At 59.0% G+C, this 115,343-nt stretch carries 103 protein-coding genes (2 of these 103 cut by a window edge); 53 read left to right on the top strand and 50 right to left on the bottom strand.

The window, feature by feature from the left end; genetic code table 11:
* The 4 genes from CJU81_RS01720 to gpmI all read right to left on the bottom strand — a co-directional run.
* Positions 1–378 carry the start of a divergent polysaccharide deacetylase family protein gene (locus CJU81_RS01720; protein WP_095035256.1) on the bottom strand. The gene continues 405 nt to the left of window position 1, outside the view, so only the first 378 of its 783 coding nucleotides appear in the window; the start codon lies at positions 376–378; its stop codon lies off the left edge, out of view.
* Position 379: 1 nt separating this feature from the next.
* Positions 380–1,696 carry a S41 family peptidase gene (locus CJU81_RS01715; RefSeq protein WP_095035255.1) on the bottom strand — a complete coding sequence of 439 codons (1,317 nt, stop codon included), beginning with the start codon at positions 1,694–1,696 and terminating at the stop codon, positions 380–382.
* Between the two features lie 35 nt (positions 1,697–1,731).
* Positions 1,732–3,018 carry a murein hydrolase activator EnvC family protein gene (locus CJU81_RS01710; protein ID WP_095035254.1) on the bottom strand — a complete coding sequence of 429 codons (1,287 nt, stop codon included), beginning with the start codon at positions 3,016–3,018 and terminating at the stop codon, positions 1,732–1,734.
* 208 nt (positions 3,019–3,226) lie between these two features.
* On the bottom strand, positions 3,227–4,762 hold the full coding sequence (gene gpmI, locus CJU81_RS01705; RefSeq protein ID WP_095035253.1) for a 2,3-bisphosphoglycerate-independent phosphoglycerate mutase: 1,536 nt from the start codon (positions 4,760–4,762) through the stop codon (positions 3,227–3,229).
* A 148-nt stretch (positions 4,763–4,910) separates the two neighbouring features.
* Between gpmI and CJU81_RS01700 the strand changes: the two genes are divergently transcribed.
* The 3 genes from CJU81_RS01700 to secB are packed head-to-tail and all read left to right on the top strand — an operon-like array spanning position 4,911 to position 6,108.
* A complete protein-coding gene (locus tag CJU81_RS01700) occupies positions 4,911–5,324 on the top strand; it encodes a rhodanese-like domain-containing protein (protein WP_095035252.1) in 414 nt (137 codons plus the stop codon).
* A gap of 2 nt (positions 5,325–5,326) precedes the next feature.
* Positions 5,327–5,581, top strand: a complete 255-nt coding sequence (gene grxC, locus CJU81_RS01695) for a glutaredoxin 3 (RefSeq protein WP_095035251.1) — start codon at positions 5,327–5,329, stop codon at positions 5,579–5,581.
* Positions 5,582–5,622: 41 nt separating this feature from the next.
* Positions 5,623–6,108 (top strand): protein-export chaperone SecB, encoded by a 486-nt coding sequence (secB, locus tag CJU81_RS01690; protein WP_095027950.1) that lies wholly within the window; start codon positions 5,623–5,625, stop codon positions 6,106–6,108.
* A gap of 58 nt (positions 6,109–6,166) precedes the next feature.
* Here secB and trmL read toward each other — a convergent pair whose 3' ends face one another.
* Positions 6,167–6,622, bottom strand: a complete 456-nt coding sequence (gene trmL, locus CJU81_RS01685; protein WP_095035250.1) for a tRNA (uridine(34)/cytosine(34)/5-carboxymethylaminomethyluridine(34)-2'-O)-methyltransferase TrmL — start codon at positions 6,620–6,622, stop codon at positions 6,167–6,169.
* On the opposite strand from trmL, the gene CJU81_RS01680 reads away from it, so the two are divergent.
* A complete protein-coding gene (locus CJU81_RS01680; protein ID WP_095035249.1) occupies positions 6,621–7,058 on the top strand; it encodes a hypothetical protein in 438 nt (145 codons plus the stop codon). The genes trmL and CJU81_RS01680 overlap by 2 nt on opposite strands.
* 460 nt (positions 7,059–7,518) lie before the next feature.
* Here the strand turns inward: CJU81_RS01680 and ntrC are convergent, their stop codons facing one another.
* The 4 genes from ntrC to glnA form a co-directional block, all read right to left on the bottom strand.
* Positions 7,519–8,952: a nitrogen regulation protein NR(I) gene (gene ntrC, locus CJU81_RS01675; protein ID WP_095035248.1), complete on the bottom strand. Its 1,434-nt coding sequence runs from the start codon at positions 8,950–8,952 to the stop codon at positions 7,519–7,521.
* Positions 8,949–10,034, bottom strand: coding sequence for a nitrogen regulation protein NR(II) (glnL, locus tag CJU81_RS01670; protein ID WP_095027954.1), 1,086 nt, complete (start codon positions 10,032–10,034; stop codon positions 8,949–8,951). The genes ntrC and glnL overlap by 4 nt, the downstream gene beginning before the upstream one ends.
* Before the next feature lie 358 nt (positions 10,035–10,392).
* Positions 10,393–10,809 carry a cupin domain-containing protein gene (locus CJU81_RS01665; protein WP_095035247.1) on the bottom strand — a complete coding sequence of 139 codons (417 nt, stop codon included), beginning with the start codon at positions 10,807–10,809 and terminating at the stop codon, positions 10,393–10,395.
* 174 nt (positions 10,810–10,983) lie between these two features.
* The gene (gene glnA, locus CJU81_RS01660; protein ID WP_095035246.1) at positions 10,984–12,390 is read right to left on the bottom strand and encodes a glutamate--ammonia ligase; all 1,407 of its coding nucleotides are present in this window, start codon (positions 12,388–12,390) and stop codon (positions 10,984–10,986) included.
* A gap of 332 nt (positions 12,391–12,722) precedes the next feature.
* Here glnA and thiI point away from each other — a divergent pair, with 332 nt between their 5' ends.
* Both thiI and typA read left to right on the top strand, forming a co-directional pair.
* The gene (gene thiI, locus CJU81_RS01650; RefSeq protein WP_095027956.1) at positions 12,723–14,177 is read left to right on the top strand and encodes a tRNA uracil 4-sulfurtransferase ThiI; all 1,455 of its coding nucleotides are present in this window, start codon (positions 12,723–12,725) and stop codon (positions 14,175–14,177) included.
* Between the two features lie 140 nt (positions 14,178–14,317).
* Positions 14,318–16,138 carry a translational GTPase TypA gene (typA, locus tag CJU81_RS01645; RefSeq protein WP_095035245.1) on the top strand — a complete coding sequence of 607 codons (1,821 nt, stop codon included), beginning with the start codon at positions 14,318–14,320 and terminating at the stop codon, positions 16,136–16,138.
* A gap of 205 nt (positions 16,139–16,343) precedes the next feature.
* Here typA and CJU81_RS01640 read toward each other — a convergent pair whose 3' ends face one another.
* Complete coding sequence (locus CJU81_RS01640) at positions 16,344–16,781, bottom strand: YkgJ family cysteine cluster protein (RefSeq protein ID WP_095001087.1); 438 nt, start codon at positions 16,779–16,781, stop codon at positions 16,344–16,346.
* A gap of 266 nt (positions 16,782–17,047) precedes the next feature.
* Here CJU81_RS01640 and CJU81_RS01635 point away from each other — a divergent pair, with 266 nt between their 5' ends.
* From CJU81_RS01635 to CJU81_RS01620, 4 genes are all read left to right on the top strand, one after another.
* Positions 17,048–19,495: a glycogen/starch/alpha-glucan phosphorylase gene (locus CJU81_RS01635; RefSeq protein ID WP_095035244.1), complete on the top strand. Its 2,448-nt coding sequence runs from the start codon at positions 17,048–17,050 to the stop codon at positions 19,493–19,495.
* 257 nt (positions 19,496–19,752) lie between these two features.
* Complete coding sequence (locus CJU81_RS01630) at positions 19,753–20,763, top strand: class 1 fructose-bisphosphatase (protein WP_095035243.1); 1,011 nt, start codon at positions 19,753–19,755, stop codon at positions 20,761–20,763.
* A gap of 204 nt (positions 20,764–20,967) precedes the next feature.
* Positions 20,968–21,222, top strand: coding sequence for an outer membrane protein assembly factor BamE domain-containing protein (gene bamE, locus CJU81_RS01625; RefSeq protein ID WP_095027960.1), 255 nt, complete (start codon positions 20,968–20,970; stop codon positions 21,220–21,222).
* Positions 21,223–21,243: 21 nt separating this feature from the next.
* Positions 21,244–21,813, top strand: a complete 570-nt coding sequence (locus CJU81_RS01620; protein ID WP_095035242.1) for a lipocalin family protein — start codon at positions 21,244–21,246, stop codon at positions 21,811–21,813.
* A 46-nt stretch (positions 21,814–21,859) separates the two neighbouring features.
* Here the strand turns inward: CJU81_RS01620 and CJU81_RS01615 are convergent, their stop codons facing one another.
* Positions 21,860–23,248, bottom strand: coding sequence for a CYTH domain-containing protein (locus CJU81_RS01615; RefSeq protein ID WP_095035241.1), 1,389 nt, complete (start codon positions 23,246–23,248; stop codon positions 21,860–21,862).
* A gap of 156 nt (positions 23,249–23,404) precedes the next feature.
* On the opposite strand from CJU81_RS01615, the gene argE reads away from it, so the two are divergent.
* The gene (gene argE / locus CJU81_RS01610; protein ID WP_095035240.1) at positions 23,405–24,547 is read left to right on the top strand and encodes an acetylornithine deacetylase; all 1,143 of its coding nucleotides are present in this window, start codon (positions 23,405–23,407) and stop codon (positions 24,545–24,547) included.
* Between the two features lie 133 nt (positions 24,548–24,680).
* Positions 24,681–25,979 carry an amino-acid N-acetyltransferase gene (gene argA / locus CJU81_RS01605; RefSeq protein ID WP_095027964.1) on the top strand — a complete coding sequence of 433 codons (1,299 nt, stop codon included), beginning with the start codon at positions 24,681–24,683 and terminating at the stop codon, positions 25,977–25,979.
* Positions 25,980–26,184: 205 nt separating this feature from the next.
* Here the strand turns inward: argA and gshA are convergent, their stop codons facing one another.
* From gshA to CJU81_RS01590, 3 genes are all read right to left on the bottom strand, one after another.
* Positions 26,185–27,768, bottom strand: coding sequence for a glutamate--cysteine ligase (gene gshA / locus CJU81_RS01600; RefSeq protein WP_095035239.1), 1,584 nt, complete (start codon positions 27,766–27,768; stop codon positions 26,185–26,187).
* A 198-nt stretch (positions 27,769–27,966) separates the two neighbouring features.
* A complete protein-coding gene (locus CJU81_RS01595; protein ID WP_095000804.1) occupies positions 27,967–28,350 on the bottom strand; it encodes a PaaI family thioesterase in 384 nt (127 codons plus the stop codon).
* Positions 28,350–30,671: a Tex family protein gene (locus CJU81_RS01590; RefSeq protein WP_095035238.1), complete on the bottom strand. Its 2,322-nt coding sequence runs from the start codon at positions 30,669–30,671 to the stop codon at positions 28,350–28,352. The genes CJU81_RS01595 and CJU81_RS01590 overlap by 1 nt, the downstream gene beginning before the upstream one ends.
* Positions 30,672–31,031: 360 nt before the next feature.
* Between CJU81_RS01590 and ompR the strand changes: the two genes are divergently transcribed.
* Both ompR and CJU81_RS01580 read left to right on the top strand, forming a co-directional pair.
* Complete coding sequence (gene ompR / locus CJU81_RS01585) at positions 31,032–31,772, top strand: osmolarity response regulator transcription factor OmpR (protein ID WP_095035237.1); 741 nt, start codon at positions 31,032–31,034, stop codon at positions 31,770–31,772.
* 95 nt (positions 31,773–31,867) lie between these two features.
* Positions 31,868–33,181, top strand: coding sequence for an ATP-binding protein (locus CJU81_RS01580; RefSeq protein WP_095035236.1), 1,314 nt, complete (start codon positions 31,868–31,870; stop codon positions 33,179–33,181).
* A 119-nt stretch (positions 33,182–33,300) separates the two neighbouring features.
* Here CJU81_RS01580 and rimK read toward each other — a convergent pair whose 3' ends face one another.
* Positions 33,301–34,206, bottom strand: a complete 906-nt coding sequence (gene rimK, locus CJU81_RS01575) for a 30S ribosomal protein S6--L-glutamate ligase (protein ID WP_016783140.1) — start codon at positions 34,204–34,206, stop codon at positions 33,301–33,303.
* On the bottom strand, positions 34,203–34,685 hold the full coding sequence (gene rimB, locus CJU81_RS01570) for a retropepsin-like aspartic endopeptidase RimB (protein WP_016783141.1): 483 nt from the start codon (positions 34,683–34,685) through the stop codon (positions 34,203–34,205). Before rimB ends, rimK begins: the two co-directional genes overlap by 4 nt.
* 235 nt (positions 34,686–34,920) lie before the next feature.
* Between rimB and CJU81_RS01565 the strand changes: the two genes are divergently transcribed.
* The 3 genes from CJU81_RS01565 (at position 34,921) to CJU81_RS01550 (ending at position 38,097) form a co-directional block, all read left to right on the top strand.
* A complete protein-coding gene (locus CJU81_RS01565; RefSeq protein ID WP_095035235.1) occupies positions 34,921–35,328 on the top strand; it encodes an RNA-binding S4 domain-containing protein in 408 nt (135 codons plus the stop codon).
* Between the two features lie 145 nt (positions 35,329–35,473).
* Positions 35,474–36,376: an Hsp33 family molecular chaperone HslO gene (gene hslO / locus CJU81_RS01560; RefSeq protein WP_095035234.1), complete on the top strand. Its 903-nt coding sequence runs from the start codon at positions 35,474–35,476 to the stop codon at positions 36,374–36,376.
* A 179-nt stretch (positions 36,377–36,555) separates the two neighbouring features.
* Complete coding sequence (locus CJU81_RS01550; protein ID WP_095035233.1) at positions 36,556–38,097, top strand: phosphoenolpyruvate carboxykinase; 1,542 nt, start codon at positions 36,556–36,558, stop codon at positions 38,095–38,097.
* A 124-nt stretch (positions 38,098–38,221) separates the two neighbouring features.
* On the opposite strand, the gene CJU81_RS01545 is transcribed toward CJU81_RS01550, so the two are convergent.
* Complete coding sequence (locus CJU81_RS01545; protein ID WP_095035232.1) at positions 38,222–38,572, bottom strand: DUF1493 family protein; 351 nt, start codon at positions 38,570–38,572, stop codon at positions 38,222–38,224.
* Between the two features lie 153 nt (positions 38,573–38,725).
* Between CJU81_RS01545 and CJU81_RS01540 the strand changes: the two genes are divergently transcribed.
* The 3 genes from CJU81_RS01540 (at position 38,726) to CJU81_RS01530 (ending at position 41,366) form a co-directional block, all read left to right on the top strand.
* Entirely contained in the window at positions 38,726–38,995 is a 270-nt protein-coding gene (locus CJU81_RS01540) for a type II toxin-antitoxin system Phd/YefM family antitoxin (protein WP_176464778.1), read from the top strand.
* Positions 38,964–39,305 carry a type II toxin-antitoxin system RelE family toxin gene (locus tag CJU81_RS01535; protein ID WP_095035231.1) on the top strand — a complete coding sequence of 114 codons (342 nt, stop codon included), beginning with the start codon at positions 38,964–38,966 and terminating at the stop codon, positions 39,303–39,305. Before CJU81_RS01540 ends, CJU81_RS01535 begins: the two co-directional genes overlap by 32 nt.
* A gap of 123 nt (positions 39,306–39,428) precedes the next feature.
* Positions 39,429–41,366, top strand: a complete 1,938-nt coding sequence (locus CJU81_RS01530; RefSeq protein ID WP_095035230.1) for a RecQ family ATP-dependent DNA helicase — start codon at positions 39,429–39,431, stop codon at positions 41,364–41,366.
* 111 nt (positions 41,367–41,477) lie between these two features.
* Here the strand turns inward: CJU81_RS01530 and CJU81_RS01525 are convergent, their stop codons facing one another.
* A complete protein-coding gene (locus CJU81_RS01525) occupies positions 41,478–42,842 on the bottom strand; it encodes a formimidoylglutamate deiminase (protein ID WP_095035229.1) in 1,365 nt (454 codons plus the stop codon).
* Positions 42,843–42,987: 145 nt separating this feature from the next.
* Between CJU81_RS01525 and hutC the strand changes: the two genes are divergently transcribed.
* The 14 genes from hutC (at position 42,988) to CJU81_RS01455 (ending at position 60,421) form a co-directional block, all read left to right on the top strand.
* Positions 42,988–43,698, top strand: a complete 711-nt coding sequence (hutC, locus tag CJU81_RS01520) for a histidine utilization repressor (protein WP_153326946.1) — start codon at positions 42,988–42,990, stop codon at positions 43,696–43,698.
* Complete coding sequence (locus CJU81_RS01515; protein WP_095035228.1) at positions 43,695–44,273, top strand: HutD/Ves family protein; 579 nt, start codon at positions 43,695–43,697, stop codon at positions 44,271–44,273. Before hutC ends, CJU81_RS01515 begins: the two co-directional genes overlap by 4 nt.
* Before the next feature lie 358 nt (positions 44,274–44,631).
* Positions 44,632–46,329, top strand: a complete 1,698-nt coding sequence (hutU, locus tag CJU81_RS01510) for a urocanate hydratase (RefSeq protein WP_016783151.1) — start codon at positions 44,632–44,634, stop codon at positions 46,327–46,329.
* A gap of 117 nt (positions 46,330–46,446) precedes the next feature.
* Positions 46,447–47,979 (top strand): histidine ammonia-lyase, encoded by a 1,533-nt coding sequence (gene hutH / locus CJU81_RS01505; RefSeq protein WP_095035227.1) that lies wholly within the window; start codon positions 46,447–46,449, stop codon positions 47,977–47,979.
* A gap of 73 nt (positions 47,980–48,052) precedes the next feature.
* Positions 48,053–49,456, top strand: coding sequence for an amino acid permease (locus tag CJU81_RS01500; protein ID WP_095004348.1), 1,404 nt, complete (start codon positions 48,053–48,055; stop codon positions 49,454–49,456).
* A gap of 27 nt (positions 49,457–49,483) precedes the next feature.
* Positions 49,484–50,689: an imidazolonepropionase gene (gene hutI / locus CJU81_RS01495; RefSeq protein ID WP_095035226.1), complete on the top strand. Its 1,206-nt coding sequence runs from the start codon at positions 49,484–49,486 to the stop codon at positions 50,687–50,689.
* A gap of 11 nt (positions 50,690–50,700) precedes the next feature.
* Entirely contained in the window at positions 50,701–51,495 is a 795-nt protein-coding gene (gene hutG / locus CJU81_RS01490) for an N-formylglutamate deformylase (RefSeq protein ID WP_095035225.1), read from the top strand.
* Between the two features lie 170 nt (positions 51,496–51,665).
* Complete coding sequence (gene pip, locus CJU81_RS01485; protein WP_095035224.1) at positions 51,666–52,637, top strand: prolyl aminopeptidase; 972 nt, start codon at positions 51,666–51,668, stop codon at positions 52,635–52,637.
* On the top strand, positions 52,634–53,071 hold the full coding sequence (gene dtd / locus CJU81_RS01480) for a D-aminoacyl-tRNA deacylase (RefSeq protein ID WP_095035223.1): 438 nt from the start codon (positions 52,634–52,636) through the stop codon (positions 53,069–53,071). The genes pip and dtd overlap by 4 nt, the downstream gene beginning before the upstream one ends.
* Positions 53,072–53,302: 231 nt before the next feature.
* Positions 53,303–55,033, top strand: coding sequence for a glucan biosynthesis protein G (locus tag CJU81_RS01475; RefSeq protein ID WP_095035371.1), 1,731 nt, complete (start codon positions 53,303–53,305; stop codon positions 55,031–55,033).
* Positions 55,026–57,578, top strand: coding sequence for a glucans biosynthesis glucosyltransferase MdoH (gene mdoH, locus CJU81_RS01470; RefSeq protein WP_095035222.1), 2,553 nt, complete (start codon positions 55,026–55,028; stop codon positions 57,576–57,578). Before CJU81_RS01475 ends, mdoH begins: the two co-directional genes overlap by 8 nt.
* Before the next feature lie 284 nt (positions 57,579–57,862).
* Positions 57,863–58,660, top strand: coding sequence for a transporter substrate-binding domain-containing protein (locus CJU81_RS01465; RefSeq protein WP_016783160.1), 798 nt, complete (start codon positions 57,863–57,865; stop codon positions 58,658–58,660).
* 74 nt (positions 58,661–58,734) lie between these two features.
* Positions 58,735–59,694, top strand: coding sequence for an amino acid ABC transporter permease (locus tag CJU81_RS01460; protein WP_441007397.1), 960 nt, complete (start codon positions 58,735–58,737; stop codon positions 59,692–59,694).
* Entirely contained in the window at positions 59,687–60,421 is a 735-nt protein-coding gene (locus CJU81_RS01455; protein WP_086799267.1) for an amino acid ABC transporter ATP-binding protein, read from the top strand. Before CJU81_RS01460 ends, CJU81_RS01455 begins: the two co-directional genes overlap by 8 nt.
* 124 nt (positions 60,422–60,545) lie before the next feature.
* Here the strand turns inward: CJU81_RS01455 and CJU81_RS01450 are convergent, their stop codons facing one another.
* The 10 genes from CJU81_RS01450 to ubiE all read right to left on the bottom strand — a co-directional run bounded on the left by CJU81_RS01450 (position 60,546) and on the right by ubiE (position 68,296).
* The gene (locus tag CJU81_RS01450) at positions 60,546–62,114 is read right to left on the bottom strand and encodes a methyl-accepting chemotaxis protein (RefSeq protein ID WP_095035220.1); all 1,569 of its coding nucleotides are present in this window, start codon (positions 62,112–62,114) and stop codon (positions 60,546–60,548) included.
* 151 nt (positions 62,115–62,265) lie between these two features.
* Positions 62,266–62,976, bottom strand: coding sequence for a 16S rRNA (uracil(1498)-N(3))-methyltransferase (locus CJU81_RS01445; RefSeq protein ID WP_095035219.1), 711 nt, complete (start codon positions 62,974–62,976; stop codon positions 62,266–62,268).
* Positions 62,973–63,770: a twin-arginine translocase subunit TatC gene (gene tatC / locus CJU81_RS01440; protein WP_095035218.1), complete on the bottom strand. Its 798-nt coding sequence runs from the start codon at positions 63,768–63,770 to the stop codon at positions 62,973–62,975. Before tatC ends, CJU81_RS01445 begins: the two co-directional genes overlap by 4 nt.
* Positions 63,771–63,774: 4 nt before the next feature.
* Entirely contained in the window at positions 63,775–64,182 is a 408-nt protein-coding gene (gene tatB, locus CJU81_RS01435) for a Sec-independent protein translocase protein TatB (protein ID WP_095035217.1), read from the bottom strand.
* A 10-nt stretch (positions 64,183–64,192) separates the two neighbouring features.
* Positions 64,193–64,471: a twin-arginine translocase TatA/TatE family subunit gene (locus CJU81_RS01430; protein WP_019825245.1), complete on the bottom strand. Its 279-nt coding sequence runs from the start codon at positions 64,469–64,471 to the stop codon at positions 64,193–64,195.
* A gap of 24 nt (positions 64,472–64,495) precedes the next feature.
* Positions 64,496–64,828 (bottom strand): phosphoribosyl-ATP diphosphatase, encoded by a 333-nt coding sequence (locus CJU81_RS01425; protein ID WP_095000832.1) that lies wholly within the window; start codon positions 64,826–64,828, stop codon positions 64,496–64,498.
* Positions 64,821–65,222: a phosphoribosyl-AMP cyclohydrolase gene (gene hisI, locus CJU81_RS01420; RefSeq protein ID WP_016783169.1), complete on the bottom strand. Its 402-nt coding sequence runs from the start codon at positions 65,220–65,222 to the stop codon at positions 64,821–64,823. Before hisI ends, CJU81_RS01425 begins: the two co-directional genes overlap by 8 nt.
* Before the next feature lie 79 nt (positions 65,223–65,301).
* On the bottom strand, positions 65,302–66,906 hold the full coding sequence (ubiB, locus tag CJU81_RS01415) for a ubiquinone biosynthesis regulatory protein kinase UbiB (protein WP_095027992.1): 1,605 nt from the start codon (positions 66,904–66,906) through the stop codon (positions 65,302–65,304).
* On the bottom strand, positions 66,903–67,526 hold the full coding sequence (locus tag CJU81_RS01410; RefSeq protein WP_095035216.1) for a ubiquinone biosynthesis accessory factor UbiJ: 624 nt from the start codon (positions 67,524–67,526) through the stop codon (positions 66,903–66,905). Before CJU81_RS01410 ends, ubiB begins: the two co-directional genes overlap by 4 nt.
* Positions 67,526–68,296, bottom strand: coding sequence for a bifunctional demethylmenaquinone methyltransferase/2-methoxy-6-polyprenyl-1,4-benzoquinol methylase UbiE (ubiE, locus tag CJU81_RS01405; RefSeq protein ID WP_016783172.1), 771 nt, complete (start codon positions 68,294–68,296; stop codon positions 67,526–67,528). Before ubiE ends, CJU81_RS01410 begins: the two co-directional genes overlap by 1 nt.
* A 106-nt stretch (positions 68,297–68,402) precedes the next feature.
* Here ubiE and CJU81_RS01400 point away from each other — a divergent pair, with 106 nt between their 5' ends.
* Positions 68,403–68,678 carry a polyhydroxyalkanoic acid system family protein gene (locus CJU81_RS01400; protein ID WP_095035215.1) on the top strand — a complete coding sequence of 92 codons (276 nt, stop codon included), beginning with the start codon at positions 68,403–68,405 and terminating at the stop codon, positions 68,676–68,678.
* Between the two features lie 144 nt (positions 68,679–68,822).
* Positions 68,823–69,533, top strand: coding sequence for a phasin family protein (locus CJU81_RS01395; RefSeq protein WP_095035214.1), 711 nt, complete (start codon positions 68,823–68,825; stop codon positions 69,531–69,533).
* A gap of 160 nt (positions 69,534–69,693) precedes the next feature.
* Here the strand turns inward: CJU81_RS01395 and CJU81_RS01390 are convergent, their stop codons facing one another.
* From CJU81_RS01390 to CJU81_RS01365, 6 genes are all read right to left on the bottom strand, one after another.
* Complete coding sequence (locus CJU81_RS01390) at positions 69,694–70,065, bottom strand: gamma-butyrobetaine hydroxylase-like domain-containing protein (RefSeq protein ID WP_169845140.1); 372 nt, start codon at positions 70,063–70,065, stop codon at positions 69,694–69,696.
* 65 nt (positions 70,066–70,130) lie between these two features.
* Entirely contained in the window at positions 70,131–71,465 is a 1,335-nt protein-coding gene (gene hslU, locus CJU81_RS01385; RefSeq protein ID WP_083369675.1) for an ATP-dependent protease ATPase subunit HslU, read from the bottom strand.
* A gap of 68 nt (positions 71,466–71,533) precedes the next feature.
* Positions 71,534–72,064: an ATP-dependent protease subunit HslV gene (gene hslV, locus CJU81_RS01380; protein ID WP_016783176.1), complete on the bottom strand. Its 531-nt coding sequence runs from the start codon at positions 72,062–72,064 to the stop codon at positions 71,534–71,536.
* A 209-nt stretch (positions 72,065–72,273) separates the two neighbouring features.
* Positions 72,274–72,966 carry an SPOR domain-containing protein gene (locus CJU81_RS01375; protein ID WP_095035213.1) on the bottom strand — a complete coding sequence of 231 codons (693 nt, stop codon included), beginning with the start codon at positions 72,964–72,966 and terminating at the stop codon, positions 72,274–72,276.
* A gap of 1 nt (position 72,967) precedes the next feature.
* On the bottom strand, positions 72,968–74,704 hold the full coding sequence (gene argS, locus CJU81_RS01370; RefSeq protein ID WP_095035370.1) for an arginine--tRNA ligase: 1,737 nt from the start codon (positions 74,702–74,704) through the stop codon (positions 72,968–72,970).
* A gap of 177 nt (positions 74,705–74,881) precedes the next feature.
* Positions 74,882–77,101, bottom strand: a complete 2,220-nt coding sequence (locus tag CJU81_RS01365) for a primosomal protein N' (protein WP_095035212.1) — start codon at positions 77,099–77,101, stop codon at positions 74,882–74,884.
* 214 nt (positions 77,102–77,315) lie between these two features.
* Here CJU81_RS01365 and rpmE point away from each other — a divergent pair, with 214 nt between their 5' ends.
* From rpmE to CJU81_RS01345, 4 genes are all read left to right on the top strand, one after another.
* Positions 77,316–77,567 (top strand): 50S ribosomal protein L31, encoded by a 252-nt coding sequence (rpmE, locus tag CJU81_RS01360; RefSeq protein WP_019825265.1) that lies wholly within the window; start codon positions 77,316–77,318, stop codon positions 77,565–77,567.
* Between the two features lie 5 nt (positions 77,568–77,572).
* Entirely contained in the window at positions 77,573–78,400 is an 828-nt protein-coding gene (locus tag CJU81_RS01355) for a thermonuclease family protein (protein WP_095035211.1), read from the top strand.
* Between the two features lie 182 nt (positions 78,401–78,582).
* Positions 78,583–79,851 carry a malic enzyme-like NAD(P)-binding protein gene (locus tag CJU81_RS01350; RefSeq protein ID WP_088378425.1) on the top strand — a complete coding sequence of 423 codons (1,269 nt, stop codon included), beginning with the start codon at positions 78,583–78,585 and terminating at the stop codon, positions 79,849–79,851.
* A gap of 212 nt (positions 79,852–80,063) precedes the next feature.
* Positions 80,064–82,091 carry a lipase family protein gene (locus tag CJU81_RS01345; RefSeq protein WP_254924744.1) on the top strand — a complete coding sequence of 676 codons (2,028 nt, stop codon included), beginning with the start codon at positions 80,064–80,066 and terminating at the stop codon, positions 82,089–82,091.
* A gap of 49 nt (positions 82,092–82,140) precedes the next feature.
* Here CJU81_RS01345 and CJU81_RS01340 read toward each other — a convergent pair whose 3' ends face one another.
* Complete coding sequence (locus tag CJU81_RS01340; RefSeq protein ID WP_441007396.1) at positions 82,141–84,564, bottom strand: penicillin-binding protein 1A; 2,424 nt, start codon at positions 84,562–84,564, stop codon at positions 82,141–82,143.
* 205 nt (positions 84,565–84,769) lie between these two features.
* Here CJU81_RS01340 and pilM point away from each other — a divergent pair, with 205 nt between their 5' ends.
* The 11 genes from pilM (at position 84,770) to hemE (ending at position 99,674) form a co-directional block, all read left to right on the top strand.
* Complete coding sequence (pilM, locus tag CJU81_RS01335; RefSeq protein ID WP_095035209.1) at positions 84,770–85,732, top strand: type IV pilus biogenesis protein PilM; 963 nt, start codon at positions 84,770–84,772, stop codon at positions 85,730–85,732.
* Positions 85,732–86,298 (top strand): PilN domain-containing protein, encoded by a 567-nt coding sequence (locus tag CJU81_RS01330; protein ID WP_095035208.1) that lies wholly within the window; start codon positions 85,732–85,734, stop codon positions 86,296–86,298. Before pilM ends, CJU81_RS01330 begins: the two co-directional genes overlap by 1 nt.
* Positions 86,295–86,918, top strand: a complete 624-nt coding sequence (locus CJU81_RS01325) for a type 4a pilus biogenesis protein PilO (RefSeq protein ID WP_254924743.1) — start codon at positions 86,295–86,297, stop codon at positions 86,916–86,918. The genes CJU81_RS01330 and CJU81_RS01325 overlap by 4 nt, the downstream gene beginning before the upstream one ends.
* Positions 86,915–87,442, top strand: coding sequence for a pilus assembly protein PilP (locus CJU81_RS01320; RefSeq protein WP_095035207.1), 528 nt, complete (start codon positions 86,915–86,917; stop codon positions 87,440–87,442). The genes CJU81_RS01325 and CJU81_RS01320 overlap by 4 nt, the downstream gene beginning before the upstream one ends.
* A gap of 12 nt (positions 87,443–87,454) precedes the next feature.
* The gene (locus tag CJU81_RS01315) at positions 87,455–88,786 is read left to right on the top strand and encodes a type IV pilus secretin PilQ (RefSeq protein WP_095035206.1); all 1,332 of its coding nucleotides are present in this window, start codon (positions 87,455–87,457) and stop codon (positions 88,784–88,786) included.
* A 4-nt stretch (positions 88,787–88,790) separates the two neighbouring features.
* Positions 88,791–89,309 carry a shikimate kinase AroK gene (gene aroK / locus CJU81_RS01310; RefSeq protein ID WP_095035205.1) on the top strand — a complete coding sequence of 173 codons (519 nt, stop codon included), beginning with the start codon at positions 88,791–88,793 and terminating at the stop codon, positions 89,307–89,309.
* Between the two features lie 129 nt (positions 89,310–89,438).
* Positions 89,439–90,539 (top strand): 3-dehydroquinate synthase, encoded by a 1,101-nt coding sequence (gene aroB / locus CJU81_RS01305; RefSeq protein ID WP_095028008.1) that lies wholly within the window; start codon positions 89,439–89,441, stop codon positions 90,537–90,539.
* A 10-nt stretch (positions 90,540–90,549) separates the two neighbouring features.
* Positions 90,550–92,121 carry an AAA family ATPase gene (locus tag CJU81_RS01300; protein WP_086799243.1) on the top strand — a complete coding sequence of 524 codons (1,572 nt, stop codon included), beginning with the start codon at positions 90,550–90,552 and terminating at the stop codon, positions 92,119–92,121.
* A 331-nt stretch (positions 92,122–92,452) separates the two neighbouring features.
* A complete protein-coding gene (gene gltB, locus CJU81_RS01290) occupies positions 92,453–96,901 on the top strand; it encodes a glutamate synthase large subunit (protein WP_095035204.1) in 4,449 nt (1,482 codons plus the stop codon).
* Positions 96,902–96,934: 33 nt separating this feature from the next.
* Complete coding sequence (locus CJU81_RS01285; RefSeq protein ID WP_095035203.1) at positions 96,935–98,353, top strand: FAD-dependent oxidoreductase; 1,419 nt, start codon at positions 96,935–96,937, stop codon at positions 98,351–98,353.
* A 253-nt stretch (positions 98,354–98,606) separates the two neighbouring features.
* A complete protein-coding gene (gene hemE, locus CJU81_RS01280; protein ID WP_095000854.1) occupies positions 98,607–99,674 on the top strand; it encodes a uroporphyrinogen decarboxylase in 1,068 nt (355 codons plus the stop codon).
* A 65-nt stretch (positions 99,675–99,739) separates the two neighbouring features.
* Here hemE and CJU81_RS01275 read toward each other — a convergent pair whose 3' ends face one another.
* Positions 99,740–100,987 carry an MFS transporter gene (locus CJU81_RS01275; protein WP_441007395.1) on the bottom strand — a complete coding sequence of 416 codons (1,248 nt, stop codon included), beginning with the start codon at positions 100,985–100,987 and terminating at the stop codon, positions 99,740–99,742.
* 152 nt (positions 100,988–101,139) lie between these two features.
* Between CJU81_RS01275 and CJU81_RS01270 the strand changes: the two genes are divergently transcribed.
* The gene (locus tag CJU81_RS01270; protein WP_095035201.1) at positions 101,140–102,039 is read left to right on the top strand and encodes a LysR family transcriptional regulator; all 900 of its coding nucleotides are present in this window, start codon (positions 101,140–101,142) and stop codon (positions 102,037–102,039) included.
* A 134-nt stretch (positions 102,040–102,173) separates the two neighbouring features.
* Positions 102,174–102,479 carry a type II toxin-antitoxin system RelE/ParE family toxin gene (locus CJU81_RS01265; RefSeq protein WP_095035200.1) on the top strand — a complete coding sequence of 102 codons (306 nt, stop codon included), beginning with the start codon at positions 102,174–102,176 and terminating at the stop codon, positions 102,477–102,479.
* A 278-nt stretch (positions 102,480–102,757) separates the two neighbouring features.
* Here the strand turns inward: CJU81_RS01265 and CJU81_RS01255 are convergent, their stop codons facing one another.
* From CJU81_RS01255 to CJU81_RS01190, 14 genes are all read right to left on the bottom strand, one after another.
* The gene (locus CJU81_RS01255; protein WP_095035198.1) at positions 102,758–103,204 is read right to left on the bottom strand and encodes an excinuclease; all 447 of its coding nucleotides are present in this window, start codon (positions 103,202–103,204) and stop codon (positions 102,758–102,760) included.
* 34 nt (positions 103,205–103,238) lie between these two features.
* Positions 103,239–103,679 (bottom strand): hypothetical protein, encoded by a 441-nt coding sequence (locus tag CJU81_RS01250; RefSeq protein WP_095035197.1) that lies wholly within the window; start codon positions 103,677–103,679, stop codon positions 103,239–103,241.
* Between the two features lie 19 nt (positions 103,680–103,698).
* Positions 103,699–104,925, bottom strand: coding sequence for a beta-ketoacyl-ACP synthase (locus tag CJU81_RS01245; protein ID WP_095035196.1), 1,227 nt, complete (start codon positions 104,923–104,925; stop codon positions 103,699–103,701).
* On the bottom strand, positions 104,925–105,653 hold the full coding sequence (gene fabG, locus CJU81_RS01240) for a 3-oxoacyl-ACP reductase FabG (RefSeq protein ID WP_095035195.1): 729 nt from the start codon (positions 105,651–105,653) through the stop codon (positions 104,925–104,927). The genes CJU81_RS01245 and fabG overlap by 1 nt, the downstream gene beginning before the upstream one ends.
* The gene (locus CJU81_RS01235; protein ID WP_095035194.1) at positions 105,646–106,113 is read right to left on the bottom strand and encodes an ApeP family dehydratase; all 468 of its coding nucleotides are present in this window, start codon (positions 106,111–106,113) and stop codon (positions 105,646–105,648) included. The genes fabG and CJU81_RS01235 overlap by 8 nt, the downstream gene beginning before the upstream one ends.
* The gene (locus tag CJU81_RS01230) at positions 106,110–107,297 is read right to left on the bottom strand and encodes a beta-ketoacyl-[acyl-carrier-protein] synthase family protein (RefSeq protein ID WP_095035193.1); all 1,188 of its coding nucleotides are present in this window, start codon (positions 107,295–107,297) and stop codon (positions 106,110–106,112) included. The genes CJU81_RS01235 and CJU81_RS01230 overlap by 4 nt, the downstream gene beginning before the upstream one ends.
* Positions 107,294–107,764, bottom strand: coding sequence for a DUF3261 domain-containing protein (locus CJU81_RS01225; protein WP_095035192.1), 471 nt, complete (start codon positions 107,762–107,764; stop codon positions 107,294–107,296). The genes CJU81_RS01230 and CJU81_RS01225 overlap by 4 nt, the downstream gene beginning before the upstream one ends.
* 53 nt (positions 107,765–107,817) lie before the next feature.
* On the bottom strand, positions 107,818–108,573 hold the full coding sequence (locus CJU81_RS01220; protein ID WP_095035191.1) for a class I SAM-dependent methyltransferase: 756 nt from the start codon (positions 108,571–108,573) through the stop codon (positions 107,818–107,820).
* The gene (locus CJU81_RS01215; RefSeq protein WP_441007394.1) at positions 108,570–109,802 is read right to left on the bottom strand and encodes an NAD(P)/FAD-dependent oxidoreductase; all 1,233 of its coding nucleotides are present in this window, start codon (positions 109,800–109,802) and stop codon (positions 108,570–108,572) included. The genes CJU81_RS01220 and CJU81_RS01215 overlap by 4 nt, the downstream gene beginning before the upstream one ends.
* A 2-nt stretch (positions 109,803–109,804) precedes the next feature.
* On the bottom strand, positions 109,805–110,968 hold the full coding sequence (locus CJU81_RS01210; protein ID WP_095035189.1) for a sodium:proton antiporter: 1,164 nt from the start codon (positions 110,966–110,968) through the stop codon (positions 109,805–109,807).
* Positions 110,962–113,277, bottom strand: a complete 2,316-nt coding sequence (locus CJU81_RS01205; protein ID WP_095035188.1) for an MMPL family transporter — start codon at positions 113,275–113,277, stop codon at positions 110,962–110,964. The genes CJU81_RS01210 and CJU81_RS01205 overlap by 7 nt, the downstream gene beginning before the upstream one ends.
* Positions 113,267–113,854, bottom strand: coding sequence for an outer membrane lipoprotein carrier protein LolA (locus tag CJU81_RS01200; RefSeq protein WP_254924755.1), 588 nt, complete (start codon positions 113,852–113,854; stop codon positions 113,267–113,269). The genes CJU81_RS01205 and CJU81_RS01200 overlap by 11 nt, the downstream gene beginning before the upstream one ends.
* Positions 113,855–113,997: 143 nt before the next feature.
* Entirely contained in the window at positions 113,998–114,423 is a 426-nt protein-coding gene (locus CJU81_RS01195) for an acyl-CoA thioesterase (RefSeq protein ID WP_095035187.1), read from the bottom strand.
* Positions 114,416–115,343: the 3' portion of an HAL/PAL/TAL family ammonia-lyase gene (locus tag CJU81_RS01190; protein ID WP_095035186.1), read on the bottom strand. The gene runs 617 nt beyond the window's last position; only the last 928 of its 1,545 coding nucleotides appear in the window; its start codon lies beyond the right edge, outside the window — the gene reads right to left on this strand; its stop codon occupies positions 114,416–114,418. The genes CJU81_RS01195 and CJU81_RS01190 overlap by 8 nt, the downstream gene beginning before the upstream one ends.

Below are 115,343 nucleotides of genomic sequence, written 5' to 3'. Positions count from 1 at the left end.
GTGGTTATTGATGCCACTGGTGTAAGGCACGGCCTTGAACGCAGCGTCGAGACGCTTTGCCAATTCGGCGATGGGCAAATCCGGGTGCCAGGCGAACGGGCCAGTGGCGGGGTCCATGGGCATGTGCAAGATCACGATCTTGCCCGCCTTGTGAGCCTCACGGGCAAATTCGGCGGCGTGCGGGGTGTCGGGCATCACCGCGGTCGTCACCGGGCCCGGAAAGGCCAGTACTCGGCGATCCCGGGGCAGGTTCTGCCCCAGATCGTCGATGATCAGGCTCAAGTAAGCCTTGTGCGGTGTGGCGGGCGCGCTGGCCGGTGCCGCGTGGGCGGCACCGGTCAGGCAGCAGAGCAGGGCCAGGGCGAGAGAGAAACGCACCTCAATTGCCGCGGGTGATGCTCAAGCCTTTAAGCAGGCTCAAGGCCTGGCTCAGCTGGAAGTCATCGTCCTGGGGCATCGGCTTGGCTTTGGGGCCGGAACCGGTAGGCTTATCGGCACCGCCGTTACCATTGCCGAGGTGACCTTGCAGGTCGGCCTCTTTGTAGTACTCGGTATCTTGCTCGCGGGTGATCTTGGCGCGGCTGACTTCGATGTCCGGCACGATGCCCTGGGCCTGGATCGAGCGACCGTTAGGGGTGAAGTACAGCGCCGTGGTGATCTTCAGTGCGCGGTCATTGTTCAGCGGCAGTACGGTTTGCACCGAGCCTTTGCCGAAGCTGGTGGTACCCATGACCACACCACGCTTCTGATCCTGCAGAGCACCGGCGACGATCTCTGACGCCGAGGCACTGCCGCCGTTGATCAGTACTACCAATGGCACGCCTTCGCTCAGGTCCTTGCCGGTGGCCGAGAAACGCAGCTCAGAGTTGGCAATGCGACCCTTGGTGTAAACGATCAGGCCCTTGGTGATGAAGTGGTCTACCACCTCAACTGCCGACTGCAGTACGCCGCCCGGGTTGTTGCGCAGGTCGAGGATGATGCCCTTGAGGCGCTTGTTGCCGTTTTCCCTGCGCAGTTTGGACAGCGCTGCGGCAACTTCTTCACCGGTCTTGACCTGGAACTGGGTAATACGGATATAGCCGTAACCATCTTCAAGCAGCTGGGCCTTGACGCTCTTGACCTGAATATTGGCGCGGGTCAGGGTCACGTCGAAAGGCGTGCCGCCGTTGCGCACCAGGGTCAGGGTGATTTTTTGACCGATCTTGCCGCGCATTTTATCAACGGCTTCGGTCATGCTCAGGCCGCGGGTGGGCTGGCCATTGATCTTGACGATAAAGTCACCGGCCTGGATGCCGGCCTTGCTGGCAGGGGTGTCGTCGATCGGCGAGACGATTTTGATGTTGCCGTCTTCACTGCCGACTTCAATACCCAGCCCACCGAACTCGCCGCTGGTGCTTTCCTGCAGTTCGGCAAAGTCTTCGGGGCCCAGATAGGCCGAGTGCGGGTCGAGGTTGCTGAGCATGCCCTTGATGGCATTCTCCAACAGGGTTTTATCGTCTACCGGCTCAACATACGCGGCCTTGATCCGATCCATGACCTCGGCAAATGTGCGCAGCTCTTCCAGAGGCAGCGGTGCCTTGGCGCTGGCAGCAGCCCCGGCTGGCGGAATGCTCGGCTCGGCAGCGAATGCCAATGGCGAGCCGATCAGCAGAGCGATCGTCAGGGCCAGCGAGTTGAGGCGGGACAAATGCGGCATGTTGAGCGAACTCCTACGTATTAAAGGTGATGGACTCATCCCTGAGTACGACACCATTGTGCAGGATCGCTTGGGCGCCCCTGCTGACGAATAGCAAAATACAGTGCTGGCGTGGCTTGCCCACCGCTGTTACCCACGGTGGAAATCACTTCGCCGGCCTTGACCACGTCACCGGCAGACTTGAGTAACGTCTGATTGTGGCCGTACAGGCTTAAATAACCATTACCGTGATCCAAAATAACCAGTTGGCCCGCACCACGCAGCCAGTCGGCGAAAACCACGCGCCCGCCATGTACGGCATGCACCTGGGTGCCGGCACCGGCGCTGATCATCACGCCGTCCCACTTGGTGCGCGAGTCGTCGCCACGGGTTTCACCGAAGCGTGCAAGCAATCGACCATCAACCGGCCATGGAAGTTTGCCCCGGGCTTGAGAAAAAGCACCACCGTAGGAAGCGCCGGCGCTGGAGACCAGCGGTCCTGGTGTCGATTGCACCGGTTTGCGCGGGGCGTCGGTGGCAACCGCTGCAGCCTCGCGCTGGCGTTTTTTCTCGGCTTCCTGCTGCGCGATCAGGGCTTTTTGCCGCGCCTGTTCGGCTTCGCGGGCCTGGCGGGCGAGGGTTTCTTCGATGGTCTTGAGGACTTTGGCCAGATCGGCCTGATCCTGCTCGCGAGCCTGCAGCTTCTGGTCGCGGTCCTTTACATCGGAACTGAGTTTGGCCAGAACTTGCTGGCGCTCTGCACGTACCTTGTCGAGCTCGGCACGCTGGGTGTCCAGGCTGCTTTTTTGCGTGAGCAACTGCGCTTGTTGCAGATTGATATCGGCTTCGACATTGGCCAGTTGGCGCAGGGTTTCGTTGAAACCCTTTAGCTGCTCCAGGCGGGCCTGGCTCAGGTAATCGTAATAGGTGAGGGTTCGGGCGAACTTCTCGGGGTTTTGTTGATTGAGCAGCATCTTCAGGTATTCCTGGCGCCCACCCTGATAGGCGGCACGGGCCTGAATGGCGATCAGGCGTTGCTGTTCAAGTTTTGCGCTGTGGAGTTTTTTTTTCTCGCTATCTAGGCGCAGCAGCTCGCCTTCACTCTTTTTTAGTTCTTGTTGCAGGGCTTCTACCTGCTTCTCCAGCTTGCCGATTTCGGTTTCGGTACCGCGCAGGTCTTTCTGCACGCCGGACTTTTCTTCCTGGAGCTTGCCGAGGAGCTTTTTCAGCTCGCTGATATCCTGGCGCGTGGCATCCAGCTGCTGTTGGGTTTGCGCGCGCTCGTCGGCAAACGCCGGTTGGAGCAGGCATGCGAGGGTCAGGGCTATAAGGGCGCGAAGCATGGGGCGGGCGACACCTGGGGAACGGGACGGCCTAGTATGCCCGCCCTCGTCACCTATAAGAAATGGATGAAGGTGAAATTGTCATGGAACGGTCAGCCCCGTGGGAGCGAGCCCGCTCGCGAATGTCGTTAACGATAGCGCATGTTGACTGGATCAGCGCGGCGCGCTTCAGACCTTCGCGAGCAGGCTCGCTCCCACGGGTTTTATTTCAAGCGTCGACCAGAATCGATTTGCCGGTCATCTCTTGCGGCTGAGGCAGGCCCAGCAGTTTGAGCATGGTTGGCGCCACGTCGGCCAGTACGCCGCCATCGCGAACCTTGAGCGCACGCTTGCCCACATAGATAAACGGTACGGGCTCGCAGGTGTGTGCGGTGTGAGCCTGGCCGGTGGTGTCATCTGACATCTGCTCGACGTTGCCGTGGTCAGCGGTGATCAGGGCTTCGCCGCCGACTTTTTCCAGTGCTTCAACGATACGGCCCACGCAGGCATCCAGGCACTCGACCGCTTTGACGGCTGCGTCGAATACGCCACTGTGGCCGACCATGTCGCCATTGGCGTAGTTGACCACGATCACGTCATAGCGCTGGTTTTCGATGGCATCGACGATGTGGTCGGTGACTTCCGGGGCGCTCATTTCAGGTTGCAGGTCGTAGGTGGCGACTTTTGGCGACGGCACCAGAATGCGTTCTTCGCCCGGGAACGGTTCTTCGCGGCCGCCCGAAAAGAAGAAGGTCACGTGGGCATATTTTTCGGTTTCGGCGATGCGCAGCTGGGTTTTGCCGTTTTTGGCCAGGTAATCGCCCAGTACGTTTTCCAGACTGCCGGGAGCAAATGCGCTGGGTGCCGGGATGCTGGCGGCGTATTGGGTCAGCATCACGAAACCTGCCAGCTTTGGCTGACGGGCGCGGGCGAAGGCGTCGAAATTATCTTCAACGAACACGCGGGTCAGTTCGCGGGCGCGGTCGGCACGGAAGTTCATGAAGACTACGGCGTCGCCGTCTTCAACACGTACAGGTTCGCCAATGGTGGTGGCCTTGACGAATTCGTCGCTTTCGCCACGCGCGTAGGCAGCTTCCAGACCTTCCTGGGCAGTAGCGGCGTTGAACTCGCCCTTGCCGTCGACGATCAGGTTGTAGGCCTGCTCGACACGGTCCCAGCGATTATCACGGTCCATGGCGAAGTAACGGCCGATCAGGCTGGCGATGCGGCCCTTGCCCAGGTCCTTGAAGGCTTCGTCCAGCAGTTCGATGGACGATGAAGCGCTTTTTGGCGGGGTATCGCGGCCATCGAGAAAGGCGTGCAGGTAGATTTTTTCTGCGCCGCGCTTGAAAGCCAGCTCGGCCATTGCGATCAGGTGATCCTGATGGCTGTGAACACCGCCATCCGAGAGCAAACCGAGGATGTGCACGGCCTTGCCTGCACCCACTGCCTTGTCGACCGCGGCGCAGATGGTCGGGTTCTCAAAGAACTCGCCATCACGGATCGACTTGGTGACGCGGGTGAAATCCTGATACACCACACGGCCGGCACCCAGGTTCATGTGGCCAACCTCGGAGTTGCCCATCTGGCCGTCCGGCAGACCGACATCCATGCCCGAACCCGAGATCAGGCCGTTCGGCATGCTCGCGCAAAGACGATCCAGCACCGGTTTCTTGGCCGAATAAACGGCATTGTATTCGTGACTTTCACTGTGACCGAAGCCATCCAGGATGATCAGGACCAAAGGTTTAGGCGTGGTAGTCATAGATCCCACTCGTGGCTGGTTTATAAGAAGGTATGAAGAGGACGCGCAGTTTAAAGCTAAGTTCATGTGGCGTCACCGCCGGGCGGGGTTTGGCCGACCAAGGTGGCTGTGTATACTGGCCCACATTTTACGACCCTGGAACCTTCTGATGGTTGATCACCTGATTACATTTGCCACTGCTCACTACCTGCTTGTAGGCGCGTTTGTCATCCTGTTGGCGCTATTGATTGCTCACGAAATCAGCCGTGGCGGGCGCAGCATCAGCACTGGCGAACTGACCGGCCTGGTCAATCGCGACGAAGGCGTGGTGATTGATATTCGCCCGGTTAAAGACTTTGCCGCCGGACACATCGTGGGTGCCCTGAACATCCCGCAAGACAAACTGATGGCGCGTATTGCCGAGCTGGACAAGCACAAGGGCAAGACCATCATTCTGGTTGATGCTGCCGGTCAGCACTCGGGCGGCCATGCCCGTGAGCTGCTCAAGGCTGGTTACAATGCTGCCAAGCTGTCTGGCGGTATCTCCAGCTGGCGCGCTGACAACCTGCCAGTGGTGAAGTAAATATGTCCAAGGTCATCGTTTACTCCAGCGACTACTGCCCTTACTGCATGCGAGCCAAGGCTCTGCTTGAGAAAAAGGGTATTGCCTTCGAAGAGGTCAAGGTCGACGGCAAGCCCCAGGTACGTGCCGAGATGGCTCAGAAGGCAGGCCGCACGTCGGTTCCGCAGATCTGGATTGGCGACAAGCATGTTGGCGGATGCGATGACCTGTTTGCTCTGGAGCGCGCAGGTAAATTGGATGCGCTGCTGAACGTCTGACTCTCATTCTCTATAAGCCCCAAGATCAACAAGGATCTGTGATGACTGACCAACAGAACACCGCTGCTGTTAGCGATGAAGACTCCGCTCCACAATTCTCCCTGCAGCGCATCTACGTGCGTGACCTGTCGTTCGAAGCGCCGAAAAGCCCGGCGATCTTCCGCCAGCAGTGGGAACCGAGCGTTGGCCTGGACCTGAACACTCGTCAAAAGCCGCTGGAAGGCGACTTCCACGAAGTGGTTCTGACCCTGTCGGTTACCGTTAAAAACGGCGACGAAGTGGCTTTTATTGCTGAAGTGCAACAGGCTGGCATCTTCCTGATCAAAAACCTTGATCCAGCGTCGATGAACCACACCCTGGGCGCGTTCTGCCCGAACATCCTGTTCCCGTATGCCCGTGAAACCCTGGACAGCCTGGTAACTCGCGGCTCGTTCCCGGCGTTGATGCTGGCTCCGGTGAACTTCGATGCCCTGTACGCGCAAGAATTGCAGCGCATGCAGGAAGAAGGCAGCCCGACTGTTCAATAAACAGTCGATGCCACAAAAAAAGCGCCTTATGGGCGCTTTTTTTATGTGTGGGTGCGGGTTACTTGAAGCCTAACTGGCGCCAGGCCTCATACACGGCGACCGCCACGGTATTGGACAGGTTCAGGCTGCGGCAACCTTCGCGCATAGGCAGGCGCAGGCGGTGGTCGCCGTCCAGGGCGTCGAGTACTTCAGGCGGCAGGCCACGGCTTTCAGGGCCAAAGAGAAAGGCATCGCCTTCGGCAAACTGTACGTCGTGAAAGGGCCTGGAGCCTTTGGTGGTGAAGGCGAACAGGCGCGGATGGCCCAGGCTCTCAAGGCAGCTGGCCAGGTCGGCATGACGCTTGAGCGGCGCATATTCGTGGTAATCGAGCCCGGCACGGCGCAAGCGCTTGTCGTCCAGCTCAAAACCGATAGGCTCGATCAAATGCAGGTGGCAGCCGCTGTTGGCGCACAGCCTGATAATGTTGCCGGTATTCGGCGGAATTTCTGGTTGAAAAAGGATGACGTGAAACATGCACGGCTCCGAACTTAAAGATGGGCAGCATTCTACGCCTGAAGAGGACCCGCGACCGAAACTATGGCCACGGGTTTTAGGTTCTTTGGCGATAGTCGGTGTGATGGTGGGGATGATGATCGGTCGTTTGACCGCGCCAACCCCGGTTGAGCTGCAACAGGTGGATGTGCTGCCGGGTGCTCTGGTGGTGTGGTTCAGTGCCGAGCCCAAGCTGCATGGTGAGTTGGTCGATGGCACATTGGGGTTGCTGTTCGATGCCAGGGGCAAGGTGCAGAGCGGCCAGTTGACGTATAACGGCAAAAGCGTGAACTGGCGGGTGCGTGATACAGATGGCGGGTTGCTGCTGACCCTGGTGGCGGCCCGTGCCTTGAAGGGCGACTGGGCCGGGGCGTTACAAGATGGACGCTGGCGGTTGCAGGTGAACCTGCGAGAGTAATAAAAGAGGGAATTCCAGCCTGCCTGTACCGGGTTCCCCAAAAGCGCTGTGCGCGTTGATGCAAAAGGCATCAAGGCTGCGAGTGTAAAAGTGGGGAGTCTTGACCTGCCTGTATCAAGGTCCCCTAAAGCGTTGTTGCCTGCTATAGGTATTGCAGGGCGCGTGCCAATTTTGGGTTTTTTGTAGAAATTGCTTCGTGAGTACGCAAAAGCCCCGGAATCCGGGGCTTTTGTTTGGGGACTGATTTTTGTGCGAGGGTTGGCGCAAACCATTGGGCTAGAGCCGTGCACGATAATGGGGCGGGTTGCTTGAGGGTGGTGCGGTCAAGATCAAGAGCCCCTCACCTTAGCCCTCTCCCGGAGGGAGAGGGGACTAAAAGCAAAAGCAGATTTATGCGACACCTCCAATCAGCTCCCTCTCCCTCGGGAGAGGGTTGGGGTGAGGGCGCTTTTGATCTGCCTCAGGCCTCGTCGCCATCATCCTCGTCGCCATCGATCTTCATGCCCAGTTCCTTGATCTTGCGGGTCAAGGTGTTGCGGCCCCAACCCAGCAGCACCGCAGCGTCTCGACGACGGCCCGCGGTATGCTTGAGCGCGGTTTCGATCATGATCCGCTCAAAGGTGGGCACGGCGCTGTCGAGCAGATTGGACTGGCCACGCCCCAGGGCCTGGTCAGCCCACTGGCGCAGCGCCTGCTCCCAGTTGGTGACAGGGGAGGCGTCCTGTTGCAGGTTCAGCAGCTCGGGCGGCAGGTCGCCGATATGTACTTCGCGACCCGAGGCCATCACTGTAATCCAGCGGCAGGTGTTCTCCAGCTGGCGCACGTTGCCTGGCCACGGCAGGTTTTTCAGGTACTGCTCGGTCTCGGCCTTGAGCAGTTTTGGCTCCACGGACAGCTCTTGCGCGGCACTGCTGAGAAAGTGCCGGGCCAGGGTCGGGATGTCTTCGCGGCGGTCAGACAGACGCGGGATATGGATGCGGATCACGTTCAGACGGTGGAACAGGTCTTCACGAAACTTGCCGGCCTGCACCAGGGTTTCAAGGTTCTGGTGCGTGGCTGCGATGATGCGAACATCCACCTTGACCGGCATGTGCCCGCCAACCCGATAGAATTCGCCATCGGCCAATACCCGCAGCAGCCGGGTTTGGGTGTCGGCAGGCATATCGCCGATTTCATCGAGGAACAGGGTGCCGCCATCGGCCTGCTCAAAGCGGCCCCGGCGCAGGTTCGCAGCGCCGGTGAAAGCGCCTTTTTCATGGCCGAACAGCTCGGATTCCATCAGGTCCTTTGGGATCGCAGCCATGTTCAATGCGATAAACGGCGATGCAGCCCGCGGGCTGTGGCGATGCAGGGCGTGGGCCACCAGCTCTTTGCCCGTACCCGATTCGCCGTTGATCAGCACCGTGATATTGGAGTGGCTCAGGCGGCCAATGGCACGAAACACCTCTTGCATCGCCGGTGCTTCGCCGATGATTTCCGGGGTGGGGGCAAGCGTTGGCGCCACGGCCAGGCCTTGTTGTTCCTGGGCGTGCTGGTTGGCGCGCTTGACCAGGGACACGGCGTCATCGACATCAAACGGCTTGGGCAGGTATTCGAATGCACCGCCCTGATAGGACGCTACAGCGCTGTCCAGATCGGAATGAGCGGTCATGATAATGACCGGCAGGCGCGGGTGCTGCTCGCGGATTTTGGCAAGCAGGTCCAGACCGCTGGAGCCGGGCATGCGGATATCGGAAATGATCACGTCAGGCTGCTGGCGAGCCAGTCGGCTCATGACCCCATCGGCACTGTCGAAACTTTGTGTGGTCATGCCTTCCTGTTGCAAGGCTTTTTCCAGGACCCAGCGGATTGAACGGTCGTCGTCGACGATCCACACGGTTTCACTTCGGCTCATGTCGATGCGGCTCCTTGTTCCAGTGGTAGAAAGATCGAGAAGAGTGTGTGGCCGGGGTGGCTTTCACACTCGATCAACCCCTGGTGCTGACTGATGATGTTTTGCGTGATGGCCAGGCCAAGCCCGGTACCGTCCGGGCGACCGCTGACCATCGGAAAAAAAAGTGTGTCTTGCAGCTCGGCAGGTATGCCCGGGCCGTTGTCGATAATTTCGATTTTAGTGACCAGCCGGTGGCGTATGTGGCCAATGGTGAACTGGCGCATGGCGCGGGTACGCAGGCTGATGCGGCCCAGGCGCAGCTCGTTCTGGCTGCCGATGGCCTGCATCGCGTTGCGCACGATATTGAGTACGGCCTGGATCATTTGTTCGCGGTCGATCAGCAGGTCGGGCAGGCTCGGGTCGTAGTCACGCACCAAAGTGATGCTGCCCTGGGTCTCGGCCTCGACCAGGTTGCACACGCGTTCAAGTACTTCGTGGACGTTGGTCATGGCCAGCGACGGCAGTTTGTTGGAGCCCAGCATGCGGTCGACCAGGTTACGCAGGCGGTCAGCCTCTTCGATGATCACGTTGGTGTAGTCGCGCAGGTTTTCATCGGGCAGTTGGCGGGCCAGCAACTGGGCCGCGCCGCGAATGCCGCCCAGCGGGTTCTTTATTTCGTGGGCCAGGCCGCGCACCAGCATCTTGCTGGTCTCCTGCTTGGACAGCTGGGCCTCTTCTTTGGTGATGCGCAGCAGACGGTCGCGGGGGTGCACCTCAAGCAGCAGCATGGTGCCGCCATTGCTCAAGATGGGCGTCACGGCATAGTCCACTGTCAGGTTCTGGCCCGTCAGCGAGGTCAGCATGGCTTCGCGCTTGGTAAACGGGTGCGCTTGCTCAACAGCCTGGCGCAGCGAGTGCAGTGCCTCGGTGGACTCCGTAAAGAGCTCACTGATGAACTGCCCGTGACTGCGTTGACCGCTGATCGCCAACAGCATCTCTGCCGCCGGGTTCATGTACTCAAGGCGCAAATCGGCATTGAGTAAAAGCGTGGCGGTGGTGAGGTTGTCGAGTAACAGTCGGTGCAGGGCGTCACTGATGGTCATGGGCCGATCCCGGATTGCGTGCGCGGGTGAAGCGCTGGTGCAAGGAAAATGCAAAAACCAAACCAAGGCTCCGAAAAGAAGCGTCGCCCCCCTGAAATAGGCGTTTACAACATGAGCGCATATCGTCGCAGTCCAGCGTGCGAGGGTTTTTGAACCAAATTGGGCTGGTTAATGCACTCTCAAACTATAGTCGCACCAATATAGTGCATTTTAGGTGAATGGATTCAGTTGGCTGAAAAATGGACCGGTGCTGATGGCGATGAGCGAGTGGTTGCTGTCATGCGTTGCTGTAGTCGCTGCCGAAGGCTGCGATAGGGAGCCCTTATCGCAGCCTGCGGCAGCGACTACAGGTTGGGTGTCAATGGGACAGTGGCATGCCGGGTGTGCCGGCATAGAACACGATCAGTTCAACCGGTCTCTTGCCGCTGGTGCCGCGATGGGAGGTGTTGACCATCTCGGGCAGTACCTGGCCAGGTTTGAGCGTGGTTTTGTGCAGGCCATCTTCGGTTTCTACCATCAGTTCGCCTGCGACCACATAGGCGATATTGGGCATGGGGTGCGTGTGCCATTTCAGTGCGGTGTTGGCCGGGAGGGTGATTTTGACCACGGTGAATTCCGGCTTGCCGTCCGGCCATGTGTAAGGAGTGCCAATCCACGATTGCCCGGTCTTGAGCAGTTGCTCGACATTCACCTCAGTGGGTGGGCTGGCGCAGCCCAGCAAAAGCAGGCAGGCGCACGACAGCAGCAGGGTTTTGAGGTTGAGTAGGGTGGGCATGTCAGTCTCCATTGGTTGAGTGGCGACAAACTACCGGTCACTCAGCAGCGTGGCTGTCAGGTGCGGGCACGAGTCCAGAGTCTTTCATCCCATGCTTGCGTAAGACGGCGCCCACAAAAAAACCTCCCGAAGGAGGCTTTTTCGAATCACGCCGCTTGCGCGGGCGTCACTGGATTAGCAGCTGTAGTACAGCTCGTATTCCAGTGGGTGTACGAAAGTACGAACCTGGATTTCTTCTTCGCTTTTAAGGGCGATGTACGCGTCGATGAAGTCGTCGCTGAAAACGCCGCCTTTGGTCAGGAACGCACGACCTTTATCCAGCTCTTCCAGGGCTTCTTTCAGGCTGCCGCAAACTTGTGGGATCTCTTTAGCCTCTTCAGGCGGCAGGTCATACAGATTTTTGTCAGCGGCGTCGCCAGGGTGAGTCTTGTTCTGGATACCGTCCAGACCAGCCATCATCAGTGCGGCGAAGCACAGGTACGGGTTGGCTGCCGGGTCCGGGAAACGTGCTTCGATACGGCGAGCTTTAGGGCTGGACACGTAAGGAATACGGATCGAAGCCGAACGGTTACGGGCCGAGTAGGCCAGCATTACTGGCGCTTCGAAGCCTGGTACCAGACGCTTGTAGGAGTTGGTAGCCGGGTTGGTGAAGCCGTTCAGGGCCTTACCGTGCTTGATGATACCGCCGATGAAGTACAGGGCAGTGTCGGACAGGCCGGCATAGCCTTCGCCTGCGAAGGTGTTCTTGCCATCTTTGGAGATGGACATGTGAACGTGCATACCCGAGCCGTTGTCGCCGTACAGAGGCTTGGGCATGAAAGTAGCAGTACGGCCGTAGGCGTCTGCCACGTTATGTACGCAGTACTTCAGGGTCTGAACTTCGTCAGCCTTTTTCACCAGGGTGTTGAACTGCACGCCGATTTCGTTCTGGCCAGCAGTTGCCACTTCGTGGTGGTGAACTTCGATAACCAGGCCCATCTCTTCCATGGCGTTGCACATGGAGGTACGGATTTCGTGGTCATGGTCGAACGGCGGAACCGGGAAATAGCCGCCTTTGACGCCAGGACGGTGGCCTTTGTTGCCGCCTTCCACGTCCTGGTCGGACATCCACGAACCTTGTTCGGAGTAGATCTTGAACATGGAGCCGGAAATGTCGGACTTGAATTTCACTTGGTCGAAGATGAAGAACTCTGGCTCCGGGCCAACGAAAACGGTGTCGCCGATACCGGTGGACTTCAGGTATTCCTCGGCACGGGTAGCGATGGCGCGTGGGTCGCGGTCATAGCCTTGCATGGTCGAAGGTTCGATGATGTCGCACACCAGGATCAGCGTAGGCTGTTCGGTGAACGGATCCAGTACGGCAGTGCTGTCGTCTGGCAGCAGGATCATGTCGGACGCTTCGATGCCTTTCCAGCCAGCAATGGAGGAGCCGTCGAACATTTTGCCGTCGGTGAAGAAGTTTTCATCCAGCGCATCACGGGCCGGCATGGTCACGTGGTGCTGAGTGCCTTTGGTATCAGTGAAGCGCAGATCAATCCACTTGACGTCATGATCTTTGATGAGTTGAACCGACTTCGACATAGTGTCCTCCGGGGTGGCTTAGGGCTGGTAGTGGAATGCCCTTAATAAGTGGTTGATGCCGGCGCGAATACTCTGCCAAGGCAACCTGCCTCACAAGGGAGCAAATTGCATGCCAGTGCCCCGAGTTGGGTGTAATGCGCCAATCTCAAGCAGGTAAGCGGGCCAGACTACCGATTAGCCGCGTTTATCGCACTCAAATGAAGCGAATTTGGCTGTTTATGTTCTATTTTGGTGCGCGCAAAACCGTTTGTACGATAACTGGTTAAACCTTGAGCAATTTCCGCTATAATCCGCGCCCCCCTTTTTTGGCAGGCTGCTCGCGCGCTGTTTTCATGAAACTAATCGTTAAAGTCTTCCCCGAAATCACTATCAAGAGCCGTCCGGTTCGGATGCGTTTCGTCCGTCAATTGGCCAAAAACATCCGCACTGTGCTCCGCGATCTGGACCCGGCTGTGGTGGTGACGGGCGTGTGGGACAACATCGAGCTGCAAACGCGCGTAACCGACCCTAAAGCCTTGAAAGAAATGACCGAACGCCTGAGCTGCATGCCGGGTATTGCGCATTTCCTGCAGGTCGACGAGTACCCTCTGGGCGACTTCGACGACATCGTTGAGAAGTGCAAGCTGCACTTCGGCGATGCACTGGCGGGCAAGATTTTTTCGGTGCGTTGCAAACGCGCCGGCAAGCACCCATTTACCTCGATGGAAGTCGAAAAATACGTCGGCAGCAAGCTGCGTCGTGAGTGCGGTGCAGCCGGAATCGAGCTGAAAAAGCCTGAAATCGAAGTTCGTATTGAAATTCGCGACCAACGGTTGTTTGTGATTCACAACCAGCACGACAGTATTGGTGGCTACCCGTTGGGTTCGCTTGAGCAGACCCTGGTGCTGATGTCCGGTGGCTTCGATTCCACCGTGGCGGCCTACCAGATCATGCGTCGCGGCCTGATGAGCCACTTCTGCTTCTTCAACCTGGGCGGACGTGCCCATGAATTGGGCGTGATGGAAGTCGCGCACTATATATGGAAGAAGTACGGCAGCTCGCAACGCGTGCTGTTTGTCAGCGTTCCGTTCGAAGAAGTTTTGGGCGAAATTCTCGGCAAAGTCGATAACAGTCATATGGGCGTCATTTTGAAGCGTATGATGTTGCGCGCTGCAACACGTATTGCCGAACGCCTGGATATCGAAGTGCTGGTGACCGGTGAAGCGATTTCCCAGGTATCGAGCCAGACACTGCCCAATTTGTCGCTGATCGATTCGGCTACTGACAAACTGGTGCTGCGCCCGCTGATCGCGAGCCACAAGCAGGACATCATTGATTTGGCAGAAGAAATCGGTACGGCCGATTTTGCCAAGCACATGCCTGAATATTGCGGGGTGATTTCGGTCAACCCCAAGACCCACGCCAAGCGCAACCGCGTGGAGTATGAAGAACAACAGTTTGATATGGCCGTGCTTGAGCGTGCGCTTGAGCGGGCCAAACTGGTGCCGATTGATCGGGTAATCGATGAATTGGGCCAGGACTTGCAAGTCGAAGAAGTCAGCGAAGTGCTGGCGGGCCAGATCGTGATCGACATCCGTCACCCGGATGCTCAGGAAGATCAGCCGCTGGAACTGGCTGGCATCGAAGTACAAGCGTTGCCGTTCTATGCTTTGAACAGCCGCTTCAAGGAACTGGATGACACCCGTCAGTACCTGTTGTATTGCGACAAAGGCGTGATGAGTCGCCTGCATGCTCACCATTTGCTCAGTGAGGGACATGCCAATGTGCGCGTTTATCGACCGAGCTAAGAGCCCGGGGCTGTATGCCTGTGGCCTGCGTCACCGGCCCCCCGACGCCGCCGTCAAGCTGTAACGGCTTGCACGGACTCTACTGTTAATCGCTGCCTGGACTCAGTCAGCACACCGAATCCTCTGATCGAGATACACAAGTGATCGAAAATCTACGTAACATCGCCATCATTGCTCACGTTGACCACGGTAAAACCACCCTGGTAGACAAACTCTTGCGTCAATCCGGCACCCTGGAGCGCAACGAGCTTAACGACGAACGCGTAATGGACTCCAACGACCAGGAGAAAGAGCGCGGTATTACCATTCTGGCGAAAAACACCGCCATCAACTGGAACGGCTACCACATCAACATCGTGGATACCCCGGGCCACGCCGACTTCGGCGGCGAAGTTGAACGCGTAATGTCGATGGTTGACTCCGTTCTGCTGCTGGTTGACGCTCAAGACGGCCCTATGCCGCAAACCCGTTTTGTGACCAAGAAGGCTTTCGAAGCCGGCCTGCGTCCAATCGTGGTGATCAACAAGGTTGACCGTCCAGGCGCGCGTCCGGACTGGGTTCTGGACCAGATCTTCGACCTGTTCGACAACCTGGGTGCTACCGAAGAACAGCTGGACTTCAAAGTGGTTTACGCCTCTGCCCTGAACGGTATTGCTGGTCTTGACCACACCGACATGGCTGAAGACATGACCCCGCTGTACCAGTCGATCGTCGACAACGTACCAGCACCACAGGTTGACCGTGATGGTCCGTTCCAGATGCAAATCTCGGCACTGGACTACAACAGCTTCCTGGGCATTATCGGCGTTGGCCGTATCGCTCGTGGTCGCGTCAAGCCGAACACCCCGGTTGTTGCCATCGACGCTGACGGCAAGCGCCGTAACGGTCGTATCCTGAAGCTGATGGGTCACCACGGTCTGCACCGTGTAGACGTTGAAGAAGCGTCGGCAGGCGATATCGTTTGCATCAGCGGTATGGATTCGCTGTTCATCTCCGACACCCTGTGTGATCCGATGAACGTTGAAGCGATGAAGCCGTTGACTGTTGACGAGCCAACCGTTTCCATGACCTTCCAGGTAAACGACTCGCCATTCTGCGGTAAAGATGGCAAGTTCGTGACTTCCCGTAACATCAAGGAACGTCTGGACAAAGAGCTGCTTTACAACGTTGCACTGCGCGTTGAAGAAGGCGACTCGGCTGACAAGTTCAAAGTATCGGGCCGTGGCGAGCTGCACTTGTCCGTACTGATCGAAACTATGCGTCGTGAAGGCTTCGAAATGGGCGTTGGTCGTCCAGAAGTAATCATCCGTATGGTTGACGGCGTTAAGCACGAACCGTTCGAAAACGTCACCATCGACACCCCGGAAGAATCCCAGGGCAAGGTGATGGAAGAGATGGGTCTGCGTAAAGGCGACCTGACTAACATGGTGCCGGATGGCAAAGGCCGTGTTCGTCTGGAATACAACATCCCTGCTCGTGGTCTGATCGGTTTCCGTAACCAGTTCCTGACCCTGACCAACGGTGCTGGCATCCTGACCTCGATCTTCGATCGTTACGACGTGATGAAGTCGGGCCACATGTCCGGCCGTCAGAACGGCGTTCTGGTATCGGTTGAAACTGGCAAGGCGCTGACCTACTCCCTGGAAACTCTGCAGGCGCGTGGCAAGCTGTTCGTTGAGCACGGTCAAGAGGTCTACAACGGTCAGATCGTTGGTCTGAACAGCCGTGACACCGATATGGGCGTTAACCCTACCAAGGGCAAGAAGCTCGACAACATGCGTGCTTCGGGTAAAGACGAAACCATCGCTCTGGTTCCACCTGTTCGCTTCACTCTGGAACAGGCTCTGGAATTCATCCAGGACGACGAGCTGTGCGAAGTGACTCCTAAGTCCATCCGTCTTCGTAAGAAGATCCTGGACGAAGGCGAGCGTACCCGCGCTGCTAAAAAGGCCAAAAACTAAGTTACTTAGTTAGCGGTTACAAAAACGCCCCCGACCTTGCGGTCGGGGGCGTTTTTTTATGTCTGGCATTTGTGTTTGAAGCTGGCCCCTCACCCAAGCCTTCTCCCGAGGGAGAGGGAGCCGATAGGGGGTGTTGCGCACATATGTTTTTGCTTTTAGTTCCCTCTCCCTCCGGGAGAGGGCTAGGGTGAGGGCGCTGTTGTGCTTAGAAATCCATCAGCTTGACGCTGCTGTTCTTGCGCTCAACGGCTTTCGGCACGTATGCGCAATAACCAGGGCGCGGGCCAATCCGCGGGTGGTTGCGGCAGGTATCCGGGCGGATCTCGTAAATGGTGCACATGCGCGACTTGCGATCCAGGTAAAGGCAGTCGTTATTGCTCATGCGCTGCAGGGTGAAAATCCCCGACTTCTGGTTGAAGCGCTCCACGATCCCTTCTTTTTGCAGGCGCTTGGCGATGTTCTTCGGCGGATCGCCCATCTCGAACTCGTCGACGATGCCGATGCGAATCAGGTCTTTGATCTTGACCTCGACCGGCAACGTGCAGCAGCTGGAAATGCAGGAGCCGCACATGGGCGCGGAGTATTTGGCCCAGGTATCGAGACGGTCGATTTCCGCGGCGGCGATCAGGTTGGACTTCATCAGACTTGTATTCCAGCGTGCATCAGGGCGCGCGATCATACCGGGGTTGGTGAATGTGTGAACAACCATTTGCCGGTTTTTCGATCAGGGCCATGTTTTAAAGCGTTCAACTGCGAATGTGCCTCGTTTTGGGGCGGCATTCACTTCTTCATCTTTTTTTAAATAATCGCCAAAAAAAGCCCGAATCAAAGCACTTTGTTTCTGTTGAAGCGTCTAGGCTGACACCACTCGTTCTTCAAATCGCCCTATCTCGATTGAGGTTTGTATCGATGTCCCAGGAACCGCTTGTTCGTGACGCACAGGTGGCGGCTTTCCGTGCCGCTGTAGTAGCCAAACTGACTTACGCGGTGGGTAAGGACCCGGAACACGCGTTTGACCACGACTGGTTTGAAGCCATTGCCCTGGCTGCCCGCGACCATATGGTCGAACACTGGATGGACAGCACCCGGCAGATTTATCGCAAGGACCAGAAGCGGGTGTATTACCTGTCGCTGGAGTTTCTGATCGGTCGCCTGCTGTACGACAGCCTGAGCAACCTGGGTTTGCTGGAGGTAGCGCGTGAGGCGCTGGGCGAGCTTGGCGTGGACCTGGAGCGCATCCGTGTCCTTGAGCCGGATGCGGCCCTTGGCAATGGTGGCCTGGGTCGTTTGGCGGCCTGCTTTATGGAGAGCATGTCGACCTTGGGCATTGCCGCCCACGGTTATGGCATCCGCTACGAACACGGGCTGTTTCGCCAGAGTATTGTCGACGGCTGGCAGCAGGAACAAACCGAGAACTGGCTGGACTTCGGCAACCCCTGGGAGTTCGAGCGCGCCGAAGTACTCTACTCGGTGGGCTTTGGCGGTTCGGTTGAAACCAAACAGGATGAGCAAGGCCAGTTGCGGCAAATCTGGTGGCCGGGCGAGACGGTGCGGGCGATTGCCTATGACACGCCCGTAGTGGGCTGGCGCGGTGCCAGTGTGAACACCCTGCGCCTGTGGCGAGCGAGGGCGCTGCACGATCTGAACCTTGGCCGTTTCAACGCCGGTGACCATCTGGGCGCGGTAGCCGAAGTGGTGCGGGCCGAGAGCATCTCGCGCGTGCTGTACCCGGCTGACAGCAACGAGGCCGGCCAGGAATTGCGTCTGCGTCAGGAGTTCTTCTTTGTTTCTGCCTCATTGCAGGATCTGCTGCGACGTCATCTGCACGTCCATGAGACGCTGCTGAACCTGGCCGAACACGTATCCATTCAGCTCAATGACACGCACCCCTCGATTGCCGTGGCGGAGTTGATGCGCATCCTCGTCGACGAGCACGGCATCGAATGGCAGTCAGCGTGGCAAGTCACCGTTGATACCCTGTCGTATACCAACCACACGCTGCTGCCTGAAGCGCTGGAAACCTGGCCCGTAGGCTTGATGGAGCGCCTGTTGCCGCGGCATATGCAGATTATTTACCTGATCAATGCGCACCACATCGATGCCCTGCGGGCCAAGGGCATTCACGACTTTGACGTGTTACGTGCGGTGTCGCTGATCGAAGAAGACCACGGCCGCCGGGTGCGCATGGGCAACCTGGCATTTTTGGGTTCCCACAGCGTCAACGGGGTTTCCGGGCTGCACACGCAACTGATGCGCAGTACCGTATTCGCCGAGTTGCACAAGCTCTACCCGAACCGGATCAACAACAAAACCAACGGCGTTACCTTCCGCCGCTGGCTGTTCCAGGCCAACCCGCCGTTGACCGCCATGCTGGTGGATGTGCTGGGCCCCGATGTACTCGACGAAACCGAATACAAACTGATCAAGCTGGAGCCTTTTGCCGAGCGTGCCGATTTTCGCAAGCGTTTCGCCGAACAGCGCCTGCAAAGCAAATGCACCCTGGCGGCGCTGATTTACGAGCGCTTGGGCATTGTGGTCAACCCTGAGGCCCTGTTCGATGTGCAGGTCAAACGGATTCACGAGTACAAACGCCAACTGCTCAACTTGATGCATACGGTGGCGTTGTATCAGGCCATTCGTGCCGAGCCCGGTAACCACTGGGTGCCACGGGTGAAGATTTTTGCCGGCAAGTCGGCGGCCAGTTATGAACAGGCCAAGCTCATTATCAAACTGGCCAATGATATCGCCCGCACCGTCAACAACGACCCCACCGTGCGCGGGCTGCTCAAGGTGGTGTTTATCCCCAACTACAACGTCAGCCTGGCCGAAAGCATCATTCCGGCGGCCGACTTGTCCGAGCAGATCTCCACGGCAGGCTACGAAGCGTCGGGCACCAGCAACATGAAATTCGGTCTTAACGGCGCACTGACCATTGGCACGATGGACGGGGCCAATGTCGAGATGTGCGAGCGGGTGGGTGCTGACAACATGTTTATCTTCGGTCTGAGTTCGCAGCAGGTCGAAGCGCGCAAGCGTAATGGCGAGTTCCATGCGGCGCCGGATGTGGCGGCCTCGCACCGGCTCAATGACGTGTTGCAGGCGATCCGTGGCGGGGTGTTTTCCCACGACGATCCGGCGCGTTACACCGGCCTGGTGGATTCTCTGATCGAATATGACCGGTTTCTGGTGTGTGCTGATTTTGATGCTTACTGGGATGCGCAGATGCGTGTGGAGCAACTGTGGCAGGACAAGGATGAGTGGTGGCGCAAAGCGGTGTTGAACACGGCGCGCATGGGCTGGTTCTCATCGGACCGGACCATTCGTGAGTACGCGACCGAGATATGGAAAGCCCTGTAACACACCTGTAGATACTCTGTTGCCCTGTGGGAGCCAGCCTGCTCGCGAACGACCTTCGCGAGCAGGCTCGCTCCCACAGTTTAAGTTTCCTTCGGACCTTGTAGCGCAGCCTGCGGCAGCGGCTACAGGTTTTTGGTTGATTTAAGGGTTCAGCTGAACCCGTTCGGCCAGTTCTGAGTCTGATTAGAAGATTTGCACGGCAACTCGCGTTAAACTGCGCGGGTTTTTCGCCCCCTCCCCATTGTTCGGAGCCTTACATGTCCCGCGTTACCCTGAGTCGCTATCTGATCGAGCAGACCCGCAGCAACAACACGCCTGCTGATTTGCGTTTCCTCATCGAAGTGGTGGCGCGTGCTTGCAAAGAGATCAGCCACGCCGTGTCCAAAGGCGCCCTTGGGGGTGTTCTGGGCAGCATGGGCACCGAAAACGTGCAAGGTGAAGTGCAGAAGAAGCTCGATGTGATCTCCAACGAGATCCTGCTCGAAGCCAACGAATGGGGCGGTCACCTGGCTGGCATGGCGTCCGAAGAAATGGACAATGCCTACCAGATTCCGGGTAAATATCCGAAAGGCGCCTACCTGTTGGTGTTCGACCCACTGGACGGATCGTCCAACATCGATATCAACGCGCCAGTTGGCACCATTTTCTCGGTACTGCGTTGCCCGAACGAATACCTGACCCAGAATGAGCCTTTGAATGAAAAGGCTTTCCTGCAGCCAGGCACTCAACAAGTTGCTGCCGGTTACGCCATCTACGGCCCGCAGACGATGCTGGTACTGACCTTGGGCGACGGCGTCAAGGGCTTTACCCTGGACCGCGAAATGGGCAGCTTCGTGCTGACCCACGAAGACATCACCATTCCTGAAGCTACCCAGGAATTTGCCATCAACATGTCCAACCAGCGTCACTGGGAAGCCCCGGTACAGCGCTACGTTGACGAACTGCTGGCCGGTGAAGAAGGCCCGTTGAAGAAGAACTTCAACATGCGCTGGGTTGCTGCGATGGTTGCTGACGTGCATCGCATCCTGACCCGTGGCGGTCTGTTCATGTACCCGCGCGACAGCCGTGAGCCGTCCAAGCCGGGCAAGCTGCGCTTGATGTACGAAGCCAACCCGATGTCCTTCCTTGTGGAACAGGCTGGCGGCGCATCGACTGATGGCCACCAGCGCATCCTCGACATCCAGCCAGAAGGCTTGCACCAGCGTGTAGCCGTGTACTTGGGCTCGAAAGAAGAAGTCGCGCGCGTTACCGCTTACCACAAAGAGTAAGCCCCAGTGGGAGCTGGCTTGCTCGCGATAGCATCGACACGGTATGTCAGGCATACCGGGTTGCCTGTATCGCGAGCAAGCTCGCTCCCACAGTTGTTTCCCCTCCTGAAATAAATCCCTGCGCCCTGCGGGAACCAGCCTGTGGTTTTCTCTTCTAAGCTTGCATCAGGCGGCTATGCCGACTTTCTCATTCAGGAGCTTTCCATGAAGTTGCGTACTTTGGCGTTGTTGTCGTTCTGTGTGTTGCTGGCGGCGTGCAGCAAAATCAATCAGCAAAACTACTCGAAACTGTCGGCCGGCATGACCAAGGCCGAAGTGGAGCAACTGCTGGGTACTCCGACCGAATGCTCGGGCGCATTGGGGATGTCGAGCTGTACATGGGGCGACCAGAAGAGCTTTATCAGCGTGCAATACGCCGGCGATAAAGTGCTGATTTTTTCGGGTCAGGGTTTGAAGTAAGACCGATCAGGAGCGTTTGCGATGAAACGTCTTTTAGTCTGTCTCGGGGCCGCGCTGTTATTGGGTGGGTGTGCAAGTTCCAGCAGCGATTCGCTGGCGCCCAACACCGTCTCCAGTGTCGACCTCAAGCGCTATCAGGGCACCTGGTATGAGCTTGCGCGATTACCGATGTTCTTCCAGCGAAATTGTGCCCAGTCCGAAGCCCATTACAGCTTGAAGCCCGACGGCAATGTAGCAGTGCTTAACCGCTGCCGCACCGCAGAGGGCAAGTGGGAAGAGGCCAAGGGCACGGCCACCCCGCAAGTGGAAGGCAAGACCGACAAGTTGTGGGTCGAGTTCGACAACTGGGTATCAACCCTTTTGCCGGGTGTGACCAAGGGCGATTACTGGGTGTTGTACCTGGGCGACAACTACAGCACGGCGTTGGTAGGCAACCCCGACCGCAAATACCTGTGGTTGTTGTCGCGTAAACCGCACGTAGACCAGCAAACCCGTGATGAATTGCTCAGCAAGGCTCAGCAGCAAGGCTATGACACCACACGTTTGATCTGGCGCACGCCGGATGCGGACATGCCCAAGGGCATGAAGTAAGGCAGGAATGTCCCTCAGCAGGCGCTGAGGGACACAGACCGGGCGCTTAAGCGCGCAGCAGGGTCTTCCAGGCGCGGTTCTGGTAAACCGCGATGGCTTGCTGCTTGCGGGCGTTGAGCAATTCGTCGTTGCTTTCGGCATCTTCAGAAATCGGCAGGTTGGCCAGTTCCTGCAGCTTGTTCATCTCGCCGTACAGACGGTCCAGTTCCGGGATTTCCAGCACGTTGCGCGCCAGACGCAGCCAGGCCTGAATGCGCTCGATACGCGGCAGTTGCTCGGCGAGGTCTTCGGGTTGCTGCTGGTAACGGTTCAGACGCAGTGCAATTGCTTCATCCGACAGCAAACGCGGCAGCCAGCTTTGCAGCTGAGCAGCACCCTGGCGGTTGCCACGGGTGGTGCCACGGTCAACAGTCCAGCTGCGGTCCATCAACCAGCGTGAAGTGTTCAGCGAGAACTGGCCCCAGCGCGGGTCTTCCAGTTCTTCAAGGAACTGCTCGGGCGCGGCTTTGCGCACGTCTTCGTCGTCCTGGCCGATCTGCACCAGCGGGCGCCAGTCTTCCAGCAATGCATCCAGCGCAGTACGCAGGGCATTGGTGGATTGGCGTGGTGCGGCCTGACCCAGGCTGCTGACCAGCGCGCGCAGGTCGATCAACTGCTGAACCCAGTCCTGCAGCAAACGCCAGTGGCCATTGAAGCGATACTGCTCGGCCAGGCGCTGGCTATTGCCCAGCAAGTGCCAGGCCAGTGCGGCGAAGGCGTCGTCCAGGGGTGTTTCCGGGGTCAGCACAGGTGCTGGCAGGTTGACGGAGTAGCTGTTGGCGTCGAACAGGCGATAACCGCGCTCGGCCTTGCTGATATCGCACGGCATCAGGGCCAGCTTCTCGGCCAGTTCGGCGGCCAGTTCCAGCAGGGCAGACGGCTCGCCTTCGCGCAGCTCGAGTTCCAGCTCGCAGATTTCTTCCTTCTGCTTGCCGGCAATCACATGGCCCAGGTCCAGAGCGGCTTCGATGACCACTTTGGCTTTGCCGCGACCCCAGGAAATTTCGGCGCGTTCGCGTACGAAATCCGTGGTGAAGATAGGCTTGAGGGTTTTTTTGTCCAGCTCGGCCAGCTCTTGTGGCCAGCATTCGCCGTCGAGCTTCTTGATGTCGAGCTTGGCTTTGGGCAGGTTCCAGTCGTACTCGTTGCGTACGGACAGGCCGGCAATGCTTTCGCCACGGGTCTTGAGGGTCTGGATCACGTCCTCGCCATCACGACGCAGGCGCAGGGCAACCTTGGCCTTGGCCAGGTCGCGCTCAGGCGTGTCGAAGTACTGGTTCAACAACTCACGGCTTTCCCAGCCACTTTTGTTGCGCTTTTTCAGCAAGGGGTGCTCGCGCAGGGCGGCGAGGGTTTCGCGGCTGACGCGGAGTTTAATTTCGGTTTCTTTCTGCATGGCCGGAAAATCCAGGATCGGTGCGCAGCCGGGAAAAGTGTGGCTGCCAAGGCCGTGCAGTGTACAGGACAAGCCGCCCCGGCGCGCCGAACGGGTTTATTCTGCAGCGCAGATGGCTCTATGATGGGCCTCGCCCAGCCAACAGGAAGTCAGCGCATGGCCTTACCTTCCATGAAAGAGCAGTTCGCTGCCTTGATTGCCGCACCGTCGGTCAGTTGCACCCAGCCTTCACTGGATCAGTCCAACCGTGGGGTGATCGACTTACTGGCCACCTGGCTTGGGGATTTGGGTTTCAACTGCGATATCCAGCAGGTCAGCTCCGGAAAATTCAATCTGCTCGCCAGCATCGGCAGCGGACCCGGCGGGCTGGTGCTGGCCGGGCACAGCGATACTGTGCCCTATGATGAAGCGCTGTGGCAGACCGATCCGCTCAAGCTGACAGAAGTGGATAACCGCTGGGTAGGCTTGGGCAGTTGCGACATGAAGGGTTTTTTCGCGCTGGTGATTGAAGCGGTGCGCCCGTTGCTCGATCAGCCTTTCAAGCAACCGCTGCTGATTCTGGCTACCTGCGACGAAGAGACCTCGATGGCCGGTGCCCGGGCACTCGTCGAAGCAGGCCGGCCGCTGGGCCGTGCTGCGGTGATTGGTGAGCCGACCGGGCTCAAGCCGATCCGCATGCACAAGGGCGTGATGATGGAGCGCATCGAGATTCTCGGGCAAAGCGGTCATTCATCCGACCCAAGCCTTGGCCACAGCGCGCTGGAGGCCATGCATGACGCCATCAGCGAACTTAAAGGCCTGCGCCAGCAGTGGCTCAATGAATACCGCAACCCGCAGTTCAGCGTGCCGCAGCCGACCCTGAACTTTGGATGTATCCATGGCGGTGACAACCCCAACCGGATTTGCGGCCAGTGCTCCCTGGAGTTTGACCTGCGCCCCCTGCCGGGCATGGACCCCAACGCGTTGCGTGCCATCATTCGCGGCAAACTGCAGCCATTGGCTGAGCGGCATCAGGTAAAAATTGATTTCGCTCCCATTGCTGCCGGTGTACCGCCTTTTGAGCAGGCGGCCGATGCCGAGCTGGTGCGGGTGGCCGAGCGGCTGACCGGGCATCGTGCGCAAGCAGTAGCGTTTGGTACCGAAGCGCCTTATCTTCAACAACTTGGCTGCGAGACGCTGGTATTGGGCCCGGGTGACATCGCCTGCGCGCATCAACCAGGGGAATACCTGGAAATGTCACGTTTGCAGCCGACAGTGCGTCTACTGACTCAATTGATCGAACACTATTGTCTGAAATAGTGAAGACACCCTTTTGCATGACTCACAAGGAGAGCCGCGTGTTGCCAACAATGTTTCGACGATAACCACCAGCCCGTTGTGCGTTTGCTGTTTTAGCCCTTTTTAGGCGATTTATTTTTTACAGGCTCTGGTTATGCACGATTACGTTAACTGGTTGCGTCACGCGTCTCCCTACATCAATGCCCACCGCGATTGCACCTTTGTCGTCATGCTCCCTGGCGACGGTGTGGCACACCCCAATTTTGGCAATATTGTCCACGACCTGGTGCTGCTGCATAGCCTGGGCGTGCGGCTGGTGCTGGTTCACGGTTCGCGCCCGCAGATCGACAGCCGCCTTGAGGCGCGTGGCCTGGTGCCGCATTACCACAAAGGCATGCGCGTCACCGATGCATCGACACTCGAATGTGTGATCGATGCTGTGGGGCAACTGCGCATTGCGATTGAAGCGCGTTTGTCGATGGACATGGCATCTTCGCCGATGCAGGGCTCGCGCCTGCGCGTGGCCAGCGGCAACCTGGTGACGGCGCGGCCGATCGGTGTGCTTGATGGCGTGGACTTCCACCATACCGGCGAAGTACGTCGGGTCGACCGCAAGGGCATCAACCGCCTGCTCGATGAGCGCTCGATCGTGCTGTTGTCGCCTCTGGGCTACTCGCCCACCGGCGAGATTTTCAACCTGGCCTGTGAAGACGTGGCCACCCGCGCTGCCATCGATCTGGCAGCAGACAAATTGCTGTTGTTCGGTGCTGAACCTGGTTTGCTCGATGCTGAAGGGCGTCTGGTGCGTGAACTGCGTCCACAACAAGTGCCTGCGCACATGAAGCGCCTGGGCAGTGACTATCAGGCCGAATTGCTGGAAGCCGCCGCTGAAGCGTGCAGCGGTGGCGTGGCCCGTAGTCATATCGTCAGCTATGCCGAAGACGGTGCGCTGCTGACCGAGCTGTTCACCCGTAACGGTGGCGGTACGCTGGTGGCGCAAGAACAATTTGAAGTCACGCGGGAGGCCGCAATTGAAGATGTCGGCGGCTTGCTTGAATTGATCAGCCCGCTGGAAGAGCAGGGCATTCTGGTGCGTCGTTCGCGCGAAGTGCTGGAGCGTGAGATCGAGCAGTTCAGCGTGGTCGAGCGCGAAGGCATGATCATCGCTTGTGCGGCGTTGTATCAGATTGCTGATTCGGATGCGGGGGAGCTGGCGTGCCTGGCGGTGAACCCGGAGTACCGTCATGGGCGCCGTGGCGATGAGTTGCTGGAGCGCATCGAAAATCGCGCTCGGGCTCAGGGGCTGAAAACCTTGTTCGTGTTAACCACGCGCACTGCGCACTGGTTCCGTGAGCGCGGGTTTGAGCCGAGCGGTGTGGAGCGCCTGCCGGCGGCGCGGGCGTCGCTGTACAACTATCAGCGTAATTCGAAGATCTTTGAGAAGACGCTGTAAGGCGCCTGCTGTTCAGGCTCCGGGCTGGAGGAGATCCGTAGCAGCTGACGAGTGGAACGAGGCTGCGTTCGACGGCGAAGCCGTCGTAAAGTCAAACACCGTTCCACTCGTCAGCTGCTACGAATAACTGCACTGCGGGGCGAGTAGGCCCGCGCTCGCAAGAACACCACCGATCAGTCCCCTCTCCCTCCGGGAGAGGGGCTTTTTAGTTACTGATCGCCAAAATGCTCGCCTGATATGAAGCCACAAACAGGTCGAAGTCGCCTTCTTCCGTTTGTTCGGTCTCGGCCTGTTCTAGCAGTGACTTGCGCGCTTTTTCTTCAAACGCAGCCTGGTCTTCAGCACTCAAGGGTTCACTGCGGAAGAACTCGGCATGGGCCAGGCTCTGGCGCATCGAGAACTGGGCGAAGCTCTCTTTGTGTTCGGCCATGCTGGCCAGCACTTTGGCAGACGGCGTCAGCGACACGTCGTTGATCTTCGCCAGTTGTTCGTCGACTGCCTTGCTGTGGTTATCGCCACCGTGGCTCTGGTCGAGCAAGGCTGCCAGCGGGGCGATTTTTTCCAGCAGCTCGGTTGCCCATTCCTTCATGTCTACCGCTGCACCATCTCGCTGCAATTGCAGGCCCGGACGGCGACCTTCCTTGACCACGCTCAGGAAGTTGGATGAACAGCTGCTGCACCCCGTGCTGTCGAATTGCGGGCTGTCCTGCAGCGCGCAATACAGCAGGAAGGCGTCCAGAAAACGCGCTTCAGGCAAATCAATGCCCACCGGCAGAAACGGGTTGATATCCAGCAAGCGCACTTCAACGTACTGCACACCACGGGACACCAGGGCCTGAATCGGCCGTTCTCCGGTATAGGTCACGCGCTTGGGGCGAATGTTGGAGTAGTACTCGTTTTCGATCTGCAGGATGTTGGTGTTCAACTGCACCCACTCGCCATCCTTGTGCGTGCCGATTTCAACATACGGCGGATAAGGTGTGGCCACCGCCTTGCGCAGGCTGTCGGTGTAGCTGTCGAGGTTGTTGTAGCACGGCGTCAGGCCCGCCTGGGCGTTGCTCTGATAACCCAGGTCGCTCATGCGCAGGCTGGTGGCATACGGCAGGTAGAGCGTATCCGCATCCAGTTGCTCCAACTGGTGCGAACGACCGCGCAAAAAGCCTGCATCCAGTGCAGGCGAAGCACCGAACAGGTACATCAGCAGCCAGCTGTAGCGACGGAAGTTACGAATCAGGGCGATGTAGGCGTTTGACTGATAGTCGCGCTCGGTGCCGACAAAGCCTTCAGCCTGCATCAGCACAGGCCACAGGGCCTCTGGCAGGGAGAAGTTGTAGTGGATACCGGCAATGCACTGCATGGTCTTGCCGTATCGCAGGGCAAGGCCTTTACGGTAAACGTACTTGAGCTGTCCGATATTGGACGTGCCGTAGTAGGCAATCGGAATATCTTCTTCGGCCGGCAACGGGCACGGCATCGAAGGGCTCCACAGGAACTCGTTGCCGAGCTTGCTGTAGGCAAAACGGTGAATCTTGTCGAGGCTGGCCAGCGTCTGCGCAGGATCAGGCAGGGCCGGGGTGATGAACTCCAGCAGCGACTCGGAATAGTCGGTGGTGATTTGATCGTTGGTCAGGGCCGAGCCCAGTTCTTCCGGGTGCGGGGTCTGCGCCAGGCGAGCATCGGCCGTGACGCGCAGGCATTCGCGCTCGATGCCGTGCAGGCACTGCTCCAGCAGAGAGAGGTTGGCGCGCTCGCTGAGCAGAGCCAGGCGGCGGTTGAGAAGTTGGCTCAAGTTGGATTCCTTCACGCGTCAGTCGCCCCAATATGGGGGTGGTCAGGACGGTCTACAAGGGTGAAGTTGAAACTGGCGTGGTCGCCTGGTTTTGTTGGCATCGCTCAGTTCCGTCCCCGATTTGGCGCCGCGGTGCTCCAAGCGCATTTCGGCACTGCATTGGCAATGCCGAAATTAACTCAAATCAACGGTTGGCCGCTACAGGACCGCGAACGTGCCTTGTGCTTTTGCGACAAGCTTGTCGCCCTGCAGCACATCCGCCTCGACGACCAGTGTGCGTCGACCGGGGTGGATGACTTTGGCGATACATAGCACTTCGCCTTCAGCCACCGCGCGGATGTAGTTGATTTTGCACTCGATGGTTGCGCTCTGCTGATCGAAGCCATGGGTGCTGGAACAGGCCAGGCCCATGCTGATATCCACCAGGCTGAACAGCACACCACCGTGCAGCTTGCCGGCGCGGTTGCGTAGTTGCGGCTCCAGGCTCAGTGCAACGTGTGCCACGCCGTCTTCCAGCGATTGCACGCGACAGCCCAGCAACTGGCTGAAGGCGCTCTGGGTCAGACCGTCCGGGAGGGCCATCAGCGTTTCTTCAACTGTTTGGCGTTGGCGAACAACGAGGCCATGGCGTTATTGCTCGGCGCAGCGGCGACGCTCTCCTTGCGCGGTGCGGTGCTTTGCTGGCGCGGAGCAGAACCCGGGCGAGCGCCGCGGGCACCGTCGATCTTCTCGCCCGGTGTGTCGCTCATACGCATCGACAGGCCTACGCGTTTGCGCGGGATGTCGACTTCCATGACCTTGACCTTGACCACGTCGCCGGCTTTCACGGCTTCACGCGGGTCTTTGATGAATTTTTCGGACAGCGCCGAAATATGCACCAGACCATCCTGATGCACGCCGATATCGACGAAAGCACCGAAGTTGGTCACGTTGGTCACCACACCTTCCAGGATCATCCCCAGTTGCAGGTCCTTGAGGTCTTCAACGCCTTCCTGGAATTCGGCAGTCTTGAACTCCGGGCGCGGGTCGCGGCCCGGTTTCTCCAGCTCTTGGAGAATGTCGGTCACTGTCGGCAGACCAAAGGTCTCGTCGGTGAATTTCTTCGGATCAAGACGTTTCAGGAAGCTGGCGTCGCCGATCAGCGAGCGGATGTCACGCTCGGTGTCCGAAGCGATGCGTTTGACCAGCGGGTAGGCTTCGGGGTGAACCGCCGAGCTGTCCAGCGGGTTGTCACCATTCATCACGCGCAAGAAACCAGCTGCCTGCTCGAAGGTTTTTTCGCCCAAACGGCTGACTTTTTTCAGCGCTGCACGGGTTTTGAATGCACCGTTCTCGTCGCGGTGAGCCACGATATTTTGCGCAAGCGTGGCATTGAGGCCCGAGATACGTGCCAGCAGCGCTACGGAGGCAGTGTTCACGTCCACGCCCACGGCGTTCACGCAATCTTCAACCACAGCATCCAGGCCGCGTGCCAGCTTGAGCTGAGATACGTCGTGCTGGTACTGGCCAACACCGATGGATTTAGGGTCGATTTTCACCAGTTCGGCCAGCGGGTCTTGCAGGCGGCGGGCAATCGATACGGCACCACGAATCGATACGTCAAGATCCGGGAATTCTTTGGCTGCCAGTTCCGAAGCCGAGTACACCGAAGCACCAGCCTCGGACACCATCACTTTGGTGACTTTCAGGGCCGGGTATTTTTTCATCAAGTCGATTACCAGCTTGTCGCTTTCGCGGCTGGCGGTACCGTTGCCGATGGCAATCAGATCGACCGAATGCTTGGCACACAGGGCAGCCATGACCGATATGGTCTGGTCCCACTTGTTGTGCGGTACGTGCGGGTACACGGTGGCGTACTCCAGCAGCTTGCCGGTGGCATCGACCACGGCAATCTTGCAGCCGGTGCGCAGGCCCGGGTCCAGGCCCAGGGTGGCGCGCGGGCCAGCCGGCGCGGCCAGCAGCAGGTCGTGCAGGTTGTGGGCAAAAACGTTGATCGCTTCGGTTTCGGCAGCGTCGCGCAGTTCGCCCAGCAAGTCGGTTTCAAGGTGGGTGTAGAGCTTGACCTTCCAGGTCCAGCGCACCACTTCGCCCAGCCACTTGTCAGCCGAGCGGTTTTGATTTTCCAGACCGAAGCGCTGGGCAATCATCATTTCGCCGGGGTGCATCGTGCCGGGCAATTCTTCACCGACCTTGAGCGAAGAACTGAGAATGCCTTCGTTGCGCCCGCGGAAAATCGCCAGGGCACGGTGCGACGGCATGCTTTTGAGCGGCTCATCGTGTTCGAAGTAATCGCGGAACTTGGCGCCTTCCTCTTCTTTGCCTGCAATCACGCGGGAGCTGAGGATGGCTTCCTGCTTGAGGAAGCTGCGCAGCTTGTCCAGCAGGCTGGCGTCTTCGGCGAAGCGCTCCATGAGAATGTACTTGGCGCCATCAAGGGCAGCCTTGACGTCTGCAACGCCTTTTTCGGCGTCGACGAAACGGGCGGCTTCGGTATCGGGCGTAAGTGTCGGGTCGTTGAACAGGCCGTCAGCCAGCTCTCCGAGGCCGGCTTCCAGGGCGATCTGACCCTTGGTGCGGCGCTTTTGCTTGTACGGCAGGTACAAGTCTTCGAGGCGGGTTTTGGTGTCGGCGAGCTTGATGTCGCGGGCCAGTTCTGGGGTCAACTTGCCTTGTTCTTCGATGCTGGCAAGGATGCTTGCGCGCCGTTCGTCGAGTTCGCGCAGGTAGCGCAGGCGCTCTTCGAGGTGACGCAACTGGGTGTCATCCAGGCTGCCGGTCACTTCCTTACGGTAGCGGGAGATGAAGGGTACGGTGGAACCCTCATCGAGAAGAGCGACGGCCGCTTCGACCTGCTGCGGGCGCACGCCAAGTTCTTCGGCGATGCGGCTGTTGATGCTGTCCATAAAACCACCTGACAAATTGTGATGCAGGCTCGCAGGCCCGGGCTTGAAGGCTTGCGAGGCTGGTTGAGCAGCCCGGAAGGGGGGCCGCTGCCTGGGCCAAAAGGGCAGCCTGTTGACCCGTGAAGTCAGCGGATTACACCAGATGTTGAAAAAATAAATTCTGGCACAACCATTAAAAATTCGAGATTGCCTGACACAAAAGGCGCCGCATTATAACCAGCGTTCCCGGATTCAGGGCACTGTACGCTGTGGTCTGAGCATGGGCTTGCTGTTAGTGCAGGAAAAATCTGCTAACAATGCACACAATGCGTATACCGGCGGCTGAGCCATAATGCGCGCCGAGATCACAGGAGCATCCTAATGAGCAGCACTGCACAAACGTCTGAAGGCGAAAAAATCCTTATCGTTGATGATGATCCAGGGCTGAGCAACCTGCTGGTACGTTTCTTTTCCAGCAAGGGCTATCGCGCCAGCTCCGTGACCAATGTCGCGGACATGGATCGTCGGCTGGCTCGCGAAATGTACCACCTTGTGGTGCTGGATTTGATGCTGCCCGGCGAAGACGGCCTGTCAGCCTGTCGCCGTTTGCGTGCAGCGGGCAATCGGGTGCCGATCATCATGCTGACTGCCAAAGGCGACGAACTGAGCCGTATCAAGGGCCTGGAGCTGGGTGCCGACGATTATCTGGCCAAGCCCTTCAACCCTGATGAGCTGATGGCACGGGTGCGTGCGGTATTGCGTCGTCAGGCGCCGGCAGTGCCGGGTGCGCCGGGCAGCGAAGACGAAAGCGTGACATTCGGTGATTACGAGTTGTCCCTGGCAACCCGCGAACTCAAGCGCGGCGACGAAGTTCACATGCTCACCACGGGTGAGTTTGCGGTGCTTAAAGCCCTGGTCATGCATGCCCGCGAGCCGTTGACCCGCGACAAGCTGATGAACCTGGCCCGTGGTCGTGAGTGGGACGCGCTGGAGCGTTCGATCGATGTCCAGATTTCCCGTTTGCGTCGCATGATCGAGCCGGATCCATCCAAACCTCGCTATATCCAGACCGTCTGGGGCGTGGGTTATGTGTTCGTGCCGGATGGCAACGCAACCAAGTGACAGATCATTTGTAGGAGCGAGTCGCCCGGCGGCTCGCGATTCAATTTTTTGCGGGCCCTGGGGCTCGCTCCTGCAAAGTCTAAAAGCGGCTGTCTATGAAAACCCCTGTCTGGTTCCCCCAAAGTTTCTTCTCGCGCACACTCTGGCTTGTCCTGATTGTTGTGCTGTTTTCCAAGGCCCTGACGCTGGTTTATCTGCTTATGAACGAGGACGTGCTGGTTGACCGCCAGTACAGCCACGGCGTGGCGCTGACCCTGCGTGCCTATTGGGCTGCCGATGAAGAAAACCGCAACAAGATCATCGATGCAGTTGATTTGGTTCGCGTCGTGGGCGGCGGTGTACCCGAGGGTGAGCAGCACTGGCCTTACAGCGAGATTTACCAGCGTCAGATGCAGGCCGAGCTTGGCCCCGATACAGAGGTGCGCTTGCGTATGCACACCTCTCCAGCGCTGTGGGTGCGTGCCCCGAGCCTGGGGGATGGTTGGTTGAAAGTGCCGTTGTATCCGCACCCGCTGCGTGGGCAAAAAATCTGGAATGTGCTGGGCTGGTTTTTAGCCATCGGCTTGTTATCCACCGCTTCGGCGTGGATTTTCGTCAGCCAGCTCAACCAACCGCTCAAGCGTCTGGTGTATGCGGCTCGACAACTGGGGCAGGGGCGCAGTGTGCGCTTGCCTGTCGGCGACACGCCCAGTGAAATGACCGAGGTATACAGCGCCTTCAATCAGATGGCTGAAGACGTCGAACAGGCGGGCCGCGAGCGTGAACTGATGCTTGCGGGTGTGTCCCATGACCTGCGTACCCCGTTGACCCGTTTGCGTCTGTCTCTGGAGCTGATGGACAGCCACAACGATCTGACCGACGACATGGTGCGTGATATTGAGGACATGGACGCGATTCTCGACCAGTTCCTGGCCTTTATTCGTGATGGCCGTGACGAGCCGGTTGAAGAAGTTGATCTGTGCGATTTGATCCGCGAAGTCGTAGCGCCCTATAACCAGAACGGTGAGCAGGTGCGCCTGCGTCTGCAGCCGATTCAGCCGTTTGCGTTGCGGCGGGTGTCGATGAAGCGCCTGCTCAACAACTTGATCGGCAATGCCTTGCACCATGCTGGCGAAGACGTCGAGGTTGCGGCTTATGTGTCTGGAGACGTCAGCGCCCCGTATGTGGTGCTGAGCGTGATGGACCGGGGGGCCGGCATTGATCCGGCGGAGCTGGAAGATATCTTCAATCCGTTTATCCGCGGCGACCGTGCCCGTGGAGGTAAAGGTACCGGCTTGGGCCTGGCGATCGTCAAGCGGATTGCCTCCATGCATGGCGGCAATGTTGAATTGCGTAACCGCAGCGGCGGTGGGCTGGAAGCCCGTGTACGCCTGCCGCTGGGGCTTATGTTGCCAAGAGGGGCGGTTTGATTGCTGCCAACTGCCCGTAGTCGCTGAGGAGCGTAGCGAGGCTGCGAGGGATGTGGCAGGTGCTCAAGAAAACGGGGGGCGTGCCCCCCTTCGCAGCCTTCGGCAGCGACTACGTGCTGTTAACCTTTGCCCTTGGTCCGCGTCATATGCGGGCTGCTGTTTTTTTCCAGATGCTGGATGATGATCCCGGCCACATCCTTGCCGGTGGTGGTTTCAATGCCTTCCAGGCCTGGCGATGAGTTGACCTCCAGCACCAGCGGGCCATGGTTTGAACGCAAGATGTCGACCCCTGCCACACTCAAGCCCATCACCTTGGCTGCACGAATGGCGGTCATGCGCTCTTCGGGGGTGATTTTGATCAGGCTGGCGCTGCCGCCACGGTGCAGGTTGGAACGGAACTCGCCCGGCTTGGCCTGACGCTTCATGGCCGCGATCACCTTGTCACCGACCACGAAACAGCGAATATCGGCGCCGCCGGCTTCCTTGATGTACTCCTGCACCATGATGTTTTGCTTGAGCCCCATAAAGGCTTCAATCACCGACTCTGCGGCGGTGGCTGTTTCACACAGCACCACGCCGATACCCTGGGTGCCTTCCAGCACCTTGATCACCAGTGGCGCGCCGTTGACCATCTCTATCAGGTCGGGAATATCATCCGGCGAGTGGGCAAAACCGGTCACCGGCAAACCCAGGCCACGGCGCGACAGCAGTTGCAGCGAGCGCAGCTTGTCCCGCGAACGGGCAATGGCCACCGATTCGTTGAGCGGGAAAACCCCCATCATTTCAAACTGACGCAGCACTGCACAGCCGTAGAACGTGACCGAGGCGCCAATGCGCGGGATCACGGCATCGAAGCCTTCCAGCGGCTTGCCGCGATAGTGGATCTGCGGCTTATGACTGGCGATGTTCATATAGGCGCGCAGGGTATCGATCACTACCATTTCATGGCCTCGTTCGGTACCGGCTTCAACCAGACGACGAGTGGAATACAGACGCGGGTTACGCGACAGCACAGCGATCTTCATGCAACACCTGTGGCAGAGGTAGTAGTGACCGGAAACACCGGCTTGTCTTGAACGTATTTGTGTTCTGGATTGACGACCAACTGGCCCTCAATCAGGGCTTTTGAGCCCAGCAGCAAGCGATAACGCATCGATTTGCGGCAGGCGAGTGTGAACTCCACCTCCCAGACCCGATCACCCAGCGCCAGGCCGGTGCGGATCACATAACGAACCTGGGTGTGGCCATTGGAGCTTTTAATGGTTTTAATCGCCACCAAAGGGGCTTCACAGTGACGGTGACGCAGTTGTACCAGAGTGCCCAGATGGGCATTGAAACGTACCCACTCGACACCGTCGCGCACAAAAGGCTCGATTTCGGTGGCGTGCAGGCTGGAGGTACTGGCTCCGGTGTCGATTTTCGCGCGCAGGCCGGCGACTCCCAAATCGGGGAGCGCCACCCACTCGCGCAGACCGACAACGGTCAAGTGATCAAAAGTCTTCAATATAAGTAACCAGCGATTAACGTATTCAGGCCGCAGGAAGAACCCTGCAGGTAAAGCAACCGGCGATGCCGATTTGATAGCGTACAAAGAGCATTCACGCAGAATATCCGGCAAATGGCGACAGTTATCTGCGTGTACGCTGCTCGGCAGGCCAGCATTCTATCGGGACGAATGCTTCAGTTGTTCATTGTAAGTAGTAGTACAGTTCTGACTATTTTAATGAAGAGGAATTCCAGTGGCGCAAAAGCAGGAAGAGGACGACAAGGTTCGCCTGGACAAGTGGCTCTGGGCTGCGCGTTTTTACAAGACCCGCGCACTGGCCAAGGCCGCGATTGAAAGCGGCAAGGTGCATTGTCGCGGTGAGCGCTGCAAGCCGAGCAAAGAGCCGCGCCTGGGTGATGAGCTGCAAATTCGTGTGGGCCTTGAAGAGCGTACTGTCGAAGTCAAAGCGCTATCCGTGGTCCGCCGCGGCGCCCCTGAAGCCCAATTGTTGTACGCCGAAACCGAACAAAGCATCGCCAAGCGTGAAAACGCGGCTGCCATGCGCAAATCCGGGGCCATGGGTATCAGCACCGATGGTAAACCAACCAAGAAACAACGGCGCCAACTGCATCAATTCCATGACGCCAGTGGGGCCGAGTGAGCTGGCCGATGCCCGCAAACCGTACGTCGAGTCCGTGGCTGCATAACTTGTAATCATCTATGTATGACGCCATATAGGGTCATTAGACCTGCACGATATTCAACGACTCGTACACATTTTGTCACTAATTCAGAACTCTATTCTTATGTCCGACTTACACAAAACCGACGCCACACAACGCTTTATGTTCGACACCAGTGACGCCCGTGGCGAACTGGCTTCGCTGGAGCACAGCTACGCTGACGTGTTGGCCAAGCATGCTTACCCACAACCGGTTCAGCAGTTGCTGGGCGAACTGATGGCTGCCGCTGCGTTGCTGGTGGGCAACCAGAAGATCGATGGTTTGCTGAGCCTGCAGGCCCGTTCCGAAGGCCCTGTGCCACTGTTGATGATCGAATGCACCAGTGACCGCGAGATACGCGGCCTTGCACGTTTCGATGCTGACAAGATTGCGGCAGATGCCACTCTGGCTGACCTGCTGCCTAATGGCGTGCTGGCCATTACCATTGACCCTACGGTTGGCAAGCGCTACCAGGGCATTGTGGACCTGAACGGCGAAACCCTGGCGGACTGCTTCACCAACTACTTCGTCATGTCCGAGCAAGTGCCGACCCGTTTCTGGCTGGTTGCCGATGGCCAGCGAGCCCGTGGCATGTTCCTGCAGCAGTTGCCTGCAGACGTGGTCAAGGACGAAGACGAGCGTGTCGACAGCTGGGACCGCCTGCTGATGCTGGGCGATACGCTCAAGTCTGAAGAGCTGCTGGGGCTGGACAACGAAACCATCCTGCATCGCTTGTATCACGAAGAAACCGTGCGTCTGTTTGACAACGAAGTCATCGAATTCAAGTGCAGCTGTTCCCGTGAACGTTCGGGTAATGCCTTGACCAGCCTCGGCCATCAAGATGCATTGAGCCTGGTGACCGAACATGGCGGTCATATCGAAATCGACTGCCAGTTCTGCAACGAGCGCTACCTGTTTGACGCGGCTGACGTCGATCAATTGTTCGCTGGCGCAGGTGTTGAATCCCCTTCAGACACTCATCACTAAAACGTTTCAGCCCAGGTGAAACACCTGTCAAAGCCCGTTCTTGCGCGGTTCTGACAGGTGGGGCCTACTCTTTTTGGGGTTTTCTGGCATAATCCGGCCCACTTTTTTCGCGGTAGTAGTGCAAACTTTTCTACTACAAAACGTTTGGCGCACTCGGCCAATGGCCGACGGGGAACCTCATGACGCAAGCTAATAACGCCGTGTACACCGATCTGAGCATCGACGATCTGGTCAAAGAAGCCCTGAACCGTGGTGAAGGCGTGCTTGCCGACAATGGCGCACTGGTTGTCGAAACTGGCCACCGTACAGGCCGTTCGCCGGCTGACCGCTTCATTGTTGAAGAACCGTCCACTCAGGCTGCCATTGCCTGGGGCCCGATCAACCGCAAGTTCCCGGCCGACAAGTTTGATGCGCTGTGGGACCGCGTCGAGGCGTTCAACAACGCGCAAGAGCATTTCGTTTCCCATGTGCATGTAGGTGCTTCGGAAGATCACTACCTGGCCGTGAAAATGACCACTCAGACTGCCTGGCAGAACCTGTTCGGTCGTTGCCTGTTCATCAACCCGGCCCAGTACAACCCGGCTGGTCGTGAAGAGTGGCAAGTGCTCAACGTGGCCAACTTCGAGTGCGTGCCTGAGCGTGATGGCACCAACTCTGACGGTTGCGTGATCATCAACTTCGCCCAGAAAAAAGTGCTGATCGCCGGTATGCGTTACGCCGGTGAAATGAAAAAAGCCATGTTCTCGGTACAGAACTTCCTGCTGCCTGCTGCTGACGTGCTGCCTATGCACTGTGCTGCCAACATTGGCGAAGAAGGCGACGTGACCTTGTTCTTCGGTCTGTCCGGCACCGGTAAAACTACTCTGTCGGCTGACGAAAGCCGTTACCTGATCGGTGACGACGAACACGGCTGGGGCGAGGGTGTGGTGTTCAACATCGAAGGCGGTTGCTATGCCAAGTGCATCGACCTGTCCGAGAAGAACGAGCCGGTTATCTGGAAAGCCATCAAACACGGCGCCGTGCTGGAAAACGTTGTGCTCGACGAGGCCGGTCACCCTGACTATGCCGATGTCAGCCTGACCCAGAACAGCCGTGCAGCCTACCCGCTGGAGCACGTTGCCAAGCGTTCCGAGAAGAACCTGGGCGGCGAGCCGAACGCTGTTATCTTCCTGACCTGCGACCTGACTGGCGTATTGCCGCCTGTGTCCATCCTCAGCGAAGAACAAGCGGCCTACCACTTCCTGTCGGGTTACACCGCACTGGTGGGCTCGACTGAAATGGGTTCGGGCAGCGGCATCAAGTCGACGTTCTCCACCTGCTTCGGCGCACCGTTCTTCCCGCGCCCGGCGGGTGAATACGCAGAGCTGCTGATCAAGCGCATCCGCGGTTTCGGCTCCAAGGTGTACCTGGTCAACACCGGCTGGACTGGCGGTGGCTACGGCGTTGGCAAGCGTTTCAACATCCCGACTACCCGTGCGGTGATTGCAGCGATCCAGAGCGGTGCTCTGATCGGCGCTGAAACCGAGCACCTGGACATCATCAACCTGGACGTGCCTAAAGCCGTACCTGGCGTTGAAACTGTTCTGCTCAACCCGCGCAACACCTGGGCTGACAAAGCCGCCTACGACGAAGCTGCCAAGGCATTGGCCGGCCTGTTCGTAGAGAACTTCAAGAAGTTCGACGTCAGCGACGCGATCAAGGCAGCCGGCCCGAAGGCGTAAGCATTCGGTCAGTGTTTTGATGTGCAAGAAAGCCGCCTGAGAGGGCGGCTTTTTTGTGCCTGAAATTTTCAGCGGGTATACATCCTGTGGGAGCGAGCAAGCCCGCTCCCACATACAGCCTCGCTTACGCTTCCAGTTCTTGCGTGTCCCAATGACCGCTGCTGATCGCTGCATACAGCATGCCGATGGTCAGCGGTACTTTGCTTTCCCGACCCTTGGCCTTGCGCTTGAGGTGCGGGTCATTGCCGGCGGGCTGGAAATAGCGATAGGCATCGTAGTCCGTCAACTCCAGTCCAAAGCGCTCTTCCAGGGCTTCCATCAAATGCCGGGCATCCGCGCCATTGCAGCCCAAATCAGCATTGATCGCAGTCTTGAGGCTGATGGTCTTGTGTTCCGGCAAGCCGATTTCTTCGTGCAGCAACTGCAGCAGTTCACGCAGGGTAGGGGTGTCGGGAAGGTCGGCGGCGAGTTTCATGGTCCAGTGTCCATAGTTTTGGTGCGAGTGCTCGTTTAAGTGTCTTTAAGAGTGCTTTTTATAGTGCTATTATTGGTGCTCGATTGTTCTGGCTCAACGGCTTACAGATTTAGCAGATGAGTCTTTCCTTACACATAGGCATGAGGCCATATCATGACATTTGCCATGCTCGCTAAAGTCGCTGCGTCAGTAACAGATTTGAAAAAAGACCCCATGGGTACTTATCGTGAAAGCGGTGGTGATCCAATGGTCATTCTCAACCGCAACGAACCTGCGTTTTATATTCTTTCCCCTGAACGTTACGAGCTGTTGCTGGAGATGATCGACGACGCTGAATTGGCCAGGTTGGTCAAAGAGCGGCGTGGAAATCCTACAGTCAAGGTAGATATTGATGAGCTCATCGCAACTGCCGAGAAAATCTGAGTCGCAGGCAGATGCGATCAAGGCTTATACCCTTGAGTTCGAAATTGAAGCAAAAAGGGAGCTGGCAAAGCTGGATAAGGTGCTTCAGATCCAACTGCTAAAGAAGCTCAAGTGCCGTTTGTTGTCCCCAAAGGTTCCGGCCGCCAGGCTCAGGAATATGCCGAACTGTTACAAAATCAAGCTGCGGGCCAGCGGGGTGAGGCTGGTGTATGAAGTGATTGATAACCGTCTGATAGTTCTAGTGCTTGGTGTGGGTCGTCGTGATGACAATGCTGCCTACATCGCCGCGAAGAAGCGTCTGCACTCTTGATCTCCGATGATTTCGAAATGCCCCTGTATCATCCCCTCTCAATTTGCCCCCGGCCTTTTCTCGATCGTCTGCAAACCTCGCGTTAAAGTTTTGCGCTTTGCAGCGGTCAATGGAGTGACAGTGATGTACAACACCCTGGAGCAGGTTTTCGGTTATCCACAATTTCGCGCCGGCCAAGAAGCGGTGGTCAGTGCCGTTTTGGCCGGGCGTTCGGCAGCAGCGATTTTTCCCACGGGCTCGGGCAAGTCGTTGTGTTACCAACTGCCGGCTTTGTTGCTTCCTCACCTGACGCTGGTGGTTTCGCCGCTATTGGCCCTTATGCAGGACCAGCTGGCGTTTTTGCAGCGTCACGGGATTGCTGCGGCCAGCATCGATTCGGCGCAAAGCCGTGAGGATGCAAGCTCCGTCATGGCCCGGGCCAAAGCAGGCGAGTTGAAGATTTTGATGATCTCGGTAGAGCGCCTGAAAAACGAGCGCTTCCGTAACTTTTTGCAGCAAGTGCCGATTTCACTGTTGGTGGTGGACGAAGCCCACTGTATTTCCGAGTGGGGGCATAATTTTCGCCCGGATTATCTGAAGCTGCCGGACTACCAACGCCAGTTCAACATCCCGCAAGCCTTGCTGCTTACGGCTACCGCCACGCCCAATGTCATCGCGGACATGCAGACCAAGTTCGCCATTGCCGAGGCTGATGTCATCACTACCGGTTTCTACCGCGCCAACCTCAACCTGTGGGTTGAGCCGGTCAGTGGCGCGGCCAAGCGCCAGCGTCTGGTGCAGTGGATGGGCGCGCGCATCGGCCAGCCGAGCATCGTGTATGTCACGCTGCAAAGAACCGCCGAGCAGATTGCCGAACACCTCAACCAGCACGGCATCAGCGCCAACGCTTACCACGCCGGTTTGCCCCACGAGCAGCGCGAAAGCATTCAGCGGCAGTTTATGGGCGGGCAGTTGAACTGCATTGTCGCCACCATCGCATTCGGGATGGGTATCGATAAAAGCGATATTCGTAATGTGGTGCATTTTGACTTGCCCAAGTCGATTGAAAACTACAGCCAGGAAATCGGTCGCGCCGGGCGTGATGGCCAGCCTTCAGATTGTCTGGTGCTGGCCAATCGCGACAGCCTCAACGTGCTGGAAAATTTTGTGTATGGCGATACGCCGGAGCTGCAAGGCATCCGCTGCGTGCTTGATGAGCTGCGTGAGGCAATGGCTGAGGGGCAGTGGGAGTTCATGCTGCTACCTCTGTCCGATCAGAGCAATATCCGTCAGCTACCGCTCAAAACATTGTTGGTGCAACTGGAGTTGCGCGGCCTGATTGCTCCGCGATATGCCTATTTTGCCGAGTACCGGTTCAAGTTCCTGATTGAGCCCGAGGTGCTGCTGGCCAAGTTCGAGGGTGAGCGCCAGCAATTTGTTGCGGCCATCATCCAGACCTCCAGCCGCGCCAGAACCTGGGCCACGGTAAATTTCGATACCCTGTACAGCCAGCATCAGGCCGACCGCAATCGGGTGGTCAAGGCACTGGATTACTTTCAGGAAAAGGGCTGGATCGAGCTTGAAAGCAAGCAGATGACCGAGGTCTACAGCCTGTTGGTGGAGGATTTTGATGCGGCGGCGTTAAGTCAGGAACTGCACGCTTACTTCACAGCCCACGAGCGTGGCGAAATCGAGCGAATTCACGCAATGCTGGCGCTGTTCGCCAGCGAAACCTGTTTGAGCTACCGGCTGGCGCAGTATTTCGGAGATGAACAGGCACCTCGGCAGTGCGGGCATTGTTCGGTGTGTGCAGGGCAGGTCGCTTACTTGCCGGAACCGCCCGCGTTGCCACCGCTTGTGGATAAAAACTTCGAAGCGCTTTGTGGCGCTTTTATCCACAAGCATCAGGACTACACGGGAAGTTATCCACCGGCAGAGCGCCTGACCCGGTTTTTGTGCGGAATCAGCGTGCCGATGTTTACCAAAATGAAAGCGCGGGCTATTCCGGGGTTTGCGGCATTGGAGAATTATCCCTATGCCGAAGTCCGCGATTGGGCTGCGAAGCATCTGCTTTCCCTGTAGCCGCACTGTTCCCTTGTGGGAGCGAGCCTGCTCGCGAACGATCTTCGCGAGCAGGCTCGCTCCCACAGTTGAAGTTTTCCTGTAGGTGCTGCCGCAGGCTGCGGCTACACATTACCCCAACAACTCCCGCAGTACGCGGGTGAAGTCGCGGCAGCTGGCTTCTTCATCGGCATGGTGGCCATCGCGCACAACCCACTGGCCGTTGACCATCACGTTGCGCACTTGGCGATCACCTCCGGCAAACAACCAGCGGTTGAGAATCGCATCGTCCTGGGCGGTAGCCAAGTACGGGTCGTTGCCGTCGAGCACCAGCCAGTCGGCCCGCTGGCCCACGGCCAACCCTGCGACCTGTTGACCCATGGCCTGGGCGCCACCCAGCAGTGCTGCGTCGTACAGCGTGCGCCCGACCATGGGCTGGTCACTGCGATACATCCGGTTGCGGCGTTGGTCGCGCAAACGCTGCCCGTATTCCAGCCAGCGCAGTTCTTCCACAACGCTTAGTGACACATGGCTGTCCGAACCGATGCCCATGCGCCCGCCTTGAGCGAGGTAGTCCACCGCAGGGAAAATACCGTCACCCAGGTTGGCTTCGGTGGTCAGGCACAACCCGGCGACGGCCTTGCTCTGCGCCATCAGTTGAACTTCGTCCGCGTTGGCGTGTGTTGCATGCACCAGGCACCAGCGCTGATCGACTTCAACGTTGTCATACAGCCACTGGATCGGACGTTTGCCGCTCCAGCCCAGGCAATCGTCGACTTCCTTTTGTTGCTCGGCGATATGGATATGCACAGGGCAAGTCGTGCTACTGGCCTGCAGTACTTCGCTGATTTGCCCGGGGGTGACGGCGCGCAGCGAGTGAAAGCACAGCCCCAGGGCTTGCGCGGGCTGTTGCGCCAGTAACGGCTGCAATTGTTGCTGCAGTTTCAGGTACTGCTCGGTGCTGTTGATAAAGCGCCGCTGGCCATCGTTGGGAGCCTGACCGCCAAATCCCGAGTGGCTGTACAGCACTGGCAGCAGCGTCAGGCCAATGCCGGTCGAACGCGCCGCTTCACTAATGCGCAGCGCCAGCTCTGCCGGGTTGGCATAGGGCTGGCCCGAGAGGTCGTGATGCACATAATGGAATTCGGCCACCGAGGTGTAACCGGCCTTGAGCATTTCGATGTACAACTGACGGGCAATGACGCCGAGTTGCTCGGGGCTGATTTTTCCGACGAGCCGATACATCAAGTCGCGCCATGTCCAGAAACTGTCGTTGGGGTTGCCCGCCACTTCGGCCAAACCGGCCATAGCCCGCTGAAATGCGTGGGAGTGCAGATTCGGCATGCCCGGCAATAGCGGGCCGCTCAAGCGTTCTGCGCCGTGCGCGTCGGCATTGGCTTGAATATGGGTCAGGTGGCCATCGGCACCGACCTCGATTCGGACATTGGCAGCCCAGCCGGTAGGGAGCAGCGCACGCTCGGCAAAGAAGACGGACATCGGTTCGGTACCCCATTGCTTGTAATTTGTATATACATATACAGATGTTTGCCTGCCCGGTAAACTCCGGCAAGCTACGCCCTTTACTCATGAACAAGGATTGCCTGTGTCGACTCCGCCTGTCGCGTCCCCGCTGGCCGCCCACATGGGCGACAGCCCGGCCCCGCTTTACGCCCGCGTGAAGCAAATGATCACTCAACAAATCCAGAGTGGAAACTGGCCGCCGCATTACCGTGTGCCCTCTGAAAGTGAACTGGTGACCCAGTTGGGTTTCAGTCGCATGACCATCAACCGTGCGCTGCGTGAAATGACCGCCGACGGCTTGCTGGTGCGCATGCAGGGTGTCGGTACCTTTGTGGCCGAGCCCAAGACGCAATCCGCGCTGTTTGAAGTCAACAATATCGCCGATGAGATCGCCGCCCGTGGGCATACGCACACGTGCAAGGTGATCAGCCTGGGCGAAGAAATGGCCGGTTCGGAGCGCGCTGCGGTGCTCGATATGCGTGAAGGGCAAAAGGTCTTTCATTCCCTGATCGTGCATTACGAAAACGGGATTGCCGTGCAAATCGAGGACCGTTTCGTCAATGCTCAAGTGGCGCCGGACTACCTCAAGCAGGATTTCACCCTGCAAACCCCTTACGCCTATCTGTCCCAGGTCGCACCGTTGACCGAGGGCGAGCATGTGGTCGAAGCGATTCTGGCTGATCCCAAAGAGTGCAAACTGCTGCAAATCGAGCCCGGAGAGCCATGCCTGCTGATTCGCCGCCGCACCTGGTCGGGCCGTCAGCCTGTTACCGCCGCTCGACTGATCCACCCCGGTTCCCGTCATCGTCTTGAAGGACGTTTCAATAAATGAGCCAGCCCGTAGTTTTACGTGCCGTCGATTACCCGCGCATGCCGTGGAAAAACGGCGGCGGCAGCACTGAAGAAATTACCCGTGACGCAGGCGAGGGCCTTGAGGGCTTTGGCTGGCGCCTGTCGATCGCCGATATTGGCGAGTCAGGCGGCTTTTCCCGCTTTGATGGTTACCAGCGGGTTATCAGCGTGCTGCAAGGCGCGGGCATGAACCTGCAAGTCGACGGTGTGAGCTCGCGGGCACTGTTACCGTTTGATGCTTTTGCGTTCAGGGGTGAAAGCGCCGTGGCCTGCACACTGATCGATGGGCCGATCCGTGACTTCAACCTGATCTATGCCCCGCAGCGTTATACGGCCCGCTTGCAATGGCTGGATGCAACTACCCCGCAGCGTTTGTTCAGCTCGGCCCATACGCTGTTGGTGTTCAGTGCGGGTGAGCAAACGCATATAAGCCTGGGTAACACCAGCCACGAACACCTGGGTCGTTACGACTGCCTGCAACTGAGCGGCAATCGCCAGCTGCTGGAAATCACCCTGAGCGGTCTGTGCTGCGTGATTGAGTTGAGCACTGTCTAGCTAGCGATGTAGTCGCTGCCGCAGGCTGCGAAGGGTTGCGGAGCAACCCGTTTTCTTGGAGCCCCCACGTCCCGCTTCGCAGCCTGCGGCAGCGACTACACACGCTACACGCTCTGTTACCGAACGCCCCAATTCAGCGCACAGACCTCCTCCAGTAACACTCCTGCGAATCATTCGTCCTCTTCTCAAAAACCTGTCGCACGGTTTTTAGCCTGTGTTTTCGGGCTCTCTAACTTTTTCATTTGCGAATTTCACAAATTGGCCGTTAACTTGCATATGCTTGTATGTACAAGTACATAAGTGTGCGTCGATCCTCTTCTCACACCCGACGCATCTGCCCAACGCTGAGGAGTTACCCGTGACTTCAACTACCCCAAAATCGCCTGCTGAGTTCACCCGTCACCGTGATGGTGAGATCCGCGCCGCCCGTGGCACCCAGTTGACAGCTAAAAGCTGGATGACCGAAGCGCCACTGCGGATGCTGATGAACAACCTCGACCCGCAAGTGGCCGAGAACCCGACCGAGCTGGTGGTGTATGGCGGTATTGGCCGGGCAGCGCGCAACTGGGAATGCTACGACAAGATCGTCGAAAGCCTGACCAACCTCAACGATGACGAAACCCTGCTGGTGCAATCGGGCAAGCCGGTTGGCGTGTTCAAAACCCACAGCAACGCGCCGCGGGTGCTGATCGCCAACTCCAACCTGGTACCGCACTGGGCCACCTGGGAGCACTTCAACGAACTCGACGCCAAGGGCCTGGCCATGTATGGCCAGATGACCGCCGGCAGCTGGATTTACATCGGTAGCCAGGGCATCGTCCAGGGCACCTACGAAACTTTCGTTGAAGCTGGTCGCCAGCACTACAACGGCAGCCTGGTCGGCAAGTGGGTGCTGACCGCAGGCCTGGGCGGCATGGGCGGCGCACAACCGCTGGCTGCAACCCTGGCCGGTGCCTGCTCGCTGAACATTGAATGCCAGCAAAGCCGCATTGATTTCCGTCTGGCCACTCGTTATGTAGACGAGCAAGCCGCGGATCTGGACGACGCCCTGGCCCGCATCGCCAAATACACCGCAGAAGGCAAGGCAATTTCGATTGCCCTGTGCGGTAACGCTGCCGAACTGCTGCCAGAAATGGTTCGCCGTGGTGTGCGTCCGGACATGGTCACTGACCAGACCAGCGCCCACGACCCATTGAACGGCTACCTGCCAAAAGGCTGGACTTGGGAGCAGTACCGCGACCGCGCCGTGACCGATCCGGCTGCTGTGGTCAAAGCCGCCAAAGCGTCGATGGGCGAGCACGTTGAAGCCATGCTGGCCTTCCAGAAGGCTGGTATTCCAACCTTCGACTACGGCAACAACATCCGTCAGATGGCCAAAGAAGTGGGCGTAGAAAACGCCTTCGACTTCCCAGGCTTTGTTCCTGCTTATATCCGCCCACTGTTCTGCCGTGGGGTAGGGCCGTTCCGTTGGGTTGCACTGTCGGGCGATGCCGAAGACATCTACAAAACCGACGCCAAGGTCAAAGAGCTGATCGCTGACGACGCCCACCTGCACAACTGGCTGGACATGGCGCGCGAACGCATCAGCTTCCAGGGCCTGCCGGCACGTATCTGCTGGGTCGGTCTGGGTCAGCGCGCCAAGCTGGGCCTGGCATTCAACGAAATGGTGCGCAGCGGCGAGCTGAAAGCCCCGATCGTGATCGGCCGTGACCACCTGGACTCCGGCTCGGTGTCCAGCCCGAACCGTGAAACCGAAGCCATGCAGGATGGTTCGGATGCTGTGTCCGACTGGCCACTGCTCAACGCCTTGCTCAACACTGCGAGCGGCGCGACCTGGGTTTCACTGCACCACGGCGGCGGCGTTGGCATGGGCTTCTCCCAGCATTCGGGCATGGTGATTGTGTGTGACGGTACTGACGAAGCGGCTGAGCGCATCGCCCGTGTCCTGCACAACGACCCGGCCACCGGCGTGATGCGTCATGCCGATGCCGGTTACGACATCGCCATCGACTGCGCCAACGAGCAGGGTTTGAACCTGCCGATGATCAACGGCTGACCTCTGCTCTTGCGTGGGAGCGAGCCTGCTCGCGAACTACCTTCGCGAGCAGGCTCGCTCCCACATGGTTGCTAAAGATTTCTATAATTTCGGTTACACGCGTGAAGGAGTATTAACGTGCTTGAGTTAAACCTGATCCCCGGCCAACTGAGCCTTGCCCAGCTGCGTGACATTTATCAGCAGCCGGTTACCCTCAGCCTGGACGAGAGCGCTTCTGCGCAGATCGATGCCAGTGTGGCGTGCGTTGAGCAGATCCTCGCCGAAAACCGCACCACCTATGGCATCAACACAGGTTTTGGCTTGTTGGCTTCGACCAAAATCGCCAGCGAAGACCTGGAAAACCTCCAGCGCTCCTTGGTGCTTTCCCACGCAGCCGGTATCGGCGAGCCAATCAGCGATGATCTGGTGCGCCTGATCATGGTGCTCAAGGTCAACAGCCTGAGCCGTGGCTTCTCCGGGATTCGTCGCGTGGTCATCGATGCGTTGATCGCGCTGATCAATGCCGAGGTTTACCCGCATATCCCGCTGAAAGGTTCGGTGGGTGCATCGGGCGACCTGGCGCCGTTGGCGCATATGTCGCTGGTGCTGTTGGGCGAAGGCAAGGCCCGTTACAAAGGTGAGTGGCTGGATGCCGTCACTGCCTTGAAGCAAGCCGGTCTTGAGCCGCTGACTCTGGCTGCCAAGGAAGGCCTGGCCCTGCTTAACGGTACTCAAGTATCGACGGCCTACGCCCTGCGCGGTCTGTTTGAAGGCGAAGACCTGTTTGCCGCTGCGATGGCCTGTGGCGGCTTGACCGTTGAAGCCGTTCTGGGTTCGCGCTCGCCGTTCGACCCGCGCATTCATGCTGCCCGCGGCCAACGCGGTCAAATCGACGCTGCCGCGATTTATCGCGACCTGCTGGGTACCAGCAGTGAAGTGTCCGAGTCGCACAAGAACTGCGACAAGGTACAAGACCCTTACTCCCTGCGCTGCCAGCCACAAGTCATGGGCGCCTGCCTGACCCAGTTCCGCCAGGCCGCCGAAGTGCTGGGCATTGAAGCCAACGCGGTGTCGGATAACCCGCTGGTATTTGCCGAACAGGGCGACGTGATCTCTGGCGGTAACTTCCACGCCGAGCCGGTTGCCATGGCTGCCGACAACATGGCGCTGGCGATTGCCGAAATCGGTTCGCTGAGTGAGCGTCGCATCTCGTTGATGATGGACAAGCACATGTCGCAACTGCCGCCGTTCCTGGTGGCCAATGGCGGCGTCAACTCCGGCTTTATGATCGCTCAGGTGACGGCTGCTGCCCTGGCCAGCGAGAACAAGGCGTTGTCCCACCCGCATAGCGTGGACACCATTCCGACCTCGGCCAACCAGGAAGACCACGTTTCGATGGCACCTTCTGCTGGCAAGCGTCTGTGGGAAATGGCTGAAAACGTTCGCGGTGTTCTGGCCATCGAATGGCTGGCCGCGTGCCAGGGCCTGGATCTGCGTGATGGTCTGAAAACGTCCGCCAAGCTGGAAATCGCCCGCACCACCCTGCGCAGCAAGGTCGCGCACTATGAGAAAGACCGCTTCTTCGCCCCGGACATCGAAATTGCCATGCAACTGCTGGCGTCCCGTTGTCTGAACGCTCTGCTGCCTGCACACGCTCTGCCAAGCCTGTAATCCAAAAAACGCAGAGGGCCTACGGGCTCTCTGCGTCTCTGTTTTCGCTGACAAAAATAATCAAGGACGCGAAATGCAAAACCACACTCAAGGTTTGAAGCGCGGGCTATCCGCTCGCCACATCCGTTTCATGGCGCTGGGTTCAGCGATCGGTACGGGTCTTTTCTATGGTTCAGCCGCTGCCATCCAGATGGCTGGACCTGCTGTACTGCTGGCTTACCTGATTGGTGGCGCGGCGGTTTTCATGGTTATGCGTGCATTGGGCGAAATGGCTGTGCACAACCCGGTGTCCGGCTCTTTTGGGCACTACGCCAGTACCTATCTGGGGCCTATGTCGGGCTTTATCCTCGGCTGGACCTATGCCTTCGAGATGATCATCGTGTGTCTGGCCGATGTCACCGCGTTCGGTATTTACATGGGCTTCTGGTTCCCGGAAGTGGCGCGCTGGATTTGGGTGTTGGGCATCGTGCTGCTGATTGGCGGCCTGAACCTGTGCAGCGTCAAGGTCTTCGGTGAAATGGAGTTCTGGCTGTCACTGCTCAAGGTTGCCGCCATCGTGGCGATGATCCTGGCCGGTTTCGGCATCATGCTGTTTGGTATCGGCACCTCGGGCAGCTCCGACGCGGTGGCGACCGGCATCAGTAATCTTTGGTCCTTCGGCGGTTTCATGCCCAATGGCGTGGGCGGTTTGATCGCCTCGTTTGCCGTGGTGATGTTTGCCTTCGGCGGCATTGAAATCATCGGTATCACCGCCGGCGAGGCCAAAGACCCGCAGCGTGTGATCCCCAAAGCGATCAACGCGGTGCCGCTGCGCATTCTGCTGTTCTATGTACTGACTCTGTTTGTACTGATGGCCATTTACCCGTGGACTCAGATCGGCAGCCAGGGCAGTCCCTTTGTGCAGATTTTCGACAGCCTGGGCATCAGCTCGGCAGCCACCATTCTGAATATCGTGGTGATTTCGGCGGCGGTCTCGGCCATCAACAGTGACATCTTCGGCGCCGGCCGCATGATGTACGGCCTGGCCCAGCAAGGGCAGGCGCCCAAAGGCTTTGCCAAAATCTCCCGGCATGGCGTGCCGTGGATGACCGTTCTGGTGATGGGCGCCACCTTGCTGGTCGGTGTGGTGCTTAACTATCTGATCCCGGAAAACATCTTTTTGGTGATCGCTTCGATTGCGACCTTTGCCACGGTATGGGTGTGGTTGATGATCCTGGTGACTCAAGTTGCCATGCGTCGCTCCATGACCCGTGAACAGGTGGCCGAGCTCAAGTTCCCGGTACCGTTCTGGCCGTATGCGCCGATTGCCGCCATTGTATTTATGGTGTTTATCTTCGGTGTGCTGGGTTACTTCCCTGAGACACAGGCAGCGCTGATGGTAGGTGTGGTCTGGATCGTGATGCTGGTTGTGGCTTATCTGTTGTGGGTAAAGCCGGCAGCGGGGCGGGCGATTGAAGTAGCTCCCGAGCTTTCTTGAGTTATTGATTTTTGACGGAGTGACGCGATGAAAACCCTTTGGCAGCACTGCAATGTCGCAACAATGGCCAACGGCACATACTCGATCATCGAGGATGCCGCCATCGTCACCCGTGACGGCTACATTGAGTGGCTTGGTCCGCGTCAGCAGTTGCCGACGGGCGAATACGGGCAAACCCACGGTCTTGAAGGCGCGTGGGTAACCCCGGGGCTGATCGACTGCCATACGCATACGGTGTTTGGCGGTAACCGCAGCGGTGAGTTCGAGCAGCGCCTGCAGGGTGTGAGCTATGCCGAAATTGCCGCCGCCGGTGGCGGTATTGCCAGCACCGTGCGTGCGACCCGCGCGGCCAGCGAAGACGAATTGTTCGACAGCGCCCGTCAGCGCTTGCTGTGTTTGCTGCGCGATGGCGTGACCAGTGTCGAGATCAAGTCCGGTTACGGCCTTAGCCTGGAGAGTGAGCGCAAGATTCTGCGGGTGATTCGTCGCCTGGGTGAAGAGTTGCCGGTGACGGTGCGCAGCACCTGCCTGGCCGCTCATGCCTTGCCGCCGGAGTTCAAGGACCGTGCCGATGACTATATCGAGCATATCTGCAACGAGATGCTGCCCGCGCTGGCGGCCGAAGGGCTGGTGGACGCTGTGGATGCGTTCTGTGAATACCTGGCGTTCTCGCCGGCCCAGGTCGAGCGGGTGTTCAAGGTGGCGCAGCAATTGGGCCTGCCGGTCAAATTGCACGCCGAGCAGCTGTCCTCCCTGCACGGTTCAAGTCTGGCGGCGCGCTATCAGGCGTTGTCGGCTGACCACCTGGAGTTCATGACCGAAGAAGACGCCATTGCCATGGCTGCCTCCGGCACCGTGGCCGTGCTTTTGCCGGGCGCGTTCTACTTTTTGCGTGAAACCCAGTTGCCGCCGATGGAGGCCCTGCGCAAGCACGGGGTAAAAATCGCCATTGCCAGTGACCTCAACCCGGGGACCTCACCGGGCTTGTCGTTGCGCCTGATGCTGAACATGGCCTGCACCCTGTTCCGCATGACCCCCGAAGAAGCCCTGGCCGGTGTGACCCTGCACGCGGCAACGGCATTGGGCATGGGCGAGACCCACGGTTCGCTTGAACCTGGCAAAGTGGCCGATTTTGTGGCCTGGAACATTGATCGCCCTGCAGACCTGGCCTACTGGCTAGGCGGTGATCTGGACAAACGCGTCGTGCGCAGTGGCGTTGACGTAGCGCTTTAGGAGAATAGGTTGTGGACAAGGTTCTGACATTCAAACAAGGCCGTGTGCCTTTGCTGATCAGCATGCCCCACGCAGGTTTGAAGCTGACACCTGCGGTCAAGGCCGGGTTGATCCCCGAAGCGCAAAGCCTGCCGGACACCGACTGGCATATTCCGCAGCTTTACGACTTCGCCACCGAGCTGGGTGCCAGCACCCTGGCGGCCGAGTATTCGCGGTTTGTGATTGACCTCAATCGCCCGCAGGACGACGCGCCGATGTATGTGGGCGCGACCACAGGCTTGTTCCCGGCCACGCTGTTTGAAGGTGTGCCATTGTTTCGTGAAGGGCTGGTGCCTACGAAAGAGGAGCGTGCGACGTACCTGGAGCAGATCTGGAAACCGTATCACCAGACCCTGCAACAGGAGCTCAAGCGCATGAAAGACGAGTTTGGCTATGCGTTGCTGTTCGATGCGCATTCCATTCGCTCGCAAATCCCTCATCTGTTTGATGGCCGTCTGCCGGACTTCAACCTCGGCACCTTCAATGGCGCCAGTTGCGACCCGACACTGGCCCGTGATCTGGAAGCCATTTGTGCCGAGCATCCGGCCTATAGCCATGTACTGAACGGACGCTTCAAGGGCGGCCATATCACCCGTCATTACGGCAGCCCGGCGGACAACATCCACGCAGTGCAACTGGAGCTGGCGCAGAGCACCTATATGGAAGAGTTCGAACCGTTCAACTACCGCGAAGACCTGGCGGCACCGACCCAAGTGGTGCTCAAGCAATTGTTGGCGCGGATTATTGAGTGGGGGCGGGAGCGTTAAGTCAAAAGCCCTTCACCCTAACCCTCTCCCGTAGGGAGAGGGTTAGGGTGAGGGTTAGAGGCGCGCCACCGATCCAAACCCCATCCTTTTAGTAAGGGCATGCTCAATGCCTCCAATCGGGTTTATGATGCCTTACGGCAATCTCTTTCGACCCCTTCCTGGAGTGCGTAATGCAGACCTTGTTCCCGCAGATCAAACCCTACGCCCGGCATGAGCTGGCGGTCGATGGCCCGCATGTGCTTTACGTCGACGAGAGCGGTTCGCCAGACGGCCTGCCGGTGGTGTTTGTCCACGGCGGGCCGGGGTCGGGCTGTGATGCCAACAGCCGCTGCTACTTCGACCCGGGCCTGTATCGCATCATTACCTTTGATCAGCGCGGCTGCGGTCGCTCGACACCGCACGCCAGCCTGGACAGCAATACCACGTGGGATCTAGTCGCCGATATGGAGCGGATCCGTCTGTTTCTGGGTATCGAAAAATGGGTGCTGTTTGGCGGCTCATGGGGATCGACCCTGTCTCTGGCGTACGCGCAAAGCCATCCGGACAAGGTGCATGGCCTGATTTTGCGTGGGATCTTTCTGGCGCGCCCTCAAGAAATCGAGTGGTTTTATCAGGCAGGCGCTAGCCGGATCTTCCCGGATTACTGGCAGGAATACATCGCGCCAATCCCGCCGGAAGAGCGCCACGACCTGATGGGTGCCTTTCACAAGCGCCTCACAGGCAATGATCAGATTGCCCAGATGCATGTCGCCAAGGCATGGTCGACCTGGGAAGGGCGTGCCGCCACCTTGCGGCCCAACCCGCAAGTGGTCGAGCGCTTCTGCGACCCGCATCGGGCGCTGTCGATTGCCCGTATCGAATGCCACTACTTTATGAACAACGCTTTCCTTGAGCCCAACCAGTTGCTGCGCGACATGCACAAGATCGCCCACTTGCCGGCGGTTATCGTGCATGGTCGCTACGACATGATTTGCCCCCTGGATAACGCCTGGGAGCTGCATCAGGCCTGGCCTGGCAGCGAGCTGCAAATCATCCGCGAAGCCGGGCATGTGGCCACCGAGCCCGGAATTACCGATGCATTGGTCCGTGCCACCGAGCAAATGGTCCGTCGCCTGCTCAACTTGCAGCCCGACGAAGCATGAGGGGCCTGTTGCAGCGCGTCAGTGGCGCACGGGTAGAGGTAGCGGGGGAGATTGTCGGTTCGATCGATCAGGGCTTGCTGGTGCTGGTCGCCGTCGAGCCTGGCGATACCGAAGCCAGCGCGGCCAAGTTGCTGCACAAGCTGCTCAACTATCGGGTATTCAGCGATGCCGAAGGCAAAATGAACCTGTCACTGGCCGATATCGGCGGTGGATTGCTCCTGGTTTCGCAATTTACTCTGGCGGCAGACACCAAAAACGGCCTGCGCCCCAGCTTTTCCACTGCAGCCCCCCCAGCGTTGGCCCAAGGGTTGTTCGATCACCTGTTGAGGGAGGCAAAACGTCTTCACCCCACAGTCGAATCGGGGCGTTTTGGCGCCGATATGCAGGTGCATTTGGTCAATGATGGCCCTGTGACATTTCTGTTACAAATCTAAAACCCTGAAAAACTGTGTTTTCGTCTGAAAACAGGGGGTTTTAGCGAGAAATACTTGCTGACAGTAGATGCGTTGTAACGCGGGCTACTAGATAATCCTGCGCTACACAGAGACTAATCCGACGCGTCTGGGGAATCATTCACTCCTTTGACGGTCGGAACAGTGCTCGCCAACCTGGCATTTAGATCGCTGGCCGTTGGTTTCATCATCTGTTTTCGGCGAGGTTTGCTCGTGATTGTTAGTCCATTAAATGCACCAAAAATGTCTGCCAAGCGGTTACGCAACGCACTGGTGACGGGCTCTGCGCTCTTTTGCTTGTTCGGTGCGGGTCAACTGTGGGCATTCAGTCTGGATGACGTGGCGGCTGAGGCTAAAACCCTCGCCGAGCAGAAGTACCAAGCGCCGCGCAGCAATTTGCCAAAAGAGTTCCGCGACATGAAGTTCGCGGACTACCAGAAAATCCAGTTCAACCGCGACAAGGCTCAGTGGGCGGGCGATAAGACCCCGTTCAAACTGTCGTTCTATCACCAGGGCATGCATTTCGACACGCCGGTGAAAATCAACGAAGTGACCGCCACCACGGTTGAAGAGATCAAGTACGACCCGAGTCGTTTCGATTTCGGCGACGTCCAGTTTGACCCTAAAGCCACCGAAAACCTCGGTTGGGCGGGTTTCCGCGTGCTGTATCCGATCAACAAGGCGGATAAGCAGGACGAAATCATGACCATGCTCGGCGCGAGTTACTTCCGCGTTGTGGGCAAGGGCCAGATCTACGGTCTGTCGGCCCGTGGTATGGCGATCGACACCGCATTGCCGTCGGGTGAAGAGTTCCCGCGCTTCACCGAATTCTGGATCGAAAAACCCAAGCCAAACGATAAGCATCTGGTGATCTTCGCCCTGCTGGATTCACCACGGGCGACCGGTGCTTACCGCTTTACCCTGCGCCCGGGCGTGGACACGGTCGTGGACGTCAAGGCGCAAATGTTTCTGCGTGACAAGGTCGGCAAGCTGGGCATCGCTCCGCTGACCAGCATGTACCTGTTCGGCGCCAACCAGCCATCCAAGGTCCTCAACTACCGTCGCGAGCTGCACGATTCGTCGGGCCTGGCCATTCACGCCGGTAACGGCGAGTGGATCTGGCGTCCTCTGAATAACCCGAAACACTTGTCGGTGAGCAACTTTGCCGTTGAAAACCCGCGTGGTTTCGGCTTGCTGCAACGTGGTCGCGACTTTAGCCATTACGAAGACCTGGACGACAACTACCATAAGCGCCCAAGCGCCTGGATCGAACCACAGGGCGACTGGGGCAAAGGCTCGGTTGATCTGGTAGAAATTCCGACCGCTGACGAAACCAACGACAACATCGTTGCCTTCTGGAGCCCGGAAACCCTGCCAGAGCCACTCAAGCCATTTGATTTCGCCTATCGCCTGCACTGGACCATGGACGAAGCGTCCCTGCACCCGGCCGACAGCGCCTGGGCCCAGCAGACCCTGCGCTCGACCGGTGACGTCAAGCAATCCAACCTGATCCGCCAGCCAGATGGCAGTGTGGCGTACCTGGTGGACTTTGAAGGCCCGTCCCTCAAGGCCTTGCCGGAAAATGCCGCTGTGCGCAGCCAGGTCAGTGTGGGTGACAACGCCGAATTGGTTGAAAACAACGTGCGTTACAACCCTGAAACCAAGGGCTGGCGCTTGACCCTGCGGTTGAAAATCAAAGACCCGAGCAAGGCCACGGAAATGCGTGCAGCGCTGGTCCAGGACGTAGAGCAGGCTGCGCCGGCCAAAGCTGAAAAGGCCCCTGAGACCAAAGCCGAGAAAGCTGCGGCCAAGGCACAGGAGAAGAAAGACCACGCAGCCAAGGACGCCAAGGCGCCTGAAGCGACCCCAGCCACTCCGGAGCCGGTCAAGACTGAAAAAGTGCTGACCGAGACCTGGAGCTACCAGTTGCCAGCCGATGAGTAATGCTCAGCCCCACCCGGCCTCGCTCAGCGAGTACCTGGCGCACTTGCCACTGAGCGATGAGCAGCGCGCTGAACTGGCGAGCTGCACCTCGTTCGCCGAGCTGCATGCGCGCTTGTCGGCGCAGAGCGACGTGGATGCTGCCGAGGCCGCTCAGGCTTCGGTGGGCACGCGTCTGAACCTGACCTCGGCGGCTGAACTTGAGGAAGCAGAAATGCTCGCCCTTGATGCCAGCGGCCGGGTGATGCTCAAGGCTACGCCGCCGATTCGCCGCACCAAGGTAGTGCCAGAGCCATGGCGCACCAATATCCTGGTGCGTGGCTGGCGGCGCCTGACCGGGCGCAGCAACCCGCCCAAGCCTGAAATTGATGAACGTGTACTGCCCAAGGCCCGCTGGCGTACGGTGGGTTCGATCCGCCGTTACATTTTGCTGGTCTTGATGCTCGGCCAGACCATCGTTGCCGGTTGGTACATGAAAGGCATCATGCCGTACCAGGGCTGGGCCTTCGTTGATCTTGAAGAGGTGCTGCACCAGCCGTTGATGCAAACGGCCCAGCAAGTGCTGCCCTATGCCCTGCAAACCAGCATCCTGATCTTGTTCGGGATTTTGTTCTGCTGGGTATCGGCAGGTTTCTGGACAGCTCTGATGGGCTTTCTGGAGTTGTTGACCGGGCATGACAAATACCGCATTTCCGGCGCCAGCGCCGGTGATGAGCCGATCCCGGAGCAAGCGCGTACTGCGCTGGTGATGCCGATCTGCAACGAAGACGTCACCCGTGTATTCGCGGGTTTGCGCGCGACCTACGAGTCGGTGGCCGCCACCGGCGACCTGGACCGCTTCGACTTCTTCGTTCTCAGTGACAGCAACGACCCCGATATCTGCGTGGCCGAGCAACAGGCCTGGCTGGATGTGTGCCGCGAAACCGAAGGCTTCGGGCGCATTTTCTACCGCCGTCGCCGTCGCCGTGTGAAGCGTAAAAGCGGCAACCTCGACGACTTCTGCCGTCGTTGGGGCGGTGACTACAAGTACATGGTGGTGCTCGACGCAGACAGCGTGATGAGCGGTGAATGCCTGACCAGCCTGGTGCGCTTGATGGAAGCCACGCCAGACGCCGGCATCATCCAGACTGCGCCGCGTGCCTCGGGTATGGACACGCTGTATGCACGCATGCAGCAGTTCGCCACCCGAGTGTACGGCCCGCTGTTTACCGCCGGTCTGCACTTCTGGCAGTTGGGTGAGTCCCACTACTGGGGGCACAACGCAATTATCCGCATGAAGCCTTTTATCGAGCACTGCGCCCTGGCGCCGCTGCCGGGTAAAGGTGCGTTTGCGGGTGCGATCCTGTCTCACGACTTCGTTGAAGCCGCGTTGATGCGTCGTGCCGGTTGGGGCGTGTGGATTGCCTACGACTTGCCGGGCAGTTATGAAGAACTGCCGCCTAACCTGCTGGATGAACTCAAGCGTGACCGTCGCTGGTGCCACGGTAACCTGATGAACTTCCGCCTGTTCCTGGTCAAGGGCATGCACCCGGTACACCGTGCGGTGTTCCTGACCGGCGTGATGTCGTATTTGTCGGCGCCGCTGTGGTTCTTCTTCCTGTTGCTGTCGACGGCCTTGCTGGCGGTCAACACGCTGATGGAGCCGCAGTACTTCATGGAACCGCGTCAGCTGTATCCGCTGTGGCCACAATGGCACCCGGACAAAGCCGTCGCGCTGTTCTCGACCACGATCGTGCTGTTGTTCCTGCCTAAACTGCTGAGCATCATCCTGATCTGGGCCAAGGGTGCCAAAGAGTTCGGTGGCAAGTTCAAGGTGACGTTGTCGATGCTGCTGGAGATGTTGTTCTCCGTGCTGCTGGCACCGGTGCGCATGATCTTTCACACCCGCTTTGTACTGGCTGCGTTTCTGGGCTGGGCTGCGACCTGGAACTCGCCACAGCGTGACGATGACTCCACGCCGTGGAGCGAAGCGGTGCGTCGACATGGCCCGCAAACCCTGCTGGGTGCGGCCTGGGCGGCATTGGTGTTGTGGCTGAACCCGAGCTTTTTGTGGTGGTTGGTGCCGATTGTCGGCTCGCTGATGCTGTCGATCCCGGTATCGGTGATTTCCAGCCGGGTGAAACTGGGCCTCAAGACCCGCGACGAAAGCCTGTTCCTGATTCCTGAGGAATACGCACCGCCGCGTGAATTGTCGGCTACCGCCGAATACACCCATGAAAACCGCTACCACGCGCTGCATGACGGTTTTGTCCGGGCCGTGGTTGATCCACAGCAGAACGCACTGGCCTGTGCCCTTGCGACTTCGCGTCACCGTGAGGCCGAGCCCATTGAATGGCTGCGTACTGAACGTGTGCGTCACGCACTCAAGGTGGGTCCTCAGGGTGTTAGCGACAAAGAGCGCATGGAGCTTTTGAGCGACCCTGTTGCCTTGGCTCGCTTGCACGCGCTGGTGTGGAACGAAGGTCACGAAGGCTGGCTGAACGCCTGGCGTGAGTCGGTTGCCGCTGACCCTCATGCACCGTTGCTGCCGTTGCAACCTGCTGCTTGATGCCAACACAAACCCCACTTCGGTGGGGTTTGTGCTTTATGGGGGCTGTGGGAGCGAGCCTGCTCGCGAACTCACTTCGCGAGCAGGCTCGCTCCCACGCTAAATTTCTCGGTAGCGGTTTCATAGCCCACACCCGTCGCGCTTTTCTCTCGCAAAACTCGTCTCATAACCCTCAGTGAGTTAGCATCCGTTTTCGAATGGGTGAGTGCCCGGCTTTATTGGCTTTGTGCTTCAAGCCAGCCGCAGGCCAACACCTTAATTGAGTAGGTGAGGGGGAGTTGATGATGAAGAAGTTTGTCTCGAAACTGCTGTGCGGTGTCACTGCACTGCTGGCGATCAGCGCTGCCCATGCAGGCGCTATTGATGATGCGGTCAAGCGCGGCACTTTGAAGGTGGGCATGGACCCGACCTACATGCCTTTTGAAATGACCAACAAGCGCGGCCAGATCATTGGTTTCGAAGTTGATCTGCTCAAAGCAATGGCCAAATCCATGGGCGTCAAACTGGAACTGGTGTCTACCGGTTATGACGGCATCATCCCGGCCCTGATGACCAACAAGTTCGACATGATCGGCAGCGGCATGACCCTGACTCAAGAGCGCAACCTGCGCCTGAACTTCAGCGAACCCTTCATTGTTGTGGGCCAAACCCTGCTGGTACGCAAGGAACTGGCTGACAAGATCAAGTCCTACAAAGACCTCAATGACCCGCAATACCGCCTGACTTCTAAAATCGGCACCACCGGCGAAATGATCGCTCGCAAGCTGATGTCCAAAGCCCAGTACCACGGCTACGACAATGAGCCAGAAGGCGTACTGGACGTGGTCAACGGCAAGGCTGATGCCTTTGTATACGACGCGCCTTACAACGTGGTTGCAGTCAACAAGTTCGGCAACGGCAAACTGGTGTTCCTTGACCAGCCGTTCACCTACGAGCCACTGGCCTTCGGTCTGAAGAAAGGTGACTACGACAGCATCAACTTCATCAACAATTTCCTGCACCAGATCCACGAAGACGGCACTTACGATCGCATCCATGACAAGTGGTTCAAAGACACCGCCTGGCTCAAAGACATGGAATAAGGCTGATTGAATCATCGCGGGCTTGCCCGCGATGACGGCCTCCCTAGCGATACAAGACGTGGAACCTGAAAGTGATCAAACAAAAAAAAGTCCAGTGGCCCTGGCACGTATTGACCGTGCTGGTGCTCATCGGCCTGGCGGGTGCGTTGTATTACGCCACCTCGCTGATGTCGTACGAATGGCGCTGGAACCGCGTGCCGCAGTACTTCGCCTATCAGGCCGAAGAAGCCCAGCGGGCGGCTGAACACTCGACCATCATCGAACTGGTACGCAAGGGCGACACCGCCGAAGTCGTGCTGCGTGGCGAAGATGGCAATGAACAACGCGTGACTGTTGCCGGTAACAGCCTGCAACTGGCTGAAGGCGACGAAGTCGACGAAGGCGATGTGATTGGCGTCAACCGCCACTGGGCTGCCGGGCCGCTGCTGTGGGGCCTGTGGACCACGGTCTGGCTGTCGCTGGTGTCTGGCGTGCTGGGTTTGATCATCGGTCTGGCCACCGGCCTGTGCCGACTGTCGAGCAACCCGACCCTGCGTGACCTCTCGACGCTGTATGTAGAACTGGTGCGCGGCACGCCGCTGCTGGTGCAGATCTTTATCTTCTACTTCTTTATCGGCACCGTACTCAACCTGTCCCGCGAATTTGCCGGTATTGCCGCGCTGTCGCTGTTCACCGGTGCGTATGTGGCTGAGATTATCCGCTCGGGCGTGCAGTCCATCGCTCGCGGGCAAAACGAAGCGGCCCGCTCGCTGGGTCTCAACGGCAGCCAGTCGATGCGCTATGTGGTGTTGCCACAGGCGTTCAAGCGCGTGCTGCCGCCATTGGCCGGGCAATTTATCAGCCTGGTCAAGGACACCTCACTGGTGTCGGTGATCGCCATTACCGAGCTGCTCAAGAGCGGCCGTGAAGTCATCACCACCTCGTTTTCGCCGTTCGAAATCCTGTTCTGCGTAGCGGGCCTGTACCTGTTGATCAACCTGCCGCTGTCGCACTTCGCCAGCCGGCTTGAGCGGAGGCTCGCGCAAAGTGATTGAAGTTCGCGAACTGGTAAAAGTCTTCGACACCCGCGGCCACATCGTGCGCGCCGTGGACAATGTCAGCACCACCGTCGCCCAGGGCGAAGTATTGGTGGTGATCGGCCCGTCGGGCTCTGGCAAGTCGACCTTCCTGCGCTGCCTTAATGGCCTGGAAGACTTCGATTCGGGCTCCGTCAGCATCGACGGCCTGGACCTGGCCAACCCCAAGACTGACGTCAACGCTTACCGGCGTGAAGTCGGTATGGTGTTCCAGCACTTCAACCTGTTTCCGCATATGACCGTGCTGGAAAACCTGTGCCTGGCGCAGAAGGTTGTGCGCAAGCGCGGCAAGGCCGAGCGCGAGGCCAAGGCCCGGGCGTTGCTGGACAAGGTCGGGATCGGGCAAAAGGCCAATGAATATCCGTCGCGCCTTTCGGGTGGTCAGCAACAGCGTGTGGCGATTGCCCGGGCGTTGGCGATGGAGCCCAAGGTGATGCTGTTTGACGAGCCTACCTCTGCGCTTGACCCGGAAATGGTCGGTGAAGTGCTGGATGTGATGAAGACCCTGGCCCGCGAAGGCATGACCATGGTCTGCGTGACTCACGAAATGGGCTTTGCCCGTGAAGTGGCGAACCGCGTGCTGTTTTTCGACCACGGCAAGCTGCTGGAAGATTCCGCCCCGGAAGACTTCTTCACCTCGCCCAAAGACCTGCGCGCCCAGGCGTTTTTGCGTCAGGTGCTTTAAGAGCCCCTCACCCTAACCCTCTCCCGGAGGGAGAGGGGACTAAAGGCAAAAGCAGATCTGCGCTACACCACCAATCAGCTCCCTCTCCCTCCGGGAGAGGGTTGGGGTGAGGGGCTTTTGACTCTTAAACCTTGAACCTCGCCACCAGTGTCTGCAAATGCGTGCCCAGCCGCGCCAGCTCCGTGCTCGACGCGGCGGTCTCTTCGCTGGCGGCGGCGGTCTGATCCGAGATGTCCCTGACGTTCAAGACACTGCGGTTGATCTCTTCAGCCACCGCACTCTGTTGCTCGGCGGCGGCAGCAATCTGCTGGTTCATGCCCTGAATCGTTGAAACCGTGCGGGCGATGGTGCCCAGTGACTCGCCTGCGCGACGGGTCAGCTCAACGCTGTTGCCGGTCAGGGCACGGCTGCTGTCCATGCTGCTGGACACCTGCTGGGTACCGCTTTGCAGGCCGGCAATCAACTCTTCGATTTCCTCTGTGGATTTTTGCGTGCGCTGCGCCAGGCTGCGTACCTCATCGGCCACCACGGCAAAGCCACGCCCGGCTTCACCGGCCCGTGCTGCTTCAATTGCCGCGTTCAGAGCCAGCAGGTTGGTTTGCTGGGCCACGGACTTGATCACGTCCAGCACGCTGCCGATCTTGTCACTTTCGCGCTTGAGATGGCTCATGGCTTCGGTGGAGTGACCCACCTCAACCGCCAGTTTCTCGATCTGGGCAATGGCCTGCGCCACTACGGCATCCCCTTCGCGGGTCTGCTGGTCTGCGGCCACTGCGGCTTCCGAGGCCTCTTCGGCGTTACGCGCGACTTCCTGCACGGTGGCGGCCATTTCATTCATGGCTGTGGCCACTTGATCAGTTTCGACTTTCTGATTGTTGACCCCGGCACTGGTTTGCTCGGTCACGGCAGATAGCTCTTCGGCAGCACTGGCGATTTGCGTCACCCCGTCGCTGATTCCGCCAATCAGCTCGCGCAGGCCCTGGGTCATCCGTTGAATGGCTTGCTGTAACTGCCCCAGTTCGTCTCGGCGGTCGGTGTGGTGGTCGTGGGTCAGGTCACCTGCTGCAATGCGCTCAACGGTCTTGAGCGTGCGTTGCAGCGGTATCACGATCTGGCGGGTAATGACCCAGGCAGCAATGATGCCCAGTACCAGTGCCAGCAGTGTGCAGCCGATCAGCAGGTTGGTGGCCTGGCGGCTTTCGTAGTTGCGTTTGGTTGCCTGCAGGGCCGAGAGTTTCTGGCTTTGCTCGATCAACACATTGCCTTGCTGGTGCATGCGCTCAACGGCCTGATCACTGGCCTGGGAACCCTGGATCAGATCGGCGAAGGCGCGTTTGTACTCAGTCACGGCGTTGAGTTGCTGCTCAACCAGGGCCAGGTCGTCGGGAGCGGTCAGTTGCGAGCGCGTCTGCTCCAGTGCGTTGTCCAGTTCGGTCAGTTGAGTGGTCACGCCGGCAAGTGCGCTTTCACCGGGCTGGCGTTCATATTCTAGGCGGGCAATGCGCAGATCTTTGGTCAGGCTGATGATTTTCGAGATATTGGCCAGCTTGTCGCCACGGTCGATCACTGAGACCAGACCCTTCCAGCCCGTGCCGGCAATCAGCAGGGTCAGCACCAGTACCAAGCCGAAGCCCAGGCTAAGTTTGCGATTGACGCTTATATTGCCGAGCAGTGTGGCCAGCCAACGGTACATGGTGATACTCCTTTACTAACCGAGACTCGTGACGGTCTTTGATGGGTTATCAGGGCATCGGCGCGCAGGAGTAGAACTGAAGGGTAGTGGTCGAATGTGTGATGCAGATCAACAACCCGTAGTCGCTGCGCCTGCGACCACGGGTTATGGGTCAGAACAACCGGGCCAGCAGGGCGGTGACGGCGGTTTCTACCCGCAGGATACGTGCACCCAGTTGCACCGGTTGCAGCCCTGCCTTGGCCAGCAGGTCGATCTCGTAAGGGATCCAGCCACCTTCCGGGCCGATGGCCAGGGTCACGGCCTCGTCCAGCCCGCGCGGGCAGGCCGGGTAATCACCCGGATGGCCAACCAGGCCGAGGGTGCCTTCGACCAGCGCCGGTAAACGGTCTTCGACAAACGGCTTGAAGCGTTTTTCGATGATGACCTCAGGCAGGACGCTGTCGCGAGATTGCTCCAACCCCAGGATCAGTTGCTCACGAATGGCTTCAGGCTCCAGGAACGGTGTCTGCCAGAAGCTTTTTTCCACTCGATAGCTGTTGACCAGAATGACCTTGGGCACGCCCATCGAGGCCACGGTTTGTAGCACGCGGCGCAGCATTTTCGGGCGCGGCAGGGCCAGCAGCAGGGTCAACGGCAGTTTCGCCGGTGGCGGCTGGTCAAGGCTGTGGATCACCAGCTCGGCCTCTTTGGCCTCCAGGCGCACCAGTTCGGCGCTGCCCATCAACCCGCCGATGCGGCCCACGCGCAGGCTGTCGCCGACAGCAGCACGGTGAACTTCCTGCATATGAGTCAGGCGCCGGTCACGCAGGATCACGCGATCGGCGGCAATGAAATCAGCCTCTTCGAGGAGCAGCAGGTTCACGCTTGCGGTGCTGGCGGTTGGGCGTCGTTATCTGCCGATGGCTCGTCTGCGTCATCGCCGCGCTTGTTTTTGCTGACCAGGCTGCCAAACAGAATGCCGATTTCGAACAGCATCCACATCGGAATCGCCAACAAGGTTTGCGAGAAGATATCCGGCGGGGTCAGGATCATGCCGACCACGAAGCAGCCGATGATCACGTACGGGCGGATCTTGCGCAGGTATTGCACATCGACAATGCCGATCCACACCAGCAACACTACGGCCACGGGGATTTCAAAGGCCACGCCAAAGGCAAAAAACAGGGTCATGACGAAATCAAGGTAGCTGCTGATATCGGTCATCATCGCCACGCCTTCCGGGGTGGCGGCGGCGAAGAACTTGAACACCAGCGGGAACACCAGGAAGTAGGCGAAGGCCATGCCGGCGTAAAACAGGAAGATGCTGGACACCAGCAGCGGCACGGCGATGCGTTTTTCATGCTTGTACAGGCCGGGTGCGATAAAGCCCCAGATCTGATGCAGGATCACTGGAATGGCGATAAACAGCGAGACCATCATGGTCAGCTTGAGCGGCGTCAGGAACGGCGAGGCCACGTCGGTGGCGATCATCGTCGCACCCACCGGCAGGTACTCACGCAGCGGCGTGGAGACCAGGGTGTAGATCTGCTGGGTAAAGGCAAACAGCCCGGCAAAAATGATGAAAATCGCCGCGATGCAGCGCAACAGACGGGTACGCAACTCGGTCAGGTGCGAAACCAGCGGCATTGGCTGGTCGTGTTCAGGCTTATCGCTCATGCGCTTATGGGGCTCGCGGTGGCAGGGTGGGGTCGTGTGGCGCTGCCGGTTGAGGCGCAGGGTCGGCCGCGGTTTTGCTCAGGCTCACGGGCGAGGGGCTTGCAGGTTCGACGGGCGCTGCAACGACAGGCGGCTCGGTCGGCGTTAACGGCTTCACGGCGTCCTGCAGCGGAGCCAGAATTTTCTTGGCTTCCTCTTCCATCGACAGGATATGTTCGTTGTGCAGTTGGCGACGAATCTCGTCAGCACCGATTTCCCGTTCAACTTCCTGTTTGATCGCATTGAAGCTGCGTTTCAGGCGCCCGATCCACAGGCCCGCCGTGCGCGCGGCACCCGGCAGGCGCTCGGGGCCGAGCACCAGCAGGGCCACCAGGCCGACGAGCAGCAGTTCACTGAAGCTGATACCGAACATTGGTTTTGGCTCACACGTCTTTACGGGTTGGCTCTTCGACTTTTTGCGCCTGCACATCGATGGTGTGCGGCTCGTTCAGGGTCGAAGTGGTGTGCGGCTGCGGCGCGGCAGTTGGCTGCGCAGGCGGAACCACAGGCTCGGCTGGTTTCTCGTCGTCGTTCATGGCCTTGCGAAAGCCCTTGATCGATTCGCCGACATCCGTGCCCAGGTTTTTCAGTTTTTTGGTGCCGAAGACGAGGACGACGACTACCAGAATGACGATCCAGTGTTTCCAGTCAAAAATGCCCATGATCTGTTCCTTTGCAAATAAGGGTTAGGTGGACGGCCGCGAGGCTTTTTCCACATGGCCGGAGGTGCCGATACGACGCTCCAGTTCATCCAGTACGGCCTGAGGGTGCTGCCCCAGCTGGGCCAGCATGATCATGCTATGGAACCACAGATCGGCTGTTTCGTAGATGACATCGCTGCAATCACCGCTGATGGCAGCGTCCTTGGCGGCGATGATGGTTTCGATCGACTCTTCGCCAACCTTTTCCAGAATCTTGTTCAGGCCCTTGTGGTACAGGCTGGCGACATAGGAGCTGTCCGGGGTTGCGCCTTTGCGCGCTTCGAGCACTTGGGCTACGCGGCTCAGGGTGTCAGTCATGGGAGTGTCCTGCTTGATAAATGGCGTGCGGATCTTTAAGCACCGGGTCGACGGTCTTCCACTCGGCGTTTTCGTACACGCGGTAGAAGCAGCTCTGACGACCGGTATGGCAGGCGATATCACCGATTTGCTCGACCATCAGGATGATCACATCGGCGTCGCAGTCCAGGCGCATTTCATGCAGCTTTTGCACGTGGCCGGACTCTTCGCCCTTGCGCCACAGCTTGCCACGGGAACGTGACCAGTAAATGGCACGGTTCTCGGCCGCTGTCAGGCTCAGTGCCTCGCGGTTCATCCAGGCCATCATCAGCACGCGCCCGGTTTTGTGGTCCTGGGCAATCGCTGGCACCAGGCCGTCGTTGTCCCATTTGATCTCGTCCAGCCAGTCTTTCATGTTCGACTCCGACAACCTGCCTCAGCCCTGTGGCTGAGGCCTGGTGAATTGACAGTTTGCCAGCCTCGCCCGGGGCTGGCTATCGGCGCACGATCAGATACAAGCCCACGGCCAGCATTATGCCGGCAGGCCAGTAACCGGCAGTGTGCAACGGCCCGAGGCTGGCCAGCAAGGCACCGGCAGCCAGATGCCCGGCACCGATCAGGCGCAGGAACCAGCTGTCACGGGGCTCACGCACGACCAACTGCTTGTTGTGGGCGTGGGGCTGCGACATGCGTTCGAGCAAGTCGCGGGTCATGCCGGCCAGGTGCGGGATCTGCTCGACCTGGCTGTGCAGGTTGCGCAGCAGGGTTTTGGGGCTGACGCGCTCACGCATCCAGCGCTCCAGGAACGGCTGGGCGGTGCTCCACAGGTCCAGGTCGGGGTACAGCTGACGGCCCAGGCCTTCGATATTGAGCAGGGTTTTTTGCAGCAGCACCAACTGCGGCTGAACTTCCATATTGAAGCGCCGAGCCGTCTGGAACAGACGCATCAGCACCTGGCCAAAGGATATTTCCTTGAGCGGTTTTTCGAAAATCGGCTCGCACACGGTACGGATCGCCGCTTCAAACTCGTTGAGCTTGGTGTGCGCCGGTACCCAGCCAGAGTCAATGTGCAACTGCGCCACACGACGGTAGTCGCGCTTGAAAAAGGCAAACAGGTTGCGCGCCAGGTAGTCCTGGTCCTCGGGGGTCAGGCTGCCGACGATACCGCAGTCGATGGCGATATATTGCGGGGCCCACGGGTTTACGGTGCTGACAAAAATGTTGCCGGGGTGCATGTCGGCGTGGAAGAAGCTGTCGCGGAACACCTGGGTGAAGAAAATCTCCACGCCGCGCTCGGCCAGCATCTTCATGTCGGTGCGCTGATCGGCCAGGGCCTCAAGGTCAGTGACCTGAATCCCGTAGATCCGCTCCATCACCAGCACTTTGGGCCGGCACCAGTCCCAGTAGACCTGAGGCACATACATCAGCGGCGAGCCTTCGAAGTTGCGGCGCAGCTGGCTGGCGTTGGCCGCCTCGCGCAACAGGTCGAGTTCGTCGTAAATGGTTTTTTCGTAGTCACTCACCACATCCACCGGATGCAGCAAGCGGGCGTCTGCGCTCAAACGCTCGGCGGTACGGGCGAGGATAAACAGCCAGGCCAGGTCAGAGCCGATGATCGGCTTGAGACCCGGGCGTACAACCTTGACCACCACTTCTTCGCCGGTTTTGAGTTTGGCCGAGTGAACCTGGGCCACCGAGGCCGAGGCCAGCGGTTCAATGTCGAAACGGCTGAACACCTCGCTGATTTTAGCGCCGAGCTGTTCTTCGATCAGCTTGACCGCCAACTGCGGGTCAAACGGTGGCACGCGGTCTTGCAACAGCATCAGCTCGTCAGCGATGTCGGCAGGCAGCAGATCGCGGCGCGTTGACAGGATCTGCCCGAACTTGATGAAGATCGGCCCCAGATCCTGCAAGGCCAGGCGCAGGGCCGCACCACGGCTCAGCTCCAGCTTTTTGCGCGGAAACCAGCGCCACGGCAGGGCATAGCGCAGTGACAGCATCCACCACGGCAAGGGCAGGGCGAACAGCAGGTCATCCAGCCGGTAGCGAATGACGACGCGCTGGATGCGGAACAAACGGCGTATGGCAAGCAGCTTCATGCGTTATCGCTGGAATTGAGGGATCGGCCAAGGCGCTCAAAGCGCGCCTCAAGGCGATCCAGGTCGAGTTTGAGTTGGTCCAGCTCGTCAAAGCGCGCTTGCGCTTCACGTTCTCCGACCAAAGTGCGAGCTTCTTCGCTCAGGTATTCGGCCAGGTTCTGATTGAGGCTGGCGAACCCTTGCTGATACCAGTTGGCGCGGCTGCGAACATGACCACCGATCAATGCGCTGGCCACAGGCCCGATCCAGTTCGAGAGTTCATACTCCCAATCCAGCTCCAGGTCTTGCAGCACCGCCGCCAGCTCCATGAGCACTGCGCTGTCGCCTTCAAGCTCGACTTCAGGGCTGTGCAGGATGGCGCTCTTGTCCTTGCTCAGGGCGAGACGCAACAGGCTGCTGGCGGGGGCACGCAGAGTGCAGTCGGGTTCGGCGGCCCACTGGCTGGCCAGCATCAGGCCTTCATCGCTGGGCAGAATGAACAGTTGCAGCGAGGGGCTCGCGCAATCTACGGCAATCAGCTTGCCGGTCAAGGGGCGCAAGCGCGCCAGAGCCGTGCTGTCGAGCCGCAATACGCGGTTGACGCCGTGTTCGACGCTGGCGAGAAGGCCGCGCAGCAACATCAGGGCTTGATGCCGCGGTGCAGGGCGACGATGCCGGAAGTCATGTTGTGGTAAGTCACGCGGTCAAAACCGGCCTCGACCATCATCGACTTCAGGGTTTCCTGGTCAGGGTGCATGCGGATCGATTCGGCCAGGTAGCGGTAGCTGTCCGGGTCGTTGAGGATCAGCTTGCCCACCATCGGCATGAAGGCGAACGAGTAAGTGTCGTAGACCTTGGACATCAGCGCGTTGGTTGGCTTGGAGAACTCCAGCACCAACAGGCGGCCACCCGGCTTGAGCACGCGCAGCATGGAGCGCAGGGCGTCTTCTTTATGGGTCACGTTGCGCAGGCCGAAAGCGATGGTTACGCAATCGAAGTAGTTGTCCGGGAACGGCAGCTTTTCAGCGTCGGCCTGGACGAACTCGATATTGCCGGCCACGCCCTTGTCGAGCAGGCGGTCACGACCGACCTTGAGCATGGAGGCGTTGATATCGGCCAGCACGACCTGCCCGGTAGGGCCTACCAGGTGGGAAAACTTGCGGGCCAGGTCGCCCGTGCCGCCAGCGATGTCCAGCACCTTGTTGCCGGGGCGAACACCGGACAGCTCGATGGTAAAACGCTTCCACAGACGGTGCATGCCGCCCGACAGAACGTCGTTCATCAGGTCATATTTGCCGGCTACAGAGTGAAAAACCTCGGCGACTTTCTCGGCCTTTTGGCTTTCCGGTACGTTTTTGAAGCCGAAGTGAGTGGTGGGTTCGGCATCGCTGCCTTTGCGCTGATCAGTCATATCGCTGTCACCAAAAGAGAATGCTGGCCATTCTAATCCCGGTGGCCGGCTTTGTCTTGGCGAGGGTGAATGTATAGTGGCGGCTTTATTTACAAGGAGCGACGCCATGGCGCGTATCAGCGTTGAACGTACCCACAAACTGGGCCTTGAGGCCGCACGTGAAAAAGCTCAGCCTCTGGTCGAGAAACTGGCCAGCCAGTACGGTCTGACACCCACTTGGGCAGGTGACACAGTAAAACTCAAGCGTTCGGGCGTGAATGGCACCCTGCAAATCAGCGAAAACAACGTCAAAGTCGATGTTGAGCTGGGCCTGCTGATGTCGGCGATGAGCGGCATGATCCAGTCGGAAATCGAGCGCTCGCTGGATAAGGCGCTGTCGTAGTCGTCCTGCCGGTCTAATAGCGGCCACGCCCTTGATACAAGGCGGTTTAGCGTCTAAACCTGATGCAGGTGAGCACCTTTGTTCATCTTGATGATTCGACGATCCTGCTCACCGGCGTCGCGACATAACATTGAGGGGAACACGATGGCTGCTAAAAAACCGACTGCCGCTGCAAAAGAAAGCAACACCTGGGTAGGCAAGGTTGAAGAGTACTCACGCAAAATCTGGCTCGCAGGTTTGGGTGTGTACTCGAAGATTGATACAGACGGCAGCAAGCTCTTCGATACGCTGGTCAAGGATGGCGAGAAGGCAGAAAAACTGGCCAAGGACGCCGGGCACAAATTGGCCGAAGGGGTGAAAACATCAACCTCATCCGCGCGCTCGCGGGTTGAGGATGTCAAGGATCTGGCCCTGGAAAAATGGGGTGAGTTTGAAGAGGCTTTCGACAAGCGTCTCAATAGCGCCATTACCCGCCTGGGTGTGCCCAGTCGTGAAGAAGTCAAAGCGCTGCATGCGAAGGTCGAGACCCTGACCAAGCATATCGAGAAGCTCACGGCGGCGGCTGCCAAAGTTGCGGCCAGCAAGGCGCCGGTCGCGAGCAAGGCGGTGCCTGCCAAGGCTGCGGCAAAACCTGTGGTTGCCAAAGCGGCTGTGAAACCTGCGGTGAAAGCCCCCGTTAAAGCGGCTGCCAAGCCTGCAGCAAAACCTGCAGCCAAGCCCGCGGCGGTTAAAGCACCTGCGGCGGCGAGCAAGCGAGCACCTGCTAAAGCCGCGACTGCCAAACCGGCCGCCAAAAAACCGGCCGCTGTTAAAACGCCCGCGGTTGAGCCAACGCCAGCCGGGCCCATTGTGTAGTCGCTGACGAGCAGCGCGAGGCTGCGTCCGGCGGCGAAGCCGTCGCAAATCCGGTAAACGCAGAGCATCTGAATAACCGGAGTTGAGGTTCTACGACGGCTGCGCCGCCGGACGCAGCCTCGCTGCGCTCCTCAGCGGCTACAAAAAAGCTGAATCCGGCTCAAAGCATCAATTTGACCACTGAAACCGAAGGGTCGCGGGACTTGCCGGCTTTTTTCAGTTCCTGCAGGTAATCCGCCCAGAGTTCTTCCTGGCGTACGCCCAGCTGGTAGAGGTAGTCCCAGGTAAACAGCCCGCTGTCGTGACCGTCATCAAAGGTCAGTTTCAGCGCGTATTGGCCTGCGGGTTCTATCTTGCTCAAACCGACATTGATTTTGCCAAATTGCAGGATCGGATTGCCGTGGCCCTGGACCTCGGCAGATGGGGAGTGCACGCGCAAAAACTCGGCCGGCAGGTGGTGCTCTTCGCCGGACGGGTATTTGAGGGTGAGGGTTTTTGAGGCTTTATGCAGGTTGATGGCGCTGGGAATCATGGTCATGACCTTTGGTCATTGCACAAGCGCTGTAGCCGCCGGGGGCGGCTACAGGTGCGAAGGGCTTACAAGATGTAGCGCGAGAGGTCTTCGTTCTCGGCCAGCTCGCCCAGGTGGCTGTTGACGTATTCGGCGTCGATGCGAATCGGCTCTTCATTCTGTGCACTGGCGATATCACCGGCACTGAAAGACACCTCTTCAAGCAAGCGCTCAAGCAGCGTGTGCAGGCGACGGGCACCGATGTTCTCGGTTTTCTCGTTCACTTGCCAGGCGATTTCCGCCAGGCGCTTGATGCCTTCAGGCATGAACTCGATGTTCAGGCCTTCGGTTTTCAGCAGCTCGCGGTATTGCTCGGTCAACGAAGCGTGCGGCTCACTGAGGATGCGCTCGAAATCCTGTGGCGACAGCGCCTTGAGCTCAACGCGGATCGGCAGACGGCCTTGCAGCTCAGGCACCAGATCGCTCGGCTTGCTCAGGTGGAATGCACCGGACGCGATAAACAGGATGTGGTCGGTCTTGACCATGCCCAGTTTGGTATTGACGGTGCAGCCTTCGATCAGCGGCAGCAGGTCGCGCTGCACGCCTTCGCGGGACACATCGGCACCGCCGACATTGCCGCGCTTGGCGACTTTGTCGATCTCGTCGATAAACACGATGCCGTGCTGCTCAACGGCTTCCAGGGCCTTGGCCTTGAGTTCTTCGTCGTTGACCAGGCGGCCGGCTTCTTCGTCACGCACCATTTTCAGGGCTTCTTTGACTTTCAGCTTGCGGCTCTTGCGCTTGCCTTTGCCCATGTTGGCAAACAGGCTTTGCAACTGGTTGGTCATTTCTTCCATGCCAGGCGGCGCGGAGATATCGACGCCCACAGCATCGGCCACTTCGATTTCAATTTCCTTGTCGTCCAGCTGGCCTTCGCGCAGACGCTTGCGGAACAGCTGGCGAGTGTTGGAGTCCTGCGGTACGGCAGCTTCTTCGCCGAACGTGCGGGCAGGTGGCAGCAGGGCGTCGAGGATGCGCTCTTCAGCGGCGTCTTCGGCGCGGTGGCGAACCTTGACGATTTCCTGCTCGCGCAGCAGCTTGATGGCTGCGTCAGCCAGATCACGGATGATCGACTCGACGTCACGGCCTACATAGCCGACTTCGGTGAACTTGGTCGCTTCAACCTTGATGAACGGTGCGTTGGCCAGCTTGGCCAGGCGACGGGCGATTTCGGTTTTGCCGACACCGGTCGGGCCGATCATCAGAATGTTTTTTGGCGTCACTTCAACGCGCAGTTCTTCGGGCAGTTGCATCCGGCGCCAGCGGTTACGCAGCGCGATGGCAACGGCGCGCTTGGCGTCGTCCTGGCCGATGATGTGGCGATTGAGTTCGTGGACAATTTCGCGGGGAGTCATGGACATAATAGTTGGCGTTCCTCTAGCAGAATCAAGGTTCACAAACGGGCCGTTGAACCGGCCCGGCAGGTGACTTATTCAGCGAGGTCCTGCTCCTCAATAGTGATGTTGTGGTTGGTGAACACGCAGATGTCGCCAGCGATACCGAGGGCGGTTTCGGCGATTTCGCGGGCCGAGAGCTCGGTTTTCATCAGCAGGGCGCGGGCCGCTGCCTGGGCGAATGCACCGCCCGAACCCATTGCGATCAAGCCGTCTTCAGGCTCAACCACGTCACCGTTACCGGTGATGATCAAGGATGCGTCTTTATTGGCAACGGCCAACATGGCTTCAAGGCGGCTCAGCGAGCGGTCGGTACGCCATTCTTTGGCCAACTCGACAGCGGCGCGAACCAGATGGCCCTGGTGCTTTTCAAGCTGGCCTTCAAAACGTTCGAACAGGGTGAATGCATCAGCGGTGGCACCGGCGAAACCGGCGATGACCTGGCCGTGGTAAAGGCGACGGACTTTTTTCGCGTTGCCTTTCATCACGGTATTGCCAAGAGAAACCTGGCCGTCGCCAGCCATGACGACTTTGCCGTGGCGGCGTACTGAAACGATGGTGGTCAAGGGAGAGTCTCCACGCAGCGGGGCGAAAATGCCTGATGGAAATACATATGGGGGTTGTCGCGGATTTTTCAACAGCGGGGAGGGAATGGGGATGAACGGGGAGGCGGGATTTGGCGAAGATGTTGTGGGAGCGAGCTTGCTCGCGATGATGCCTTCGCGATCAGGCTCGCTCCCACAGGGTTTGTATTTACCTGTGGAAGCGGCTGGTATCAGCGGCGCTGTTGCAGCAGCAAGTTGTTGAACCCGCCACCCGCCAATTGCTTTTGGGCCACGGTCAACTGGTCGCGATTGCTGAACGGGCCGACCAGCACCCGGTACCAGGTTTCGTCTTTCACGGTGCCGGCTTCAACCGTAGCGGTCTGGCCCAGCAGGATGATTTGCGCGCGCACTTTCTCGGCATCGGCCTGCTTGCGGAATGAGCCCGCTTGCAGGAAGAACTTGGTCACCGGTGCTGCCTTGACCACTGGCGGCGCAGGAGGCGGAGTGATTCCGCTCAAGGCCGCCTGGGCGCGGGCGGTGTCGATCTTCGCTGCTTCAGCCGGTGTTACCGGTGTCAGCGGCGCGGTTTGCGGCGTCGGCAGGGTCTTCTCGGGCACGGCTTCCGGTGGCACGAGCACTTCAGACTCGGGCAGCAAGGTATAGAAGTCGTACTTGGGCTTGACCGGCTGAGTCGGGCTCGGCGCAGTTTTGTTGGCTTCGGCCACTTTTGTGGCTTTCTGCTGCTCTTGCTTGACCCGTTTGACATCATCACCCTGGCCGGGTTCGAGCTTCATCAGAAACACGATAAAGGCGCCCACGGTCAGGCCGATGGCCATCCATAGCCAGCCCGGAATCGGCTTTTTGGCGGGCGCCTGATACCGGCTGGCGCCACGCTTGGGTGCTGGTTTTTTCTTGGCGGCCAACTTACATGCGCTCCAGGGTTTCCAGACCCAGCAGTTCCAGGCCTTGCTTGAGGGTACGGCCTGCCAGTGCCGCCAGACGCAAGCGGCTTTGTTTTTGCGCTTCGTCTTCTGCGTTCAGGATCGGGCAGTTCTCGTAGAAGCTGGAGAACAGGCCGGCCACTTCGTACAGGTAGGTGCAGAGGGTGTGCGGCGTGCCTTTTTCGGCAACGTTGTTCAGCACTTCGCTGAACTGCGCCAGTTTGGCCGCCAGTTCTTGCTCTTGCGGGGCTTCAAGCACGATCTGGCCCTGAACTTCTTCAAAACCCTTGCCCAGCTTGCGGAGCACGCCCGCGACACGGGTGTAGGCATACAGCAGGTATGGCGCTGTATTGCCTTCGAAGTTGAGCATCAGGTCAAAGTTGAAGCTGTAGTCGCTGGTGCGATGCTTGGACAGGTCGGCGTATTTCACCGCGCCAATCCCGACAACTTTGGCAATGGCGCGCAGTTCGTCTTCAGGCAGCTCCGGGTTTTTCTCTTTAACCAGTGTGTAGGCGCGCTCTTTGGCTTCGTTGAGCAGGTCGATCAGTTTGACCGTACCGCCATCACGGGTCTTGAATGGACGGCCGTCGGCGCCGTTCATGGTGCCGAAGCCCATGTGTTCCATTTCCATCGGATGGGTGATGAAGCCGGCCTTGCGCGCAACTGCGAATACTTGCTGGAAGTGCAGAGCCTGACGCTGGTCGACAAAGTACAGGGCGCGATCGGCTTTCAATACGCCGCTGCGGTAGCGGATGGCCGCCAGGTCAGTGGTGGCGTAAAGATAGCCACCGTCGGCCTTGACGATGATGACGGGCAGCGGCTCGCCTTCGGCATTCTTGAACTCGTCGAGGAACACGCACTGGGCGCCGTTGCTCTCGACCAGCATGCCTTTGGCCTTGAGATCGTTGACTACGTTGATCAGGTCATCGTTGTAGGCGCTTTCGCCCATTACGTCGGCCATGGTCAGTTTTACGTTCAACTGCTCATAGATTTTCTGGCAGTGGGACAGCGAGATGTCCTTGAACTTGGTCCACAGCGCCAGGCAGTCCGGGTCGCCGGCTTGCAGCTTGACCACCAGACTACGGGCGCGATCGGCAAATTCCGGCGACTCGTCAAAGCGTTTCTTGGCTGCGCGGTAGAAGTTTTCGAGGTCACTCAGCTCGTCGCTGGTGATCGGGTTCTCTTCCAGGTAGGCCATCAGCATGCCGAACTGGGTGCCCCAGTCGCCTACGTGGTTCTGGCGAATCACTTCGTCGCCCAAAAATTCCAGGACGCGAGCCACGCCGTCGCCAATGATGGTGGAGCGCAAATGGCCCACGTGCATCTCTTTGGCCAGGTTGGGCGCGGACATGTCGATCACGGTACGCATGGCAGGGGTGGCCTTGCGCACGCCGATTTTTGCATCGGCCAGTGCGGCATCAAGGCGCGAGGCCAGGGCCTGGGTGTTCTGGAAGAAGTTCAGAAAGCCCGGGCCTGCGATTTCGGTCTTGCTGATCTGCTCATCAGCCGGCAGGGCGGCGATGATTTTTTCAGCCAGGTCACGGGGCTTCATGCCTGCAGGCTTGGCCAGCATCATGGCGATGTTGCTGGCGAAGTCGCCGTGGGTTTTGTCACGGGCGTTTTCCACCTGAATCGCTGGCGTCAGGCCTTCAGGCAACACACCTTCTGTGACGAGTTGAGCTAGGGCTTGTTGAATAAGCTGGCGAATGGTGTCTTTCATGGTCTTCTCTTTCGACCGCAAGCGCGGTAGCGCTTCAGTGCGCAGGTGGAAAAACAGGGGATTATCGGTCTTCCGGGCCGCAAGCTGCAAGCCGCAAGCGACAAGCATGGGGCTGCTCTTCAATGGTCGTTGCTTTTCACTTATAGCTTGAGGCTCGAAGCTTGCCGCTGCGTTACATCAATAAAGGTCTACCGGGTCCACGTCCAGCGACCAGCGTACCTGGCGACCACTGGGCATTTGTTCAAGGGCCAGCAGCCATTGGCTGAGCAAACGATGCAGCGGTGCGCGGGCGTTGGCTTGTAATAGTAGTTGAGCACGATAGCGCCCGGCCCTGCGTTCCATTGGCGCAGGCACCGGGCCGAGCAGCTCGATGCCGCTCAGATTCAACTCGCCCAGCAGGCGCTCGGCCTCGCTGCAGGCTTCATCCAGAAAACCCTCTGCCTGCCCGGGTTTATGGGCTTCGGCGCGTAACAGCGCCAGATGCGCGAAAGGTGGCAGCCCCGCAGCCCGGCGCTCGCTCAGGGCCTGCTCGGCGAAGGCGAAATAACCCTGTTCGGTCAGCTGGATCAGTAACGGGTGGTCGGCCAGATGGGTCTGGATAATCACCTTGCCCGGCTCTTCGGCCCGCCCGGCACGGCCGGCGACCTGCACGATCAACTGGGCCATGCGCTCGCTGGCACGGAAGTCGCCGGAGAACAGGCCGCCATCGGCGTCCAGAATCGAAACCAGGGTTACTCGGGGGAAGTGATGGCCCTTAGCAAGCATTTGCGTGCCGATGAGAATGCACGGCTGGCCCTTCTGAATAGTGGCAAACAGCTGGTTCATCGCGTCCTTTCGCGAGGTGCTGTCGCGATCAACCCGCAGTACCGGGTAATCGGGAAACAGGATGCCCAGCCGCTCTTCGGCCCGTTCGGTGCCAGCGCCGACTGGCCGCAAATCGACTTTGCCGCACTGCGGGCAGTTGCGCGGCACGCGCTCGACATAGCCGCAGTGATGGCAACGCAGTTCGCCGGAGCGCTGATGAACGGTCATGCGCGCATCGCAGCGCTGGCATTCAGACATCCAGCCACAGTCATGGCACAGCAATGTCGGCGCGAAGCCGCGACGGTTCAAGAACACCAGTACTTGCTGACCTGCGGCGAGCGTCTGGCCAATGGCTTGCTGCATCGGCCCGGAAATCCCGCTGTCCAGTGGACGGCTTTTCACATCCAGGCGCAGGAAGCGTGGTTGCTTGGCCCCGCCCGCGCGTTCATTCAAGCGCAGCAAGCCATAACGGCCGGTGTAGGCGTTATGCAGGCTTTCCAGTGATGGTGTCGCGGAGCCGAGCACGATGGGGATGTTTTCCTGTCGGGCGCGGACCAGCGCAAGGTCGCGTGCGTGGTAGCGCAAACCTTCCTGCTGTTTATAGGAGCCGTCGTGTTCTTCGTCGATGATAATCAGCCCCGGGTTTTTCATCGGGGTGAACAGCGCCGAGCGGGTACCAATAATAATGTCGGCTTCGCCATCTCGTGCCGCCAGCCAGCTTTCGAGGCGTTCGCGATCGTTGACCGCCGAATGCACCAGGGCGATACGGGCATTGAAGCGCTGTTCGAAACGGGCCAGGGTCTGCGGGCCCAGGTTGATCTCGGGGATCAGCACCAGCGCCTGCTTGCCCGCCTGGAGGGTTTCGCGGATCAGTTGCAAATACACTTCGGTCTTGCCGCTGCCAGTGACCCCGGCCAGCAGGAAGGCATGGAAATGGTCGAAGCCTGCTCGAATCGCTTCATAGGCCGCCCGCTGCTCATTGTTGAGCGGCAGTTCGGGCTGGGCCAGCCAATGTTCGTGACGCTCGGCGGGGGCGTGACGGCGTACTTCAACGGTGACCAGTTCTTTGGCCAGCAACAGGTCGAGGCTGTCTTTGCTCAGCATCAACTTGCTTAATAGCTGATGAGCCACGCCGTGGGGGTGCTGGGCAAGAGTGGCCAGTGCTTCGCGCTGGCGCGGGGCGCGGGCAATGCGGGGGTCGTCCATTTTGGCGTCGGGGGCAATCTGCCAGAACCGCTCCTGGCGGGTCTCGGCCAGTTCGCCCTGACGCAGCAAGACCGGCAGCGCCCAGCTCAGGGTGTCGCCCAGGCTGTGCTGGTAGTACTGCGAAGTCCACAGGCACAGCTTGAATAAGGAAGCCGGTAACGGCGGCACGACGTCAAGCAGGGCAATCGCCGGCTTGAGCTTGTCGGCCGGTACTTCGCTGTGGTCGACCACCTCGACCAGAATGCCGATCATCTCGCGTCGTCCGAACGGCACCCGCAGGCGCATGCCCGGTTGTAATTGACTGCGCAGCACGCCGGCAGGCGCCCGGTAATCAAACAGGCGGCGCAAAGGGGAAGGCAGGGCAAGGCGCAAAATGGCGTCGGGCACGCGGGGCTCTCAAGTGATGAACGGCAAAGATGGCCGGGAGCCTAGCAGACAACGCAGCGCGGGACTCAAAGCCAGCTCAATGAAGGGTGAAACTTGTTTGCGGATCATGCTTTGCCGCTTGCGTCAATGCAAAGGTCTGGTATTATCGGCGCCCTAATTTTACGTGCGGTATTCAACAATGGTGTTGAGTGGCGGCACGCTAGAGGAATACCCCATGAAAGCCGATATCCATCCAGCGTACGAAACAATCCTGGTAACTTGCAGCTGCGGCAACAAGTTCGAAACTCGTTCGAACCTGTGCAAGCCACTGGGCACTGACGTATGCAACGAGTGCCACCCGTTCTACACCGGTAAGCAGAAGACTCTGGACATTGGCGGTCGTGTTGATCGCTTCAAGACTCGTTTTGGTGCTTTCGGCGCTAAAGCAGCAGCTCCAGCAGCAGAAGCAGAAAAAGCAGCCGAGTAAGGCTGATGACCTTGAGCAGCCTTTTTGGTCTGGTCAGGTTATTGAAAAAGGCGTCCCTTGCGGGCGCCTTTTTTGTGCCTGCGATTTGGCTGGGCAATGCTTGGGCGGCGCCGCTTTGCCCGGCACCGGGCGGTGTGTCCTACGCGCTGGTAGAGCGGGTGAGCGATGGCGATACCCTGCGCCTCAAGGATGGCCGCAGCGTGCGCATGATCGGCATCAATACGCCGGAGACAGGCAAGCCGGGCAAGTCCGCCGAGCCCTTTGCCGACGCGGCACGCAAGCGCCTGCAAGCGCTGGTGGCACAGAGCAATGGTCGGGTCGGGCTGCTGGCAGGCAAACAGTCCAGGGACCGTTATGGTCGTACTCTGGCCCATGTGTTTGGTGCCGATGGCAGCAACCTTGAGGCCCGATTACTGGCTGCCGGCCTGGGGTATCAGGTGGCAATCGCGCCGAATGTGGCGCTGCTTGGCTGTCAGCAGGCTGCTGAGCGCAGTGCGCGCAAGGCTCGCCTGGGGCTTTGGCGGCAGTCGCCGGTGCTGGCGCCACAGCAGATACGCCGCTCGGGGTTCGCCCTGGTGGGGGGCACGGTCAGTAAGGTCCAGCGCAACCAGGGTGGGCTTTGGATCGATCTGCAGGGTGGCCTGGTGTTGCACATTGGTCTCAAGCAACTGGCCAGCTTCAGCCAAAAGCAACTCGCCAGTCTGCAAGGTGCGAAAATCGAGGCCAGAGGCTGGGTACTGGACCGTTCGCAACGAGGCGGCTTGAAGGCAGGTCAGGCGCGCTGGGTATTGCCTTTGAGTCATCCTGGGATGCTGAAAGTCATTGCGCGCTAAAAATTGTAGACAATTTTAAACGCAGATTGTGAACACTCCAGCCCTTGTGGGGCGCGGCTCTTGGGCCAAAGTCGTAAGGTAAAGGCCTTGACACTGCTGACTGGCCAGTCTTGTCGGGACTTTGCGACACGCGTATGCTCGGCGATTCGTCTGTCCAACAGCAAAAAAAGCGGAATGCCCACATGTCTGATTTGAAAACTGCCGCTCTCGAATACCATGCACAGCCACGTCCAGGCAAACTGAGTGTCGAGCTTACCAAACCTACCGCTACTGCCCGCGATCTAGCGCTGGCATACAGCCCGGGTGTAGCCGAACCAGTGCGCGAAATCGCCCGCGACCCTGAACTGGCCTACAAGTACACCGGCAAGGGCAACCTGGTAGCCGTGATCTCTGATGGTACTGCTATTCTGGGCCTGGGTAATCTTGGCCCATTGGCCTCCAAACCTGTTATGGAAGGCAAAGGCGTGTTGTTCAAGCGCTTTGCCGGTATCGATGTATTCGACATCGAAGTCGATTCCGAGAGCCCACAGGCTTTCATCGACACCGTAAAACGCATCTCCATCACCTTCGGCGGCATCAACCTCGAAGACATCAAGGCACCTGAGTGCTTTGAGATCGAACGTGCTCTGATCGAGCAGTGCGATATCCCTGTATTCCATGATGACCAGCACGGCACTGCTATCGTGACCGCGGCCGGCATGATCAACGCCCTGGAAATCGCTGGCAAAACCCTGGCTGATGCCAAGATCGTTTGCCTGGGTGCCGGTGCTGCAGCCATCTCCTGCATGAAATTGCTGGTGAGCATGGGCGCAACCATCGAAAACATCTACATGATCGACCGTACCGGTGTGATCCACTCCGGCCGTGACGACCTGAACCAGTACAAGTCGGCATTCGCCCACGCTACCGAGAAGCGCACCCTGGCTGACGCCATGGACGGCGCTGACGTGTTCGTTGGTCTGTCGGGTCCAAACCTGCTGAGCGCTGAAGACCTGCTGCGCATGGCGCCTAACCCGATCGTGTTCGCGTGCTCGAACCCTGATCCGGAGATCTCCCCGGAACTGGCTCACGCCACCCGTAACGACGTGATCATGGCCACTGGCCGTTCGGACTACCCGAACCAGGTCAACAACGTACTGGGCTTCCCGTTCATCTTCCGTGGTGCACTGGACGTTCGCGCCAAGCGCATCAACGAAGAAATGAAAATCGCTGCGGCCAACGCACTGCGTGAACTGGCCAAACTGCCAGTGCCACAAGAAGTGTGTGACGCTTACGGCGGTATCAAGCTGGAATTCGGTCGTGAATACATCATCCCGAAACCAATGGATGCGCGCCTGATCACCCTGATCTCCGATGCAGTGGCCAAGGCTGCCATCGAGACCGGTGTTGCAACCCTGCCATACCCGAAAAATTACCCGCTCAAGAGCGTGGATGACGTCTTCAACGGTTAACTCCGTATAGCGTCACAATAAAAGCCCCGGTGCTGTTGAAGCGTCGGGGCTTTTTAGTATCTGTAATACAAATCCTGACAAAAGAAACTCCAGTATTTTCCCTGCATGAAAATAAGAATATTCCTACATTATTTTGCGCATAGTTCCATTAGCGTCAGCCCCTTCTGAGGGGACTTTGTTTTGAAGTGGACCCTCGTTTTCAGGAACCATGGATGTTCACTTATCTGCGCAAAAAACGTTACAACCAGACCAGTTTTCAATTGATTGATGAGCAGGGTTCAAAAAAATCCTATGCGGGGTTGGCCTTTGAGTTGGTCGATCAAGACGGGATAAAACACAGTGGCAATCTGGATGCCGCCGGGGTTGGCAGGGCTGCCGGGCATGTGGTCGGGCCTGTTGTTGTCATGTTCAGGCAGCTGCATGACGCCAGTAATGACCTCTATTCGCGCTTGATGGTTCGCAAGCATTACCCCCTCCAGATCACTGAACTGCAGGTCAGGGCCGAGCACACCCGATACCTCAATACAGAAGGTTCCCGCCCGCAGAAAAAGCCGTCATATATCAATGCAAATTCTGACTATTACCAAGTTGAAGTACGACATCTGGTCGAGCATGTTTCGCACTTGCCACCTGAAGTGGCCAGCCATTATCCGGTGCAGTGCAGGCCGTTCGGCGTGAGCCTGGCCGAAGGTCGTCATACCGTGTTGCAAGTACGACCCTTGCGGGCTCTGTGCCCGCTACTGTCAACGGACCCGCAGTTTTGCACGCTTAACCTCTACCAATTGGCGTTGATGGCTACGCTGGGTAATTGCCCTTTTGGCCACCCTGCTGGCAAGTCGGGTGTGTCAACGCCCGGTGGGGAATTGAGCATGGTGGACTGGCAGGTCAGCCCGGAGCAATCAAAGGCCTATTACCCTTTATATGAAGATGTGCAGTACTCCAGGCGCTTGGAGATTGTGCCGTTCGACCCCGTGCTGTACCCGTCTATTGACTCTCTTTCAGGGCGTGGTCAGGAGACCCCTTCATCGGTTCATTTTCGCGGTGATGTCCGCTTTGGGGCAGAAGGTACCAGCGCGCAGGCCTTTGTGACCCATAACGATAAAGTCATCGTGATTGCTGTTCGGAGTAGTGGTTCGTGGTCGCAATTGTCGCGCAATGCGGATGTGCGCCAAGTGCCCTTTGAAGAGGGCGAAGGCCACGTGCACGGCGGGTTTTACGATGCTGCCCGGCAAGTTTATGAGCTTGCTGATAGCTATCTGGACAAATTTTACGCCGGGCAAAAAGTACTGGTTTGTGGTCACAGCCAGGGCGGTGCCATTGGTTTGATTCTTGCTCAAATGTTGCACAAGTTGCGGGCTTGTGACGTGCAGCTTTACACCTACGGTGCCCCACGTGCCGCTGACCAGGCTTTTGTGCGCGCAGCGCAGGGGCTAGTGCATCAGCGCATGGTCAACCATGACGACCCGATCCCCGGGGTTCCTGCAACCTGGATGAATAGCTCGTTGTCGGCCTATCACGCAGGCAGGGTACTCAGCTTTAAAAATGTGCCAGCAGGCTTTGGGGTATTTGTGGCGGGCCTGAACCAGCTGATCGGGGAGCCTTATCAGCATCACGGCACCTTGCGCCACTTCATGCCGGTTGAGTTTGGTCAGGGGCAGATGTCCCATATTCTGTGGGAGCCGCTCAGCGAGACTGTCACCCAGCATGCTGTAAGCCGTGCGGTACTTGAGCAAAAAAATGCAGCGCCGGAAACAGGCGCGCAACTCAAGCAACTGGTCGATATCAGCCAGCAGTTTATGGTCGACAGTTATATTCCCAGCTGTTGGGCGGCCTTGCGTCGCAGCCAGCAAGCGCTGCAGGCACGGCGCTCGCTGGTGACCGAGTGTGAGGTGTTGTTTGTGGATCAGGCGTTTGAACACATCGCACAACAACTGAGGGTTAGATACCGAGAGGAAATGACCTGTGCGGGCAGTACATTTGAAGAGCAAGTACGAACCATGAACCTGCTTATGCGTGAGATGGGCAATGTGCATAACACCCGTAAGCGCCTGTATGCGTTGCGCTTCAAGGTGCCCGGCGGGACAGATGTATATGGTCGGTATGCCTCGCAACCTTCGGTACTGGCCGAAAGCCTGGCGCGCTGGGAGGCCCATAGCGAAAGTACCCGAATCGATCAACTGGCCATGGCACCGGTGGATCAATTGATCGAAGGGAAGCGGACCGTGGGGAAGCTTGCTTGAAGCGGCCAGCAGCAAGCGCTCTTCAGCTTGCCGCCGGCGACTCTGTTCATCAGAACAGATCTATTGGTGCACCGTCATCTGCTGGCAGTGGGCTGCCCGGTGCTACGCTGTTGCCCAGCTCACTGTTGGTCGGCGGGGTGTCTTCGCTCTTGAACAGTTCAAAGTAGGCGCCAGGCGTGCCTGGAGAGGCGATACGTCCGCTGGACGGATCAATCCGCAGGCTGAGGATGCCTTCGGGCTCTGGCTGCGTATGGGCTGGCTTGCCTTTGAGCGCGCCACCCATGTACGTCATCCAGATCGGCAAAGCCACGGTGCCGCCGTATTCGCGACGACCCAGGCTTTCAGGCTGGTCGAAACCGGTCCATACGGTGGTGACATAATCGGCGTTGTAGCCGGAGAACCACGCATCCTTGGATTCGTTGGTAGTACCGGTTTTACCTGCCAGATCGGTGCGGCCTAGTGCAAGGGCGCGGCGGCCGGTGCCGAGCTTGATCACGTCCTGCAGCATGCTGGTGAGGATGTAAGTGGTGCGTCCGTCGACAATCCGCTCGGCTACCGCCTGCGTCTCCACAGTCGGCAGGCCGGGTGCGGCATTGATGGTGTCAATGGTCAGCGCTGCGGCTTCTGGCGGCACATCCTTGCTGTCGGCTTTAGGCACGCTTGGCGGGTTGGCCACGAACAGGGTCTCGCCATTGCGGCTTTCAATCTTGTCGATCAGATACGGCGTGATCTTGTAGCCGCCGTTGGCGAACGTGCTCCAGCCGGTGGCAATTTCCATTGGCGTCAGGGTGGCAGTACCCAGGGCCAGCGACAGGTTGCGTGGCAAGTCCTGTTTGTTGAAGCCGAACTTGCTGATGTAGTCGATGGTGCGGTCGACACCCAGGCTTTGCAACAAGCGGATCGAGACCAGGTTGCGCGACTTGTACAGTGCTTCGCGCACGCGGATCGGGCCGAGGAAGGTGTTGGTGTCGTTCTTCGGGCGCCAGACTTTGTCCAGGTACTCATCGACAAACACGATTGGTGCGTCGTTGACCAGGGTGGCGGCAGTGTAGCCGTTATCCAGTGCGGCGCTGTAAATGAACGGTTTGAAGCTCGAGCCCGGTTGGCGCTTGGCCTGCATCGCCCGGTTGTAGTTGCTTTGCTCAAAGGCGAAACCGCCCACCAGCGCGCGAATGGCGCCGTTATCCGGGTCCAGCGATACCAGCGCGCCCTGTACGGTGGGCACCTGGCTGAATTTGTAGCTGCCATCGGTCTGCGGCTGTACCCGAATCAGATCGCCGACCTGGACCACATCCGAAGGCTGTTTGGGCATCGGCCCCATGCTGTTGGTGTTGAGGAACTTGCGCGCCCATTTCATGGTGTTCCAGGCTACGTGAGCCTCACCGGTGCGGGTCAGTACCTGAATGCCGTCTTTGTCGACCTGGGTCACAATGGCCGGCTCAAGACCGCTTATCGGGCGTTGCTTTGACAGTTCCTGCGTCCACACGGCCAGTGTCTTGCCCGGCAGACGCGATTCCGGTCCGCGGTAGCCGTGACGCTGGTCATAGGCAATCAGGCCTTCGTGCACGGCGGTATTGGCCAGTTCCTGAAGATCGCTTGGCACCGTGGTAGTGACACGGAAACCTTCGGTGTAGGCATCGCTGCCGTAGCGTCCGACCATTTCGGCACGGGCCATTTCGGCGATGTAAGGCGCGCTCACTTCCGGGGTTGGCACGTGGTAGCTGGCGTTTACAGGCTCGGCGATCGCCGCTTCATAGCTGGCCTGATCGATTTTGCCCAGCTTGTACATACGGCCCAGGATCCAGTCGCGACGCTCTTTGCTGCGCACCGGGTTGGCCAGCGGGTTAAATCGTGAAGGGGCTTTGGGCAGGCCGGCGATCATCGCCATCTGCGCCAGGCTCAGGTCGCGGATCGATTTGCCGTAGTAAACCTGGGCAGCGGATTCGATACCGTAAGCGCGGTTGCCCAGGTAAATCTTGTTCACGTACAGCTCAAGGATTTCGTCCTTGGTCAGCTCGCGTTCAATTTCCAGAGCCAGCAGGATTTCGTTGGTCTTGCGCGAAAAGCTGCGCTCGCTGGAGAGGAAGTAGTTCTTCGCCACTTGCATGGTGATGGTGCTGCCACCTGATTGTATGTGTCCGCTTTTTACCAGTTGGGTAGCGGCACGCATCAGGCTGCTCGGGTCGACCCCGTAATGATTGGCGAAGTTGTCGTCCTCTGCAGAGAGCAGGGCGTTGATGAAATTGGGCGGAATGTCGGCGAACTTGATCGGTGAGCGGCGCATTTCGCCAAACTCTGCGATCAATTTTCCGTCGCTGGTGTAGACCCGCAAAGGAATCTGCAACTGGATGCTTCTCAACGACTCTACAGACGGCAAGCCAGGACTAAGATAGAGAAACGCGCCGCTTAACACGAGCAACAGCCCGCAGAACACGGCAACGAAAGACCACCCGAAAAACTTCAGCAGACGAATCAAGGCTTTTGGATTTCCAGATCAAGAAATGGGTTTGCACGTCAGGGTAGTGCGCAGTTGCGCCGGGTCGACGATACGGAAAAAACGCCCGGCATTATAAGCATTTTTCGCTCATGAACGTCATGAGCCGCATGTCAGAACAGGTTTTGCACGGATCTCATTTTTTACCCTCCGTAAGTTACGGATTGCATTAGGGAAAACAAAGGTGCCCGGATTATTACCTCAAACACGTCATCGTTGCGTCGGCGTAGAAATCAGTCAGCAGGCGATCAAACTCGTCGAGTTGAGCCGTTCGCGGGGCCGGTTCAAGCTTAAGGCTTATGCCGTGGCGCCGTTGCCAGCCGGGCTTATGGATAATCAGACCGGCGCAGAGGCGAAAAGTGTCGTTGCAGTGCTTCTAAGGGCACTGGAGAAGGCGCAGGTGCTGGCCAGAGATGCCATCATCGCGGTGCCCGATGGGGAGGTTATCAGCAAAACTCTGGAAGTGGAGGCAGGCTTGAGCGAAGTCGAGCTTGAGCTTCATGTACGGCTTGAGGCGGAGCAGTACATACCCTGTGCGCTGGACGACATGGCGCTGGACTTCGAGGTTCAAGGCCACTTGCCGGGCAATCCCGGGCTGGTCAGCGTGCTGTTCGTGGCGTGTCGTCAGGAGGTGCTGGAGTGGCATCGCTCAATCTTGACCAGTGCCGGACTGACCCCGCGAGTGGTTGCTGTGCAGGCCCATGCTCTGGCGCGGGGTGTTCAGGCAATGAGCGCAGGCCTGGCACTGGATGCAGCCGTGGCGGTGCTCGACCTTGCACCCCATGCAAGTGTGCTTAGCATTGTGCGGCAGGACGAGGTTATCTACTCCCGAGAACTGCTTGCGGGGCAGGCGACTGCTGCGGAGCAAGTCTTCAAAACCACGATTGTCGAATATCTGGAGCGCGAGCTTGAGCTCTTTGCCGAGTCCGGTGTTGACGGGCTGGTCGGCATGATCGTATTGGCCGGCGAGGCGGCCGCGGATCCGGGGTTGGTGCAGTGGGTTGAATCCCGTCTTGGTATGCCAACCTGCATTGCCAACCCATTTGCGCTGATGGACCTTGATCCCGCGCTTGCCCCTGAAGCCTTGCATTGCGATGCGCCGGTGTTGTTGACTGCCTGCGGCCTGGCCTTGAGGGGGTTCGATTAATGGCGAGAATCAATTTGTTACCTTGGCGCGCGTTGTTGCGTGAACAGCGGCGCAGGCGTTTTTTGGTGGTGTTGGCGGTTTTGTCTGTATTGGCCCTGGCCGGTCTGTTTGCTGCTGACCACTTTATCGACACATTGGTAGAGCGCCAGCTGGAGCGCAATGATCTGATCCGCAGCGCCACGTTCCAGCTCGATGGCCGTGCGGAGCAGATCGACCAGTTGAAGGTGCGCCGTGAGCAATTGCTGGAGCGTATGCAAACAATAGGCACGCTGCAGGCCAGCCGCTCGAGCAGCGGAATAATTCTGGAGCAGTTGGCGCGAAGTTTGCCGGAGGGTGTGTATTTCACCGACGTGAAAATGACCGAGGGCAGCATTGTCATCACGGGAGTTGCCCAGACCAATAATCTTGTCGCCCAGCTGATGCGAAATCTCGATGCTTCGCACTGGCTGGAAACGCCACAACTCAATGACGTCAAGGCAGACCCTGCCCAGGCTGGTGGGCAGGAGCGACTGTTTCAGATGACCGTGCGTGAAGCCAGGCACACCCCTGCCGGGGGGGCGCTATGATGCCTGCGCATTGGCTCGAAAGCCTGCGCAGTTTCGACCTGCGTGAATTGCACTTTGGCAACGCCGGAGCCTGGTCGCCAACACGCAAAACAGCCGTGGCTCTGGTGTGGCTGGGCCTGATGCTGATGTCGGGTTATGCACTGCTGTTTCACCTGTCGGTTACACGGCTGCAACAGCTGCACGAGGGTCAGGTCACGCTAAAGGCGGCGTTTGATTCCAGAGCCGCACAGGTTGCCGATCTGGATGCCTATGTGCTGCAAGTACACAGGCTGGAGGCCGGGTTAAGTGCGTTGCTCAAGCAATTGCCCGCTCAGCCACAAGTGCCAGAGCTGCTTGATGAGATCTCGCAGTTGGGCCAGGGCAACGGTCTGCTGGTCGAGCATATTCAGTGGCTCCCCGAAGTCCTGCAAACGTTCTATGCCGAGCTGCCGCTGCACATGACCCTTGTCGGGGGGTATCACGAACTTGGCCTCTTTGTCAGCGCCATGGCCAGCCTGCCGCGCATTGTCACTTTGCATGACGTCACACTTGCGCCAATCAATGATACGGGTGACGGCCAGTTGCGCATGACACTGCTGGCAAGGGCCTACCGCACCCACGATCAAGGACTGATCCCATGAGTGTTTTTTTGCGAGTGTTTGGCGCCGGTTTGCTGGCAAGCCTGACGGGGTGTGATAACCCGCAGACTACTGTCGAGCTGCATAGCTATTTGCAGGCCGAGCAAAGGCATGCAAACGCTGCCATTGAGCCACTCCCCGTGATCAGTGCTGCGCCTGTATTTACATACGGTGCGACGGCGTTGCGCAATCCCTTTCAGGCCATACCGGGGCGAGGGGCTGGCAGTTGGCAGGTCAGCCTTGCGGGCGATGAGTCTGACGCGGATCGGCCCCGGGAGTTTCTGGAAGGCTTTGATCTGGAACAGTTCGAGATGGTTGGCACGCTGTCCAGTGAGCTGCAGACAAACGCATTGCTGCGGGCCAATGGGGTTATTCACCGCTTGAAAGTGGGGGATTATCTGGGGCGCAACAATGGCCAGGTTTCTTCGATCCAGGCGCAGCAGATTGAAGTATTTGAACTGATTACCGATGGTCGGGGCGGTTGGCTGGAAAGGTCCCTGACGATCCCTTTAAAGCAACAGTCTTAACGGATAAACACCATGAAAAGGATTTCACCGGTCTGCGTACTGGCGCTATGGAGTGCGCTGAATTCGCAGTCAACGCTGGCGGCTGGACAGGCCTCGCCGTCATCCATCGCAAGCCCGCAGTATGTGGGCGAACCAATGTCCTTGAACGTTCAGAACCTTGAAGTGCGCACGGTGCTGCAATCGCTGGCGGATTTTACCGGGTTCAACCTGATGGTCAGCGACACCGTAAAGGGCAGCATAACCCTCAGTTTGCAGGATGTGCCTTGGGATCAGGCGCTGGATCTGGTGCTTAAAAGCAAGGGGCTGGGCAAGCACCTTGAAGGCAATGTGCTGTTGATCGCGCCCCTGGACGAGATCGCTGCCCGCGAGCGTCCCGAGCCTGCGCCGTTGCGTCGGGAGCTGGTGCAGGTCAATTACGCCCGGGCGGCAGATATTGCCATGCTGTTCCAGTCAGTGACCGGCGGCCAGCCGGGTACTGAGGGGCAGGGTACGATCACCGTGGATGAACGCACCAATAACATCATTGCCTTTGAATCAAGTGAACGGCTGGATGAGTTGCGGCGCATCGTCGCTCAACTGGATGTGCCGGTGCGTCAGGTGATGATTGAGGCCTGGATTGTCGAAGCAGGTGTGGACTTCGAAAAAAGCCTGGGTGTTCGTTGGGGGGGAGGGCTAAACAATGGCGGCATCTGGAAAGCCAGTGGTATCACCCTGCCTGAGGCGTCCGGGGCTGGGGCGGGTAACGTCAGTGCGCCCTTTGTTGACTTGGGTGTTTCGCGAAATACCTCCGGCTTGGGCATCGCCTTCGTCACCAACAATGTGTTGCTGGATCTGGAGCTGACGGCCATGGAAAAGACAGGCAATGGTGAAATCATCTCGCAGCCCAAGGTCGTTACCGCGGACAAGGAAACCGCCAAAATCCTTAAAGGCACACAAATTCCCTATCAGCAGGCCAGCAAGACCGGGGCCACATCAGTTTCGTTCAAGGAGGCCTCACTGTCGCTGGAGGTGACGCCGCAAATTACCCCTGACAACAGCGTGATCATGGCCGTCGTGGTGACCAAGGATGAGCCTGATTACATGAGCAAGCTGCAGGATGTGCCGCCCATCAAGAAGAACGAGGTCAGGGCCAAAGTACTGGTAAAGGACGGCGAAACCATCGTGATTGGAGGAGTGTTCTCAAAAACTCAAAGCAAAGTGGTAGATAAAGTGCCATTTTTGGGCGATCTGCCGTATGTTGGCCGACTTTTCCATAGAGACGTTGTCCTGGAAAAAAAATCCGAACTGCTGGTGTTCCTGACTCCGCGTATCATGAACAACCAGGCGATTGCTGTGAGTCATTGATTCTGTGCGAAATTTGATTCTTGTTGGGCCAATGGGGGCTGGAAAAAGCACCATCGGACGTTTGCTGGCCAAAGAGCTGCACCTGCCGTTCAAAGATTCCGATAAGGAAATTGAAGTGCGCACGGGTGCCAATATCCCGTGGATCTTCGATAAAGAAGGCGAGCCGGGCTTTCGCGATCGTGAAACAGCCATGATTGTTGAGCTGTGCCATGAAAATGGCATTGTGCTGGCGACCGGTGGTGGCGCGGTCATGCGTCCGCAAAATCGGCAGGCGCTGCGCAATGGCGGGCGCGTGGTGTATTTGCACGCTTCCATTGAACAGCAGGTGGCGCGTACTTCCCGTGATCGCAACCGGCCATTGCTGCGCAACGCCAATCCGGAAAAAATCCTGCGCGACCTGTTGGCCGTGCGCGACCCGCTTTATCGGGAAATCGCTGACCTGGTGGTTGAAACCGATGAACGGCCACCGCGCATGGTGGTGCTCGATATTCTTGAGCGCCTGGCCCAGCTTCCTCCCCGGTAGTCGCTGCGCAGACCATTAAAGTGCGATACGAAATGCGCTATTCTCGGCGCAGAGCATGCCTTTCATGGCATGCCATCACTTGATAATTGCGAAGCAGGGCGCAGGCGCCGTGCTTCAACGCGGGGTTTCATGCAGACAGTGAAGGTTGATCTAGGCGAGCGTAGCTACCCGATTCATATTGGCGAAGGTTTGTTGGATCAGCCGCAGTTGCTGGCTCCGCACATCGCCGGTCGCCAGGTGGCGATTGTGACCAACACCACGGTTGCGCCACTCTATCTTGAGCGTTTGACTCGTAGCCTTGCGCAGTTTTCGGTATTGCCGATCATCCTGCCCGATGGCGAGTCGTTCAAAAACTGGGAAACCCTGCAACTGATTTTCGATGGTCTGCTTACCGCTCGCCATGATCGACGTACTACGGTGATTGCATTGGGCGGCGGTGTTGTCGGCGATATGGCCGGTTTTGCAGCGGCTTGTTACCAGCGCGGCGTCGACTTTATCCAGGTACCGACCACTTTGCTGTCCCAGGTGGATTCGTCGGTGGGCGGTAAAACCGGCATCAACCATCCGCTGGGCAAGAACATGATCGGTGCGTTCTATCAGCCCAACCTGGTGCTGATTGATACCCAGACCCTCAACACCCTGCCTGCCCGCGAACTGTCTGCAGGGCTGGCTGAAGTCATCAAGTACGGCCTGATTTGCGATGAGCCGTTCCTGACCTGGCTTGAAGACAATATGGATGCATTGCGATCCCTGGACCAGACCGCCCTGACGGCTGCGATACAGCGTTCGTGTGCGGCCAAAGCTGAAGTGGTGGGTGCCGATGAGCGCGAGTCGGGCGTGCGTGCCACGCTCAACCTGGGGCATACCTTTGGCCATGCCATCGAAACCCATATGGGCTACGGCGTGTGGCTGCATGGCGAGGCCGTCGCTGCGGGCACCGTGATGGCGCTGGAAATGTCCGCCCGTCTGGGCTGGATCAGCAATGCAGAGCGTGATCGCGGCATTCGCATTTTTCAGCGCGCCGGCTTGCCGGTGGTACCGCCCAGCGAAATGACCCCCGCCGACTTTATGCAACACATGGCAGTAGATAAAAAAGTGATCGACGGTCGTATGCGGCTGGTGCTTTTGCGCCACATGGGCGAAGCCACAGTGACTGACGATTATCCACAAGAGGTTCTACAAGCCACGCTGGGTGCGGATTACCGCGCACTGGCTCAGCTTAAAGGTTAATAAGATCCCGATGACTAGTTTGCATGCCGACGAGGCGTTCCTCGGTCACTTCCAGCTCAACCACGATCCCTTTGCGCCGCGGGTTCCGGGCTTCAAGTTTTTCCCGGCCCAGCGCAAGCCGGTGCTGGGGCAGTTGCATCACCTTGCCCGCTATAGCCAGTTGCTGCTGGTTGTCACCGGCCCTGAAGGCAGTGGCAAAACCTTGCTGCGCCAGGCATTGGTGGCGAGCACCAACAAGCAGTCGGTACAGAGTGTTGTGGTCTCGGCGCGAGGGGCTGGCAATGCTGCTGGCATCTTGCAGCAAGTGGCACAAACGCTGAACGTTGCCCGTGCAGACGTAGGCTCCATCCTGGCCCAAGTGGTGCAATTGGCGCTGACCGGGCAGGAAGTCTACTTGCTGGTTGATGACGCCGAGCAGCTTGACGAATCTGCGCTGCAAGCCTTGCTGGCGCTGGCTGCAGGCACGCCGGAAGGCCGTCCGCATGTGTTCCTGTTCGGTGAGCCGTCGATGATTGCCGGTCTTGAGGAACTGAGCGCTGATGAAGAGCGCTTCCATGTGATCGACCTGCAGCCCTATGACCTCGAAGAAACCCGCGAGTACCTGGCCCAGCGTCTTGAAGGTGCCGGGCGCGGGATCGAACTCTTTAGCGCTCAGCAGATCTCAGATATACACGAGAGCTCCGAAGGCTGGCCCGGGATTATCAACCAGGTCGCCCGCGATGCAATGATCGAAGCCATGATTGCCAGCCGCTCAGCGGTCAAGCGTCCAAGTATGGGGTTCAAGATGCCGAAGAAACACGTATTGGCCATTGGTGCAGTAGTGGTAGTGGCCGTCGCTGCTGCCGTTCTGATTCCGGGTCGCAGCAAGGCGCCTACGGCGCCGGGTACTGAACAGACACAATTGGGCCAGGCCGCGCCGAACAGCGGTGCCCAGCCGTCGGTTGATTTCGCCGGCTCTTCGCAGCCGATGCCGTTGCCGCTGGTTGGGCAATCGCAGCCGGTTATGCGCGGCCCGCTGGCTGAAGCAGCCGGTGGTATCGCTGAAGGCGACGATGGCGGTGTGCCAGCGGTTGATGGCGGCGTAGCTTCGCCACCGACCGTCACCACCACCGCGCCACCGGTTGGCGTGCCAGCGGGTCCTGCGCCTGTAGCCACGCCGCGCCCGACACCGGCTCCAACCGTTGCTACTGCCAAACCAGCACCTGCACCAGTTGCCAAACCCGCTCCAGCACCGGCCGCCAAGCCTGTGGTCAAGCCAGCCGAGAAGCCAGTCACCCTGGCCAAGGCCGCACCGGGCGGTAGCTGGTACAGCAGTCAGCCTGCCAATAACTATGTGGTGCAGATCGTCGGCACCAGTTCTGAAGCGTCTGCACAAAATGTCGCCAAAGAACTGGGCGGCGATGCTCGTTACTTCAAGAAAACCTTGAATGGCAAGCCACTGTACGTCGTCACCTATGGCAACTTCCCGAGCCATGCTGCAGCAACTGCAGCAATCAAGAACTTGCCAGCGAAGACTCAGGCTGGTAAACCTTGGCCTCGCACTGTCGCCAGCGTTCAAAAAGAGCTGGCTACAGCTCGCTGATGATCCGGCGACCTTACCCAGGTCGCCGTTCTAGCACATCAAATCCCTGCTTGTGCATACGTGCTTTCCAAGACGTGTGCCTTGTGGTGTCTGCGCCGCGCAGCAGTCGACATCAAAAATGTTTTGACTAGCACGAGCAATCGCTTTAAACCTTTCATAAATGCGACACGAACTTACGGTTAATCGCCGCTAAATTTGTGGGTCTTTGTGACGGTGTGTAGAATGACCACCCTTTTGCCCCTGCCAAGCTGGCGTACGTTCAGCGCGGGAGCAAGTGGTTGAATTAAAAGAAATTTGCCCCTTTTTGGGGCAGCCTGGTGAGAAAGTGTCTATGAAAGCAGGTCTGTACCACCCCGATGAATTCAAGGATAACTGTGGTTTCGGCCTGATTGCCCACATGCAGGGCGAACCCAGTCATACCCTTCTGCAAACCGCCATTGAAGCCCTGACCTGTATGACCCACCGCGGTGGGATCAACGCAGACGGCAAGACCGGTGACGGTTGTGGCCTGCTGATTCAAAAGCCTGACCTGTTCCTGCGTGCAACCGCCAAGGAACAGTTCGGTACCGATTTGCCCAAGCAATACGCGGTCGGCATGGTGTTTTTCAACCAGGACCCGATCAAGGCCGAAGCGGCCCGCAGCAACATGAATCGCGAGATTCTTGCTGCCGGCCTGCAACTGGTTGGCTGGCGCAAAGTGCCGATCGACACCAGCGTTCTGGGCCGTCTGGCGCTGGAGCGTCTGCCGCAGATCGAGCAAGTGTTTATCGCAGGCGATGGCCTGAGCGATCAGGACATGGCAATCAAATTGTTCAGCGCCCGCCGCCGCTCGTCGGTGAGCAACGCGGCTGACAGCGATCACTACATCTGCAGCTTTTCCCACAAGACCATCATTTATAAAGGCCTGATGATGCCGGCGGACCTCACCGCCTTTTATCCGGACCTGAGTGATGAGCGCCTGCAAACCGCGATCTGCGTGTTCCACCAGCGCTTTTCCACCAATACCCTGCCGAAATGGCCGCTGGCTCAGCCATTCCGCTTTCTCGCCCACAACGGCGAGATCAATACCATTACCGGCAACCGCAACTGGGCCCAGGCCCGTCGTACCAAGTTCGCCAACGATCTGATCGGCGACCTCGACGAACTCGGCCCGCTGGTCAACCGCGTGGGTTCGGACTCCTCCAGCATGGACAACATGCTGGAGTTGATGGTCACCGGCGGCATCGACCTGTTCCGTGGCGTACGCATGCTGATTCCACCGGCGTGGCAGAACGTTGAAACCATGGACCCCGACCTGCGGGCGTTCTATGAGTACAACTCCATGCACATGGAACCGTGGGACGGCCCGGCCGGAGTGGTAATGACCGACGGTCGTTACGCGGTCTGCCTGCTCGACCGTAACGGCCTGCGCCCGGCGCGCTGGGTGACCACCACCAACGGCTATATCACCATCGCCTCGGAAATCGGCGTATGGGACTACAAGCCTGAAGACGTGATCGCCAAAGGCCGTGTCGGCCCGGGCCAGATTCTGGCCGTGGACACCGAAACCGGTCAGGTGCTGGACACTGACTCCATCGACAACCGCCTCAAGTCGCGCCACCCGTACAAGCAGTGGCTGCGCAAGAATGCCCTGCGCATTCAGGCGACGATGGAAGACAACGACCACGGTTCGGCGTTTTACGACGTCGATCAGCTCAAGCAATACATGAAGATGTATCAGGTCACGTTCGAAGAGCGCGACCAGGTGCTGCGCCCGTTGGGCGAGCAGGGCTATGAAGCCGTAGGTTCGATGGGCGATGACACGCCAATGGCCGTGCTGTCCCAACGTGTTCGCACGCCGTACGACTACTTCCGCCAGCAGTTCGCGCAGGTCACCAACCCGCCGATCGACCCGCTGCGTGAAGCCATCGTGATGTCGCTGGAAATCTGCCTCGGTGCCGAGCGCAACATCTTTCAGGAATCCCCGGAGCACGCTTCCCGTGTGATCCTCAGCTCGCCGGTTATCTCGCCCGCCAAATGGCGTTCGCTGATGAACCTCGACCTGCCGGGCTTTGAGCGTCAGATCATCGACCTCAACTACGACGAGAGCCTTGGCCTGGAAGCGGCCGTGCGCAATATCGCCGATCAGGCCGAAGAAGCCGCGCGCGCCGGTCGCACCCAGATCGTTCTGAGCGACCGTCATATCGCGCCGGGCAAGTTGCCGGTTCACGCCTCTTTGGCTGTGGGCGCCGTGCATCACCGCCTGACCGAAAAAGGTCTGCGTTGCGATAGCAACATCCTGGTCGAAACCGCTACTGCCCGTGACCCGCATCACTTCGCGGTGCTGATCGGCTTCGGTGCCTCGGCGGTTTACCCGTTCCTGGCCTACGAAGTGCTGGGCGACCTGATCCGTACCGGTGAAGTACTGGGCGACCTTTATGAGGTGTTCAAGAACTACCGCAAAGGCATCACCAAAGGCCTGCTCAAGATCCTGTCGAAAATGGGTATCTCGACCATCGCTTCGTACCGTGGTGCGCAGTTGTTCGAAGCCATCGGCCTGTCCGAAGAAATTTGCGAACTGAGCTTCCGTGGCGTGCCAAGCCGTATCAAGGGCGCACGTTTCGTCGACCTTGAAGCCGAGCAAAAGCTGCTCGCAGCCGAGGCCTGGAGCGCGCGCAAGCCGATCCAGCAAGGCGGTCTGCTCAAGTACGTACACGGTGGTGAGTACCACGCCTACAACCCGGATGTAGTGGCCACCCTGCAAGCCGCCGTGCAACAGGGCGACTACAGCAAGTTCAAGGAATACACCGCACTGGTCGACAAACGCCCGGTGTCGATGATCCGCGATCTGTTCAAGGTCAAGACCCTCGACACACCACTGTCGATCGACGATATCGAACCGCTGGACTCGATCCTCAAGCGTTTCGACTCGGCCGGTATTTCCCTGGGCGCCTTGTCACCAGAGGCTCACGAAGCCCTGGCCGAAGCCATGAACCGCTTGGGCGCACGCTCCAACTCCGGTGAAGGCGGCGAAGACCCGGCGCGTTATGGCACCATCCGCAGCTCGAAAATCAAGCAAGTGGCCACTGGCCGTTTCGGTGTGACGCCGGAATACCTGGTCAATGCCGAAGTGCTGCAAATCAAGGTTGCGCAAGGCGCCAAGCCGGGCGAAGGCGGGCAACTGCCGGGTGGCAAGGTCAACGGCCTGATCGCCAAACTGCGTTACGCCGTACCGGGTGTCACCCTGATTTCGCCACCGCCGCATCACGACATCTATTCCATCGAAGACTTGTCGCAGCTGATCTTTGACTTGAAACAAGTCAACCCGAAAGCGCTGGTATCGGTGAAGCTGGTAGCAGAAGCGGGCGTAGGCACCATCGCCGCAGGCGTGGCCAAGGCGTATGCCGACCTGATCACCATCTCCGGCTATGACGGCGGCACCGGCGCATCGCCGCTGACCTCCATCAAGTACGCGGGTGCACCGTGGGAGCTGGGCCTGGCTGAAACCCACCAGACCCTGCGCGGCAATGACCTGCGCGGCAAAGTGCGGGTGCAAACCGACGGCGGCCTGAAAACCGGTCTGGACGTGATCAAGGCCGCGATCCTGGGCGCTGAAAGCTTCGGCTTCGGCACCGCGCCAATGATCGCACTGGGCTGCAAATACCTGCGTATTTGCCACCTCAACAACTGTGCAACCGGCGTTGCGACGCAAAACGAATCGCTACGTAAAAACCACTACATCGGCACTGTCGACATGGTGGTCAACTTCTTCACCTACGTGGCCGAAGAAACCCGTGAGTGGCTGGCCAAGCTGGGCGTGCGCACCCTGGAAGAGCTGATCGGGCGCACCGACCTGCTGGAAATCCTCCAGGGCGAAACCGCCAAGCAGCATAACCTGGACCTCACGCCACTGCTGGGCAGCGACCATATCCCGGCCGACAAGCCACAGTTCTGCCAGGTAGACCGCAACCCGCCGTTCGACAAAGGTCTGCTGGCCGAGCAGATGCTCGACATGGCGCACTCGGCGATCAACGACATGAGCGGTGCCGAGTTTGACCTCGATATCTGCAACTGCGACCGTTCGATTGGTGCCCGTATCTCGGGTGAGATCGCCCGTACCCACGGTAACCAGGGCATGGCCAAGGCGCCTATCACCTTCCGCTTCAAAGGCACTGCCGGTCAGAGCTTTGGTGTGTGGAACGCCGGTGGTTTGCACATGTACCTGCAAGGCGATGCCAACGATTACGTAGGTAAAGGCATGACCGGCGGCAAGCTGGTCATTGTCCCGCCTGCAGGCAGCGTCTACAAAACTCAGGACAGTGCGATTGTCGGCAATACCTGCCTGTATGGCGCCACCGGCGGCAAGCTGTTTGCAGCGGGCACGGCGGGCGAGCGTTTCGCCGTGCGTAACTCCGGTGCCCACACCGTGGTGGAAGGCACAGGCGATCACTGCTGCGAATACATGACCGGTGGTTTTGTCTGCGTGCTGGGTAAAACCGGTTACAACTTCGGCTCGGGCATGACCGGCGGTTTCGCCTACGTGCTGGATCAGGACAACACCTTCGTCGACAAGGTTAACCACGAGCTGGTGGAAATCCAGCGGATCAGTGGCGAAGCGATGGAGGCCTACCGTAATCACCTGCAACACGTGCTGGACGAATACGTTGAGGAAACCAACAGCGAGTGGGGTCGCAACCTCTCGGAAAACCTCGATGATTACCTGCGTCGTTTCTGGATGGTCAAGCCCAAGGCTGCCAGCTTGAAATCGTTGCTTTCCAGCATCCGTGCCAACCCGCAGTGATATGCGCCTGAAAAGTTTGATGAGGTTTTAACCATGGCTGAACGTCTGAGTAACGACTTCCAGTTCATCGATGTCGGGCGCAAAGATCCGAAGAAGAAACTGTTACGTCAACGCAAAAAAGAGTTCGTGGAAATCTACGAGCCCTTCAAACCCCAGCAGTCGGCCGAGCAGGCCCACCGCTGCCTGGGCTGTGGCAACCCGTACTGTGAATGGAAATGCCCTGTGCATAACTTCATTCCCAACTGGCTCAAGCTGGTGTCCGAGGGCAACATCCTCGCGGCTGCCGAGCTGTCGCACCAGACCAACACCCTGCCCGAAGTGTGCGGCCGGGTGTGCCCGCAAGACCGTCTGTGCGAGGGTGCCTGCACCCTCAACGACGGGTTTGGCGCGGTGACCATCGGTTCGGTCGAGAAATACATCACCGACACGGCGTTCGCCATGGGCTGGCGCCCTGACATGTCCAAGGTCGTGCCGACCGGCAAGCGTGTGGCCATCATCGGTGCGGGCCCTGCAGGCCTGGGTTGTGCCGACGTGCTGGTGCGTGGCGGGGTCACTCCGGTGGTGTTCGACAAGAACCCGGAAATCGGCGGTCTGCTGACCTTCGGCATCCCCGAGTTCAAGCTGGAAAAAACCGTACTGAGCCACCGTCGCGAAGTCTTCACCGGCATGGGTATCGAGTTCCGCCTCAATACCGAAATCGGCAAGGACATCAGCATGGAACAGCTGCTGGCCGAGTACGACGCCGTCTTTATGGGCATGGGCACCTACACCTACATGAAAGGTGGTTTTGCCGGTGAAGACCTGCCGGGCGTGCACGACGCCCTGGATTTCCTGATCGCCAACGTCAACCGCAACCTGGGCTTTGAAAAGTCGCCGGAAGATTTCGTCGACATGAAAGGCAAAAAGATTGTGGTGCTCGGCGGCGGTGACACGGCCATGGACTGCAACCGTACCTCGATTCGCCAGGGCGCCAAATCGGTGACCTGTGCTTACCGTCGTGACGAAGCCAACATGCCGGGTTCGCGCAAAGAGGTGAAGAACGCCAAGGAAGAAGGTGTGAAGTTCCTCTACAACCGTCAGCCGATTGCCATCGTTGGTGAAGGCAAGGTTGAAGGCGTGAAGGTGGTCGAGACCCGTCTTGGCGAGCCGGATGCCCGTGGCCGCCGCAGCCCTGAGCCGATTCCGGGTTCAGAAGAGATCATCCCGGCAGACGCCGTGATCATCGCGTTTGGTTTCCGTCCAAGCCCGGCGTCGTGGTTTGAGCAGTTCGATATCCAGACCGACAGCCAGGGCCGTGTGATTGCACCCGAGCAGTCGCAGTTCAAGCACCAGACCAGCCACCCGAAGATTTTTGCCGGTGGTGACATGGTGCGCGGTTCTGACCTGGTGGTGACCGCGATCTTCGAAGGCCGCACTGCGGCTGAAGGGATCATGGATTACCTGGGCGTCTGATCACTTTCCCGAATGGGAATGAGATCAAAATGTGGGAGCGAGCTTGCTCGCGATATCGACAGATCATTCAGTGCAGATGCTGAATGTGAAGCCCTTATCGCGAGCAAGCTCGCTCCCACAGTTGTTTCGCGGTGTTGCCAAATAAGGCGTTAAACCGCTACAAATCGACCCGATAGATAAAAGGCACGGCACTTGCCGTGCCTTTTGCGTCCGTCTCTGAGAAAATGCCCCCACTTTTTTTCCGGATGCTGACATGACTGTTCTCAAGAATGACCGTTTCCTTCGCGCTTTGCTCAAGCAACCCGTAGACGTAACGCCTGTCTGGATGATGCGTCAGGCCGGTCGCTACCTGCCGGAGTACCGCGCCAGCCGTGCCAAGGCCGGCGACTTCATGAGCCTGTGCAAGAACGCCGAATTCGCCTGTGAAGTCACCATGCAGCCTCTGGACCGCTTCCCGCAGCTGGATGCGGCGATCCTGTTTTCGGACATCCTGACCATCCCCGATGCCATGGGCCAAGGCCTGTACTTCGAAACGGGTGAAGGCCCGCGCTTCAAAAAGGTCGTCAGCACCCTGGCCGACATCGAAGCACTGCCCATCCCTGATCCGCAAAAAGATCTCGGCTACGTGATGAACGCAGTCAGCACCATCCGCAAAGAACTTAATGGCCGTGTGCCATTGATCGGCTTCTCCGGCAGCCCGTGGACGCTGGCCACTTATATGGTTGAAGGCGGCTCGTCCAAGGACTTCCGCAAAACCAAGGCCATGCTCTACGACACCCCGCAAGCCATGCACTTGCTGCTCGACAAGCTGGCGCAGTCGGTCACGTCTTACCTCAATGGCCAGATCCTGGCGGGCGCACAGGCTGTACAGATCTTCGATACCTGGGGCGGCAACCTGTCGGCTGCGGCCTATCAAGAATTTTCCCTGGCCTATATGCGCAAAATCGTCAGCGGCCTTATCCGCGAACACGAAGGCCGCAAAGTACCGGTCATCCTGTTCACCAAAAATGGTGGCTTGTGGCTTGAAAGCATCGCCGATGCTGGCGCTGATGCACTGGGCCTGGACTGGACCTGCGACCTGGGCGAAGCCCGCCGTCGTGTCGGCAACAAGGTTGCGCTGCAAGGCAACATGGACCCGACCGTGCTGTACGCCAACCCGGAGGCGATCCGCACTGAGGTCAAGCGCATCCTGGCCAGCTACGGCAACGGTTCGGGCCATGTGTTCAACCTGGGTCACGGCATCACCCCGGAAGTGAAACCGGAACACGCGGGTGCCTTTATCAGCGCGGTGCATGAATTCTCTGGTCAATATCACCAGTAATTCGTCGGATTAAAAAAGCCCGGCTCCTTTTCAGGAACCGGGCTTTTTTGTGCGTCGCACAAGGCTCAGGCGCTTTTCACATTCCCTGGCAGCACCGGCAGCCGGGCCAGATGCAGCGACACCAACAGCGCAACCACCAGCATGCCGATGATAAACGAGCCGATCCCGTTCCAGCCCGCCAGGTGCCAGAACACACCACCCAGGGTACCGGCCACGCTCGATCCGGCGTAATAGCTGAACAGATACAAAGATGACGCCTGGCCCTTGGCCTTGGTCGCCCGGCGGCCGATCCAGCTGCTGGCCACCGAATGGGCACCGAAGAAACCGAACGTGAACATCAGCATGCCGATAATCACAAATGCGATGGGGGTGAGCATGGTCAGGGCGATACCGGCCAGCATCAGCACAATCACGGCCCAGAGCACGCGACGGCGGCCCAGCTTGTCAGCCAGTGCGCCAATCTGCGCCGAGCTGTAGATGCCCGACAGATAAACGATGGACAGCAGGCCGACCAGCGCCTGGTTCATGTTGTACGGGTCAGCCAGCAGGCGATAGCCGATGTAGTTGAACAGCGTGACAAAGCTGCCCATCAGCAGGAAGGCTTCGAGAAACAGCCACGGCAGGCCGGCATCGCGAAAATGCATGGTGAACCCGTCGAGCAGGCTGCGCGGATTCATCGAGCGAGGGCGGAAATTACGCGATTCGGGCAGGATTTTTACAAACACCACGGCTGCTGCCAGCGCCAACCCGCCGATCACCAGCATCGCTGTGTGCCAGCTGACAAAGTCGATCAATACACCGCTGATCAGCCGTCCGCTCATGCCGCCAATGGCATTGCCGCCGATATACAGGCCCATCGCCAGGCCGATGTGTTGCGGGTGAATTTCTTCGCTCAGGTAGGTCATGGCCACCGCGGCCAACCCGCTAAGTGACAGGCCCACCAATGCGCGGGTTATCAGCACACCTTCCCAGCTCGGCATCAATGCACTGAGCACGGTAAACAGCGCCGCAGAAAACAGCGCAAACACCATCACCGGCTTGCGCCCGAAGGCGTCGGAAATGGGGCCGGTAATCAACAGACCAATGGCCAGCATCGCTGTGGCCACGGATAGAATGAGACTGCTCTGCGCGGCGTTGATCCCGTATTCATGGGACAACACCGGCATCATCGGTTGCACGCAGTACAACAGGGCAAAGGTCGCGAACCCACCCGAGAACAGGGCCAGCACCGTGCGCATGAACATCGGCGTGCCTTTCTCGATAAACACATCATTAAGCTGAGTAACAACATCATCCAGCGCGGACGGCGGGATCTCGTGGGCGAGGGGTGCAGCAGCAGTTTTCACGGGGACCTCAAATTGCGGTAAAGCCGAACGGCAATGACAAAAGAATATAGGCGGCTAACGATTCTTTCCAATATATTGTTCGACCTGTTTAAGAGGTTTTACGACTTAATGGAGTTTGTATGGAACTTCGCCATTTGCGCTATTTCATTGCCGTTGCCGAAGAGCTGCACTTTGGCCGGGCGGCGCAGGTGCTGGGTATTTCCCAGCCACCGCTAAGCCAGCAAATCCAGGCGCTGGAGCAGGAACTGGGGGCGCGTTTGTTCGATCGCACCAACCGTCGGGTAGCGCTCAGCGAAGCCGGTCGGCTTTTTCTTGAAGAAGCACGGCGGGTGCTGGCCCAGGTCGACAAGGCCGCCGACGTGGCCCGGCGTGCGCAGTTGGGTGAGCTGGGCGAACTGAAGATTGGCTTTACCTCGTCGGCGCCGTTCAACTCCAGCATCCCCCAGGCCATTTTTGCCTTTCGCCAGACATTCCCGGCGGTGCATCTGGACCTCAAGGAAATGAGCAGTCGCGAGGTGGCCGAGGGGTTGGTGGACGAGTCCATCGAAGTCGGCATCATGCGCCCGCTGGCGTTGCCTGATTCCTTGAGCACCGTGGAGCTGTTTCGTGAGCCGTTGGTAGCGGTCATCCGTGCTGACCATCCTCTGGCAGAAGGCAGCGAAGATGGCTTGCAACTGGCGGCATTGGCCGACGAACCCTTTGTGTTTTTCCCGCGCAGTTATGGCAGCGGCTTATATGCGCAATTGCTCAGCCTAGCGCGACAGGCGGGGTTCAGTCCGCACTTTTCCCAGGAAGCGGGGGAGGCCATGACCATTATCGGGCTGGTGTCGGCGGGGTTGGGGGTGTCGGTGCTGCCGGCGTCATTCCAGCATATGCGCATCAAGGGCGTGGTCTATCGGCCGTTGCTGGACCCGGACGCTAACACCGCCGTGTGGCTGGTGCAGCGCAAGGGCAGCAACTCGCCGATGGCGAATGCGTTTGCGCAGTTGCTGACGCGCAAGACCGTGGCCAGGGTCTAGGAATCGTCCTGCGAATGACAGGGACCGTGCTTGTACATGGCCGCCGATGACTGAATCAACAAACTGCTATTTCAGACGAAAGGGAGTGTAATGGGCTGATTCTTCAGGTGTAGCCTTAAGTTTACCTTTTGCGAATGATTGAAATTATTCGCAGTTCTACCTTTTCACGCTGGCTTTCAAACTTGCCCGACAGTCGTGCCCGAGCGCGAATTGCGGTCAGGATTGATCGAATTGCTGAAGGCCATTTGGGTGACACCAAATCACTGGGTGCGGGGTTAAGCGAAGCGCGAATCGATTACGGCCCTGGCTACCGATTGTACTTAATGAAGCATAGTCATCAATGGATCGTTTTATTGTGCGCTGGAGATAAGAACAGTCAAATCCGCGATATCAAGCAAGCCCGGTTGATTGCCAAAGCATTTAAGGAGAGTGAGAGGTGATTGAAACATTCACGCGTTGGGACAGTTCCGAATTCCTCAAGACGGAGGAAGATATCCGGCACTACCTTGAAGCAAGCAGGGACGAAGCTGGAGGTGATCCGGCCTTCATCGCTAAAGCCCTTGGCAGGGTTACCAAGGCGCGCGAGACTCTGAGGGTCCTGGGCAACCAGCCATCGCAGAGCCGGACAGACACAGTGCGATGACAAGCCCGTCTGTTTGTGAATAAGGCGCCGAAAGGCGCCTTTGTCATGTCTGGGGTCAAGCCATTACTGCGGCTTTCAATTCACCTTCGACAAATCTCCCTTCAAGGCGACACCTGCGATCACTGCACCGGCGTGGCACTCGTAGGTTTTCGGGTCTTTGCGTTCGTTGCGTTTGTAGAAGCTGGCGATATCGGTCACCGCATTGGCGCCGACTTTTTTCGCCGCTTCATGCAGGGTGATCAGCGCCGATTGCAGCGCCCAGGAGCAGGCTTCGTAATCGGTCTTGTTAAACGCATTGGTCTTTTTGTTGGTCACGGCGCCGGGGCTGAGCACCGAGACCTTGCCGTGCGGCGTATTACCCGCCAGGTAGAACTTGACGCTGCCGTCGATCTTGCCGGAGCTGATGGCTTCGTTGACGACCTGATCAAACGGCAGGTACAGCGCGCTGTCACGGGCCTGGCTCACGCTCGGCAGGGTGCAGAGCAGCATCGTGGTGGCAGCAGCCAGGGTTTTGAAGTGCATGGGGGTAGTCTCCTTGACGATGAAAAATGCAGAGTTACAACGGTTTTACCAGCGCCGCTTCAGACAGCTGTTTGGCCGTGCTTTCGTTCTGGTTGTCCTTGAGGTCGCGCACGATATCGCGGTCTAGCAGGCGGACCCAGCGAATGTAGTTTTTGTGGATCTTGCCGTCCTTGTAGTCCAGGCCGCTGCTGTCGCGGTACTGAATACGGTAGTGGTCGGCGCTGTACGGAATGTCGATTTCGGCGTGGTATTGCCCACGCACGGTGATCTGCGCCTGCACCAGCTGCGGGGTGATTTTTTGCACCGTCCAGCCACGCCCTACCAGCGCCTTGACGATGGCTTGCTGCATCTGCGCCCGGTCACTGTGGATCGAGGCGTGCAACGTGCGATCGGGGGTCAGCATGCGTTTGCTGGTGCAGGACACGGTGGTCAGCAGGGCCAGTGCAATCAGGGTGATGCGCAGCAGGTAAGTCATTGCGTGGGCTCCAGAAATCTCAGGACCAACGACGGAAGATCAACGATGTGTTGACCCCGCCGAAGGCAAAGTTGTTGTTCATCACGTAGTCGTTATGCATGACGCGAAACTCGCCGCGCAGGTAGTCGAGTTCACCGCAGCGGGGGTCGACTTCATCGAGGTTGAGCGTGGGTACATAGCGGTCAAGGTTCATCATCTCGATGCTGAACCAGGACTCCAGCGCCCCGCAGGCACCCAGGGTGTGGCCTAAAAAGCTCTTCTGCGAGCTGATGGGCATGTGTTTGCCGAACAGCTCGCTGGTGGCCAGGGTCTCGGCGATGTCGCCCTGTTCGGTAGCAGTGCCGTGGCCATTTACATAGCCGATGGCATCCGCGCCAATGCCTGCATCTTCCAGTGCCAGTTCCATGGCCCGGCGCATGGTGCCGACTTCCGGGCGGGTGGTGTGCTGGCCGTCGGCATTGCTGCCAAAACCGACGATCTCCGCATGAATGTGCGCGCCACGGGCCAGGGCGTGCTCCAGCTCTTCAAGCACCAGCATGCCACCGCCTTCACCGATCACCAGGCCATCACGACCGTTGTCGTAGGGGCGTGGGCTGGTGTGCGGGGCGTCGTTTTTCAGGCTGGTGGCGTACAGCGCGTCAAACACCATCGCTTCGGTTGGGCACAGTTCTTCGGCGCCGCCGGCGAGCATCAGCGGCAGGCGGCCGAACTTGATGGCCTCGTAGGCATAGCCGATGCCCTGGCTGCCGCTGGTGCAGGCACTGGAGGTCGGGATCAGGCGCCCGGTCAGGCCAAAGAAAATGCTGATATTGGCCGCCGTAGTGTGCGGCATCATCCGTACGTAGCTGTTGGCATTCAGGCCGTCTGCCACCGAGTTGAGCAGCATATTGCCGAACGCCTTGATCTCGTCGGTGCTGCCGGTGGATGAACCGCAGGCCACGCCCATGCGGCCATCGCGAATGATCGGGTTGCCGAGCAGGCCGGCGTCCTGCAAGGCCTGTTCTGCAGCGCCGACGGCCAGGCGCGACACGCGGCCCATACTGCGCAGTTGCTTGCGGGTCCAGTGGGCGGGCACGGCAAAATCATCGATCGGGCCAGCCAGACGAGTGTTGAGTTCGGTGAAGCGGTCCCACTCGTCCATGCGCCGGATGCCGCTGCGCCCGGCCACAAAATTGGCCTCGATGCTGGCCCAGTCACTGCCCAGTGAGGTGATACCGGCCATGCCGGTGACAACGACGCGTTTCATCAGCACAACCCCCCGTTGACGGCCAGTACCTGGCGGGTGATGTAGCCTGCTTCGGCCGACATCAAAAAGTTGACCGCCCCCGCGACTTCTTCCGGGGTGCCCATGCGTTGGGCGGGGATCATTTTCATCAGTTCTTCTACCGGTACGTTTTCGTCAAGCATGGCGGTGTCGATCAGCCCTGGCGCGACGCAGTTGACGCTGATTTTTCGTTTGCCCAGCTCGATGGCCAGAGCCTTGGCGGCGCCGATCAAGCCGGCCTTGGAGGCGCTGTAATTGACTTGCCCGCGGTTGCCGATCAGCCCCGAAACCGAGGTGATACAGACAATGCGTCCGGCTGCGCGGCGGCGGATCATCGGCATCATCACCGGGTGCAGCACGTTGTAAAAGCCGTCGAGGTTGGTACGCATCACCACGTCCCAATCGTCTTCGCTCAGCGCCGGGAAGGCCCCGTCGCGAGTCAGACCGGCGTTGAGCACTACGCCGTAATAGGCGCCGTGAGTCTCAACGTCGGCTTCCAGGATGGCTTTGCATTGGGCGCGCTCCGATACGTCGAATTGCAACACCCGGGCACTGCGACCCAAGGCGTGTACTTCGGCCATGACGGCATCGGCTTCGCTGCGGCCGCTACGGCAATGCAGCACCAGATCAAAACCGGCATGGGCCAGGCGCAAGGCGATGGCGCGGCCAATGCCACGGCTGGAACCTGTGACCAGAATGGACTCAGTCATGGCGGGTCTCCCGGGGTGTTTGAGCAAGGTAGGTGTCAGCCTGGGGCGGGCGGAACACGTTCAGGCGGGCGCTGGCATGAATGCCGGGGCCGGTGAGGTGACACTCGAACACGCCCATGCCGTTGTCGTCTTCCAGAGAGCGCAGGGCGTGGATATGTAGCTGCGCGCCGAGCGGGAAATGTTCGACGTTGCATTCAAATTTACGTGTGCCGAGCAAAAAGCCCAGTGCCACGGCGCGTCCCTCCAGGCGGGCGCGGCAACCGGCGTAGGCCGCGACACTTTGCGCCATCAACTCAATGCCTACCCAGGCGGGCAGGCTGCCGTCTTCGCGGTTGAACAGGCCGCCGGCTTTGACGCTCAGGCGGGTTTCGATCTGCTCTTCATCAAACGCCAGGATCTGATCGATCAGGATCATGTCTCCAGCGTGGGGCAGCAATTCGGCGAGTGGCCAGTCAATCATGGGGCCTCTCCGATAATCAGGCTGACGTTATTGCCGCCGAAGGCAAACGAGTTGCTCATCAGGCAGCGTTGTGGGGCGGGGGCGAGGGTCTGGCCAGCGGTTACCCAGTTCAGGGCAGGCAGCGCCGGGTCGCCGTGGCCGTCCCAGACGTGGGGCGCCAAGGCACCGTCGTGGTTCAGGCTCAGCCAGCAGAAGGCAGCTTCCAGCGCGCCAGCTGCACCCAAGGTGTGGCCGGTCATGGGTTTGGTCGACGAACACGGTACGCCATCGGGGAATACCTGGGCCACGGCGTGGCTTTCCATCGCATCGTTGTGCTGGGTGGCGGTGCCGTGCAGGTTCAGGTAGCCGATTTGGTCCGCTTGCAGGCCTGCGCGGTGCAGGGCTCGTTGCATGGCTTGAACGGCGCCGCGCCCGCCAGGCTCTGGGGCGGAAATATGGTGTGCATCGCTGCTGGCCCCCGCGCCGAGCAATGCGATGGCGTGGTCAGCGGCAGGTTGCCGACTCATCACAAAGAGCACCGCTGCTTCGCCGATATTGATGCCGTGGCGGTTCACCGAAAAGGGATTGCAGCGCTCTTGCGACACGGCTTCCAGTGCCGAAAAGCCGTTGAGCGTCAATTTGCACAGTGTGTCGACGCCGCCGCACAGCACCACGTCGCACAGGTTCATGTCCAGCAGCCGTTGCGCGCTCATCAGGGCGCGGGCGCTGGAGGTGCAGGCGGTGGATATCACATAGGCCGGGCCACTGATGTCCAGCCAGTCGGCCAGGAAGGTGGCCGGTGCGCTCAATTCTTGTTGCTGATAGGTGTAATCAGCGGGGAACTGTTGATGCTGCAGATAGTGGGCAATGCCCTGGCTGGCCTCATCAATGCCAGAGGTGCTGGTGCCCAGCACGATGGCGATGCGGTCGCGGCCGAAGGTCTGAATCGCCTGATCTATTTCGTTCTGGATCTGCAACGCGGCTTGCAGCAATAACTGGTTATTGCGGCTGCCTTGCTGCTGGAGCCCGGCCGGGATTGCGGCCAGCTCACCGTGTACCGCACCAATGGTCAGGGCACGCTCGGGCACCCAGCCGCTTTGCCGCTGCATGCCTGAGCAGTCCCCGGCAAACAGTTTGCGGGCGACTGCTTGTTTGCCGCTGCCGAGCGAACACACCAGCCCCAAGGCATTCAGATAAGCCGTCATGGCGTGCTTGCCAGAGGGCTGACGGTGTAATGCAGATCGCCCTTCATATCGATGCGAAATACCTCGGGTTGCGGGTAGTGCACTTGCCAGCGCTGTTCCATGAACCGCATGTCAGGCGCCGTTTTGGCCTGTGGATAATTATCCGCCAGCTCAGTTGCCGGTGTGAGTGCAAACAATAGCGCGGCGAATAGCTCGCGGGCTTCGGGGTTGGGCGGTAACAGACCGTCGGCATGCCAGGTGCCGTCCTGAAGCAACTGGCGCGCCAGCGGAATGCCCAGCGGGTCCATCAGGGACCAGCGCAACGCGGTGTCTTGTTGCTGGATCACCAGCAACCAGTCCTGACGCTGATCGGCCTGTTCGCGCTGGATATGCAATTGCATCGGCAAGGCCAGGGTTGGCATTTTCCTGGGCAGCGGCAAGCTGGTGCAGCTACTGAGCAGCATGCACATCAATAGCCACACAAACATTATCCGTGTGGAAGCGGGCTTGCTCGCGATACAGGCAACTCGGTTCGAATGATTCACCGCAGCGATCCTATCGCGGGCAAACCCGCTCCCACAGGAGTCAGGGGCTTGCGTGCCACGACGTTGACCAGGGTTTCTTCGCGTTGGCCGACCGGTTTTGGCTTGAACAGGCCAACCCGCTCCAGCAGGCCGAAGTCCTTGGAGCGGCTCCACCACAGGTAGGGATACGAGACGTTTTTCGACTCGAATTCAAAGCCCTGGTCGCGGATCATTTCCAGGTATTGCGCCGCGCTTTTCTGCACGTGCATAGGGTGGCGGAACAACCAGCGGATCACCCAGGTATCGATATAGGCTTCGGTAGACTCGGCAAACAGCAAGTAACCACCGGGCTTGAGCACCCGGTAAAACTCGGCCAGCGCCCGGTCCTGTTGTACCAGGTGGTGGAAAGTCTGGTGGCAGAACAGGATGTCGACGCTGGCATCCGGCACATCAAGTTCGGCGCAATCGCTGCCGATCAGCTCCACATCAAAGCCCTGGCGCTGAGCCTCCTGGCCGCTCAATTGCAGGCTCAGGGGGTCGGCATCCAGGCCAATCAGGCGCTGCGGGGCGAAGGTTTTGTACAGGTACTGGAACGATTTGCCCTGGCCACAGCCGGCATCGAGGATCACCGGTGCGGCTGGCAGCGCTTCACTGAACAGGCTGCGCAGGTCATTGATGGCCACCCGCAGCACATGGTGCTGCCAGGTGTGGCTGCGCAAGAACCAGAACCCGATGCGGGTTTCTTCAACGTAGGTATCGCTCAGAGGTTTCATGCGGGCTCCGTGGCACAGACATCCGACAGCATGCGCAAACGGCGCCTGGATTCGCTGACAAAGGGGTTGTTTTCATCCCAGGCATAGCCCGCCAGGATAGAGCAGATCATGCTGCGAATATGTGGCTGGCTGCCGGGGTGGAAGATCACGTCCTGGAAGGTACCGGCGTACCAGCCTTCGACGTAGCAGCGGAAGGTGTCGACCCCGCGCTTGAGCGGTTCGGCAAACTCGCTTTGCCAGTTCACCGTTTCGCCTTGCAATTGGCGGTGCAACACGCCCGCCGCCATGCTCGCTGAACGCATGGCGATGGTTACGCCCGAGGAGAACACCGGATCGAGGAACTCGGCGGCGTTGCCCAACAGTGCAAAGCCGGGGCCATGCAGGGTTTTGACGTTGGCCGAGTAGCCGCCCAGGGTGCGGGCCGGGGTGTCCCATACAGCGTTGGCCAGCACGCGTTGCAGGCTGGGGGTTTCATCGATAAAGCTACGCAGGCACTGGTCGAGGTTTTCGCTGCGACCTGCGAAATGGTCTGCCGCCGCCACCACGCCCACCGATGTGCGGCCATTGCTGAACGGGATGCTCCAGAACCAGATGTCGCGCCGGGTCGGGTGGGTGGTGACAAGGATTTTGTTGCGATCAAAGCGCTCGCAATCAATGCGGTCTTCAACGTGGGTAAACACCGCCTGGCGCAGCGGAAAGTTCGACGGTGCTTCCAGGTCGAGCAAACGCGGCAGGACGCGCCCATAACCGCTGGCGTCGAGAATGAACTCGGCTTCAAGCTGATAGCGGCTGCCGTCTTCGCGCTCAACTTCCAGCAGTGGTTTGGCCCGCTCTACATCCGTGGCAATTACGGTTTCGCCGTAACGGATCTCGACGCCCTGCAACGCCGCCTGATCGGCCAGTAGCTTGTCGAAATCAGCACGTTGGACCTGAAAGGTCGTGGGTTTACCGTTGCTGAACGTTTCACCAAAATCGAAGGCGCTGTATTGCTCGCCCCAGGCGAAAGCCGCGCCGTTTTTCAACTGGAAGCCGGCGGCTTGTACCGCGTCCAGCATGCCCGCTTCTTCGATGAAGTCGATGCAATGCGAGAGCAGGCTTTCGCCAATCGAAAAACGCGGGAAGTGCTGGCGCTCGATGATCAACACATCGTGGCCCTTGCGTTTGAGCAAGGCCGAGGCGATGGCGCCGGACGGCCCTGCACCGATCACCACGACCTGGCGACGTTCCATTTCTATTCCTGACACAGGCGCTCCTTGCCGGGTACTACGGCAGACTTCAAAGGGGGTTTACTCATGCCCGCCAGCGCCGGTAACAGCGTGGCGACCAGGCTCATCAGCATCAGCGCGAAGTACAGCGCAGGGCTGATCAGCTGTTGTTGCAGCAGCAGGTTGAGAAAGACGATCTCGCTCAAGCCGCGAATATTCAGTAACAGGCTTTCTCGCCATTTGCTGGCGCCAGCGAACGACGGTGTAGCCCAACTCAGCCCGAGCCAGTTGCCCAGCAGTTTGCTGAGCATCGGCAGCAGTAAAAGTGCACTCAGTTGCAGCAGGCTGATTTCGCTCAGGGCGCTGTGCACATCGATCTGCACAATGCCGAAGGTGAGGATCAGCGGGATCGCCAGGGTGGTTTGCAAACGTTCCAGCCATGCAGCGTTTAACGGCATGACCAGCGCGACCTTGAGCCAAGCCATGCAGAGCAGATAGCCGACGCCGAAAATCAGCGCATTGAAGCGGTAATGTTCGGCCACCACCAGCAGCGCAAAAAAGCTCAGGCTGTAGCACAGCGGCTGACGAATCCGCAGGGCGCGCAATAGCAAGGGCACCAGGGCTGCGGCCAGCGGCAACAGCAGGCTGCTCAGGTCCAGGCTGCCTTGGGCCAGGCCAAACAGGCTCCAGCAGGTCAGGTCGATCACGATTGCACTTTGCACCAGACGGCGTGTGGCGGCAGGCGGGTAGTCGATATGACGCAGGTACAGGTACAGCACCGGGATGGCGGTGATGGCAAACACCAGTCCGATGGCCAGTGAACTGATCCACGGTTGTGCCGGTAGCAGCCATACCGCACAGGCCACTCCGCAGGCGAACGGCACGAGAAAGCTGGGCAGAGCGATTTTCAGGCTCTGGCGATCGAGACGCAGATCGATCACATCGCTCAAAATCGTCCCCAGTAACAGGGCGAAGCTCAGGCTGTAGAGGCTTTTGAGCCAGACCGGCGCCACCAGTTGTGCACCGCTGAGCTGCCAGTGCGGCTCGACCCAGAACAGCATCAGCAACGGTAAGCCGATGGACGCCAACAGCAACTGGCTGACAATCGGGATCATGCGAAAATGCCGACCCACGCGGGTTGCCACGGCAAACAGGGCCAGTGCCAGCAGCCAGAACAGCCCGGTCAGCATGCCTTGTGCTCCTGCTTGCCCGCCCACGGGGCCAGGATAAAGCTGAACGCCAGCCCCAGGCTTACCGACAGGCCGAAGTTGCTCACCGCAGGCGTGCCCGACACGGCCAACAGGCCAAACGACAGCCAGGTGGTCAGCGCTGCGAGCAAAGTGCCGAGCAGGCTGACGGCGGCACCGCCGATTTGCTCGCGCATGAGGATTGCGTAATCGACGCTGATGGCGGTCACCAGCAACAAACCGAACAGGCTGAACAAGGTCAGCGGCTGACCCAGCCAGCCAAGACTGGCGAGGCTGCACAGGGCGGCGAGCAACGGCAGCGCGACAATGCGCAGCGCCCCGCCAAAACCAAACGGTGCAATCAACAGCAACACGATCAGAACACAGGACAACAGCTTCAACTCGGCGGCGCTGATTTGTGTGGCGGCGAACAGGTTGTTCAAGTCACCCAGGCGATCCACCAGTTTCACCCCGGGCAAGTCCAGGGCTTGTACCCGCAGCAGGCTGGCGTTGCTCAAACCTTGCAGGCTGACCATTGCGGCTACGCCTTCAGGGTTTTTGCCCAGCCACAACGGGCGCCATGGTTCGGCCAGCGGGCCGCTCAGGGCGGCATCGATGGACTGCTCGGGCAAGGCCTGCAGTTGCGCCAGTTCGTTTTGCAAGGCGCTTTCGGGCACGCCGAGCGCCAGCAGCGGCTGCCAATGCTGTGGCAAGGCGCTGAGGGCTGCGCGCAATTGCTCTTGCTCAGCGGGCAGGCTGACCAACTGGTCGAGGGCCAGAAAGCCCTGCAGTTTGCCCAGCCCGATCAACTGCTCCAGGCGCTCGCTGAGGGCGCTTTGCCGCTCCAGCAATTGCTGTTCGTTGTCGGCGCGTACCAGGAAGAACTGGCTGGTGGGCTGATAGCCGGTGATCCGGGCAATGGCCTGGGCTTCGGTCAGCAGTTGTGGAGGCGCGCTGACCCATTGGCGAATGTCATTTTTGCTGGTCAGTTGCCACACACCGGCGGCACAAAACGCCAATAGCAGCGCCAGCAATGCGGGAGTCGGGATTTTCTTCAGCAGCGCCTCACGCACCGCCAGCAGGGTTTGCGCGACACGCAGCGGCCATTGCGCTGGGCGCAGATCCACGCCCTTGAGCAGGGCAGGCAGCAGGCAGACCGCGCTCAAGTAGGCGCCGACCAGGCCAGCGGCAGAGAATATGGCGATTTGGGTCAGCGCTGGAAAAGGTGTAAAGGCCAGTGCCAGATAACCGATGCAACTGGTGGCAAGGCTCAGGCTCAGCCCCGGCAAGGTCAGGCGCAGGGCGGGCCAGCTGCGCCAGGGTTTGAGGCTCCAGCTTTTGGACAGGTAATGCAGCGGGTAATCCACCGCCACGCCGATCAGGCTGGAGCCCAGTACCAGCGTCATCACATGCATGCTGCCAAAGAACGCGACACAGGCCACGGCGCCAAACAGCATGCCTACCAGCACGGGCACGAACGCCAGCAGTACGCGCCAGCGGCGAAAGGCCAGCAACAACAGCAACAGAATACCCACAGTGGCGCCGCCACCGACCCAGGTGATTTCCCGCGTGGCCTGTTGCTGGCCGCTGGCGGCGTAGAGCAGGCCGCTGGCGGCGAGCAATTGCACATCCTGTGTTGCCGCTTGCGCACGGCTGTTTTCGAGCAGCTTAGCGACCTTCAGCGCCAGCTTCATATCGAACGCATTGCCTTGGGTCCGGGCGCGCAGCAATACCCAGTTTTTGCCGTCAGCTTCGGCGATCAGCGCGCCGCTGCCGATGTCCAGTTGCACCGCGCCGCGTTGCGGCTGGCTGTTCTGAATACGCCCGGTCAGGCCCAGCCAGTCATCCTGGCTGGGTACCAGGCTGAACCCGGTGAAGGGGTCGAACAACGCTTGAACCCGTTGCTGGATAAAGGCATCGGGGTGCTCGATCAGCTGTGCGCGGTCAGCTGCCGACAGCATCGCCAAGCGCCCGCGCAGCAACTGCTCGCGCAGGGCTGGAAGATCGGCTTGCAGGGTCCACTGGACCTTTTCGAACAGGCCGCTGGCCTGCCATTGCTCGCCCAGTTGTTGGGCCATGGCAATCGCTTGCTGGCGATCGGCGTTGCCGACCAGTACCAGCATCTCGCGGTTCAGCGGCTCTTGCATACGCTGTTCTGCGATTAGCTCCAGTGCGTCCGGCGAGTCACCGGGCACCAGATCCATCAGGTTGGCCGACAGCGGTGCGCCGTGGCGCCACTGCCAGCCGGCGAGTGCCAGCATGACCAGCAGCAAGATCAAAAAGCCACGGGGCAACCAGCGTTCACTGCGCAAAATCGTGCTGCTCCGCTTCGTTCAAGGGTTGATTGCTGACGCTGTTTTGCATCAACAGCTGCGTGCTGTCGCCCTGGGCTTCTTGCAGCTCGATGCGTTGCACCAACTCGCCGCCTTCAATATTGATCTGGTTGAACACTTGCTTGAGCAGCAGGGAGCGTGGGGTCAGCGTCAACGTCCAGTGATCGGGTGTGCCTTGCAGTTGCAGATCGAAGTCCCGTTGCAGGCCACTGCTGTCGCCTTGCAGCACGGCGAGAAACAAACGGTTCTGCTCGGCACCGGCGCTTTTGCCGGGGAGCATTTGCCAACGGGTGCCGTCACGGCGGGCGATGCCCTGGGCGTTGATGCGGTAGTCCTGCTGTAACGGGGTCTTGAGTTGCCAGAGCAGGCCGTGGTTCTTGGCAAGCACAAAGGTACCGGTACTGGTCAGCGGCTTGGGCAGGGCACGCAGGTGTTTTTCCTGGATGAAGTCACCGTGGATTACCTGGGGTTTGGCCAACTGCTCGCTGAGTTGTTGCAGGTCGAAGGCGTGGGCCAGGGGTGAAAAGGCAAACAATGCAGCGAACAGAATGCAAATGCGCGTGCGGCCTTTGCCCTCACCCCAACCCTCTCCCAAAGGGAGAGGGTGCTGATTGGTGTTGTGCTTGAGATCGCCTCGGTCAGTCCCCTCTCCCTCCGGGAGAGGGCTAGGGTGAGGGGCTTTTGATCTGAAAAAGAGTGTCATGCCAGCACCCTCGCCACCGCCTCGGTAAAGCACCTGGGCGAGACTAGTTGCATCTCCTTGCTGGCAATCTCGACGGCCACTTGCACGGTCACGGCCCGGGTCAACCGTTCGCCGGTAGCCAGGTCGGTAATCAGGTAATTGACCTTCAAGCGGTTTTCCCACTCCACCAGGCTGGCGCGCACGTTGATCCGCTGGCCAAACGTGGCCCCGCGGACATAGCGCAACTGCATGTCGATCACCGGCCACGCATAGCCGGCATCGAGCATGTGGGTGTAGTTGTGGCCGATATGGTCGAGCAGCGCGCAGCGGGCCACTTCAAGGTATTTGACGTAGTGGCCGTGCCACACCACCTGCATCGTGTCGATGTCGAAAAACGGCACCAACACTTCGGTATCAACGTGCAAAACCCCTTTGCTACGCATGCAGCCTCCAGTGTTGTTGGGCAATACGGCTCAAGCACAAGCGCAGTTCGGCTTCCAGGGCGCGGTCTTCAACCACCGGGGGGAAGTCCTTGGCCAGTTCGGCATGCATGTGCGCCAGTGCCGGCGGCAGCGGGCGGGCGTCTTCGGCACGGCTGCGCAGCCATACGCCCTGGTTGGCAGCCAGCAAAGTGGCTGCGGCGACTTGCTCGGTCAGTTCCAGCACACGGATCGCATCGCGAGCAGCGATGGTGCCCATGCTGACTTTGTCCTGGTTGTGGCACTCGGTGGAGCGGGAGAACACGCTGGCCGGCATGGTGTTTTTCAACGCTTCGGCGGTCCAGGCGCTGGTACCGATTTGCACCGCCTTAAAGCCGTGGTTGAGTATGGCCCGTTCTGCACTGGCACCCGACAGGTTGCTCGGCAGGCCGTGGTTGTAGCGCACGTCCACCAACAGGGCGAGCTGGCGGTCCAGCAGGTCGGCAACGTTGGCGACCAGGGTCTTGAGGCTGTCCATCGCAAAGGCGATATGACCACCATAGAAGTGCCCGCCGTGCAGCACACGCTCCTCTTCAGCGTCGATGATCGGGTTGTCGTTGGCGCTATTGAGTTCGATCTCGATAAAGCCGCGCAGCCAGTTCAGGCTGTCTGCCAGCACGCCCAGCACATGGGGCGCACAACGCAGCGAGTAACGGTCTTGCAGACGGTGCAGCGGCGCGGTCGGGGCGTCGATGGCGAGGTCCTGGCGGATCCACGCCGCAATCTGCATTTGCCCCGGGTGCGGCTTGGCGGCGAACAGGCGCTCGTCAAAGTGCTCGGGGTTGCCTTGCAGCGCCACCACGTTGAGGGCGGTGATGCGCGTGGCCAGTTTGAGCAGGTAGTCGGCGCGGGCATAGGCCAGGCACGCCAGGCCGGTCATTACG

This window comes from Pseudomonas fragi, assembly GCF_002269505.1.
Taxonomy (GTDB): Bacteria; Pseudomonadota; Gammaproteobacteria; order Pseudomonadales; family Pseudomonadaceae; genus Aquipseudomonas; species Aquipseudomonas fragi_D.
The sequence above is the reverse complement of the archived record's forward strand: the minus strand, read 5'-3'. Positions and strand labels throughout refer to the sequence as shown.

What these genes read in the sequence shown, in the direction of transcription:
- CJU81_RS01410 (WP_095035216.1), bottom strand. Translation starts at nt 67,526, where the DNA reads ATGTTGCTGCGCGGCCTTCTCGCCAGCGTCGAACACGGCGTCAACCGC.
- CJU81_RS01270 (WP_095035201.1), top strand. Translation starts at nt 101,140, where the DNA reads ATGGAACTTCGCCATTTGCGCTATTTCATTGCCGTTGCCGAAGAGCTG.
- CJU81_RS01225 (WP_095035192.1), bottom strand. Translation starts at nt 107,764, where the DNA reads ATGTTTGTGTGGCTATTGATGTGCATGCTGCTCAGTAGCTGCACCAGC.
- dtd (WP_095035223.1), top strand. Translation starts at nt 52,634, where the DNA reads ATGAGGGGCCTGTTGCAGCGCGTCAGTGGCGCACGGGTAGAGGTAGCG.
- ompR (WP_095035237.1), top strand. Translation starts at nt 31,032, where the DNA reads ATGAGCAGCACTGCACAAACGTCTGAAGGCGAAAAAATCCTTATCGTT.
- CJU81_RS01425 (WP_095000832.1), bottom strand. Translation starts at nt 64,828, where the DNA reads ATGACTGACACCCTGAGCCGCGTAGCCCAAGTGCTCGAAGCGCGCAAA.
- CJU81_RS01390 (WP_169845140.1), bottom strand. Translation starts at nt 70,065, where the DNA reads ATGATTCCCAGCGCCATCAACCTGCATAAAGCCTCAAAAACCCTCACC.
- CJU81_RS01525 (WP_095035229.1), bottom strand. Translation starts at nt 42,842, where the DNA reads ATGTCCGTCTTCTTTGCCGAGCGTGCGCTGCTCCCTACCGGCTGGGCT.
- CJU81_RS01515 (WP_095035228.1), top strand. Translation starts at nt 43,695, where the DNA reads ATGAGCCAGCCCGTAGTTTTACGTGCCGTCGATTACCCGCGCATGCCG.
- hemE (WP_095000854.1), top strand. Translation starts at nt 98,607, where the DNA reads ATGACTGTTCTCAAGAATGACCGTTTCCTTCGCGCTTTGCTCAAGCAA.
- CJU81_RS01350 (WP_088378425.1), top strand. Translation starts at nt 78,583, where the DNA reads ATGTCTGATTTGAAAACTGCCGCTCTCGAATACCATGCACAGCCACGT.
- argA (WP_095027964.1), top strand. Translation starts at nt 24,681, where the DNA reads ATGCACGATTACGTTAACTGGTTGCGTCACGCGTCTCCCTACATCAAT.
- CJU81_RS01550 (WP_095035233.1), top strand. Translation starts at nt 36,556, where the DNA reads ATGACGCAAGCTAATAACGCCGTGTACACCGATCTGAGCATCGACGAT.
- CJU81_RS01250 (WP_095035197.1), bottom strand. Translation starts at nt 103,679, where the DNA reads ATGACTTACCTGCTGCGCATCACCCTGATTGCACTGGCCCTGCTGACC.
- CJU81_RS01265 (WP_095035200.1), top strand. Translation starts at nt 102,174, where the DNA reads ATGATTGAAATTATTCGCAGTTCTACCTTTTCACGCTGGCTTTCAAAC.
- gltB (WP_095035204.1), top strand. Translation starts at nt 92,453, where the DNA reads ATGAAAGCAGGTCTGTACCACCCCGATGAATTCAAGGATAACTGTGGT.
- argS (WP_095035370.1), bottom strand. Translation starts at nt 74,704, where the DNA reads ATGAAAGACACCATTCGCCAGCTTATTCAACAAGCCCTAGCTCAACTC.
- fabG (WP_095035195.1), bottom strand. Translation starts at nt 105,653, where the DNA reads ATGACTGAGTCCATTCTGGTCACAGGTTCCAGCCGTGGCATTGGCCGC.
- CJU81_RS01700 (WP_095035252.1), top strand. Translation starts at nt 4,911, where the DNA reads ATGGTTGATCACCTGATTACATTTGCCACTGCTCACTACCTGCTTGTA.
- CJU81_RS01595 (WP_095000804.1), bottom strand. Translation starts at nt 28,350, where the DNA reads ATGGCCCTCCCGGACGGTCTGACCCAGAGCGCCTTCAGCCAGTTGCTG.
- ntrC (WP_095035248.1), bottom strand. Translation starts at nt 8,952, where the DNA reads ATGAGCCGAAGTGAAACCGTGTGGATCGTCGACGACGACCGTTCAATC.
- CJU81_RS01590 (WP_095035238.1), bottom strand. Translation starts at nt 30,671, where the DNA reads ATGGACAGCATCAACAGCCGCATCGCCGAAGAACTTGGCGTGCGCCCG.
- ubiE (WP_016783172.1), bottom strand. Translation starts at nt 68,296, where the DNA reads ATGACTGATCAGCGCAAAGGCAGCGATGCCGAACCCACCACTCACTTC.
- CJU81_RS01535 (WP_095035231.1), top strand. Translation starts at nt 38,964, where the DNA reads ATGAGCTCATCGCAACTGCCGAGAAAATCTGAGTCGCAGGCAGATGCG.
- CJU81_RS01195 (WP_095035187.1), bottom strand. Translation starts at nt 114,423, where the DNA reads ATGCGTAGCAAAGGGGTTTTGCACGTTGATACCGAAGTGTTGGTGCCG.
- CJU81_RS01430 (WP_019825245.1), bottom strand. Translation starts at nt 64,471, where the DNA reads ATGGGCATTTTTGACTGGAAACACTGGATCGTCATTCTGGTAGTCGTC.
- CJU81_RS01325 (WP_254924743.1), top strand. Translation starts at nt 86,295, where the DNA reads ATGATGCCTGCGCATTGGCTCGAAAGCCTGCGCAGTTTCGACCTGCGT.
- CJU81_RS01345 (WP_254924744.1), top strand. Translation starts at nt 80,064, where the DNA reads ATGTTCACTTATCTGCGCAAAAAACGTTACAACCAGACCAGTTTTCAA.
- gpmI (WP_095035253.1), bottom strand. Translation starts at nt 4,762, where the DNA reads ATGACTACCACGCCTAAACCTTTGGTCCTGATCATCCTGGATGGCTTC.
- hutC (WP_153326946.1), top strand. Translation starts at nt 42,988, where the DNA reads ATGGGCGACAGCCCGGCCCCGCTTTACGCCCGCGTGAAGCAAATGATC.
- CJU81_RS01255 (WP_095035198.1), bottom strand. Translation starts at nt 103,204, where the DNA reads ATGCACTTCAAAACCCTGGCTGCTGCCACCACGATGCTGCTCTGCACC.
- CJU81_RS01580 (WP_095035236.1), top strand. Translation starts at nt 31,868, where the DNA reads ATGAAAACCCCTGTCTGGTTCCCCCAAAGTTTCTTCTCGCGCACACTC.
- CJU81_RS01235 (WP_095035194.1), bottom strand. Translation starts at nt 106,113, where the DNA reads ATGATTGACTGGCCACTCGCCGAATTGCTGCCCCACGCTGGAGACATG.
- hslO (WP_095035234.1), top strand. Translation starts at nt 35,474, where the DNA reads ATGTCCGACTTACACAAAACCGACGCCACACAACGCTTTATGTTCGAC.
- glnA (WP_095035246.1), bottom strand. Translation starts at nt 12,390, where the DNA reads ATGTCGAAGTCGGTTCAACTCATCAAAGATCATGACGTCAAGTGGATT.
- tatB (WP_095035217.1), bottom strand. Translation starts at nt 64,182, where the DNA reads ATGTTCGGTATCAGCTTCAGTGAACTGCTGCTCGTCGGCCTGGTGGCC.
- thiI (WP_095027956.1), top strand. Translation starts at nt 12,723, where the DNA reads ATGAAACTAATCGTTAAAGTCTTCCCCGAAATCACTATCAAGAGCCGT.
- CJU81_RS01315 (WP_095035206.1), top strand. Translation starts at nt 87,455, where the DNA reads ATGAAAAGGATTTCACCGGTCTGCGTACTGGCGCTATGGAGTGCGCTG.
- CJU81_RS01230 (WP_095035193.1), bottom strand. Translation starts at nt 107,297, where the DNA reads ATGACGGCTTATCTGAATGCCTTGGGGCTGGTGTGTTCGCTCGGCAGC.
- ubiB (WP_095027992.1), bottom strand. Translation starts at nt 66,906, where the DNA reads ATGAAGCTGCTTGCCATACGCCGTTTGTTCCGCATCCAGCGCGTCGTC.
- CJU81_RS01395 (WP_095035214.1), top strand. Translation starts at nt 68,823, where the DNA reads ATGGCTGCTAAAAAACCGACTGCCGCTGCAAAAGAAAGCAACACCTGG.
- argE (WP_095035240.1), top strand. Translation starts at nt 23,405, where the DNA reads ATGGCCTTACCTTCCATGAAAGAGCAGTTCGCTGCCTTGATTGCCGCA.
- CJU81_RS01330 (WP_095035208.1), top strand. Translation starts at nt 85,732, where the DNA reads ATGGCGAGAATCAATTTGTTACCTTGGCGCGCGTTGTTGCGTGAACAG.
- CJU81_RS01355 (WP_095035211.1), top strand. Translation starts at nt 77,573, where the DNA reads ATGACCTTGAGCAGCCTTTTTGGTCTGGTCAGGTTATTGAAAAAGGCG.
- CJU81_RS01635 (WP_095035244.1), top strand. Translation starts at nt 17,048, where the DNA reads ATGTCCCAGGAACCGCTTGTTCGTGACGCACAGGTGGCGGCTTTCCGT.
- CJU81_RS01680 (WP_095035249.1), top strand. Translation starts at nt 6,621, where the DNA reads ATGCACGGCTCCGAACTTAAAGATGGGCAGCATTCTACGCCTGAAGAG.
- CJU81_RS01285 (WP_095035203.1), top strand. Translation starts at nt 96,935, where the DNA reads ATGGCTGAACGTCTGAGTAACGACTTCCAGTTCATCGATGTCGGGCGC.
- hslU (WP_083369675.1), bottom strand. Translation starts at nt 71,465, where the DNA reads ATGTCCATGACTCCCCGCGAAATTGTCCACGAACTCAATCGCCACATC.
- mdoH (WP_095035222.1), top strand. Translation starts at nt 55,026, where the DNA reads ATGAGTAATGCTCAGCCCCACCCGGCCTCGCTCAGCGAGTACCTGGCG.
- CJU81_RS01620 (WP_095035242.1), top strand. Translation starts at nt 21,244, where the DNA reads ATGAAACGTCTTTTAGTCTGTCTCGGGGCCGCGCTGTTATTGGGTGGG.
- CJU81_RS01540 (WP_176464778.1), top strand. Translation starts at nt 38,726, where the DNA reads ATGACATTTGCCATGCTCGCTAAAGTCGCTGCGTCAGTAACAGATTTG.
- CJU81_RS01220 (WP_095035191.1), bottom strand. Translation starts at nt 108,573, where the DNA reads ATGAAACCTCTGAGCGATACCTACGTTGAAGAAACCCGCATCGGGTTC.
- pip (WP_095035224.1), top strand. Translation starts at nt 51,666, where the DNA reads ATGCAGACCTTGTTCCCGCAGATCAAACCCTACGCCCGGCATGAGCTG.
- tatC (WP_095035218.1), bottom strand. Translation starts at nt 63,770, where the DNA reads ATGAGCGATAAGCCTGAACACGACCAGCCAATGCCGCTGGTTTCGCAC.
- hisI (WP_016783169.1), bottom strand. Translation starts at nt 65,222, where the DNA reads ATGAAAGACTGGCTGGACGAGATCAAATGGGACAACGACGGCCTGGTG.
- grxC (WP_095035251.1), top strand. Translation starts at nt 5,327, where the DNA reads ATGTCCAAGGTCATCGTTTACTCCAGCGACTACTGCCCTTACTGCATG.
- CJU81_RS01210 (WP_095035189.1), bottom strand. Translation starts at nt 110,968, where the DNA reads ATGCTGACCGGGCTGTTCTGGCTGCTGGCACTGGCCCTGTTTGCCGTG.
- secB (WP_095027950.1), top strand. Translation starts at nt 5,623, where the DNA reads ATGACTGACCAACAGAACACCGCTGCTGTTAGCGATGAAGACTCCGCT.
- CJU81_RS01400 (WP_095035215.1), top strand. Translation starts at nt 68,403, where the DNA reads ATGGCGCGTATCAGCGTTGAACGTACCCACAAACTGGGCCTTGAGGCC.
- CJU81_RS01465 (WP_016783160.1), top strand. Translation starts at nt 57,863, where the DNA reads ATGAAGAAGTTTGTCTCGAAACTGCTGTGCGGTGTCACTGCACTGCTG.
- CJU81_RS01320 (WP_095035207.1), top strand. Translation starts at nt 86,915, where the DNA reads ATGAGTGTTTTTTTGCGAGTGTTTGGCGCCGGTTTGCTGGCAAGCCTG.
- CJU81_RS01215 (WP_441007394.1), bottom strand. Translation starts at nt 109,802, where the DNA reads ATGGAACGTCGCCAGGTCGTGGTGATCGGTGCAGGGCCGTCCGGCGCC.
- CJU81_RS01545 (WP_095035232.1), bottom strand. Translation starts at nt 38,572, where the DNA reads ATGAAACTCGCCGCCGACCTTCCCGACACCCCTACCCTGCGTGAACTG.
- aroB (WP_095028008.1), top strand. Translation starts at nt 89,439, where the DNA reads ATGCAGACAGTGAAGGTTGATCTAGGCGAGCGTAGCTACCCGATTCAT.
- rimK (WP_016783140.1), bottom strand. Translation starts at nt 34,206, where the DNA reads ATGAAGATCGCTGTGCTGTCGCGTAACCCGCGTCTGTATTCCACTCGT.
- CJU81_RS01710 (WP_095035254.1), bottom strand. Translation starts at nt 3,018, where the DNA reads ATGCTTCGCGCCCTTATAGCCCTGACCCTCGCATGCCTGCTCCAACCG.
- CJU81_RS01300 (WP_086799243.1), top strand. Translation starts at nt 90,550, where the DNA reads ATGACTAGTTTGCATGCCGACGAGGCGTTCCTCGGTCACTTCCAGCTC.
- CJU81_RS01630 (WP_095035243.1), top strand. Translation starts at nt 19,753, where the DNA reads ATGTCCCGCGTTACCCTGAGTCGCTATCTGATCGAGCAGACCCGCAGC.
- trmL (WP_095035250.1), bottom strand. Translation starts at nt 6,622, where the DNA reads ATGTTTCACGTCATCCTTTTTCAACCAGAAATTCCGCCGAATACCGGC.
- hutI (WP_095035226.1), top strand. Translation starts at nt 49,484, where the DNA reads ATGAAAACCCTTTGGCAGCACTGCAATGTCGCAACAATGGCCAACGGC.
- CJU81_RS01665 (WP_095035247.1), bottom strand. Translation starts at nt 10,809, where the DNA reads ATGCCCACCCTACTCAACCTCAAAACCCTGCTGCTGTCGTGCGCCTGC.
- CJU81_RS01500 (WP_095004348.1), top strand. Translation starts at nt 48,053, where the DNA reads ATGCAAAACCACACTCAAGGTTTGAAGCGCGGGCTATCCGCTCGCCAC.
- CJU81_RS01530 (WP_095035230.1), top strand. Translation starts at nt 39,429, where the DNA reads ATGTACAACACCCTGGAGCAGGTTTTCGGTTATCCACAATTTCGCGCC.
- CJU81_RS01615 (WP_095035241.1), bottom strand. Translation starts at nt 23,248, where the DNA reads ATGCAGAAAGAAACCGAAATTAAACTCCGCGTCAGCCGCGAAACCCTC.
- rpmE (WP_019825265.1), top strand. Translation starts at nt 77,316, where the DNA reads ATGAAAGCCGATATCCATCCAGCGTACGAAACAATCCTGGTAACTTGC.
- CJU81_RS01245 (WP_095035196.1), bottom strand. Translation starts at nt 104,925, where the DNA reads ATGAAACGCGTCGTTGTCACCGGCATGGCCGGTATCACCTCACTGGGC.
- CJU81_RS01715 (WP_095035255.1), bottom strand. Translation starts at nt 1,696, where the DNA reads ATGCCGCATTTGTCCCGCCTCAACTCGCTGGCCCTGACGATCGCTCTG.
- glnL (WP_095027954.1), bottom strand. Translation starts at nt 10,034, where the DNA reads ATGACCATCAGTGACGCCCTGCACCGACTGTTACTCGACAACCTCACC.
- bamE (WP_095027960.1), top strand. Translation starts at nt 20,968, where the DNA reads ATGAAGTTGCGTACTTTGGCGTTGTTGTCGTTCTGTGTGTTGCTGGCG.
- CJU81_RS01450 (WP_095035220.1), bottom strand. Translation starts at nt 62,114, where the DNA reads ATGTACCGTTGGCTGGCCACACTGCTCGGCAATATAAGCGTCAATCGC.